The organism is Streptomyces sp. NPDC024555, from assembly GCF_055559335.1.
The window spans coordinates 1-112,620 of the sequence record NZ_JBVHKV010000007.1; the positions used below are offsets into that span (position 1 = coordinate 1).

Genomic DNA, 112,620 nt, shown 5'->3' on the forward strand with positions numbered 1-112,620 from the left:
GGCCGGGGGGGGGGGCGGGGGGGGGGGGGGGGGGCCCGGCCCCGGGGGGGGGGGGGGGGGGGGGGGGGGGGGGGGGGGGGGGGGGGCGCCCCCCCCACCCCGTGGGGTCAGCCCCGGTGGCCGGTGGGGCGGGTGAGGTCCAGGGTGCGGACCGGGTCGAGTTCGCCGTAGTACGCGAGGCCCTGGTGGCGCACGCCGGTGACGGTCAGCACCGCCCGACCGGTGCCCGGGGCGACGGTTCCCCTCAGCCGGACCGAACCGTCCTTCTTCGTGGTGCCGGTGAGCCGGCGCACCGTGCCCTCCCAGCTCAGCTCGGCGGTGACCTCGGCGCCCTTCACCGGCCGGCCCTGCGCGGTCCGCACCACGGCGTCCGCGGTCACCTTCCACGCGGACGGCGAACCGGGCCGGCCGAGCAGTGCGGTGGTGGCGCCGAACGAGGCGACGGCGAGCTGCGACGGCGGGTTCGGCTGGGTCAGGGCGACCTGGTCGACGGTCCAGAAGGCGCTGTTCGTCCCCGTGTAGCGGAAGCTCAGCCGCGCCTCCCGGGCCCCCGACGGCACCGCCAGCTCCAGGTGCTCCACGGTGTTCGCGTTCGCCCGGTAGGCCTTGACGAGCCGCGGGGCGCCGCCGTCGTAGGACACGTACACATCACCGGTCTGGGGACCGTCGACCCGGTAGTTTGTGGCGAAGGAGAGCGTGGCCGTGGCCGCGCCGTTCAGCCGGTACGCGGGGCTGACCAGGGTGGAGTCGAAGGCACCCGCGGCGTGCGCCTTGTCGTCCCACTCGTCGGAGTCTGCCACCGCGAAGACGTCGCGCGCCCGCACGTTGGTCTCACGGCCCTGGCCGCGTTCGGCGTTGGACCAGAACGCGTCGGTGGCGAAGGCCCAGCCGCGCCACTCGGTGACGCCGCCGGACGGCATCCGGGAGTTGTCGATGCTCCAGCCGTCCGGCGCGGTGTTCGTCCAGCCCTTGAGGTCGGCCGCGAGGCCGGTCTCGTCGACCCGGGTGCGCAGCGCCGGGCGCAGCGCGTCGAAGGCGTCCGGCCGCAGATCGGCGAGCGCGGCACCGTCGAGGTCCCAGGCCGGGTCGGTGGCGACGCCCTCGTGGCGCAGGACGGTGGGCGCGATATCGGTGATCTTCACATCGTCGCGGACCGATCCGGGCGCGATGCCGCCGCCCCGGGCGAGGACGAACGTGCCCCGTTCCAGCGGGGTGTTGCCGCCGTGTCCGCCGGTCGGGGTGTGGCCGTGGTCGGCGGTGACGACGACGAGCCAGTCCTCGGAGGCGTACGTCGGACGGGAGGCGACGGCGTCGAGCAGCCGGCCGACCTGGGTGTCGGCGGTGTGCAGGGCCCTGAGATAGGCGTCGCTGGAGGAACCGGAGCTGTGGCCGGCCCCGTCGACCTCGTCCAGGTGGACGAAGGTGGAGTCGGGGTTGCCGTGGGCGAGGTAGTCCTCGGCCTTCGCCGTGGTCCCCTCGTCGTTGCCGCCGGCGATCCGCAGGTCCGTCTTCGCCCCGAACACGATCTGGGGGATCGGGCTCCAGGTGCCGACCACGAGCGTGGACACGGACGGGTCGGCCGTCTCCAGGCGGGTGGCGTAGTCGGGGTACTGACCGTAGTTCGGAGCCGTGAAGTCGTTGTCCGTCACATGGTGCTTGTCGGGCCAGACACCGGTGGCGATCGACGACCAGCCGGCGCCGGAGACGGTGGGCGCCATGGGCGAGGCGTACAGATTGCTGCGGGCCGTCAGACCCTCGGCGCGCAGCCGGTCCAGACGGGGCACATCGGCGCGCGCGAAGGCGTCGAAGGTGGCGCCGTCGATCCCGATGACCAGGGTCTTCGCCTTCTTGGTGCCGGACGGCAGCCCGGCGTACGGGGCGGCGGCGTCCCGCGCGTGGGCGGTGGCGACGGTGAACGGGAGGGCGAGGGCGGCGACGGCGGCGACGGCCGCCGCCGTGCGCGCGGAGCGCGGTAGGGACACGTGATCCTCCGGGATCGGTAGGTGGCACCGGGCGTTTCGGGGGAGCCCGGTCACCTCGCCGAGACTCGCGGCCGGGGGTGATCGGCCCGCACCGCGAACGGGACGGGCGCATGAACCGCACCCGACATCTGGACCAGACCCGTCACCGTTCCGTGATCTATGACGAGGCGTCGGCGTCACCGCTCCGACGCCCCGTCGTGCCCGGTGCCCCGTCCGGCTACCGCCCGACGCGGTCGAACCGCAGCGAACCCCCGAAGTTCTCGTCGTCCGTGCCCCACAGCCCCAGCCCGCGCGGCAGCGCGGCGACGGCCTCGATCTTCCGGTTGTCCTGCCGGGTGAAGCGCACCAGCGGGACGAGGGAACCCTCCGGATCGAGCCGCAGCACCGCGTCATGGGCGTGGTTCACCCTGAACCGCCCCGCCTCGTACACCGCCGAGGCGAACGGGCCGTCGTCCACATTGGGGTCCGAGGCCGCCGACACCAGGACCGTGCCGTCCGCGCGCACCTTCAGATCGCTGATGTGGCGCACCTCGTCCCGGTCCGGGAACGGTACGGAGAACTCCTGCCGGGCCGTCACCGTGCCGAACTCCAGGCCGTCCGCCCCGATGCGCACCCGGGCCGCGCCGACGACCGCCTTCTCCGGGCCGCTGCCCCGGGTCGCCCACACCGCGTACGTCCGCCCCGAGCGGTCGCGGTGCAGCGCGAAGGCCTCGTAGTTGTCGCCGCCGTGCCGCCCCGGCAGGGCGACCGGTCCGCGCCGGACCGTCGCCCGTCCGCCCGCCACCACGAAGTGGTACGCCTCGCCCCGGCTGGCCAGCGCGACATAGTGGCCCGGCCGGCCGGGCACGGCGTCCACGGCCTCCAGGTCGTTGGGGAGCGCGCCCCGCCACGTCAGTTCGCGCACGACCGGGACCCGGCCCGGACGCAGGCTCACGCTCGCCACCCGGCTCTGGTCCTCCGCCTTGTTGTCCCGTACGACGACGGCGTCGACCCGGTCGCGGCCCGCCGGAGCGCCCTCGACGAGCGCCAGACCGCTGACCCCGCCGGTGATGCCCGTACCGACCCGCTGCCAGCCGTCGGAGGCGGCCGAGGCGCCCGGGAGCACGGTGGCGAGGGCGGCGCAGGCGGCGGCCGTGACGATGAATCCGTTTCTGATCATGGAGTGACGGTAGGGCGGAGCGCACCGCCCGGGGCCGAACCACCGCTCCCCGCACCGGGGTTCCGCCCGCACGAGTGAACCGGGGGTACGCGGGGCGACGAACGCGGCGCCGGGGGCCCGCAGCGCCGGACGGGTGAAACCGCACCGTCTTCAGCGGTGTGCGGAGGCGGTATTGCCACAGTGGGTACCCCACTCCTACGTTCTTCAGCACGCCCTCTGTCTACGTGCGTAGACCGAGCGGGGTGCGCCGCGCCGGCCCGCGTACCTCCCGACGGCGGCTCATGAGTGAACGGCCCCGACCCGACGCGAATGGAGCAGAAGCCTTGGCACGCACCCTCATCACCGGCGGACTGGTCATCACCGCCGCCGACGAACTGCACGCCGACGTCCTGATCGACGGCGGCCGCGTGGTGGCCCTGGCCACCCCCGACAGCCACGGCTGGACCGCCGACCGCGTCATCGACGCCACCGGGAAGTACGTGATCCCGGGCGGGGTCGACGGCCACACCCACATGGAGATGCCCTTCGGCGGGACGTACGCCTCCGACACCTTCGAGACCGGCACCCGGGCCGCCGCCTGGGGCGGCACGACCACGATCATCGACTTCGCGATCCAGTCCAAGGAGCACACGCTCGCCGAGGGGCTCGACGCCTGGCACGCGAAGGCGGACGGTGTCTGCGCGATCGACTACGGCTTCCACATGATCATGTCGGACGTGAACGAGTCCTCCCTCCGGGAGATGGACGGCCTCGTCGCCTCCGGGGTCACCTCGTTCAAGCTGTTCACCGCCTATCCCGGGGTGTTCTTCTCCGACGACGGCCAGATCCTGCGCGCCATGCAGCGCGCCGCGTCCAACGGCGGACTGGTCATGACCCACGCGGAGAACGGCCTGGCCATCGACGTCCTGGTCGAACAGGCGCTGGCGCGCGGCGAACGCGACCCCCGCTACCACGGGGAGGTCCGCAGGGCCCTGCTGGAGGCGGAGGCCACCCACCGGGTGATCCGGCTCAGCCAGGTCGCCGGAGCCCCCCTCTACGTGGTGCACGTCTCCGCCCGGGAGGCCGTCGCCGAACTCGCGCGCGCCCGGGACGAGGGACTGCCGGTCTTCGGCGAGACCTGTCCGCAGTACCTGTTCCTGTCCACGGACAACCTGGCCGAGCCCGGCTTCGAGGGCGCCAAGTACGTGTGCTCCACCCCGCTGCGCCCGAAGGAGCACCAGGAGGACCTGTGGCGCGGGCTGCGGACGGACGACCTCCAGGTGGTCTCCACGGACCACTGCCCGTTCTGCTTCAAGGGCCAGAAGGAGAAGGGCCTCGGTGACTTCTCGAAGATCCCCAACGGCATGCCCGGCGTCGAGAACCGCATGGACCTGCTGCACCAGGCCGTCGTCGACGGCCGGATCGGCCGCCGCCGCTGGATCGAGATCGCCTGCGCGGCCCCGGCCCGGATGTTCGGCCTCTACCCGAAGAAGGGCACCATCGCGCCCGGCTCCGACGCCGACATCGTCGTCTACGACCCCACGGCCCAGCAGACGATGTCCGCCGCCACGCACCACATGAACGTCGACTACTCGGCCTACGAGGGCAAGCGCGTCACCGGCCGGGTCGAGACCGTCCTGTCGCGGGGCACCGTCGTCATCGAGGACCGCTCCTACGTCGGCCGGCCCGGCCACGGGACGTACGTGCCCCGAGGTCTGTGCCAGTACGCGAACTGAGCCGCGCGGTGCGCCGGGAGGCGGCCGGCCGCGCGCGGCCGCCTCCGCGCCCGCACCCCGCTCCTGCGCGACGCGCAGCCCCGGACGGGTCGGTGCACGGTCCGGAATGCCCCCCTGTGGAAGGATCGTCCGCACCGCTCCGCCCGACCGGCACCCCGGAACCCCGCCCGCCCGCGTGCGCCCCCGCACCGCAGGGGCGCGAGGGCGGCCCCCTGTCATCTCCCACACCAGGAGCAACCGGCATGGACTTCGGACTCGTACTCCAGACGGACCCGCCCGCCTCGGCCGTGGTCGGCCTGATGCGCCGCGCCGAACGCAACGGCTTCCGCTACGGCTGGACCTTCGACTCGGCGGTGCTCTGGCAGGAGCCCTTCGTCATCTACAGCCGCATCCTCGAACACACCGAACGCCTCGTCGTGGGGCCCATGGTGACCAACCCCGGCACCCGCACCTGGGAGGTGACCGCCTCCACCTTCGCGACGCTCAACGAGATGTACGGCAACCGCACGGTCTGCGGCATCGGCCGGGGCGACTCCGCGATGCGCGTCGCCGGACGCCACCCCAACACCCTCGCCCGCCTCGGCGAGGCCATCGACGTCATCCGCGACCTCGCCGAGGGCCGGGAGGCGCTGGTCGACGGACAACCGGTCCGGATCCCCTGGATCAGGAACGGGAGACTGCCCGTCTGGATGGGCGCGTACGGACCCAAGGCCCTCGCCCTGGCCGGGCAGAAGGCCGACGGCTTCATCCTCCAGCTCGCCGACCCCTTCCTCACCGAGTGGATGATCAAGGCCGTGCGGGACGCGGCCGCCGGGGCGGGCCGGGACCCCGACGCCGTCACCATCTGCGTGGCCGCCCCCGCGTACGTCGGCGACGACCTCGCCCACGCCCGGGAGCAGTGCCGCTGGTTCGGCGGCATGGTCGGCAACCACGTCGCCGACCTGGTCTCGCGCTACGGCGAGCACTCCGGCCTCGTCCCCGAGGCCCTCACCGCGTACATCGCCGGACGCGCCGGATACGACTACAGCCACCACGGCCGCGCCGGCAACCCCGACACCGCCTTCGTGCCCGACGAGATCGTCGACCGCTTCTGCCTGCTGGGCCCGCCGGAGGCGCACATCGAGAAGCTGCGCGTCCTGCGCGACCTGGGCGTCGACCAGTTCGCCGTCTACAACATGCACGACGCCCGCGAGGCGACCATCGACGCGTACGGAGCGGAGATCATCCCCGCGCTGACGGGCTGAGGGTCCCTCACACCGGATTGTCCGTGCGCCCCAGCAACGCGCTGAGGTCGAACGTCTCGCTCGGCGACGGCGTGTTCCTGGGCACCGGCTCGCCGAAGGCGGAGAGGTTCACCACCGCGTCGGCGCCGTTGCCCCGCACGCCGAGCCGCAGCGGGTACGGCTTGCCGGTGGCGGCGACGTCCACCGTGAGGGTGGTGCCGTCGCGCATGCGGGTCAGCGGGATCGCCGGGACCCCGTCGACGGTGGTCTTCGCACCCTTGTTGAGGGTCCCGGTGTCGTCGTTGGCGTTGTCGCTGACGAGTTTCTGGAAGGTGTTGAGATCGCAGGTCTTCGTCACGGCACGGAGCCGGGGGTCGTCGGCCTTGCCCTTGACGTAGCGGTCGCCGATGATCGCGGCGAACGTCGTCCCGCCGTTGGGGACCTGGTTCTTCCAGAAGTCGGCGTCGGGTTTGATCCAGATGTCGTCGCCGCGCTTCACGACGAGCGCGGAACCCTGGTCGCTCCCCAGGTCGACCGAGCCGTTGCAGTTGCCGTCGCGGTCCAGGGTCAGCTCCAGGGACATGGACGTCCCGCCCCCGGAGAGCTTCCCCTCGGAACTCAGGTGCAGGGATTCCACGCCGAGCAGCGCGTCGCGGGAGCGGTCGGCGATCTGCTGCGCGGAGAGCGTGTCGATGTCCTCCGCGTGGGCCACGCCACCGCCGATGACGCCGCCTGCGGTGACGCCGAGTACCAGGGCGGCCGTCCAGGCCGCCGGGCGGGTGCCGAGGTGTGAACCGGTCACGTTCGCCTCCTCGAAAGGTCGTGGCGGGAGTGTGCGGGTCTGCCTTCGGTCATTCGAGCGTACGTCGGCGGCGAGCCGCCCGCCCGCGCGGACCGGACCCCGCACCCCGTGCACGCAGCGTGACGTTCCGGGCGGTTTTCGGCCGCCCGGACGGGGGGACGGTTGCCACGCACCGACCGTGTACCACCGAGAGGGAACCATGACCACCCCGCTGAACCGCCTGTCCCGCATCGCCGCCGTCGCCGGGCTGACCACCGCACTCGCCGTCTCCACCGGCCTGACCGCCGCCGCCGCGGCCCCGGCGGCCACCCCGCCCGGTCTCTCCTGCGAAACCGGCAAGCACGCCATCGACGACTACACCGGCTACGCGCTGTGCCAGAACAACGGCAACTCCCCGCAGACCTTCTGGGTCCACCTCGTCTGCGGCTGGTCCCCCGACGTCGACGGCGAGCACGTCACCCTCGACCCGGGCCAGTCCGGCCAGTCGACCGCCCACTGCGCGGGCCTCGGCACGGGGATCGGGGAGATCACCGTGCAGCCGTAGGCGGTGCGGACGATCCTTCCACCGAGGAGCCGCGCGGGTGGTCCGCAAGGCGTCCCAGCGCCGCCTCCAGCCGCTCGCGCAGCCCGTCCGCGTCGTCGGTCACCCATGGGTGGGCGGCACCGAAGCCGTCCCAGTCGACCGTCCACCCCCTGACCGTCCGAGGGGCGAACCCCGCCGCGTGCGCGCCCAGCACCCTGTGCAGCAGGCCCGGAGCGAGCCGGGTGCCGGGGTGCTCGGCCAGGAGGACGGCGTCGTACAGGTCCTTGGCCGCGCCGTGCCCGCGACTCCCGGAGTCGTCGGTGAGCCAGAGGAGCTTCCAGGCCAGCGACAGTCCCGGGCCCGCCGTCCGCACGGGGTCGGGGGCGCCCCCGTCGCCGCGCGGACAGGCCGTCCACACCGGGGACTCCGGCAGGGTCTCGTCCGCCGCGAAGTCCATCCGCAGCTCGCCCCCGGGCAGGCCCTCCGCCTCCCAGGGGACCACCACACGCTCCCCGGGCGTCTCGTACACCCGGTACATCCAGGTGCCGTCGCCCCGCACCGCGCCCGGATCGATCCGGATCCCGTCGGGCGGGGGCGGACCGGCCGCGAGCAGGGCGGCCAGCTCCTCGTGCGGGGCGCGGTGCTCGTCGGCCTCCTCCCGCGTCATCCAGTGCAGCCCGTCCGGCGCCACCACCGCCCGCGTGCCGCCCAGGTGGTGGTCCCCGCAGGTCCACAGCTCCGGAGCGCCGGCGCCGTGCACCGCCTCCGGCCACAGCTGGACGGGATCGAAGGAGTCGACGTACGGAAAGGGGTCCTGCCCGTCCACGAAGCTCGTGGACGGAGGGTCCAGCACGATCCAGTCGAGGTCCCCCGGCTCCCGCGCCACCGGACCCAGCCACGCCCGCAGGGGCAGACTGCCGCGCAGGACCAGCCCCTCGCCCCACGCCGAGGCGGCGATCACCGCCAGCAGATGGTCCTGGACCGCGCGGTGCGCCGCACGCCAGCGCCGGGCCCGTGCCGGTGAGCCGAACGGCGGTTCGCCGGGCACCGGCCGGTCCCACGGGCTCATACGGCCGCTCCGGCCCGCTCGGTGATCCACCCGGCGTCCAGCCCCGGGTGGTCGTCGTGCACCACGAACTCCTCCTCGCGCTCCAGGACATGGAGGCCCGCTTGGTCCAACGCGGCCAGCAGGGCCTCCAGTTCGCGCCGCGCTCCGTCGCGTCCGACGCCCCGGCAGCGCTGGGTGACGAAGCGTTCGTGCGCGGGGCCGTCCGTGGCGCGGCGGGCGTTGCGGGACAGATGCGCGCCGTGCCGTTCGGCGACCGTCCTGGCCGCGGCGGTCTCCGTCCCGTCCCGGAGCGACAGCTTGACGTGGTGCTCGAAGTGGCAGACGGGCGGCAGGGCCGCCGCCTCGGCGGCGGTCCGGGGCACGTCGCCGTTCCAGGGAGCGGCCTCGATCTTCACCCGGACGACGCGGAACCCGGCGGCGGCCAGATGTGCCGAGCGCAGCCGGGCGGCGGCGCGCAGCGCGGTGAGCGACCCCCGCCCCCGTTCGCTCAGCATGGGCTGGTCGGGGCTCGCGCCACGGTCGAGCAGGATGCGCGTGAGCTTCATGCCGTGCGCCCCGGCCCACCGCTCCAGCGGCTCGTACGCCGTCCCGGTGCCCGGACGTCCATGACCCGCGACCGGCCGCACCGTCAGATGCGTCTCGAAATCGCCCTCGAACTCCATGTGTTCCGCCCGCTCGCTCGTTCGCCGTCCGGGCGTGCGTCCGCACGGCCCACCCCGTACGGGAACGTAACAAGCGGCACTGACAGCGGGCCCTCGCCCTTGAGCCCCCCGCCCCCGCTCGTTACTCTCCGGTAAGTCCGTACGGGCGTCCGCCGAGGCATCCGTCCGGCGGCCAGACGCCCCATCCGACGCGGTACGAGGGAGGCAGGAGCCGATGTCCTCAGAGCGGTCCACCGGGGTGGAGGCCGGGCTGGCCGGCAGTGTGCGGGCGCTCGCGGCGGGGGAGACGACGTCGGCGCGGCTGGTGGCCGGGGCGCTGGAGCGGATCGCGGAGAGCCAGGGGCGGATCAACGCCTTCCGGCATCTGCGGGAAGAGGCGGCGCGGGCCGAGGCCGAGGAGGCGGACCGCCGGCTCGCGGCGGGGGAGAGGCTGCCCCTGCTCGGGGTGCCCGTCGCGGTGAAGGACGACACCGATGTGGCGGGGCTGCCCACGCACTTCGGATGCGCGGGGGAACGCCCGCCCGCGACGGCCGACAGCGAGGCGGTGCGGCGGCTGCGGGCCGCGGGCGCGGTCGTCGTGGGCAAGACGCACTCCTGCGAGCTGGGGCAGTGGCCGTTCACGGAGGGGCCCGCGTTCGGCGCCACCCGCAATCCGTGGAACACCGCCCACACCCCCGGCGGCTCCTCGGGCGGTTCGGCGGCGGCCGTCGCCGCGGGGCTCGTGCCCGCCGCGCTCGGCTCGGACGGCGCGGGCTCCGTCCGCATCCCCGCCGCCTGGACCCACCTCGTCGGCATCAAACCGCAGCGCGGCCGGATCTCCGTCCATCCGCACAGCGACGCCTTCCAGGGGCTCACCGTCAACGGCCCGCTGGCCCGCACCGTCGAGGACGCTGCCCTGCTGCTGGACGCCGTCGCCGGGCCCCATCCCGACGACCCGCACCGCCCGCCGCCCGTCCGGGCCGCCGAGGCCGCCCGCCGCGACCCCGGCCGGCTGCGCATCGCGCTCGCCTGGCGGCCCCCGCTGACCCTCACCCTCGCCGCGCCCCATCCCGACGTCCGGCGTGCCGTCACCGCGCTCGCCGAGACCCTGGCCCGGCTCGGACACGACGTCGAGGAAGCGCGCCCCCGCTACGGGCTCATCGGCCTCGGCTTCGTGCCCCGCGCCACCGTTGGCATCGCCGAACTCGCCGCCCTCCACCCCGAACCGGCGCTGCTGGACCCCCGTACCCGCAGCGCCCTGCGCACCGGCACCCGTCTCGGCGGCCGGATCGTGCGGGCGGCCCGCGCCCGGGAGGTGCGCCAGCACCGCAGGATCGGGGCACTGTTCCACCCGCCCCGGGACCGCTCCGGACCCGGCTTCGACGTGCTGCTCACCCCGACGACCGCCCTGCCCCCGCCCCGGATCGGCCGCTTCGACGGGCTGAGCGCCTGGCGCACCGATGTGGCGATCGCCGAGGCCTGCCCGTACGCCTGGCCGTGGAACGTCCTGGGCTGGCCCGGCGTCAACGTACCCGCCGGGTTCACCCCGGACGGTCTCCCCGTCGGCGCGCAGCTCCTCGGCCCCTCCCGGGGCGAGGAGACCCTGATCTCCCTCGCCGCCCAGCTGGAGGCCGAGCTCCGCTGGGCCGGCCACCGGCCGCCGGGCTTCGCGGGAGGCGGGGAGCGGCGCACCCCGTGACGCTCACGGGCGGTGCGCCGTCACCACCCACACCCCGGCCCGCAGCAGCACCCCGTGCGGCGTCTCGTACGGCCGGAACACCTCCTCCATCGCCGCTTCGGTGGCCTCGGAGACCGCCGGGCCGCGGGTGCGCGAGAGGTGGAACGCCACCGCGTCGGCCGCGTCCTTCCCCCACCGGGTCCGTGCGTCGACGGCCCGGACGGCGATGTCCGTGAACCCCGAGGCGCCCAGCACCGTGCGGACCCGGTCCGGCTCCGACAGCGACGCCATCGCCTCCGCCACCGGACTGCCGCCCGGATCCTCCTGCCCCAGCAATGAGGACAGGGTGCGGAGCGTCCGGCTCTCCTCGCCCTCCACCGGGGCCGGCCGAGGGCAGAGGAACACCAGCCGGCCGCCCGGCCGCAGCGCCCCCGCGATGTTCGTGAACGCGGCGACCGGGTCGGCGAAGAACATCACCCCGCCCCGGCTGAGCGCCAGATCGTAGGCCCCGGGCTCGAAGACACAGGTCTGCGCGTCCGCCAGACGGTACGTCAGACGCGGGAACCGTCCGCCGTCGGTCAGCGCGCGGGCGGCGTCGAGCTGCGGCTCCGAGAGGTCGACGCCGGTGACCTCGACCCCCGGCGCCCGCAGCGCGGCCGTCCGGGCGGTGTGACCGCTGCCGCAGCCGATGTCCACCACCCGCTCCCCGGCCCGGATGCCCGCCGCCTCGAACAGGGCGGCGTCGAATCCGCCGAGCATGGCGTCGTAGCGGTCCGGGTGGGCCGCCCAGTGCTCCCCGAGCGGGCCGTTCCAGGCCTCGGCGACATTCACGCGTGGTCCCTCGCATCCGTGGTGAGCGTGGCCTCGACCCGTCCGACGGCGAGCATCGCGCCGAAGGCGATCAGATGGACGAGGCAGTGGTCGGTGAACGGGGGCGCCAGCCAGGCGGCCACGTCCTCGTCCGTGATCCGGTACGGGGCCCGCGCCGCGAGCACCGCCAGCCGGGCGCCCGGCCGCTCCGCCCGGTCCGGCAGCTCCGCGCCGTGCAGGGGCAGCGGGGTGACACCGTCCCAGGACGCCACCGACGCGCGGACCAGCGCCGCGTCCTCGTCGCTCAGCAGACCCGCGCCCGTCTCCGCCGCCGTGCGCAGCGCGCCGAACGCGGTCCCCGCCGGGGCGCCGCCCGCCCAGCCGGGCGCCTCGCCGACGGTCTCCAGCAGGGGCAGGCTCAGCCCCGCGACCGGGGTGCGCCGCACCGTACGCGACAGCGCCCGGCCCGCCACGCTCCGCACACAGCGGATCCGCTGGAGCCCCATCGGGAGCATGCTCTCCGTCAGCAGCGCGGAGACGATCCGGTTGATGAAGTGGAACGCGAGCGCGGTGCCGATCAGTTCGGGCGCGTCGGCACGCGGGAACGGCGGCGGGGTGCTCATGTCCTTGCCCCAGGCCAGCAGCGCCCGGTGGCCGGGATCGTCCGGCACACCGTCCCGCGCGATGGTCTCGGCCAGCCGGTGGTCGCCCGTGGCGTGCAGCAGCACCGTGTGCGCGTCCACGCAGAACGGACAGCGGTTGGCGAGCGACACCCCGGCCGCCACCACCTCCTTGTCCGTACGGGACACGTGTCCGGCCAGCAGCGTCTCGCGCAGCAGCGCCCAGGCCGAGGTGAGCAGCGGAGGGGAGGCCGACAGAACGACGAAGGTCGCCGCCCGGTCGATCCCGAAGTCGGTGGACATCTGGGCGTACACGTCCGCGACCACGCCGGTCGCGGACTTCGGAGGTTCGGGTGAGGTGTAGCGGAAAGGTCCGGTCATGGCGACGATGCTCGCCCCCGCACCGGGGCCGCGTCGTCGTACCGCCGAAGGCACCGCGGGCTGCTGCCCGGCGACCGGCGGCGGCCCGGAACTACTCCCCGGGGAGTAGCGGCGGGCCCGTCCCCGGGGGCGATGCCCCGCCCGGCGTACGGGAGTTAGGGTGCCGCACATGACGGGGGACACGGACAGCACCACGACCGGGGGACGCCGCGCCGGCCCGCCCCGCGGCGACCGGGCCGCGCTCCGCGCCCGGCTGCTCGACGCGGGGCTCGCGGCCGCGATCGGCGCGGCGGTCGCCGCCGCCGCCCTGGCGGCCTCCGACCCGGACGCCCTGGACCTCGTGCTGATCGCCGGGGGATCGCTGGTCCTGGTGGAGCACCGCCGCTCCCCGCGCGCCGTACTGGCCGTCACCACGCTCGCCCTGTTCGCCTACGTCCTCCACGACCGCCCCGGCAGCTGGGCGGCCTTTCCCGTCCTGGCCGCCGTGCACGCCGCCGCCCGCAGCGGACACCGCGGCTGGGGCACGACGGCCGGCGCCCTCTTCCTCGGCGGCTACTTCACCGTCCTGCTCACGGCGGAGCCGGCCGTCGAGGGCGTCGTGGAACGGACCCTGCTGCTCCTGGGCTGGTTCCTGTGCGCCGGGGTCACCGGGCTCATCGACAAGAACTGGCAGGCGTACCTCCGCCAGACCGAACAGCGGGCCCTGGACGCCGAACGCGGCCGGGAGGAAGCGGCGTTGCGCCGGGCCGGCGAGGAACGGCTGAGGATCGCCCGCGAGTTGCACGATTCGCTGACCCACTCCATCTCCATCGTCAAACTCCAGGCCGGTGTCGCCGTCCACCTCGCCCGCAAACGCGGCACCGAGGTGGAACCGGCACTCCTCGCCATCCAGGAGGCGAGCGGGGAGGCGATGCGCGAACTGCGCGCCACCCTGGAGGTGCTCCGCACCGAGGAGGCCGGACCGGGCAGCGGGCTCGACCGCATCGGCGAACTCGCCGACCGCGCCCGGGGCGCGGGCATCACCCTCGCGGTCACCGTCACCGGCCACGAGCGCCCGCTCCCCGCCGCCGTGGACCGCACCGCGTACCGGATCGTGCAGGAGGCCCTGACCAACGTCGCCCGCCACGCCGACCGGGCCCCGACCACCGTCGCCCTCGCCTACGGGCCCACGGCCCTGACCGTACGCGTCGAGGACCGGGGCCCCTGCGGCCCCGGCGACACGATCACCGCCGGCACCGGCCTCACCGGCATGCGCGAGCGGGTCACCGCGCTCGGCGGCACCCTCGCCGCCGCCCCGCGCCGCACCGGAGGCTTCGCCGTACGCGCCGAACTCCCGCTCTCCGCGGCCGGATCCGCCGGATGAGCGGCGGCGAGGCCCCGCTCCGGGTGCTCATCGTGGACGACCAGGCCCTGATGCGGGCCGGATTCCGGGCGCTGCTCGACGCGGAGGACGGCATCGAGGTCGTCGGCGAGGCGGAGAACGGGCGCGCCGGGGTGGAACTGGCCCGGCTGCACACGCCCGACGTCGCCCTCGTCGACGTACAGATGCCCGTGATGACCGGGATCGAGGCCACCCGGGAGATCGCCGCCGACCCCCGCCTCGGCGGTGTCCACGTGGTCATCCTCACCAACTACGGGCTGGACGAGTACGTGTTCGACGCGCTGCGGGCCGGGGCCGCGGGCTTTCTGCTCAAGGACACCGAACCGGCCGAACTGCTCCGGGCCGTCCGGGTCGCGGCGCGCGGCGACGCGCTGCTCTCGCCCGCCGTCACCCGCCGGCTGATCGGGGAGTTCGTCGCCCGGCCGCCCGACCGGGCGAGCGCCCCCGGCTTCGAGACCCTGACCCGCCGCGAACGGGAGGTCAGCGCCCTGGCGGCGCGCGGTCTGACCAACGAGGAGATCGCCGCCCACATGGTCATCAGCCCGTTCACCGCCAAGACCCACATCAGCCGCGCCATGACCAAGCTCGGGGCCCGCGACCGGGCCCAACTCGTCGTCTTCGTCTACGAGTCGGGCCTCGTCGAGCCGCGCGGGCGCTGAGGGTGCCGGTCACGGCACCCGGGCGGTCCACTCCGGCGTCGCGAACTTGGTACGGACGAGTTCCTCGGCGCGGGCCAGCTCGCCCGGTGTCACCGCGCCCCGGGTGAGACCGTGCCGCCGGCGGAAGGACTCGATCATGCGCTCGATGACGGTGTGCCGGGGGAGCCCCGTCTGCCGGCGCAGCGGGTCGACGCGCTTCTTGGCGCTCTTCGTGCCCTTGTCGGACATCTTCTCCCGGCCGATGCGGAGCACTTCGAGCATCTTGTCGGCGTCGATGTCGTACGACATGGTCACGTGGTGCAGCACCGCTCCGGGGCCGCCGTCGGGCCCCACCACGCGCTTCTGCGCCGCGCCCGCGATCTTTCCGACCTCGGTCGCGATGTCGTTGAGCGGCTGGTACCACGCCTTGATGCCCATGTCGCCGAGGGCTTCGAGGACCCAGTCGTCCAGATACGCGTAGCTGTCGGCGAAGGAGAGCCCGGAGACGAGGGACTGCGGGACCGCGAGGGAGTACGTGATGGTGCTGGCCGGTTCCGCGAACATCGCGCCGCCGCCGGAGACGCGGCGGACGACGGTGACCCCGTGGCGTTCGACTCCCTCCGGATCGACCTCGTTGCGCAGCGACTGGAAGCTGCCGATGATCACGGCGGGGGAGTCCCACTCCCACACCCGGAGCGTCGGCGGGCGGTTGCCCGCCGCGACCTCGGCCGTGATGACCTCGTCGAGCGCCATGTGGAGGGCGGGGGATTGCGGCGCGTCGTGGATGAGCTGCCAGTCGTAGTCGCTCCACTCGGTGGCGTGCGCCAGCGCCCGGCGTACGGCGACGGCGACGCCCTCGGAGGTGAGGCCGAGCATCACCGTCGACTCGGGGAGCGCCGCGTCGATCCGGGCGGCCAGCCCGGTGGTGTCGGTGGTGGCGGGGGCGCCCTCCAGCGCGGCGTCGATGGCGAGGATCGCCTCGTCCGGCTCCAGGAAGAAATCGCCCGCCACCCGTACGTCGCGCAGGGCCCCGCCCCGTACGTCCAGATCCACCACGACGAGCTTGCCGCCGGGCACCTTGTACTCACCGTGCACAGCCATGCCTCCAGTTTCCGTCCGGGACCCAAGCCTATGAACCGGTCCGAACGGACATAACGCCGACGCCTCGGGGTTTACTCCGGCCGGCCGCGTATCCACCCGTCCGGGCCGTGGTATGGACCAGACCCTTGACACCCGCTTCCTTCACTTCTTAAATCACCTACTGAACTAAGTGCGCGCTCTGCTTCCGTCATGTGAATGAATGACATGCGCATGACGAAGCCCCTTCCCCTCCCCACACCCCCACCGGAAGGGAGAGTCATGGACTCCCCACGCCGTTCGAAGCGGCTGCTCCACGCCGTACTCCCGGTTCTCACCCTCGCCCTGGTCACCACGGCCCTGGCCGGCGGTCCCTCCGCCGCGTCGGCCGCCCCGGCCCCCGCGGCGCAGGCCGCCGCCGTCACCACTTTCGCCGACGAATTCGACGGCGCCGCCGGATCCGCGGTCGACGGCGGCAAGTGGCTCATCGAGACCGGCGACAACGTCAACAACCACGAGCGGCAGTACTACACCTCGGGCAACAAGAACGCCGCCCTCGACGGCCAGGGCCACCTGGTCATCACCGCCCGCAAGGAGAACCCCTCCAACTACCAGTGCTGGTACGGCACCTGTCAGTACACCTCCGCCCGGCTCAACACCTCCGGCCGGTTCACCCAGGCGTACGGCCATGTCGAGGCGCGGATGAAGATCCCGCGCGGCCAGGGCATGTGGCCCGCGTTCTGGATGCTCGGCGACGACATCGGGCAGGTCGGCTGGCCCAACTCGGGCGAGATCGACATCATGGAGAACGTCGGCTTCGAACCGTCCACCGTGCACGGCACACTCCACGGCCCCGGATACTCCGGCTCCGGCGGGATCGGCGCGGGCTACACCCTCCCGAACGGGCAGGCCTTCGCGGACGCCTTCCACACCTTCGCCATCGACTGGGCACCCGACTCCATCTCCTGGTCCGTGGACGGCACCGTCTACCAGCGCCGCACCCCCGCCGACACGGCCGGCCGGACCTGGGTCTTCAACAAGCCCTTCTTCCTCATCCTCAACCTCGCCGTGGGCGGCTACTGGCCCGGCGATCCGGACGGCAACACCGCGTTCCCGCAGCAGCTCGTCGTCGACCACGTGCGGGTGACCACCGGTGACAGCCAGCCGCAGACCGGCGGCACCATCACCGGCCTGGCCGGCAAGTGCGTGGACGTGGCCGGGGCGTCGACCGCCAACGGCACCCCCGTACAGCTCTACGACTGCAACGGCAGCAACGCCCAGAAATGGAGCGTGAACGCCGACGGCAGCATCCGCGCCCTCGGCAAGTGCCTCGACGTGGCCTCCGGAGGAACGGCCGACGGGACCGTGGTCCAGCTGTGGGACTGCAACGGTTCGGCGGCGCAGAAGTGGACGGTCACGGGGGCGAAGGACATCGTCAACCCGCAGGCCGACAAGTGTCTGGACGCCACGGGCAACAGCTCGGCCAACGGCACCCGGCTCCAGATCTGGACCTGCGCAGGAACCGCCAACCAGAAGTGGACGGTGAACAAGTGACGTCCCATCACTTCCTGCGCGGCCGTGCCTCCGCCGTGCGCGGACTGCTCGGCGCCGGGGCCGCCGCCGTCCTGCTCGCCGGTCTGACCGGCACCCCCGCCCAGGGCGCCGCCGCCGCGGCCGGACAGATCACCGGGATCGCGGGCAAGTGCGTGGACGTGGCCGGTGCGGGCACGGCCAACGGCACCGCCGTACAGCTCTACGACTGCAACGGCAGCAACGCCCAGCAGTGGGACGTCGGTACGGACGGCAGCATCAAGGCACTCGGCAAATGCCTGGACGTGGCGTCCGGCGGGACCGCGAGCGGGACCGTGGTCCAGCTGTGGGACTGCAACGGTTCGGCGGCGCAGAAGTGGACGGTCACGGCGGCCAGGGACATCGTCAACCCGCAGGCCGACAAGTGTCTGGACGCCACGGGCAACAGCTCGGCCAACGGCACCCGGCTCCAGATCTGGACGTGCACCGGCGCCGCCAACCAGAAGTGGACGGCACCCACCGGCGGCGGCGACCCCGGCACCCCGCCCGCCGGGGCCATGGCCGTCGCCCCCTACCTGTACAACGGCTGGGGCAGCCCGCCCGACCCGGCCACCGTCATGAGCGCCACCGGCGTCAAGTGGTTCACGCTCGCCTTCGTCCTGAGCAACGGCTACTGCAATCCGCAGTGGGACGGCGGCAGACCCCTCACCGGCGGCGTCGACCAGCAGACCGTCAACACCGTCCGCGCCGCCGGCGGGGACGTCATCCCGTCGTTCGGCGGCTGGAGCGGCAACAAGCTGGAGAGCTCCTGCTCCAGCGCGGGCGAACTGGCCGCCGCCTACCAGAAGGTGATCAACGCCTACGGGCTCAAGGCCATCGACATCGACATCGAGGCCGAGGCCTACGACAGCGCCACCGTCCAGCAGCGCACCGTCGACGCGCTGAAGACCGTGCGGGCCGCCAACCCCGGCATCAAGATCTACGTCACCTTCGGCACCGGCCAGAACGGCCCCGACGACAGCCTGATCCGCAAGGCCGCCGCCTCCGGCCTCACCGTGGACAGCTGGACGATCATGCCGTTCAACTTCGGCGGCGCCGGCCAGGACATGGGCGCGCTCACCGTCCGGGCCGCCGAAGGCCTGAAGAACACCGTCAAGAACGCCTACGGCTACTCCGACGACGCGGCCTACCGGCACACCGGCATCTCCTCGATGAACGGCATCACCGACAACAACGAGACGATCACGGTCGCCCACTTCCGGACCATCCTCGCCTACGCGCAGCAGCGCCACCTCGCCCGGCTGACGTTCTGGTCGCTCAACCGCGACCGGCCGTGCACCGGCGGCGGCGCCGACAGCTGCTCCGGCGTCTCCCAGCAGCCCTGGGAGTACACGAAGGTCCTCGCCCAGTACGCCGGCTGACCCCCGGGCCGTGGGGCCGGCCGCCGGCCGGCCCCACCGCGCCCCGGATCCGCCCCGGCCCCCTCAGGCACGGAAAGGACGACCCCGCATGACCCCCACCCGCAACCGGACCCGCCGCGCGGGACGGACCGGCCGGCGGCTGCGTCTGCTGCTCCTGCTGCCGGCGCTCCTGTTCGGCCTCACCGCACCGACCGCGCAGGCGGCCCCCCGGGCGGCGCCCTTCAAGGTCATCGCCTTCTACAACGGCACCTGGGACGCCGCCCACATCAGCTTCGTCCAGGAGGCCAACCGCTGGTTCCCCGCCGCCGCGGCCGCCCACGGCTTCTCGTACACCTCCACCAACGACTGGGAACGGCTGAGCACCCTCACCCCGGACCAGTACCAGGTGGTGCTGTTCCTCGACGACGCGCCGCAGACCGCCTCCCAGCGCACCGGCTTCGAGCGCTACATGCGCTCCGGCGGTGCCTGGATGGGCTTCCACGTCTCCGCGTTCACCACCGAGGCCCGGACATGGCCCTGGTACTACGACGAGTTCCTCGGCAGCGGCGACTTCCGCTCCAACACCTGGGGCCCCACCACGGCCGTGCTGCGCACCGAGAACCGCACCCACCCCTCCACCACCGCGCTGCCCGCCACCTTCACCTCCTCGGTCAGCGAGTGGTACGCCTGGCAGCACGACCTGCGCACCGATCCGGACATCAAGGTGCTCGCCTCCGTGGACCCGGTGAGCTTCCCGCTGGGCACCGACCCGAATCAGTCCTGGTACAGCGGCGACTACCCCGTGATCTGGACCAACACCCACTACCGGATGCTGTACGCCAACTTCGGCCACAACGCCATGGACTACGCCACGAACACCACCCTGTCCTCCACCTTCGGCAGCGAGACCCAGAACCGGTTCGTGATCGACGGACTGACATGGCTGGGCGGCGGCGGTACGGGAACCCCCGATCCGGACGACCCGCTCTCCGGAGCCTCCGCCTACGCCCTCGTCTCCGAGGCCAACGGCACCTGCGTGGACGCCCGCGCCGCGGCCACCGCCAACGGCACGGCGATCCAGCAGTACACCTGCAACGGCACCACCGCCCAGCGCTACCGCTTCGCCGCCACCGACGGCGGCTACGCCCGGATCTCCCCGGACACCGACGCCCGTCAGGCCCTCGACGTGGTCGACGTCTCCACGGCCGACGGCGCCGGGATCCAGCTCTGGACGTACGGTGGCGGCGCGAACCAGCAGTGGAAGCCGGTCAGGGAGTCCGCCGGCGTCTACCGGCTCACCGCCCGGCACAGCGGAAAGTGCCTGAGCACCCCCGCCTCCGCCACCGCCGGGGAACGACTCGTCCAGCGCACCTGCGACGGCTCGGCCGCCCAGCGCTTCCGGCTGGTGGCCCAGGGCTGAGCCCGGCGGATGCGCGGCGGGAGGGGCACCCTCCGCGCACCCGCCGTCCCCCGGCCACCTCCCGGCCATGACCGGGCCGCCGGCGCTCCGGAGCCCCGTGCTTAGCTGGAGGGCATGATCGATGACTTTCTCACCGGGGACCTGTCCGACGTCGAGGCGGCGGTCCGCGCAGCGGCCGCCGCCGAGATCATGCCGCGCCACCGGCAGCTCGCCGAGGACGAGATCGTCGAGAAGAACGGTCCGCACGACCTGGTCACGACCGCCGACCGGCTGGCCGAACAGCACCTCACCGCCTCCCTGAGCCGGATCCTGCCCGGCTCCGTGGTCGTCGGCGAGGAGGCCGTGCACGCCGACCCGGCGGTGTACGAGGCGCTGAGCGGCGAGGCCCCGGTGTGGATCGTCGACCCGGTGGACGGCACCCGCCAGTTCGTCCGGGGCGAGACGGGATTCTGCACCCTGGTCGCCCTCGCCCACCGGGGCGAGCTGCTGGCCTCCTGGACGTACGCCGCCGCCCTCGACGAGATGGCCGTCGCCGTGCGCGGCGGCGGGGCCCGCCTCGACGGTGCCTCCATACGCTCCGGCTCGCCCGCCCCCGACACCGCGCTCAGGGTCGCCATGTCGCACCCCGACTACACGACGGACGCGCAGAAGCGGGCCCTGCTGGGCCTGGACACCGACGGCATCGAGCCCCGCCCCTGCGGTTCGGCCGGCCTCGAATACCTGGCCGTCGCAAGGGGCGCGCTCGACGCGACGGCCTTCAACTGGGAGTACGCGTGGGACCACGCGGCGGGCCTGCTCCTGGTCGCCGAGGCGGGCGGCCACCAGGCCACGCTCTCCGGCGACCCCTTCCGCATCACCGGCGGCAACGCCCTGCCCTTCACCGCCGCCCGCGACCGGGCGACCGCCGACCGCGTGCTGACCGCCCTGCGCACCGGGGCCTGACCGGGCCCGGCCGCGCGGAACCTCAGGGGGCCAGCAGGCCGCGGGTGAGGGCGGCGAGGCGGGCGCGGGCCCGGGGGTCGTACGCCTGGGCATGGGCGGGGGTGTCCGTGAAGCGGTCGAAGTAGCGGCCGCTGACCCCGGCGAGCGCCGGGTCGGTGATCAGCCGCACCGTCGGGCGCACGCCCTCCTCGACGGGAACGGCCGGCGTCAGCCCGTACGCCCTGACGCCTTCGGTGTCCATGAGGTGGGCCGGATGCAGGGCGTTGAACGTGACCCCGGTTCCGGGCTTCTCCTCGGCGGCCAGATCGAAGGTCGACATGATCAGTGCCAGCTTGCTGCGGCAGTACGCCTCCAGGCCCTCGTAGCCGCGCTCCATCATCACGTCCTCGAAGTCGACGGGCGACTGCCCGACCGAGGCCACCTGCACCACCCGCGCCGGGGCGGAGTCCCTCAGCAGTGGCAGGAGTTCCCGGGTGAGCACCTGCGGGGCGAGATGGTTGACGGCGAAGCGCAGCTCGTGGCCCTGCGCGCTCACCTCCCGGCGCAGCGGCTCCGCGCCGCCGCCGGCCACCGCGTTGTTCACCAGGACGTCGAGGCGGGGCTCGGCCGCCCGCACCTCGGCGGCCAGCGCGCGGACCTGGTCCAGGTCGGAGAGGTCCGCGAGATAGGTGCGCACCGGGGCACGGCCTCCGGAGGCGGCCCGTACCTCGGCCGCCGCCCGGTCGAGCCGGTCCCGGCCGCGGCCGTGCAGGAGCAGCGTCGCCCCGCGTCCGGCGAGGTCGCGGGCGAGATGGAGACCGAGTCCCTGGGTGGCCCCGGTGACGAGGACGGTCCCTTCGTAGACGGCGGGCGCGGTGTGCGTCGGCGTACGGTCGCGTTCTGTATCCATAGGTTGAGTTATATCAAGGTCTTGATAGGTCATCCAGGGCTGTTTTCCGGTCGGGCCCTGATTCATCAGCGGGGCTGTACGCTCGCGGGCATGGGAATGACCGCCGGTGAACGCCTCGGCGCGGACATCAAACGCGCAGAACAGGCCCTGATGGCCGCGAAGAGCGCCGCGCTGAGGGGCGTCGATCTGAGCGTCGCGCAGTACGCGGCGCTGTTCGCCCTGGACGGCAACCCGGGGATGTCGGGAGCGGCGCTGGCCCGCGCCTGCCTGGTGACCCCGCAGGCGATGGCGGCGGTGCTCAAGCATCTGGAGGAGCGCGGCCTGATCGCCCGATCCGTGCACCCGTGGCATCAGAAGATGCTGGAGACCCGTCTGACGGACGCCGGGTCCGAGGTGCTGCGGCTGGCCGACGAGCAGGCCGTACGGATCGAACGCCGCCTCGCGGACGCGTTCACGCCGCAGGAGCGCGACACCCTGCGCGCCCTGCTGGCCCGAAGCGTCGAGGCCATCCGGCAGGACTGAACCGGGCGCCCCGGCCCGGGAGGGGACCGGCGGGGCTCAGGCCGACCGTGCCGACAGCATCCCGCGTACGTCGCGCACGATCCGCCCGGCCGACGCCACCGCCGCGCCGTCCAGCCCCCGCAGTGCCTCGCCGACCCGCTCGGCGAAGCCCGCAGGGGTGTCGGGAAGGGCCGCCGCGGCGGCCAGCGCGCCCTTCTCGTTGAGGCACCAGGTGCGGTGGTGGGCGTGCAGGGCCTGGGCCAGGATGCCGAACGCCCGGGACAGGCAGAGCGACACATGGAGCCGGTCGTCCGAACCGGCCGACTTGGCGGCCGACGCGACCGAGAAGTCCGCCTCCCAGGCCGCGTCGGCCAGTGCCCGGCGCAGCGGCTCCGGATAGGTGGCGGTCTGCCGCCGCAGTTCCGTCAACGCGCCGTGCGGATCGGCCAGTACGCGGCAGAGCGCGACCTCGCCCGGATACGCGGGGGACCAGAAGCCCAGCGGATGGCCGGGCTGGATCCCCACCTCGAAACGGCCCTCCCGGCAGTCGGCCCAGACGGATGCGACCCGGTCCAGATCGCGGAGGATCCAGTCCACCTGGACGCCGTCCACGCGCAGCCAGGCGCCGCCGTCGACCCAGGGGCCCCAGCCGCCCGGACCGGCGACCTCGACGGGCGAACCCTGGAACTCCGAGGCCAGCGCGGTCAGCGCGGCGAGGTCCGGCGCGCCCCGGTAGTACAGCCCGAGGTCCCAGTCGGAGTCCGGACGGTGCGTGCCCCGGGCCCGGCTGCCGCCGAGCGCGACCGCCCGGATGCCGGCGACGCCGGTCAACTGCTCGGCCATGGCGGCGATCCGGGGCGGCACGGAGGCCTCGGGCGGCGCGGCGGACGGTGCGGCGGGGGCGGACGGCTGCCGGGAGGCGGAATGCGGAGTGGTCATCGGTCGGTGACCCTACCCGCGCCCCCGCTGTCGGTGCCTGCGAATATCCTGGGTGCCCAGACCGTCGGCTGACAAAGGAGTCCGAAGGTGCCGTCGATGCTCGATGCAGTCGTCGTGGGGGCGGGCCCCAATGGACTGACCGCCGCGGTCGAACTGGCCCGCAGGGGCTATGCCGTGGAGGTCTTCGAGGCCGGAGCGACCGTCGGCGGCGGGGCCCGCACGGAGGAGCTGACGCTGCCGGGCTTCCGGCACGACCCCTGCTCGGCCGTCCATCCGCTGGGCATCGGCTCGCCCGCCTTCGACACGATGCCGCTCGCCCGGCACGGCCTGGAATGGATCCAGCCCGATCTGGCCCTCGCCCACCCCTTCCCGGACGGCACCGCGGCCGTCCTGGCCACCTCGGTGGGGGAGACCGCCATGGCGCTCGGCCCGCGCGACGCGGGCGCCTACCGACGGCTGGTCGAGCCCTACGTCGGCCACTGGGACACCCTCGCCCAGGACTTCCTGCGCACCCCGTGGGACGGACTGCCCCGCGACCCCTACCGCTGGGTCCGCTTCGGACTCGACGCGATCCAGCCCGCCACGCTGCTCTCCCGCCGCTTCCGGGGCGAGAAGGCCCGCGGTCTGCTCGCCGGACTCGCCGCCCACGCCATCGCGCCCACCAGCGGCCTCGCCACCGGCGGCATCGCCCTGCTCTTCGCGATCGCCGCCCACGAGCGGGGCTGGCCGGTGCCGCGCGGCGGCTCCCAGTCCATCTCCGACGCCCTCGCCGGGTACCTCCGGGAGCAGGGCGGCGTCATCCGCACCGGCACGGAGGTCAAGCGGCTGGACGAGCTGCCGCCCGCCCGCGCCTACATCTTCGACACCTCGCCGACCGCGCTCGCCCGGATCGCCGGACTCGGCCGCGCCTACCGGGGATACCGCTACGGCGCCTCCTGCTTCAAGATCGACTACGCGCTCTCGGGCCCCGTCCCCTGGACCGCCGAGGAGGCCCGCCGCGCCGGCACGGTCCACATCGGCCCCACGGCCGGCGAGATCGACGCCGCGCTCCGTGCCGCCGTCGACGACCGCGACCCGAGCGTGCCCTTCCTCATCACCGCCCAGCCCAGCCTCTTCGACCCGTCCCGCGCGCCCGAGGGCAAGCACGTCTTCTGGGCGTACGGACACGTCCCGGCGGGCTGGGAGGGCGACGCCACCGACGTCATCGAACGCCAACTGGAGCGCTTCGCCCCCGGCTTCCGCGATCTGGTGCTCGCCCGCGCGGTCGCCGGCCCGCCCCGGCTCGCCGCCCGCAACGCCAACTACGTGGACGGCGACGTCGCCTGCGGGGCGTTCGCCGGACTCCAGACCGTGATCCGCCCAAGGCTCGCCCGGATTCCGTACGCGACCGCGCATCCGTCGGTCTACATCTGCTCCTCGGCGACCCCGCCCGGCCCCGGGGTGCACGGCATGTCCGGACACCACGCGGCGAAGGCCGTCTGGCGGCGGCTGCGGGAGACGGGGCCGGCCGCCCGCCGGTGACGACCGGCCTGCCCCACCGGCCCCCACGGCCCGTTCCGCAACGGCAGAATGGCCTCATGCGCACACCTTCGACCGTCGCCGTCACCCTCGTCCGGGGCGACATCACCCAGCAGTCCGTCGATGTCGTCGTCAACGCCGCGAACTCCTCCCTGCTCGGCGGCGGCGGAGTCGACGGGGCGATCCACCGCAGGGGCGGCCCGGAGATCCTGGCCGCCTGCCGCGATCTGCGCGCGTCCTCGTACGGCAGGGGACTGGCCACCGGGCAGGCCGTCGCCACCACCGCCGGACGGCTCGACGCCCGCTGGGTCGTCCACACGGTCGGACCGGTCTACAGCAGCGCCGAGGACCGCTCGGCCCTCCTGGAGTCCTGCTACCGCGAATCGCTGAAGGTCGCGGCGGAGCTGGGCGCGCGCACGGTCGCCTTCCCCGCGGTCTCCACCGGCATCTACGGCTGGCCCATGGACGACGGCGCGCGCATCGCCGTGCGCACCGTGCTGGCCGAGGCCGCGCCGCCCGTCGAGGAGGTGCGGTTCGTACTCTTCGACGCGCACGCGTACGTGGAGTTCGAGGAGGCGCTGGCCGCCCAGCGCTGAGCCCCGGGCCCGCCGGGGCCGTGCCGCTCAGGCCTCCCGCGCGGGGCCGACGCCGTCCACGTCGAAGGTCACCTGGTCCTCGTAGCACCACCACCAGGTCTCGCCCGGTTCGTAGGAGCGGACCAGCGGATGTCCCGAGGCGCGGAAATGGGCGGTGGCGTGCTGGTTGCGCGAGGAATCGCAGCAGCCGACGTGCCCGCAGCTCTGGCACATGCGCAGATGCACCCAGCTGTCCCCCTGCGCCACGCACTGGGGGCAGGAGTCGGGACTGTCCGGGGGGACGCGCCGCACCTGGTCGAGGTGGGAACAGATCGGCGCGGACGACGCGTCCGTCATGACGGTTCTCCCTTGCGCTCGCCTACGGTGCTCGGGCACCCCCGCTCCGCGCGGCCCCAGCCGGTCCACGCGGCCCACGGGCCCCACAACCCCCTCCAGCCTCTCATCGCGCGGATGTCTGTCAACTCGCCGCCCGCCCCTTCACCCGGGCCCGCGCCGGACGTCCGCACGGGTGCGGCGGGCGCACGCCCATGTCGGATTTCCGCCAGCCCCGGCCCGGGACCGTGACCCATGCTGGGACCATGCACACCGACACCGAGCGCTGCGTCCGGGCCGTCCGCTCCAAGGACGCCCGCTTCGACGGCTGGTTCTTCACCGCCGTCCTGACCACCCGCATCTACTGTCGCCCCAGCTGCCCGGTCGTCCCGCCCAAGACCGAGAACATGACGTTCTACCCGAGCGCCGCCGCCTGTCAGCAGGCCGGATTCCGGGCCTGCAAACGGTGCCGGCCCGACACCAGCCCCGGATCGCCCGAGTGGAACGCCCGCGCCGACTCGGTGGCCCGCGCGATGCGCCTGATCAGGGACGGCGTCGTCGACCGGGAGGGCGTCCCGGGACTGGCCGCCCGGCTCGGCTACTCGGCCCGCCAGATCGAACGGCAGCTGCTCGCCGAGCTGGGTGCCGGACCGCTGGCCCTGGCCCGCGCGCAGCGGGCGCAGACCGCGCGGCTGCTCATCGAGACGACCGGGATGCCCATGGCCGAGGTGGCCTTCGCCGCCGGGTTCTCCTCGATCCGCACCTTCAACGACACGGTCCGCGAGGTCTTCGCCCTCGCCCCCGGGGAACTGCGCGCCCGCGCCGCCCGCTCGGCGCGCCCGGCGGCGACCCCCGGCGTGATCGCGCTGAGGCTGCCGTACCGCGCCCCGCTCAACCCGTCCAACCTCTTCGGGCATCTGGCCGCGACCGCCGTGCCCGGCGTGGAGGAATGGCGCGACGGCGCCTACCGCCGCACCCTCGACCTGCCGCACGGCCACGGCATCGTCTCCCTCGCGCCCCGCCCCGACCACATCGCCTGCCGGCTCTCCCTCACCGACCCCCGCGACCTCACCCGGGCCATCAGCCGCTGCCGCTGGCTGCTCGACCTGGACGCCGACCCGGTGGCCGTGGACGCGCAACTGCGCGCCGACCCGCTGCTCGCGCCGCTCGTCGACGCGGCCCCGGGACGCCGGGTGCCGCGCACGGTCGACGGCGCGGAGTTCGCCGTACGCGCCGTTCTCGGCCAGCAGGTCTCCACCGCGGCCGCCCGGACGCACGCGGCCCGGCTGGTCACGGCGTACGGCACCCCCGTGGACGATCCCGAGGGCGGGCTGACCCATCTCTTCCCGGCCCCGGAGGCCCTGGCCGGACTGGACCCCGAGCGGCTGGCGCTGCCGCGCTCCCGCCGCCGGACGCTCACCACGCTCGTCGGGGCGCTCGCGGACGGCTCGCTGCGGCTGGGCCCGGACAGCGACTGGGAGCGCGCCCGCGCCGAACTGGGCGCCCTGCCCGGATTCGGCCCCTGGACCGTCGAGGTCATCGCGATGCGGGCGCTGGGCGACCCGGACGCCTTCCTGCCGACCGACCTGGGCATCGGCCGGGCCGCCCAGCACCTGGGCCTGCCCGCGACGCCCGCCGCGCTGACCGCCCGCGCCGCGGACTGGCGGCCCTGGCGCGCGTACGCCGTCCAGTACCTCTGGACCGTCGACGACCACCCCATCAACCATCTCCCCTCAGCCGAAGGTTCCCCGTGAGCACCGCAACCGCATCCACCGGCCCGGCCGAGCGCCGGCACACCGTGACCGACAGCCCCTACGGGCCGCTGACCCTCGTCGCCGCCGACGGGGTCCTCTGCGGCCTGTACATGACCGGACAGCGGCACCGGCCGCCCGAGGAGACCTTCGGCGTCCCCGATCCCGCCCCCTTCGACGAGGCGATCGAGCAGCTGGACGCCTATTTCGCCGGTGAGCTGCGCGCGTTCGACCTGCCGCTGCGTCTGGACGGCACCCCGTTCCAGCGCCGCGTCTGGGCGGAGCTGTGCCGCATCCCGTACGGCGAGACCCGGACGTACGGGGAACTGGCCGGGAACCTGGGCCGGGTGGGGGCCTCCCGGGCGGTGGGCCTGGCGAACGGGAAGAACCCGGTCGGGATCATCGTGCCCTGCCACCGGGTGATCGGGGCCTCGGGCAGCCTCACCGGTTACGGCGGCGGCCTGGACCGCAAACAGCGGCTGCTGGCGTTCGAGAACGGCACCGAGGACAGCGTTCCGGCGCTCTTCTAGAGGATCCGCGCCGGCCGAGGAAAAAGGGGCGGGCCCCCGCGCGGATACGCGGGGGCCCGCCCCTTTCCCGTCCCGCCGGCCGGACCGGACCGGCCGAGGACCGGCCCCGGACGGAGGCCCGGATCGGACGGAGGCCGGAATCAGACGAAGATCTCGATCACGGTCCAGATCGCCAGGCCCAGCATGCACAGTCCGCCGATGCGCTGGACCGTCTTGAGCGGGACGCGCTTGGCGATGAAGCGGCCCGCCAGGAGCGCCAGGGCCGATACGGACATCAGGGCGGCGGCGGAGCCGATGGCCGTGGACCAGGCGCCGTTGCTCGCGGCCAGGTTGGCCGTGGTGATCTGCGTCAGATCGCCCCATTCGCTGATGAACACGGCCGTGAACGCGGTCGAGTACACCGGCCAGAAGCCCGTCACCGTCTTCGGGCCGTCCTCGTCCTCGTCGTCGCCCCCGTCGGCGCGCAGCAGCATGAAGGCGCCGAAGGCGAACAGCGAGGCGGAGACGATCTTGACGATCCAGTCGGGCAGCAGCCCCAGGAGGCCGCCCGCCCCGACCGCGATGGCGACATGGACGATGAACGCGGACGAGGTGCCGAACCAGACGTAGAGCGGGCGCATGCGGGTGCCCATGGCGAGCGACGCGAACATCGTCTTGTCGGGGAGCTCGGCGAGGAAGATCAGCCCGAAAGCGGTGATGATCGCCAGGGGGTCGAGATGCATTCCGGGTGGCTTTCTGTAGGAGCCGGGCTCCGGATCTTCCGCGAAGTGCCGCTCGGGCGTCTCGGAGGACCACTCGGCCCGGCATGACGGCACCGCCCACGGGATGTGGACGTGTCATACCTGACCGAAGGTCTCGCCCGTCCGTGCCGGAGCGCGGACCCGGCCACCGGGAACCCGGGGGTTCCAGTGTGTCGACGACCGGTTCGCGGGGCTACTCCCCTTCGCAGCCCCTCACTCTACCGGACGGCCTCCGGAGCGGCCCCGACACGGTCCAGGAACGCGGCGATCAGCGGGGCGATCACCGGCAGACGGTCCTCCAGCGCGAAGTGCCCGGTGTCCAGGAGGTGCAGCTCGGCGTCCGGGAGGTCGCGCAGATAGGCGAGGGCGCCGGGCTCGGGGAAGAACATGTCGTGCGCGCCCCAGACGACGAGGGCAGGCGGGGTGTGCGCCCGCAGCCACTCCTGCCAGCGCGGGTAGAGAGCCACGTTGGAGTGGTAGTCGAAGGCCAGGTCCAGCTGCGGCGCGGTGCGGCCGGGCAGGTCCAGGAAGTGCTGGTCCAGCGTCCAGCCGTCCGGTGCCACCAGGTGCGGATCGGCGGTCCCGCCCTCGTACTGGCCGCGCGTCGCCGGCAGTGTCAGCAGCGTGCGCACGGTGTCGGCGGCGCCGGGGGTGTCCCGTCGCAGCGCGATGAAGTCGCGGGCCGTCGGTGACAGCCCCTCCGCGTACGCGTTGCCGTTCTGCACCACGAGCCCGGCGATCCACTCCGGGTGACGGGTGGCGAGCCGGAACCCCACGGGGGCCCCGAAGTCGAACACGTACATCACGAAGCGCTCCAGTCCGAGCGCGCGCACGAAGCCCTCCATGACGTCGGCGAGCCGGTCGAAGGTGTACGTGAACGAGCCGCCCTCGGACGTGGAGGCGGGGGCGTCGCTGTGGCCGAACCCCGGGTAGTCCGGCGCGATCAGCCGGTAGTGGGCCCCGAGGGCGTCCATGAGGCGGCGGAACTGGTGCGAGGCCGAGGGGAATCCGTGCAGCAGGAGCAGCGGCGAGGCGTCGTCCGCGGCCGGCGACGGGACCGACTCGCGGAAGAAGACACGGACGCCGTCGACCTCGATGTGCCGGTGGCGGATCTGCGGAACCGTCTGGATCACCATGTTCACATGCCTCCTCAATGGAATGACCCATTAGTTCTATGAGGCGACCGGCTAATGTGTCAAGCGCGTGAGTTAGCATTAGTCGCATGACTGGCCCCGAGCCCCTGACCGGCGAACCGCTCGCCCTGGACCTGCTCAACACGCTGCCGTACGCCGCCGAGGGCGACCCGCCCGACCATCTCGCCGACGCGGAGGGCCTGCTGCGCTGGCTGGCCCTGGAGGCCGGCCGGCTCCCGGGCGCCGCCGGGGCACCCGAGGCGGACGCGGCCGACGCGGCGGCCGTCCGCGCCGTGCGGACCCACACCGCCCGCGCCCTCGCGGCGGCCCGCCGGGGCGAGCGCCCCGACCCCGCCGACCTGCGCGCCCTGAACGAGGCACAACGTGCCGCCCCCGCCGTCCGGTTCGCGGAGTGGAGCGACGGGACGCTCACGGCGGAACCCCGCCGCTCCGGCCCGCTCGGGGCGCGGGTGGCGGCGGCGCTGGCCGAGGACGCCGTCCTGCTGCTCGCCGGTCCGGCGCTCGCGAAGGTCAGGGAGTGCGAGGCCGACGACTGCACGATGCTCTTCCTGCCCGCCCACCCGCGCCGCCGCTGGTGCTCGGCCGCCCGCTGCGGCAACCGCGCCCGGGTCGCCCGCTACTACGCCCGCCACAAGGACGACGGCCCGCACTGAGGCGCCCGCGAACCGCCTACGCGCTCTTGCGTGCGAGCAGGAACGCCTGCGGTGTCGCCTCCGTCCCCTCCGCCGCCCGGACCAGCCCGGCCACCCCCTCGAACCCGGCGGCCCCCAGCAGCCGCGCCACCCGCGCGGGGGAGAAGCGGTACACGTCCAGATCCACCGGATGCCCGTACGCCCGCTCCAGCCGGACCCGTTCGTCCCCCGCCTTGAAGGCCAGCAGCAGCGGACCGCCCGGCGTCAGTACGCGGTGGAACTCGGCCAGATGGCGGGGCAGTTCCTCCGGCGGGGTGTGGACCAGCGAGTACCAGGCGAGCACCCCGCCCAGCGAGCCGTCCGCCGCGTCCAGCGCCGTCGTCGTGCCCACCTCGAAGCGCAGATCCGGATGGCGGCGGCGGGCCTCCGCCACCATGCCCGGCGACAGATCGACCCCGAACGCCGGTACCCCGCGGTCCCGCAGAAGAGCCGTCACCCGGCCCGGCCCGCACCCGGCGTCGACGACCGGACCCCCGGCCGCCGCCGCGTACCCGGCGAACACGGACAGCACCGCCCGCTCCAGCGGTCTGTCCGCCAACTCGTCGGCGAGCAGGGACGCGTAGGCGACGGCGACGGTGTCGTACGAGGACCGGACGGCGGCGACGGTGTCGTGCGCGGAACGGGGGGCCGTTCCGGTGGTCAGCGGGGGACGGGCGGGGGAGCCGGCGGGAGTCATACGGCGGACCGTACCGAGGCCCGCCGGGCCGGATCAGGCGCCCGACTCCTCCGCCAGGCGTTCCAGCAGCGCCGGCAGCGCGGTGCCGATCGGCTCCCGGATCGTCTCCTCGGCCAGCTCGTCGTACGGCGTCGGCTCCGCGTTCACCACGATCAGGCGCGCCCCGTGCTCCACCGCGAGGCCGGCCAGCGACGCGGCGGGCTGCACCTGGAGCGAGGTCCCCACCGCGACGAACACCTCACAGGCCTTGGCGACGCCCATCGCCTCGCCCAGGACCACCGGATCGAGCCGCTCGCCGAACATCACCGTCGCCGACTTGAGGATGCCCCCGCAGTCGCGGCACGGCGGATCCGGCTCCCCGGCCTCCACCCGGTCCAGCGCCTCGGCCATCGTCGTCCGGCGGTGGCAGCGGGTGCACACCACCTCGCGCGCGGTGCCGTGCAGTTCGAGGACCTTGCGGGCGGGCATCCCGGCCAGCTGGTGCAGCCCGTCGACGTTCTGTGTGATCACCCGGACCGGGACGCCGGCCCGCTCCAGCGCGACGACCGCGCGATGCGCGCCGTTCGGCTCCGCGTTCCACGTGGCGCTCGTCCGGCGCATCAGCCAGGAGCGGCGGCGGATGTCCGGATCCGCCATGTACAGGTCGTACTGAACGAGCTTCTCGGACTCCGGGTCCTTGCGCCACAAGCCGTTCGGCCCGCGGTAGTCGGGGATGCCGGAGTCCGTGGAGATACCGGCACCGCTGAGGATCGCCACGAGTGTCATGGCGCGAGCGTACGCAGCCGACGCGGCCTGCGGCGAGGCGATATCGCGGGCTGCTACCGTCCCGCCATGGCGAAGGTAATGGTGGGTCTGGAAGCGGAACTCGTCGTCGAAGTCATGGTCCTCGCGGGGGTCGGCAACCCCTGGGGCCTGTATTGAGTTCCCCGTCTGCGCCCCGGCGCCCGGCACGCACGCTCGCCGCACGGGGACCCAGGACAGGTGGCTCCGCCACATGACCTGGGCCCCCGCACGCCGATCGCACGCACCGACCGCCGCTGCGCCCGCCCTCCGGGCGGACGACGGGGAACTCAATACAGGCCCCAGGACGCCGTCGAACTCGTCGTACGCGACTACATCGCGCGCGGCCACCGCACGGAGGCGCGTACCGCGGCCCGCGAGGAGACCGTGCGCGAGGACGGGATCAGGCCGCAGGACACCCAGGGCTGACCCGGCGGGCCGCACCGGGCCCGGGGGATCAGACGGCGGGCCGGCCGTCCACCAGCTCCGCCGTGCCCGCACCGGAGTCCAGTACCTCCAGCGAGGCGCGCACCCGGGGGAGCAGGGTGCCGATCAGATACGCGTCCAGCTCCGCCGGCTCGACGAGCTTCCAGGACAGCAGCTCCTCCTCCTGGATCCGGATCGCCTTGAGCGCCTCGTCGTCGAGGACCCCGCCGTCGTACACATGGGCGACGATCGGCGGCCGTGCGCTGCCCCGGGTCCAGTCGACGGAGAGCAGCCGCCCCGGCTCCAGGTCCAGTCCGATCTCCTCGGCGGACTCGCGCCGCGCGGCCTGCCGCGGGGTCTCGCCGTCCGCCGACTCGATCGTGCCGCCGGGCAGCGTCCAGCCCTCCCGGTAGTTCGGCTCGACGAGCAGCACCCGGCCCCGGGCGTCGCGGAACAGGCAGGCCGCGCCCGCCAGCACCTTGGGCAGACCGGCGATGTAGGTGGCGTAGTCAGAGGTCGTCACGGCAGCAGCGTAGCGGCGCGGCGGGCACCGCCGGGTCCGGCCCGGGGGCGGTCCAGGGCCCGGACACCCATGGGCAGGGAGGGGGTGCTGCGGATAGGGTCGGGGCGGCGCGACTGCCTGTTCGAATGCAAAGGGAATCAAGGTGACGGACGGAGCAGTGATGGAGACCGCACGCGTGCTCGTCGCGGCGGACAAGTTCAAGGGCTCGCTGACGGCCGTACAGGTCGCGGAGCGGGTCACGGCCGGGCTGCGGCGGGCCGTTCCCGGGGTACGGGTCGAGGCCCTGCCCGTCGCGGACGGCGGCGACGGCACGGTGGCGGCCGCGGTGGCCGCCGGATTCGAACGCCGCGAGGCCCGGGTGACCGGCCCGCTGGGCGACCCCGTCACCGCGGCCTACGCGGTGCGCGGCACCACCGCCGTCGTCGAGATGGCCGAGGCCTCCGGCCTCCAGCACCTGCCCTCCGGCGTGTTCGCCCCGCTCACCGCCACCACGTACGGCTCCGGCGAACTGCTGCTCGCCGCGGTGGAGGCCGGCGCGCGGACCATCGTCTTCGGCGTCGGAGGCAGTGCGACCACGGACGGCGGCGCGGGGATGCTGACCGCGCTCGGCGCCCGCTTCCTGGACGCGGACGGCAAACCGGTCGGCCCCGGCGGCGCCGCCCTCGCCGATCTGGCCACGGCCGATCTGTCCGGGCTCGACCCCCGGCTCGGCGCGGTCGACCTGATCCTCGCCAGCGACGTCGACAACCCCCTCACCGGACCCACCGGGGCGCCGGAGGTCTACGGCCGGCAGAAGGGCGCCACCGAGGACGACATCGCCCTCCTCGACGCGGCGCTCGCCCACTACGCCTCCGTCCTCGGCCCCGGACAGGCCCGGCTGCCGGGCGCGGGTGCGGCGGGCGGCATCGGCTACGGCGCCCTGGTCGCCCTCGGCGCGCGCTTCCGGCCCGGCATCGAGGTCATGCTCGACGTCCTCGGCTTCGCCCCCGCGCTGGCCCGCGCCACCTTCGTCATCACCGGCGAGGGCTCCCTCGACGAGCAGACCCTGCACGGCAAGGCCCCGGCCGGCGTCGCCGCCGCGGCCCGCGCCGCGGGCCTCGACGTCGTCGCGGTCTGCGGGCGCCTCGCCCTGCCCCCGGACTCCCTGGGCCGCGCGGGCATCCGCCGCGCCTACCCGCTCACCGCACTGGAACCCGACCCCGCCGTCTGCATGGCCGAGGCCGGCCCGCTGCTGGAGCGGGTCGCGGAGTCGATCGGGCGGGACTTCCTGAGCTGATTCCGCGGGACGGGGCCGCCGTGGGGCGGTGACCGCGGGCTGCGTGGGGCGGTGACATCGTGAGGCCGTGACCGGGGTGCTCCCGGTCACGGTGGCACGGGGCCGTGAGGCTGTGACCTGGGGCGTTCCCGGTTCCGGTGGTACGGGGACGCGTGGTCCCGGGCGGGTTCCCTCCGCACCGCCCCGGATCAGCCCACGTGCCCGGCCCCGCGCCATCCCCCCGGCCCGTGCGGCAGCACCCGGGGGCCGTCCGGCGATCCCGGCGCGTGGCCCTCCGCCGGGATCCGCACCGGTCCCGCGCCGCCCGGCGCACTCCGGACCGCCTCCAGGGCCAGGACCACCTCCACCAGCTCCCGGGGCCGTGACAGCGACCGCGAGGTCAGCGTCTCCAGCCGCCGCAGCCGGTTCAGCACGGTATTGCGGTGACAGCGCAGCCGGGCCGCCGCGCGCGCCGCCGAGCCGTCGCAGTCCAGCCACGCCTCCAGCGTCGCCACGAGCACCGCCCGGTCCGCCGGGGCGCGGTCCAGCAGCGGGCCGAACACCTCCTCGGCCAGATGGGCCGCGAGGTCCGGGCCGCCCGCCACCAGGGCCGCCGGAATCCGGCCCGCCAGGCACACCGCCCGGTCCCCGCCCGGACCGCACACCAGCAGTGCCGCCTCCGCCAGCCGGCGCGCCGTCCCCAGTCCCGACAGCCCCTCCACCACCGGCCCGACCCCGCCGGGACCCGGCCGTACGGCCGACACGGCCGCCGCCACCGCGACCGGGTCCGCGTCCCCCGCCACCACCACCGCGATCTCCCGGCCGGGCCGGGCCCGCCACAGGAACCTCAACCCGTGCGCGCCGGAGGGCCGTTCACCGGCACCCGCAGGCGGAACGACGACCGCGACCGCGTACCGCCCCCGCTCCGGCAGCGCCAGCGCACCGGCCGCCAGACGGACGAGGTCCGGGCCGCCGTCGCCGTCCAGCAACGCGTCGAGGAGCGCCCCCGCCCGTCCGTCCCCGCGCCGCCGCATACCCGCTCCGTCTCCCCGGCCGACCACGCCGGTGTCCCGTCCCTTCACGGCATCCGGCATCCGGCGTCCGTGCCGTCCGGCCCGCGCCGTGAGGATGACACCGCTCCCCGGCCCGGGGGAGCGGGCCGGGCCGCCGTCTGTGCATGTGCCCAACCGGGCCGCTCCGGCACTGGTCATCCGCAGCGTCCGGGCCCCGGGCCGTGGACGCGCGGCCCGCCCGCTGCTGGTCTGTGGCGCACGGACGCACCGGACGGGCAACCGCCGGCCGCCTCCGGGCCGGGATCCCCGTGCCCGTACGGCACCCACGCGTCCGCTCCATGACAGGCGGAAGGAGGAGGACGCGTGGCAACGCTGGAGATCCGCGCACTGTCGGTGGGCTACGGCCCGGTCCGCTCGCTGCGCGACGTCTCGCTCGATGTGCCGGCCGGCACGATCACCGCCGTGCTCGGCGGCAACGGGGCCGGGAAGACCACACTGCTGCGGGCCGTCTCGCGGACCCTCGGCTTCCACCGGGGTACGGGTACGGGCACGGTCCGCTTCGACGGACGGCCCCTGGACGGGCTGCACCCCGCCCAGGTGGTCGCCGCCGGAGTGGTCCAGGTCCCCGAGGGCCGCCAGGTGTTCGCCCGGATGACGGTGGCCGACAATCTGCGGGCGGGCGCGCTCGGCGCCCGGGGCGGACGCAAGGCCGCCGCCGAGGCCCTGACCCGCGTCCACGAGCTGTTCCCCGTCCTCGCCCGGCGCGCCCACCAGCGGGCCGGGCTGCTCTCCGGCGGCGAACAGCAGATGCTGGCGATGGGACGGGCGCTGATGGCCCGGCCCCGGCTGCTGCTGCTCGACGAACCCTCGCTCGGCCTCGCCCCGCTGATGGCGGCCCGCATCGCCGACACCGTACGGGAGATCAACGCCACGGGTACCTCCGTCCTGCTCGTCGAGCAGAACGCCGCGATCGCCCTGCGCCTCGCCTCCACCGCCTACGTCCTGGAGGTCGGCGAGGTCGCCCTGGAGGGACCGGCCGACGAACTGGCCGCCTCCGACGAGGTCCGCCGCCGCTACCTCGGCGTCGTCGACGAGACCGCCGCCGAGGACGCCGGGAGCGCCGCCGGCACCGTACCCACGCTCAGCAGGTGGTCCGCGTGACGACCGCTCAGGACACCACCGCGGCGGCCCCCGAGGCGCTCACGGTCCGCGACGTCACCGTGCGCTTCGCCGGGCTCACCGCGCTCGACGGCATCTCCTTCACCGTGGAGCCGGGCAGCGTGCACGCCGTCATCGGCCCCAACGGCGCCGGGAAGTCCACCACCTTCAATGTGCTCTCCGGGGTCTACCGGGCCGCCTCCGGCACCGTCCACCTCGGCGCCACCCGGCTCACCGGACTCGCCCCGCACCGCATCGCCGCGCTCGGCGTCGCCCGCACCTTCCAGAACCTCGCGCTGCCCCCGCACGCCACCGTCGCCGACACCCTGATGCTCGGCCGGCACCGGCTCACCCGGGCCGGTTTCCTCGCCTCCGGGCTGCGGCTGCCCGCCGCGGCCCGCGAGGAGCGGCGCCACCGCGAACGGGTCCGCGAGATCGCCGCGTTCATCGGCCTGGACAAGGACCTGGACCGCCCCGCCGCCGCCCTCCCGTACGGCACGCAGAAGCTCGTCGAACTCGGCCGGGCGCTCTGCATGGAACCGAGGGTCCTGCTCCTGGACGAACCCGTCGCGGGCATGACTGCCGACGAACGCCGGCGCACCGCGGCCGTCGTCGCCGGGATCCGCGACAGCCTCGGCATCTCGATCGTGCTCGTCGAACACGACATGGGCGTCGTCATGCGGCTCGCGGACGCCGTGACCGTACTCGACTTCGGACGCAGGATCTCCGGCGGCACCCCCGCCGAGGTCCAGAACGACCCGGCCGTCGTCCAGGCCTACTTGGGGACACAGGAATGACCACTTTCATCGAACTCCTCCTCGGCGGACTCTCCATCGGCTCGGTCTACGCGCTCATCGCGCTCGGCTTCGTCGTCATCTTCAAGGCCACCGAGGTCGTCAACTTCGCCCATGCCTCGCTGCTCCTGGCCGGCGGCTACGTCACCGCGGTCCTCCACGACGACATCGGCTTCTGGCCCGCGCTCGGCGCCGGGATCGCGGGCGCCGCGGTCGTCGGCGCCGCCGTCGAGTTCCTGGTGATGCGCCGCTACCGGGGCGGCGACCAGAGCGTCCTGGCCATCGTCACCATAGGCGTCGACATCCTGCTCACCACCGAACTCACCCGGCGCATGGGCACCGAGGTCCTCTCGCTCGGCGACCCCTGGGGCGACAAGGTCGTCACCCTCGGCGACGTCACCCTCGCCCAGACCCGCATCGCGGCCTTCGTCGCCGCGGCCCTGCTCATCACCGTGTTCCTGCTCGCCTTCCGCTTCACCTCCTGGGGCGTGTCGATGCGGGCCGCCGCGGAGAACCCGCAGACCGCCGCCCTGATGGGCATCCGGCTCGGCCGGGTCTCGCTCACCGCCTGGGCGGTGGCCGGGGCACTCGCCGCCGTGGCCGCGCTCTTCCTCACCGTCTTCCCCACCCCCGGACTGGAACGCGCCACCTCGCTCGCCGCCCTCAAGGCCTTCCCCGCCGCCATCCTCGGCGGACTCGACTCCACCACCGGAGCCCTGGCCGGCGGGCTGATCGTCGGCGTCACCGAGGCACTCGCCACCGGATACCAGAGCGATCTGTCCTTCCTCGGCCGCGGCATCGGCGACCTCGCCCCCTATCTGGTGATGGTGCTCGTGCTGCTGCTGCGGCCCGCGGGACTCCTGGGAACGAAGGAGCTGGCCCGTGTCTGAGACCACCACCGCACCCGCCGCCCCGGGCATCACGGCCGCCGCCGCCCGGCTGCGCCGCCCCCGTACGTACCTCTGGGCCGCCGGCTCGGTGCTGCTGCTCGCCCTCCCCTTCTACGTCGACCGCTTCTGGCTCCAGGCCGGGCTCTTCGCGATGGCCGCCGCCATCGGCGCGATCGGCCTCAACCTGCTCACCGGCGCCACCGGCCAGCTCTCCATGGGCCACGCCTTCTTCCTCGCCGTGGGCGCCTACGGCTACTGCGTCCTGGCGGGGGAGAGCAGTACCGAGAACGGGCACCAGCTGACCGGGCTCGGACTGCCCGGCTGGCTCGCCGCCCTGCTCGCCGTCCTCCTCGCCGGAGCGGCCGGCGGACTGTTCAGCCCCATCGCGAGCCGGCTGCGCGGCGCCTACCTCGGCATCGCCACCCTCGCCCTGATCTTCATCGGCCAGCACGTCCTGTTCAACGCAGGCTCGCTCACCGGCGGGTTCAACGGACGCGACGTGCCCCCGCTCTCGCTCTTCGGCCTCACCTTCGACGACACCGAGGTGCTGGTCGCCTCCGTCCCGTTCCAGTCCTCGGAGAAGCTCTGGTACGTGGCGCTGCTCGCCCTGGCGCTGAGCGGGCTCTTCGCCCGGGGCGTGCTGCGCGGCCGGCCGGGCCGGGCCCTCAACGCCATCCGCGACCACCGGATCGCCGCCGGGGTGATGGGCGTCCCGGTGGCCCGCTACCGGGCCGGGGTCTTCGTCCTGTCGTCCATGTACGCCGGACTGGCCGGGGTCCTGCTCGCCCTCGTCTTCCAGCGGACCGTGCCCGAGTACTTCGGCATGGTCCTCTCCCTGGAATACCTCGCCATGATCGTCATCGGCGGGCTCGGCACCGTGGCGGGCGCCGTCGTCGGCGCCGCGTTCGTCACGCTGCTCCCGCAGCTGCTCACCCACTACAGCGACTCCCTGCCCCTGGTCTCCGCCCCCGGCACGGGCGGACTGTCACCGGGCGAGGCCTCGCGCTACCTGTACGGCGCCGCGGTGGTCGCGGCGGTCCTGTTCCTGCCCGGCGGCCTGACACGTCCGCCGAAGAACCCGGGAGACAAGAAATGAAACTGCGTGTGCTCGGGGCCGTGTGCGCGGCCCTCGCCCTCACCCTCGTGGGCTGCAGCGGAAAGGCCGAACCCTCCGGCGGCGGCGAGGACAAGGGCGGGATCAAGACCGGCGAGGGCGTCACCGGCAAGACGATCACGCTCGGCGCGCTCACCGACATGACCGGCGTCTACGCCTCCCTCGGCAAGAGCGTCACCCAGGCCCAGCAGCTCTGGGTCAAGGAGACCAACGCCGCCGGCGGCATCTGCGGCCGCACGGTCGAACTGACCGTCCGCGACCACGGCTACGACCCCCAGAAGGCCGTCGCCGGATACACCGAGCTGGAACCGAAGGTGCTGGGCTTCGTCCAGTTCATCGGCTCGCCCTTCGTCGCCGCCGTCGAGAGCCGCGTCAACGGCGACAAGGGCCTCGTCCTGCCCCAGGCCTGGTCCGCCAACCTCCTCGGCAGCTCCTACATCCGGGTCATCGGCGCCACCTACGACGTCGAGACCATCAACGCGATCGACTACCTCCTCTCCGAGAAGCGCATCGCCCGCGGCGACCGCATCGGCCACGTCTACTTCGAGGGCGACTACGGCGAGAACGCCCTCGCGGGCGCGAAGTACGCCGCGAAGGAGGCCGGGCTCACCGTCGTCGAACAGAAGATCAAGCCCACCGACAACGACATGACCGCCCAGGTCGCCGCCCTCAAGCAGGCCGGCGTCAAGGCCGTCGTCGTCAGCGCCGGACCGCGCCAGGCCGCCTCGCTCGTCGGCGTCGCCGCCGCCACCGGCTTCAAGGTCCCGGTCATCGGCAACAACTCCGCCTTCGCCCCGCAACTCCTCAAGACCCAGGCCGGACCGGCCCTCGCGCAGGACTACTACGTGGCCGCCTCCACCCTCCCGATCGGAGACCCGGGCGCAGGGCCCGCCAAGCTCGCGAAGGACTACTCCGCCGCCTATCCCGAGGACGGCCTCGACAACGGCGTCATCGCGGGCTACAACGCCGCGAGCCTCTTCGGGGACGCGCTGGAGAAGGCCTGCGCCGCGAAGGACCTCACCCGCGAGGGCGTCGACAAGGCGCTGCTCACCATCAAGGACTTCGGCGCCGATTTCGGGATGCCGCACGACTTCTCCGACCCGGCGGCGCCCTCCACCCGGGAGAGCGTGATCATGAAGCCGGACCTGAAGACCCCCGGCGGACTGAAGGTGGTCAGGCCCGCCGAGGCCGCCGCCGCGGCGAAGTCCTACCCCGTGAAGTAGCCGGACCGGACGGCCGGCGGGCGGCACACCTCACGGTGTGCCGCCCGCCGGTGCTTTCCGGATACCCCGTCAGCCGGTGTACGCCTCCAGTTCCGAGAGCTGCGCCGCGGGCCAGCCGGTGTTCGCGGTGAACGTCAGCCGCAGATACCGGGTCGCCGTGCCGGGCAGGGTGACGGTCGCCTGGTTGCCGCCCGCCGGATCGAAGGTGTAACCGGCGGAGCCCTTCAGCGTGTTGTACGTGGTGCCGTCGGTGCTGCCGGACACCGCCAGGGTCTGCGTGCGGGTCGACCAGGCGGCGGCCGGCGGCAGCTTCAGGACCAGCCGCTTCACGGCCTTCGCCGCACCGAGGTCGACGGTCAGCGTCTGCGGGAAGGCGTTGTTGGTGCTCTCCCAGTAGCTGTTCGCGTCGCCGTCGACGGCGCGGGCGGGCGCGTAGACGTCCGCCTGGCCGGACGCGGTGACGGTACGGCCCCGGGCGAGGTTGCCCGTCTCCTCGGGCGGGTCGGTCGGGTCGGTGGGCGGGTCGGTCGGATCGGTCGGCGGGTCCGTGGGATCGGTCGGGCCGCTGCCGCCGCCCGGCACACCGCCGTTGGTCCACACCGGGTCGGGCCAGGTGCCGGTGCAGGCCGGGGGATCGGCGTACCAGCCGGAGTTCCCGGCGCCCCGGGTGATCCGGAAGCCGCTGCCGACGCAGTTGTGGATCGGGTTGGACTGGGCGATGTGCGTGGCCACGACGTTGTCGAAGGTGGCCGTGCCCGGGGACTGGATCTGCAACGCGTACGTTCCGGCGCCGTCGATCCTGATGTGGTCGAAGTGCAGCCCGTTCGTCGCGCCCTCGATCAGATGGATCGCGGCGTAGGAGCTGTCCAGGATCTCGCTGTCGGAGATGTTGATCGTGGCGTTGATGGGCTCGTTGAGCCCGCTGAACCAGACCGCGCCGACGCCGAAGCGCCAGTTGTAGTCGTTGTTCCCGGTCCGGATCAGGGTGTTGCGGGCCGCGGTGATGGTGCCGGAGACGGCCGTGCCCTGGCCGGAATTGACGCCGGGGTAGCGGTTGGCGATGTGCAGTCCGCCGCCGTTGGTGATCGTGTCCGCCATCACGTTGTCCGCGATGGTGATGTCCTTGCCGCCGTAGGTGACGATGTTGTTGGCGAGGATCGGCAGGATCACCGTGTTGAAGGAGAACGTGTTCTTCACGTTCGGGACGTTCTCCGCCCACATCGCCAGACCGTCGTCACCGGTGTTGCGGACGAAGGTGTTGGTGACCGTGGAGTTGGTCACTCCGTAGTGGAAGTTCACGCCGTCGGCGGTCTGGTCCAGGATGCGGCTGTTCTTGATGGTGAAGTGGTCCATCGGGCCGTCCATCCAGGCGCCGCACTTGGTGTGCTGCATCCAGACGTTGTCCACCGTGGAGTTCGACAGGGCGCCGCCGATGGCGTTGACCTGGTCGTTGTCCACCCGCTCCCGGATGTCGCCGATGATGGCGAAGTCCTTGAGCAGGACGTCGCTGCTGCCGCCCTGCGCGGCGTACTTGCCGTAGACGCCGACCGCCTTCGAGCGGTCGGAGGGGTCGCGCCCGGTCAGCACGGAGTACCAGGGCCCCGCGCCGCGCAACGTCACCTTGTCCACGACGATGTGGTCGCGGACCTGGAAGGTGCCCCGGGGGATGTACACCTCCTTGCCCTGCGTCCGGCCCGCGTCCACGGCCGCCTGGATCCGGGCCGTCGAGTCGGCGGCCCCCGTCGGGTCGGCCCCGAAGTCGGCGACGACGTCGAGCGCGCCCGAGGGCCTGGCGACCGGGTCGGCCACCTGCTCGAAGTCCGCCAGGTCGATGGTGAACGACGGTGAGTCGGCGGTCGAGGAGACCTGGAGCCGGACCTTGGTGCCCGCCGCCAGCGTCGACCCGAACATGGTCCGGGCCTCGTCGTAGAAGTGGTGCGGGTCGGTGTCGCCCGGGTTGTTGTTGAACGGGTACCCGCCGTAGTACCAGCCGTACTTCGAGGTGACCGGCACGGCCTTGGCCGAGCCGCCGTTCACCCGTACGTCGATCGAGGCGTCCCGGCCCGATCCGGCGGCGTTGTCCGGCAGCGAGTACCGGAAGGACATGGCGTTCGCCGGGGCGGTGAGCGTGAACTCCACGTACTCGCCGACGGCGTCGAGGGTCACGGCCTGCCGGCCGGAGGCCTCGGACGGCAGGGTGCCGTACAGGCGGTTCGGGCCGATCAGGGTGCCGTTGGTGGCCGCGTACTCGGCCTCCTGCTCCGTGAACGGAACGGTGGCGCCGCGACCGGGGACGGCCAGCGGCGAGGGGGCGGGGACGCCCGCGGCCTGGGCGGCCGGGGCACCGGAGAGGACCACGGCGGCGGCGGTGCCGAACGCGGCCAGGGCCAGGGAGAGGGAGGCGGCGAGCGAACGCCTCGGCCAGGGATGTCGGGGTGATGGGGTCACGTCAGATGTGTCCTTGCGGCTCGGCTCGTGGGGGTTCCGGACGCCCACAGGCTAGGAGCACCTTCGCAAGTAAGTCTATGAGCGTGCGCAAAAATGTGATGACGGAGCTAAATTATGCGACGTCTTCAGAGGGGGAATGCGGCTTTGTGTGGTGGTTGGCGGAGTACGGCCCGACCGGGCCCCCGATGTCTGCAAGTTCTTGCGTCCATCGAAACACTGTCGAAAGTGTTGACGCGCCTCCTGGGCCGATGCCACGGTTCGGCCTGCGGGCATCGATCCGCCGTCGATATGGGAGCGCTCCCATATCGCGGGACCGGCGCATGCGCTCGGTGAAGGGATCCCGCGCGCCCCGTGCACAGATCGTCTGGGAGCGCTCCCGTACTGCTCTCGCGCCCCACGTACCCCCACCGAAAGGCGAAGAAGCATGACCCCCTTCAGAAGCACGCGCCTGGGCGCGGCGGCGGCCGCCACCGCGCTCGCCGCCCTCTTCGCGCTGTGCGGACCGGTCACGGCCCAGGCCGAGCCCGCCGCCGCTCCCGCCCCTCGCGCCGCCGCCGGCACGGACTGGCTGCACACCGACGGCAACCGGATCGTCGACGAGAACGGCCGTCCGGTCTGGCTGACCGGCGTCAACTGGTTCGGCTTCAACGCCACCGAACGCGTCTTCCACGGCCTCTGGTCGGCCAATCTGGACACCCTCACCGGGCAGATGGCCCAGCGCGGCATCAACCTCGTCCGGGTGCCGATCTCCACCCAGCTGCTGCTGGAGTGGAAGAACGGCCAGGCGGCGGTCTCCAGCGCGGTCAACACCTGGGCCAACCCCGAGCTGAAGGACAAGAACACCCTCCAGGTCTTCGACGCCTTCCTCGCGACGGCCCGGAAGTACGGCATCAAGGTCATGCTCGACGTGCACAGTGCCGAGGCCGACAACTCGGGGCACATCCACCCCGTGTGGTGGAAGGGCTCGATCACCACCGAGCAGTTCTACACGGCCTGGGAGTGGGTCACCGACCGCTACAAGGACGACGACACCCTCGTGGCGATGGACATCAAGAACGAGCCGCACGGCAAACCGTCCGAGAGCCCGCGCGCCAAATGGGACGGCTCCACCGACCCGGACAACTTCAAGTACGCCTGCCAGACCGCGGGCCGGCGCATCCTCGCCGTCAACCCCAAGGTCCTGATCCTCTGCGAGGGCATCGAGGTCTATCCGAAGGACGGCACCACCTGGACGTCCACCTCGGCGGCCGACTACGACTCCGTCTGGTGGGGCGGGAACCTGCGGGGCGCGGCCGAGCACCCCGTGGACCTCGGCGCCCAGCAGGACCAGCTGGTCTACTCCCCGCACGACTACGGCCCGCTCGTCTACCAGCAGCCCTGGTTCCAGGGCGACTGGAACCGTACGACCCTGGAGCGCGACGTCTGGGACCCCAACTGGCTCTACCTGCACAAGAACAACACCGCACCGCTGCTGATCGGCGAATGGGGCGGCTTCCTCGACAACGGCCCCAACGAGAAGTGGCTGAAGGCGCTGCGCGACCTCATCGTCGAGAACCGCATCAGCCAGACCTTCTGGTGCCTGAACCCCAACTCCGGTGACACCGGCGGTCTCCTCGGCTACGACTGGGCCACCTGGGACGAGGCGAAGTACGCCCTCCTCAAGCCGGCCCTGTGGCAGGAGAACGGCAAGTTCGTGAGCCTCGACCACGAGGTGCCCCTCGGCGGGACGGGCTCCACGACGGGCATCAGCCTCTCGGACGTGTACGGGAGCGGCTGACCGGGCGGTGCGCCGGGAGGGACGCGGACCCCTCCCGGCACACCCGGTCCGGATGCCGGGGTCAGCGGCACCGCGCGGTGAAGCCGTTCTCGGCCAGGCCCCGGCAGAAGGACGCCTTGCCCGCCGTGTAGCGGGACAGCCTGCCGTCCACGAACCAGGTGGTGTCGGGGGCGAAGTCGAAGCTGCCGTCGTCGATGCCGTCCCAGCCGTAACGGAAGTCCAGGTTGATGTAGACGACCGAGCGGATCACCCCGCGCAGGTCGTACTCGCCCGGCAGGTTGGGGATCGGCCCCCGGTAGTTCATCAGTGAGAACAGCCGCCGCACCCAGCGGTCTCCCTGCACCTGCTCCATGCCGTCGGTGGCGCCGTTGTCGGCGGTGAAGTTCATCATGCCCGCCTCGGAGAGCACGACCGGTTTGCCGTGGTCCTTGGCGAACTTGACCAGCTTCAGCACGTTGGCGTCATGGTCGAAGTTCCGCCAGACGGCCGCCGGGTTGCCGTTCTGGTCGGTCCCGATGTACGCGTTGCGGCACTGCTGGGCGCCGACGTCGTAGTTCTGCGGCGGGGTGCCGTTGTACAGGTAGCCCCGGTCGTGGACCGGCAGGCACAGCTCGTGCGCGAAGATCGAGACCCCGACCCAGTCCACCGCCGCGTCCCCGGGGTACAGCTGCTCGAACTCACCGCGCACCGGGTGGTAGACGAACGACAGGTTGTGCGCGGTGGAGTGCCCGTCCAGGTACGCGGCGAGCGTGTTGAAGGCGTTCTTGTACGAGGAGCAACTGGCGTCGGTGCAGTGGTAGAAGCTGCTCACCTCGTAGTCGAGCCGCAGTTTGAACGAGGCCGAGGGGTGGGAGTTGGTGAACGCGAGCAGGCGGTCCAGCTGTGCCGTGTGCCCGCCGGCCGCGATCTCGGCGGTGACCGCGCGGGACCTGGCGGCCTTGGCGTTCTCGTCGCCGCCCTCGAAGCCGGGCGGGTTGTCCTTCCAGCTGACGCCGATCTGCACGGTCTTGCCCTGCGAGGCCAACTCCTCCGCGAACGCGCGGTGTTCGGCGTTGACCCAGTCACCGCTGCGCAGCTCGTAGTAGACCGAGCCGCCGTCGGCGCCCTGGGCGAAGGAGTTGAAGTCGTCGAGCGCGCCCCGGCTGGACTGGCCGAGCAGCAGTTCGGGCGCGGCCGGGTCCGTCGTGGAGGCGGTGGCCGTCCGGGCGGAGAGCAGGAGCAGCACGGCGGCCGTCCCGGCGGCGAGGGCGCGCCGGATGCGGCGGAGGCGTGGGGTGGGGTGCGGCATGGGTCTCCTCGGTGCGGGGTGGGGGAGTCGGGGTGCCGTGCGCGGCGGGACCGGCACGGCACCCCGGAGGAGGATCAGGGGGCGGTCCAGGTCATGACCGGGGTCGTGATCTGGCTGGTCCGGGTCGTGGGCTGGTAGTTGAAGGAGTACGTGAGCGTGGCACCGTGCGGGACGGTGACGGGGAGTTCCCAGCGGCCGGACGCCTGGTCGTGGGTGAGGAAGTAGTTCTGCGGGGCGCCGCCGTCGATGCGGTACTGCACGGTGACGAAGGTGGCCTCGAAGTTCTTCGGGGTGAAGCGGATGGCGGTGGCCGGGCCGGTCACCACGGACTGCGTGTACGCGGGCTCCGTACCGCTCCCGCCGTCACCGGGGTCGGTCGGGTCGGTGGGGTCGGTCGGGTCCGTGGGATCGGTCGGGTCGGTCGGGTCCGTGGAGCCGGACGAACCGGTCGACCAGAGCGGCTTCTTGATCTCGGCGACGAAGTTGTTCAGCACCGTCGCGTTCGCCTGCACCCGTGAGTCGCCCCAGTTGCCGTTCGCGCAGCCCGGACCGCCCGCCTGGGCGCCGGGGGCGCACTGCCACTGCGTCTGGGAGTCCCAGTCGGTGTTGATGTACGCCGCCGCGCGGATGACGTCCTTGTTGGCGTTCACCCAGTCGAAGTAGCCGGCGTGCCAGCCGTCCCAGATGGCCTGGCCGCTCGCCGGAGCCGGGTTGTTGGTGAAGATGCAGCTGGTGCTCCCCGCCCCGGTCCGGGCACCCTGGGGCGCTGCCTCGGCCACCATCGCGGGCTTGCCGTGCGAGCGGGCGAAGTCCAGCACCCGGTTCTGCAGGCCCACCGGATCGGTGTCGTGCGCACCGCAGCCCCACTGGGTCCGCACGGAACGGGAGTTGTAGAAGGCCGAGAGGCCGACCCAGTCCACGTAGGCGTCACCGGGGTACCAGCTGTCGAAGTGCTGGGGGTCGGTGACGACGTAACCCCACTCCGGGTGGTCGGTGCTGGTGTTCACCGGCCAGGCGGCGCTCTGCCAGACCGTCGCGACCCGCGAGGCGCCGAGCGCGTCGATGCGGCCCTTGATGTACCGGAAGGCGTCCTTGTAGAAGTCGGCGCTGTAGCAGTTCCACGGCCCGTCGTACTCGTAGCCGATGCGCAGCAGGATGTCCCGGTCGTAGCTCTTGAACCGGTTGATCATCTCGTCGACCTTGGCGCGGTACTGGGTGATCAGGTTCGGGCTGCCGGCGGTGACGTCGTCGTCGTCACGGCCGATGAGGGCCCGCAGCGGCTGGTTGGTGCAGCCGGAGGTGGCGTCGGAGAGATAGAGCCCGACGGCCACGGCCGCGCCCGGGTACTCGTTCATCGTCCGGGCGAAGTCCACGGTGCCCGCACCCCAGTTGACCGGCCCGTCCATGCCGGCCAGCGGTGCGGGGGAGCCGCCGAGGACCAGGTTGGTGTAGAGCGTGACCCCGCCCGGGGCCGGTGCGCCCAGCTCCTGGCGGGCGAGCACGTCGGTGCGGTAGGCGGACAGGGTGTCGCTGTCCTGGCCCATCACCAGCATGACCTTGCCGTCGGCCGGCACACCGCGCCCCGACGGCGCGGACGCGGTGGCCGCCGATGCGGGGGAGGGGGTGCCGAGCCCGGCGAAGGAGAGCAGGGCGGCGAGGGCCACGGCCCCCGAACCCACCGCTCTCAGCAGTGGTCGGCGGGGCTTCGGGTGTCTCATGGCGGCTCCGGAGAAGGGAGTGGGTGTCCGTTGGGCGCTCGAATGATGGAGCCCCCGGGCGGGCGGAGCAAGGCCGTACGAAATTTTCGTTGACCGGTGCAGGTCAGCGCCATGCCGTCACGAAACTTTGCGAAGTGGTCGAGATCAACGCGAGTGAATTGCGCTGTTCTGATCCGGTTATCGGTGCTTTCTCCATTGAGAATCTGCTCCAGCGAAAAGCTATCCCGTAGATTTTCGCGAAACTCTTGACAGATGTTTCGTATCGCGGCGACCTTGGTGCGACTTCATCCCGCACCTGTCCCGGAGGACCGTTATGGGCCGTACGCGTGCCCGCAGAACCGCCGCAGCGCTCGCCGCCGTCGTCTCCCTCGTCGCCCTGTCCGCCTGCGGCGCGGACAGCGGGGAGGCCGACGGAAAGATCACCCTGACCGTCGCCACCTTCAGCGACTTCGGCTACAAGCCGCTCATCAAGGAGTACGAGAAGGCGCACCCCGGCATCGTCGTCAAGGAGCGCATCTCCCAGTTCGACCAGCACCACAACCAGCTGTCCACCCAGATCGCCTCGGGCAGCGGCGCGGCCGACGTCGTCGCCATCGAGGAGGGCTACCTCCCCAAGTTCCGCGCGGTGAAGGACAAGTTCACCAACCTCGCCGACTACGGCGCGGACAAGCGGAAGAGCGAGTACCTGGACTGGAAGTGGGACCAGGGCACCCTCGGCGGCACCGACTTCGTGATGGGCTACGGCACCGACGTCGGCAGCCTCGCCATCTGCTACCGCAAGGACCTGTTCGCCAAGGCCGGACTCCCCACCGACCGCGAGGAGGTCGGCAAGCTCTGGCCCACCTGGGACGCGTACTTCGCCACCGGCGAGACCTTCCGCCGGAAGGTCAGGGACAAGGCCTGGTTCGACAGCTCCGGCAACATCTTCACCGCGATGATGAACCAGACCCAGTACGGGTTCTTCGACGCCGACGACACGTACATCGGCAGGTCCAACCCCGAGGTGCACGCCTTCTTCGAGGCCACCGCGAAGGCCACGGCCGCCCACCAGTCGGCCAACCTCCAGCCCTTCAGCCAGCAGTGGAACGCCGGCATCAAGCAGGGCCGGATGGCCACCATGACCTGCCCGGCCTGGATGACCGGCCAGATCAAGACCGCGGCCGGTGACGCCGACGCCGGTACCTGGGACATCGCGGCCGTCCCCGGCGGCGGAGGCAACTGGGGCGGCTCCTTCCTCACCGTCCCCAAGCAGAGCAAGCACGTGAAGGAGGCCGCCGCCCTGGCCGACTTCCTGACCTCGCCCGCCTCCCAGAAGAAGATCTTCACCGGTCCGGTCGGCGCGCTGCCCTCCCTCGTCACCGTCCTCGACGACCCGGAGATCAAGGGCACCAGGCAGTCCTACTTCAGCGACGCGCCCACCGGCGAGATCTTCGTGTCCTCGGCCAAGAGCCTCAAGCCGAACTACCGCGGCACCAAGGACCAGCAGGCCCGCATCCCCTTCGGCAACGCCCTCCAGCTCGTCGAGCAGGGCAAGGCCGACCCGGACCAGGCGTGGAAGAAGGCGCTCGAAGAGGCGGACAAGAACCTCCGCTGACCCCGGACGGCGGTGCCGGCGCCGACCCGGCACCGCCGCGCCCTCCCCTTCCCGCCCGATCCCGACACCCCACGGAGTACGCGCATGGCGCTCCAGGCACGCATCCAACCCGACCCCGGAAGGAGCGGACGCCGAGCCGGCCGGCTGCGGCCGGAGCGGCATCTGCTCCCCTACCTCTTCATCGCCCCCTTCTTCGTCGTCTTCGGCGTCTTCGGGCTCTACCCGCTGCTCCAGACCTTCTGGGTCTCGCTCCACGACTGGGACCGCCTCGCCGGCCCCGGCGACTGGACCGGCCTCGACAACTTCACCCGGCTGCTGGGCGATTCCGACTTCTACACCGCCACCTTCAACACCTTCAGCATCTTCGTGCTCTCCACCGCCCCGCAGCTGGCCGCCGCCATCGCGCTGGCCTGGCTGCTGGACCGCAGACTCCGCGTCAGCAGCGTGTGGCGGGCCCTCGTCCTCGTCCCGCAGTACGTCTCCGTCGTCGCCGTCGCACTCGTCTTCTCCCAGCTCTTCGGACGGGACTTCGGCATCGTCAACTGGGCCCTCGAAGGACTCGGCGTCATCAGCGCGCCCGTCGACTGGACCGCCGACACCTGGAGCTCGCACCTCGCGATCAGCTTCATGGTCATGTGGCGGTGGACCGGCTACAACGCGCTCATCTACCTCGCCGCCATGCAGGCCGTGCCCCGGGAACTGTACGAGTCCGCGCAGATCGACGGAGCGGGGCGGCTGCGCACCTTCCTCAAGGTCACCCTCCCGGCCATCCGCCCGACCGTCGTGTTCACCGTGGTCATCTCCACCATCGGCGGCCTCCAGCTCTTCGCCGAACCCTTCCTCTTCGACCAGCAGGGCAACGCCGAGGGCGGCGCCGAGCACCAGTTCCAGACCCTCACGCTGATGCTCTACAAGTACGGCTTCATCAACAACGACGCCGGATACGCCTCCGCCATCTCCTGGGTGCTCTTCCTCGTCATCGCGGTCGTCGCCACGATCAACTTCCTGCTCGTACGCCGTTCCGACCGCGGCTGACCCGGTATCAGGAGAAACCCATGGCCGTCACCACACCCACCCGGGCCCCCGCGCCCCGCCGCGCCGAAGGGCACGGCCGCCGCCACAAGCCGCCCCGGACCGGCCCCCGCCGCCCGGACCGGCCCGGCGCACTCGCGTACGCCGTGCTCGCCGCGATCACCGCGGCCTCGGTCTTCCCGCTCTACTGGAGCTTCGTCGTCGCCTCGCACGACGACAACTCCGTCCTCGCGGGCTCGACCCCGCCGCTGGTCCCCGGCGGCCACCTCTTCGAGAACATCCAGCGCGTCTTCGAACTCTCCGCGTTCTGGCAGGCCCTCGGCAACTCGCTGATCGTCGCCTCCACCACCGCCGTCAGCAACGTCCTGCTGTCCTCCCTGGCCGGCTTCGCCTTCGCCAAGCTCCGCTTCCCGGGCCGCGGCTTCCTGCTGGTCTGCGTCGTCGTCACCGTCATGGTCCCGACCCAGCTCGGCATCATCCCGCTCTACATGCTCGTCACCGACATGGGCCTGTACGGGAAGCTCTCCGCGCTCATCGTCCCGGCCCTGGTCTCCGCCATCGGCGTCTTCTGGATGCGCCAGGCCGTCGAGGAGAACATCCCCGGCGAACTGATCGAGGCCGCCCGCATGGACGGCGCCGGACTGCTGCGCACCTACTGGCACGTGGTGGTGCCCGGGGTGCGCACCACGGCCACCGTGCTCGGCATGTTCACCTTCATGTTCGCCTGGAACGACTACTTCTGGCCGCTGATCGCCCTGCCCCCGGAGAACGGCACCGTGCAGATCGCGCTCAACCAGCTCGCCGCCGGCTACTACACCGACTACACGCTCATGCTCGCGGGCGTCGTGGTGTCCGTCCTCCCGGTGCTGGTCGTCTTCACCGTCCTGGCCCGCCGCATCGTCTCGGGAGTGATGGCCGGCGCCGTCAAGGGCTGACCGGCGCCGCCTCCCCCTCCGCATCCACGTCATCAGGAGCCACATGACCGCCGCGCCGAGCATCCGCGAACCCGGCCCCACCGCCGGCAGCGCCGGGGCCATCGACAACCCCGTGCTGCCCGGATTCCACCCCGACCCCTCGATCCTGCGGGTCGGCGGCGACTACTACATCGCCACCTCCACCTTCGAATGGCTCCCCGGCGTCACGCTCCACCACTCCCGCGACCTCGTGCACTGGCGGTCCCTCGGCGGGGTGCTGGACCGGGACCGGCTGGTCGAACTGAGCGGCCGGCCCGACTCCGGCGGGGTCTGGGCGCCCTGCCTCTCGTACACCGACGGGCAGTTCCACCTCGTCTACAGCGACGTCACCAATCTCTCCGGCGCGTTCAAGGACGTACGCAACCAGGTCGTCACCGCCCCCACGCCCCAGGGCCCCTGGTCCGACCCCGTGCCGTTCCCCTCGCACGGCTTCGACCCCTCGCTCTTCCACGACGACGGGCCCGGCGGCGACGGACGCAGCTGGGCGCTGTGGATGGAGTGGGACCACCGCCCCGGCCGCCATCCCTTCGGCGGCATCCTGCTCCAGGAATGGGACCGCGAGGCCCGCCGGGTGACCGGCCCGGTCCACCGGATCTTCACCGGCACCGGACTCGCCCACACCGAGGGCCCCCACCTCTACCACCGCGACGGCTGGTACTACCTGGTCACCGCCGAGGGCGGCACCGGCTGGAACCACGCCGTCACCGTCGCCCGCGCCCGCCGCCCGGAGGGCCCGTACACGGCCGACCCGGCCGGACCCCTGCTCACCTCCGCCGGCCACCCGGACCACCCCCTGCAGAAGGCCGGGCACGGCAGTCTGGTCGCCACGCCCGCGGGGGAGTGGTTCCTCGCCCACCTCGTGGCCCGGCCGCTCAGCCCGCGCGGCGCGTGCGTCCTGGGCCGGGAGACCGCGATCCAGCGCATCGACTGGACGCCCGGCGGCTGGCCAAGGCTGGCCCCCGCACCCGGCGAGGACCCCGCCGCGCCGCGCACCACCGTGCCCGGCCCCGCGCTCCCCCCGGCCCCCGTCCCGGCGACACCCGCCCGCGACGACTTCGACGCACCGGCCCTCGGCCCCGTCTGGTCCACCCTGCGCCGCCACCCGGACCCGGACTGGCTGAGCCTCACCGCCCGCCCCGGCCATCTCCGGCTGCGCGGCGCCCAGTCGCTCGGCTCCACCCACCACCAGTCCCTGGTCGCACGCCGCCAGCAGGCACGGGACGTCACCTTCACCACCGTCCTCAGCGCCGAGCCCGCCTCCCCCCTCCAGATGGCCGGACTGGTCCACTACTACAACTCCACGCTCTGGCACTACCTCCACCTCACCTGGGACGAGACGCTCGGCCGCGTCGTCCGCCTCGGCGTCTGCGGCCACGGGGTCTACCGCGAACCCGGCGCCCCGCTGCCCGTCGCGGACGGCCCCCTGGAACTGCGGCTGGCCGTCCGGGGGGACCGGGCCCTGTTCTCCGTACGGCAGCAGGGGCAGGGCGCCTGGCGGCCGTACGGGCCCGAGCTGGACACCACCCCGCTCTCCGACGAGAGCGCCACCCAGGGCGACCCGGACACCGGCCACTTCCGCACCTGGGGCTTTACCGGGGCCTTCCTCGGACTCTGCGCCCAGGACCTCACGGGGGCGGGGGCACCCGCGGACTTCGACTGGGCCGACTACCGGGCCGATACCCTTCCCGGAGCGGCACCCCAGTGACCACACGCAGAAACGGACGGCAAGGATGACGACGGAGACCACCGGCACCCCCGGCAGGGTCACCCTGAACACGATCGCCTCGGTGGCCGGTGTCTCCGTCTCCACGGTGTCCAAGGTGCTCAACGACCGCTCCGACGTCTCGGCCGAGACCAAGGAGCGCGTGGAGTCCGTGATGGACGACCTCGGCTACGAGCGCCGACCCGCCCGCCGCCGCGGCAGCGTCGTCGACCTGGTCCTCAACGAACTCGACAGCCTCTGGTCCGTCGAGATCATCCGGGGCGTCGACGAGGTCCTGGCCGAGGCGGGCGCCAGCATGGTGCTCTCGGCCGTCCACGGACGCAGCGCCGACACCCGGGAGTGGCTGGACCAGCTGGCCGCGCGCCGCAGCAGCGGGGCCATCCTGGTCGTCTCCGACCTCACGTCGCAGCAGCGCAGACGGCTCAGCGCGATGGACATCCCCTTCGTGCTCGTGGACCCGGTGGGCAGCGTCGACGCGCTGGTCCCCACCGTCGGCGCCACCAACTGGGCGGGCGCCGTCAGCGCCACCGAGCACCTGATCGAGCTCGGCCACACCAGGATCGCGCACCTCGCCGGACCCCGGCAGCTGCTGTGCAGCAGGGCCCGCGCCGACGGCTTCCGGGCCGCCATGGAACGCGCCGAGCTGCCCGTACCGGACGGCTGGGTCTCCCACGGCGAGTTCAACGACCGCTCCGGCCGGCTGGAGACGGCACGGCTGCTGGACGGGGTCGCCGAACGCGGCGAGGAACCGCCCACCGCGGTCTTCGCGGCCAGCGACCTCCAGGCGCTCGGGGCGTTCGAGGTGCTGCGGGCCCGGGGGCTGGAGATCCCGGCCGACCTGAGCGTGGTCGGCTTCGACGACCTGCCCGTGGCGCGCTGGACCCACCCCGCCCTGACGACCGTGCGCCAGCCCCTGCTGGACATGGCCGCCATGGCGGCCACCACCCTGCTGCGGATCATCGACGGCGAACAGGTCGACACTCTGCGCGTGGAGCTCTCGACCCGCCTGGAGGTGCGCGGCTCCACCGCCGCCCCCCGGACCGGCTGATCCGCCGGCACACGCACGAGGGCCCGGATGCCTCACCGGCATCCGGGCCCTCGTGTCGTCTCTTCGGTCCGCTACGGCAGCTGCGCCGCGCGGGCCTCGCGACGGTTGTCGCGGAAGGTGTTCACCCGGCGGGCGGTCGCGAAGAGCGGGATGACCGCGCCGAGGACCACCTGGAGCGCACAGCCGGTCTGGAGCAGGAGCTGACCGCCGGGGGCGTCGAACGCCCAGGCCGCCAGCAGCCCCATCGCGGCCACGATCCAGCCGAGCATCGCCACCGCGAGGACGCCCCGCGGCTTCGGGTACTCGACCCGGCTGACCATCAGCCACGCCACGCCGACGATCGCCAGCAGCGTCGGGACGAAGGGCAGCTCCAGGAGCACGATCGAGATGACCGTGAGCGCTCCGAAGGGGCTCGGCATGCCCTGGAACATGCCGTCCTTCATGGTCACGCAGGAGAACCGCGCGAGTCTGAGCACCACGGCCAGCAGCACCACGATCGCCGCGAGCGCCGAGACCCGCTGGTGTGCGTCGTCCGCGACCATGCCGTACACGAGGACGAAGTACGCCGGGGCGAGCCCGAAGCTGATCAGGTCCGAGAGGTTGTCCAGCTCGGCCCCCATCGGCGAGGACCGCAGCTTGCGCGCCACGAGTCCGTCGAAGAGGTCGAAGACGGCCGCCATGAGCATGAGGATCACGGCGGTGGCCGCGGAGTGCCGCGCCATCCCGCTCTCGTCGCTGCCCGTGAGGTGCGGAATGAGGATCCCGGTGGTGGTGAAGTACACCGCCATGAATCCGCACGTGGCGTTACCGAGCGTGAGGGTGTCCGCTATCGACAGCCGCATCGAGAGCGGCATGTCCTCGGCGTCGTCCTCGTCCTCGGCCTCCGGGACCCAGCCGGTCTGTGTGTCCGGATCAATCACGGTCAATTCGAGTCACCCCCGCGGTGGTGGCCTGGCCGACCTCGACCGCGACATCGACACCTTCCGGAAGGTAGATGTCCACCCGGGACCCGAAGCGGATCAGGCCGATGCGCTCGCCCTGCTCCACCTTGGTGCCCTGCGGGATGTACGGGACGATGCGACGGGCCACTGCGCCCGCGATCTGCACCATCTCGATGTCGCCCAGCTCGGTGTCGAAGTGCCAGACAACGCGCTCGTTGTTCTCGCTCTCCTTGTTGAACGCCGGGACGAAGCCGCCGGGCACGTGCTCGACGGACGTCACGGTGCCGGCCAGGGGGGCGCGGTTCACATGGACGTTCAGCGGGCTCATGAAGATCGCGACGCGGGTGCGCCCGTCCTTCCACGGCATGATGCTCTGCACCACACCGTCGGCCGGCGAGATGACGCGCCCCTGGGTGATCTCGCGCTCGGGGTCGCGGAAGAACCACAGCATGCCCGCCGCGAGCGCGGTGGTGGGCACGGCCACCGCCGCCCAGCGTCCGGACCTGCGGGCCCGGGACAGGCTGAGTGCGGCGGTGGCGACGGTCGGCAGGAGCCACGGCGAAGCTCCGCGTGCAAGGCGGACCCCGCCGCGGGATGCGGAGGAATGGCTGTCGGGCATGGTTGACCTTCGTAGCGGATGAGGCCGCGTTGGCAATGGGGGACGGCGGCTTTTCCGGCGATGTTATCGGTTGCGGGCAGCAACTGGGCAAGCCAGCAGCCGAGTCGGACGTCTGGAAGGCACCGGATGAGGGTGACAGGGTGTGATGTTCTTCGCGGCTAAATCACCTCAAAAGGGATGATCACCCCTGGAAACGGTACTCCTCAAGGAGTCGGCGCCCGATGATCATTTTCTGGATCTCGGCGGTACCTTCACCGATCAGCAGCATCGGTGCCTCCCGGTAGAGGCGCTCGATCTCGTACTCCTTGGAGAAGCCGTAGCCGCCGTGGATACGGAAGGCGTCCTCGACGACTTCCTTGCAGTATTCGGAGGCGAGGTACTTCGCCATCCCTGCCTCCAGGTCGTTTCGCTCCCCGGAGTCCTTTTTGCGTGCCGCGTTCACCATCATGGCATGGGCCGCTTCGACCTTGGTGGCCATTTCGGCCAGCTTGAACTGGATCGCCTGGTGCTGGGCGATCGGCTTTCCGAAGGTCTGCCGCTGCTGCGCGTAGGAAACGCCCAGTTCGAACGCACGCTGCGCGACACCGCAGCCACGGGCGGCGACATTCACCCGTCCCACCTCGACGCCGTCCATCATTTGGTAAAACCCTCGGCCGGTGACCCCGCCCAGGACGCGATTGGCCGGAATGCGCAGTCCGTCCATCACCAGCTCGGTGGTGTCGACGCCCTTGTACCCCATCTTGTCGATCTTCCCGGGGATGGTGAGGCCTGGCCGGACCTCGCCGAAGCCCGGTTCCTTCTCCACCAGGAAGGTCGTCATCGACTTGTGCGGGGCCGTCCCCTCGGGGTGGCCTTCGTCACTGCGGCACAGCACCGCCACGAGCGAGGAGGTGCCGCCGTTCGTCAGCCACATCTTCTGGCCGTTGAGGACGTACTCCTCGCCGTCCCTGACGCCCTTGGAGCTGATCGCCGACACGTCGGAGCCCAGCGCCGGCTCCGACATCGAGAAGGCCCCGCGGACCTCGCCCAGCGCCATCCGCGGCAGGAAGGTGTCCTTCTGCTCCTGGGTGCCGTGCTGCTTGAGCATGTACGCCACGATGAAGTGCGTGTTGATGATCCCGGAGACGCTCATCCAGCCGCGGGCGATCTCCTCCACGCAGAGCGCGTAGGTGAGGAGCGACTCGCCCAGGCCTCCGTACTCCTCGGGAATCATCAGGCCGAACAGTCCGAGCTCCTTGAGCCCCTCGACGATCTCCGTGGGGTACTCGTCGCGGTGCTCCAGCGCCGTCGCGACCGGAATGATCTCCTTGTCGACGAAATCCCGGACCGTGGAGAGGATCTCCCGCTGGACCTCGGTGAGCCCGGCCGTCTGGGCGAGTCGCGTCATGGCTACTTCTCCACGTTCTTCTGCGAGGGCTGGTTCAGCTCCGGGCGGCCGGGCTGCTCGCCGCCCCGCTCCTTGATGTACGTCGCGGTGGGGACCATGACCTTGCGGCGGAACACGCAGACCAGCGTGCCGTCCTGCTTGTATCCCCTGGTCTCCACGTGGACGATGCCGCGGTCGTTCTTCGACCTGGACGGGGTCTTGTCGAGCACCGTCGTCTCGCCGTAGATCGTGTCGCCGTGGAAGGTCGGCGCCACGTGCTTCAGCGACTCGACCTCCAGATTGGCGATGGCCTTGCCGGAGACGTCGGGGACCGACATCCCGAGCAGTAGCGAGTAGATGTAGTTGCCGACGACGACGTTCTTGCCGAAGTCGGTCGTCCGCTCCGCGTAGTTGCTGTCCATGTGCAGCGGGTGATGGTTCATGGTCAGCAGGCAGAAGAGGTGGTCGTCGTACTCGGTGACCGTCTTGCCGGGCCAGTGCTTGTAGACCGCGCCGACCTCGAACTCCTCGTAGGTGCGTCCGAACTGCATGATCAGGCCTCCGGCGCTTCGAACTTCGAGGTGCGCTGCATCCCGGCCGCGCGTCCCTTGCCCGCCACCACCAGGGCCATCTTGCGGCTGGCCTCGTCGATCATCTCGTCGCCGAGCATCGCGGAGCCCTTCTTGCCGCCCTCCTCGGAGGTGCACCAGTCGTAGGCGTCGAGGATCATCTCGGCGTGGTCGTAGTCCTCCTGCGAGGGCGAGAAGACCTCGTTGGCCGCGTCGACCTGGCCGGGGTGCAGCACCCACTTGCCGTCGAAGCCGAGCGCCGCGGCACGGCCGGCCACCTCGCGGTAGGCGTCCACGTCGCGGATCTGGAGGAAGGGGCCGTCGATCGCCTGGAGGTCGTGGGCGCGGGCCGCCATCAGGATGCGCATGAGGATGTAGTGGTACGCGTCCGCCGGGTAGCCGGGCGGCTGCTGGCCGACGACCAGGGTCTTCATGTTGATCGACGCCATGAAGTCGGCCGGGCCGAAGATCAGCGTCTCCAGGCGCGGGGACGCGGCGGCGATGTCGTCGATGTTGACGAGGCCCTTGGCGTTCTCGATCTGCGCCTCGATGCCGATCCGCCCGGCCTCGAAGCCCATCGTCTTCTCGATCTGGGTCAGCAGCAGGTCCAGCGCCACGACCTGCTGGGCGTCCTGGACCTTCGGCAGCATGATGCAGTCGAGGTTCGGGCCCGCGCCCTCGACGACCGTGATCACATCGCGGTACGTCCAGTGGGTCGTCCAGTCGTTGACCCGCACCACCCGGGTCTTGCCCGTCCAGTCGCCGTTGTTCAGCGCGTCCACGATGTGGTGGCGGGCGCTCTCCTTGACGAGCGGGGCGCAGGCGTCCTCCAGGTCCAGGAAGACCTGGTCGGCGGGGAGGCCCTGGGCCTTCTCCAGGAACCGCGGGTTCGAGCCGGGCACGGCCAGGCACGAGCGGCGGGGGCGCAGTCGGTTGACGGCAGTCATGCGGGGACCTCCAGAGGGTCGAGCTTGTTCGCTTTCCGGATCTCGTCGACGATACGGCCGATGATCTCCGTGATACCGAAGTCCTTCGGGGTGAACACGGCGGCGACACCGGCGCCCATCAGGGCCTCGGCGTCGGCGGGCGGAATGATCCCGCCCGCGATCACCGGGATGTCGCCCGCCCCGGTGCGGCGCAGCCGGGTCAGTACGTCCGGCACCAGCTCGGCGTGCGAACCGGACAGGATCGACAGACCGACGCAGTGCACGTCCTCGGCCACGGCGGCCGAGACGATCTGTTCGGGGGTGAGGCGGATGCCCTGGTAGACGACCTCGAAGCCGGCGTCGCGGGCGCGTACGGCGATCTGCTCGGCGCCGTTGGAGTGCCCGTCCAGGCCCGGCTTGCCCACGAGGAGCCTCAGCCGGCCCGCGCCCAGCTCCTCGGCGGTCCTGGCCACCTTCTCGCGGACCAGCGCCAGCGGGGAGCCCGCCTCGGCCGGCACCGCGACCGGGGCCGAGGACACCCCGGTCGGCGCCCGGAACTCGCCGAAGACATCGCGCAGCGCCCAGGACCACTCACCGGTGGTGACGCCCGCGCGGGCGCACTCCAGGGTGGCCTCCATCAGGTTCCCGGTGCCCGCCGCGTCCTTCTTCAGCGCGGCCAGCGCCTCGGTGGCCCGGGGCTCGTCGCGGTTGTCGCGCCATGCGTGGAGCGCGGTGACGACCTTGGCCTCGTTCGCCGGGTCGACGGTCATGATCGCCCCGTCGAGGTCGGCGGTGAGCGGACTGGGCTCGGTCGTCCCGTAGACGTTGACGCCGACGATCTTCTCCTCGCCCGCCTCGATCCGGGCCCGCCGCTCGGCGTGCGAGGAGACCAGCTCCGACTTGAGGTAGCCGGACTCGACGGCCGCCATCGCGCCGCCCATCTGCTCGATCCGGTCCATCTCGGCCAGCGCGTCGCCGACCAGCTCGTCGACCTTGGCCTCGACGACGTGCGAACCGGCGAAGATGTCCTCGTACTCCAGCAGATCGCTCTCGTGGGCCAGCACCTGCTGGATGCGCAGCGACCACTGCTGGTCCCAGGGCCGGGGCAGGCCCAGCGCCTCGTTCCAGGCGGGCAGCTGCACCGCGCGGGCGCGGGCGTCCTTGGAGAGGGTGACGGCCAGCATCTCCAGGACGATGCGCTGGACGTTGTTCTCCGGCTGCGCCTCGGTCAGTCCGAGCGAGTTGACCTGGACGCCGTAGCGGAACCGGCGCTGCTTGGGGTCGGTGATGCCGTAGCGCTCCCGGGTGATGCGGTCCCAGAGGCGGCCGAAGGCCCGCATCTTGCACATCTCCTCGATGAAGCGGACGCCCGCGTTCACGAAGAACGAGATCCGGGCGACCACATCGCCGAACTTCTCCTCCGGCACCTGGCCGGAGTCGCGGACCGCGTCGAGCACGGCGACCGCCGTCGACAGGGCGTACGCGATCTCCTGGACCGGGGTCGCCCCCGCCTCCTGGAGGTGGTAGCTGCAGATGTTGATCGGGTTCCACTTGGGGATCCGGCCGACCGCGTACGTGATCATGTCGGTGGTCAGCCGGAGGGAGGGGCCCGGCGGGAAGACGTGCGTCCCGCGCGAGAGGTACTCCTTGACGATGTCGTTCTGGGTGGTGCCCTGGAGCTTCGCGGGGTCGGCGCCCTGCTCCTCGGCGACGACCTGGTAGAGCGCCAGCAGCCACATGGCGGTGGCGTTGATCGTCATCGAGGTGTTCATCTGCTCCAGGGGGATGTCCTGGAACAGCCGGCGCATGTCGCCGAGGTGCGAGACGGGCACCCCGACCCGGCCGACCTCGCCGCGCGCGAGGACGTGGTCGGGGTCGTAGCCGGTCTGGGTCGGCAGGTCGAAGGCGACCGACAGACCCGTCTGGCCCTTGGCGAGGTTGCGCCGGTACAGCTCGTTGGACGCCTCGGCGGTGGAGTGGCCGGCGTACGTCCGCATGAGCCAGGGGCGGTCCTTCTGGCGGCCGGCCATGTCAGACGTTCCTGAATCGGTTGATGGCGTCGATGTGCCGCGCCCGCATCTCCGCGTCGCGCACGCCCATGCCCTCCTGCGGGGCCAGCGCCAGGATGCCGACCTTGCCCTGGTGGAGGTTGCGGTGCACGTCGTACGCGGCCTGGCCGGTGTCCTCCAGGGAGTAGACCTTCGACAGCGTCGGGTGGATCTTCCCCTTGGCGACGAGGCGGTTGGCCTCCCACGCCTCGCGGTAGTTGGCGAAGTGCGAGCCGATGATCCGCTTCAGCGACATCCACAGGTAGCGGTTGTCGTACTCGTGGTGGTAGCCGGAGGTGGAGGCGCAGGTGACGATCGTGCCGCCCTTGCGGGTGACGTAGACGCTGGCGCCGAAGGTCTCGCGGCCCGGGTGCTCGAAGACGATGTCCACGTCCTCGCCGCCGGTCAGTTCGCGGATGCGCTTGCCGAAGCGCTTCCACTCGCGCGGGTCCTGCTCGTGCTCGTCCTTCCAGAACCGGTAGCCCTCGGCGTTGCGGTCGATGATCGCCTCGGCGCCCATGGCGCGGCAGATGTCCGCCTTCTCCGGGCTGGAGACCACACAGATCGGGTTGGCGCCGCCGGCCAGCGCGAACTGCGTGGCGTAGGAGCCGAGTCCGCCGCTGGCGCCCCAGATGAGGACGTTGTCGCCCTGCTTCATCCCGGCGCCGTTGCGGGAGACGAGCTGGCGGTACGCGGTGGAGTTGACCAGGCCCGGTGCCGCCGCCTCCTCCCAGCTCAGGTGGTCGGGCTTCGGCATCAGCTGGTTGGACTTCACGAGTGCGAGCTCTGCCAGACCGCCGAAGTTGGTCTCGAAGCCCCAGATGCGCTGCTCGGGGTCGAGCATCGTGTCGTTGTGACCGTCGGAGGACTCCAGCTCGACGGAGAGGCAGTGCGCGACGACCTCGTCACCGGGCTTCCAGGCGTTGACGCCGGGGCCGGTGCGCAGGACGACGCCCGCCAGGTCGGAGCCGATGACGTGGTAGGGCAGGTCGTGGCGCTTGGTGAGCTCGCTGAGCCGTCCGTACCGCTCCAGGAAGCCGAAGGTGGAGACCGGCTCGAAGATCGAGGTCCAGACGGAGTTGTAGTTCACCGAACTGGCCATGACGGCGACCAGGGCCTCGCCGGGGCCGAGTTCGGGGACCGGCACCTCGTCGAGGTGGAGGGAGGTGCGCGGGTCCTTGTCGCGGGATTCGAGGCCGGCGAACATGTCCGCCTCGTCCTTGTGCACGGTCACCGCGCGGTACGACTCGGGAACGGACAGGGCCGCGAAATCTGCGGCGGTGCTGTCCTCGGACTGGATCGCGTCCAGGATTTCCTTCACGGTGTGCCTCCGGCGGTGCGGCGTTCGACGGAACGCTTGAGGGACCTGCTGGGCAGGGGGAGTGGTGGGGCGTGGAGGTGTGCCGTCGGTTCGGCGGGTGGTGCTCGGCTGGGTCGCTCTGTGGAGCGGAAGGGCTCGCCTGTGACGCAGGCGTCCGGGCGCACGGGCACCTGGCCCGCGGGGACAGCCGGCGTACGCGAGGTCTCGCTGCGCCGGCCGCCCGGACGCCTTCAACGTATGGCACTCCGTGACAGCTGACAAGGCACTGCGTGCCAGGAATTTCCCTCAATTGTCATTCGCCTGCCACGCATGAGCAACAGGAGGGTCGGTCTGATGCGATATGCCCCGTTACGGGTGGTCAGGCGGAGGGACGGTAGACGTACGGGGTCGTCGTGCCCAGGGCCGTGAAGCCGAGGCGCTGGAGAATGGGCCGGCTGTTCTCGGTGGCGTCGACCTGGAGATACCGGAAGCCGCGCGCGGCGGCGATCCGGGCGCGGAAGGCCACCAGCGCCCGGTAGAGGCCCCGGCCGCGCCACTCCTCGACCGTTCCCCCGCCCCACAGCCCGGCGAAGCCGGTGCCCGGGTACAGCTCCATCCGGGCCGAGGAGACCGGCTCCCCGTCCGCCAGGGCCACCACCGCCACGATGTGCTCCGGATCCTCGCGGAGCCGGGCCACGAGCTGCCGCCGCAGCCGCTCCCCGTCGTCGCCGAAGGCCCGCTCGTGGACGCGCGACATCAGCGCGGCACCGGCCTCGTCGCGCACCGTGAGCAGCCGGACGCCGTCGGGGAGCGTGGCGTCCGTCGCCAGTTCCGCGACCGGCGCCACGAGCAGCGTCTCGGGCTCCTCCGGCACGAAACCGGCCGCCCGCAGCCGGTCGCCCAGATCGGCCGGCCGGTCGTGCGCGTACAGCTTCCACTCGAAGGAGTCGTACCCGTGCGCCGCGCAGTGCGCCACCTGCGCGGCGATCGCCGCGTCGGCGCGGGCCGCGTCCAGGTCCGGCGCCGACCAGACGACCCCGTTCCAGTCGTCGGCGGAGCCGACCTGGCGTACGACGTCGGCGGTGCGCTCCACGCGGACCCCGGGGCCGTCGGGGCGGGCGTGCTCACGCATCGCGCGGTCGAAGACGGCGAGCAGGTCGGCCGCACCGGCGGCGGGTCGCATGTCCATCCGCCCACCCCAGCACCGCGCGGCGGCCCCGGCAATCGGGTTTCGGCCCGCTCAGCGCTCCCCGAGGGCCTGCTGGATGGTGCGCATCACTTCGTCCAGCGGGGCGTCGGTCCGGGCCACGGCCACCAGGACCTCGCCCTCCGTGCTCACCGAGGCGGCCGGCCTGACGGGCTCGGCCGCGGCCTTCCGGCCGGCGCCGATCCCCGTGCCGAAGGTGTCCCGGACGATGGCGAAGGCCTGGTCGAGCTGGGCCTCCACATCGCCCCGGCCGTCGGCGCGCAGCCAGCGGCGCAGCACATGGTTGTGCGCGGTGACCACGGCGGAGGCGGCGACCTCGGCCAGCAGCGGATCGTCGTTGCCGGCCTGGTGGTCGCGCTCGTCGAAATGGCCCAGGAGATAGCGGGTGAACAGCCGCTCGTAGCGGGCCACCGAGGCGATCTCGGCCTGGCGCAGGGTGGGCACCTCGCGGGTCAGCTTGTAGCGGGCCACCGAGACGGCCGGCTTCGCCGCGTACATCCGCATGACTTCCTTGATGCCGCGGCAGACCGTGTCGAGCGGATGCTCGTGCGCGGGTGCGGCGTTGAGGACGGCCTCGGCCCGTACGAGGGTGTCGTCGTGGTCCGGGAAGATCGCCTCTTCCTTGGAGCGGAAGTGCCGGAAGAAGGTCCGCCGGGCGACGCCCGCCGCGCCCGCGATCTCGTCGACGGTGGTCGCCTCGTACCCCTTCGTGGCGAAGAGCTCCATGGCCGCGGCGGCCAGTTCGCGGCGCATTTTGAGCCGTTGGGCGGCGGCGCGGGTGCCCGCGGCACTCTCCGGGACGTCGGGCGCGGCGGACACACGGGGGGACCTGGCGGGCTGGGACATGGTGTGAACGTACTGCATCGGTCCCGGGGAGCGCGCCTGCGGGGGCGGGCCGCCCGGGGGTCCGAGCAGCCCGCCCCAGCCGGCCCCGGGGTCAGCGCCGGGCATATTCGCGGAAGCCGCGGCCCGTCTTGCGGCCGAGGCAGCCCGCGGCCACCAGATGCTCCAGGAGCGGGGCGGGCGCCAGGCCCGGATCGCGGAACTCGCCGTGCAGCACCTTCTCGATGGCGAGCGAGACATCGAGACCGACGACGTCCAGCAGTTCGAAGGGACCCATCGGGTAGCCGCCGCCCAGCTTCATCGCGGCGTCGATGTCGTCGAGGCTGGCGTAGTGCTCCTCGACCATCTTGACGGCGTTGTTCAGATACGGGAAGAGCAGTGCGTTCACGATGAACCCGGCCCGGTCCCCGCAGTCCACCGGGTGCTTGCGGACCTTCGCGCAGACCTCGCGGACCGTGGCGTGGACGTCGTCGGCGGTGAGCACCGTGCGGACGACCTCGACCAGCTTCATCGCCGGGGCCGGGTTGAAGAAGTGCATCCCGATGACGTCCTCGGGCCGCGTGGTGGCGCGGGCGATCGAGACGACGGGCAGCGAGGAGGTGGTGGTGGCGAGCACCGCGCCCGGCCGGCACACCTTGTCCAGCGCGGCGAAGAGCTGCCGCTTGACCGCCAGGTCCTCGGCGACCGCCTCCACGGCCAGGTCGACCTCGGCGAAGGCGTCCAGCGAGCCCGCCGGGACGATACGGGCCAGCGTCTCGTCCCGCGCCTCGGCCGTCAGCCGGCCCTTGGCGACCGAACGCTCCAGGGACTTCGCGATGCGGGCCTTGGCGGTGTCCGCCTTCTCCTGGCCGCGCGCGGCCAGCACCACGTCGTATCCGGCCTTGGCGAAGACCTCCGCGATGCCCGAGGCCATCGTCCCGGAGCCCGCGACGCCCACCGAGCGCACCGTGCGGCCGGCGTCCGCCGCGCGGTCCGGCGCCGGGGTGAGCGCGTCCGGCACCACGTCCGGGCTGCCCGGCTCCGCGTAGGTGTAGAAGCCGCGGCCCGCCTTGCGGCCGGTCAGTCCGGCCTCGCTGAGCTGGCCGAGGACGGGGGCGGGGGCGTGCAGCCGGTCGTGCGAGGAGGAGTACATCGCCTCCAGCACCGTGCGCGCCGTGTCGATGCCGATCAGGTCCAGCAGGGCGAGCGGCCCCATCGGAAGACCGCAGCCGAGCTTCATCGCGGCGTCGATGTCCTCGCGCGAGGCGTAGTTCGCCTCGTACATGGCGGCGGCCTGGTTGAGGTAGCCGAAGAGCAGCCCGTCGGCGACGAAGCCGGGACGGTCGCCGACCGCGACGGGCTCCTTGCCGAGCTGCCGGGCGAGCGCCGTGACGGCCTCGACGGCGGGCGGCGCGGTCAGCACCGAGGAGACCACCTCGACCAGCTTCATCGCCGGGGCCGGGTTGAAGAAGTGCAGCCCGAGGACGCGCTCGGGGTGCTGCGACTCGGCCGCCAGCCGGGTCACGGACAGGGCGTTGGTGCCGGTGGCCAGGATCGTGGCCGGGGCGACGACCGCGTCCAGCTCCCGGAAGACCTGCTGCTTGAGCTCGTAGTTCTCCGGCACGACCTCGATCACCAGCTCCGCGTCCGCGGCGGCCTGGAGATCGGAGAAGGTGCGGAACCGGGCGAGGGCGTCGCGCCGTTCCCGCTCGGTGATCCGCTCGCGCCGCACGGCACGGGCGGTGGCGGCCTCCAGGGAGGCGACGGCCTGCCGGGCCGCCTCCTCGCTGACGTCGATGCCGATGACCTCGTGGCCGGCGCAGGTCAGGACCTCGGCGATGCCGGTGCCCATCGTGCCGAGGCCGACGACGGCAATGGTGCTGAAGGGGGTGTCCATCACGGGACTCCAGGGATGAGTGACGACTGGGGGACGCGGGGCCGATGAGAGGGGGCGCGGAGCCCGACCGGCGCGCGGGAAATACCTGTCGTGGTGCTCGGGCCCGTACGCACACGGCGCACACGACCCGCGAGGGCGACGGACCCTGTCCCGGAGTCACGTCTCGCAAAACTGCCGAACCGACCAACACTCCGGACGGCTGCGTCACCAGGCCACCGGAGCAAGCGGGGAGTGTGTCCCGCTCACATGAGATTAACCGACGGGTAATGAGCGCGCCAGCCCCTCTCTTCTGTGGCCCCCCTCACAGACGCCGCCCCCGTCGGCACCCTGCGTGCCCGGCGATACGCTGAGCGTCATGGATGAGGAGTTCCGCTCACTGGCGCACCGACTGGCGGACGAGGCGGGGGAGTCGGCGGCCTACCACCGGCTGCTGGCCACCGAGGACGACGAGGAGCTGGCCCTGGTCCTCGTCGAGCGCGAACGCCCGCTCTGGGCCCGCGAGATCGCGGCGTTCCGGCTGGGCTGCGGCGGCGACCGCCGCGCCTTCGAGACCCTGGTGCTGCTGCTCAACCACCGCGATCCGGAACGCTGCGTCGCCGCCGCCCACGCCCTGGCCCGCCTCGGCGACCCCCGCACCCCCCGCGCGGCCGCCGCGCTCGCCACCAACTCCCTGCGCACCGCCTACGCCCTGCACCCGGTCCGCCTGCTCACCGCGCTGCGCGCCCCCGAGTCCGCCCCCGCCCTGATGGCCACGCTCTCCCGGCTGCTGGCCCCCGACGAGCCCCACTGGCGGGTGGCCCTGGCCTGCGTCGAGGGCCTGGGCGAGCTGGGCGACGTCCGGGCCCGCCCGGTCCTGGAGGCGGCCCTGCCCCATCCGCGGCTGGGCTCCGCCGCCACGGCCGCGCTCGGCCGGCTCCCGGCACGGTGAAGGGGGGCGGGTCGCCCCGCCCCCCTTCACCGGAAGGTCCCGTGCCGTCTCAGCGCCGGAAGCCGAGCAGTCCGTGCAGGACGCTCCCCCGTCCGCTCTCCTCCGAACGTGCCGCGGGCCGCGCCGACTTGGCGCTCGCGGGCTTCGGGTCGGGCGTCTTCGCGCAGACCGCGTCGGCGTCGCCGGCCCTGCCCCGGGGCACCGTGCCCGTGGCCAGGTAGTCCGTCAGATAGCGGTCCAGGCAGTCGTTGCCGCTGAGCGTGATGCCGTGGTTGCCGCCGCCCTGTTCGACGACGAGGCTGGAGCCCTTGAGCTTGCGGTGCAGGGTGACACCGCCCTCGTACGGGGTGGCCGCGTCGTCCGTCGCCTGGAAGAGGAGGGCCGGGGGCAGCGAGCGGTTGGAGACCCGGACCGGGTTCAGCGGCTCCACCGGCCAGTCGGCGCACGGGGCGTTGTACCAGGTGTTGCCCCAGGCCATGAACGGTGCCTTGGCGTGGATCCGGACGGTGTCGTTGCGCCAGACGTTCCAGTCGCGCGGCCACCGGGCGTCCCGGCACTGCACGGCCGTGTAGACCGCGTATCCGTTGTCGCCCTCGGCGTCGACCGCGCCGAACCGCTCGAACGCCTTGACCAGGGCCTTCTCGTCCTTGTCGTGCACATAGGCGGCGAACGCGGTGGCCAGCGTGGGCCAGTAGCCGTTGTAGTAGCCGCCGGGCAGGAAGGTGTCGTCCAGCTCGCCCGGTCCGACCTTCCCGCCCGCCGGGTGCTTCGCGACCGCGTCCCGCATCCGGTACCAGGCCCGCTCGACCCCGGCCGGGTCGGTGCCGAGCCCGTAGGCGTCGTCGTGCGTCGCGACCCAGGCGGCGAACGCCTTGTGCCGGGCGTCGAACGCGTAGTCCTGCTCCAGGTTGTCGTCGTACCAGACCCCGTCCGGGTCCACGTTGGAGTCGAGGACCAGCCGCCGCACCCGCTCCGGGAACAGCTTGGCGTAGACCGCGCCGAGATAGGTGCCGTAGGAGTAGCCGAAGTAGTTCAGCTGCCGGGCGCCGGTCGCGCGCCGGATCACATCGAGGTCCTTGGCCGCGCTCACGGTGTCCATGTACGGGAGCAGGTCCGGGTACTTCTTCCCGCAGGTGGCGGCGAAGTCGCGGGCGCGGTTGCGGTTGACCCGCTCGTCCAGGAGGGAGTGCGGCACCGGGTCGGGGCGCACCGGGTCGAAGTACCGGGGCACGCAGTCCAGGGCGGGCCGGCTCCGGCCGACGCCCCGCGGGTCGAAGCCGATCACGTCGTACTGCGCGGCCACCGCCTCGGGCAGCGCGGAGGCGACGAAGCCCGCCATCGACAGACCGCTGCCGCCCGGCCCGCCCGGATTGACCAGCAGCGGGCCCTGGAAGGTCTTCGCGGTGTGCGGCACCCGGGTCAGCGCGAGGGTGACCGTGCGGCCCGTGGGATCGTCGTGGTCGAGCGGGGAGCGCACCGTGGCGCACTGGAGCGTCGGGGTGGACGCGGTGCCGCAGTCGGTCCACTTGAGCGCGGCGCGGTCGCCGGAGCCGGCGCTCGCCGTGGCCGGGGCGGCGGTCACCAGACCGGCGACCGTCGCCCCGACGGCGAGGAGCATTCCTGGGCGGGTTCCTGAACGGTTCGTCATAAGGGCCTTCCGTGACGGGGAGCACGGCTGCGCGCGACGCAGCCCCGGCCGCATGCTCCCCGCATTCGGGGTCGGAAGGACCTGTTCCGGTGAGAGATGACCCGTTTGCCCGCGCATGCGCCGGTACATGCGCCGGGACGGCGGCTCCGGTCAGAGGAGCGTGAGCTGGGTCGGGCCCGGAGCGCCGGCCGGCCCGGAACCCGGGGCCCCGCGCCGGGGGAGCGCCCGGGGCGTGCCCCGGTGGGAGGGGCCGATGCCGTACTCGGCGGCGAGTTCATGGACGAGCCGGGTGATGCGGCGCTGGTACCAGGTGGGGGCGTACGCCCCGTCCGCGTACAGCCGTTCGTACCGTCCCACCAGCCCCGGGTGGTGCCGGCCCAGCCACTCCATGAACCACTCCCGGGCGCCCGGCCGCAGATGCAGGACGAGCGGGGTGACCGAGGTGGCCCCGGCGGCGGCGATCGCGCGGACGGTCTCGCGCAGCTGCTCCGGGCGGTCGCCGAGGTAGGGGATCACCGGGGCCATCAGCACCCCGCAGCCGATGCCGTGCTCGCCGAGCGTCCGGACGACGTCGAGGCGGCGCTCGGGGGCGGGGGTGCCGGGCTCCACCGTGCGCCACAGCTCCGGGTCGGTGAAGCCCACCGAGACCGAGACCCCGACCTCGGTGACCTCGGCGGCCTGCCGCAGCAGCTCCAGGTCGCGCAGGATCAGCGTGCCCTTGGTGAGGATCGAGAACGGGTTGGCGTGGTCGCGCAGGGCGGCCAGGATGCCGGGCATCAGCCGGTAGCGGCCCTCCGCCCGCTGGTAGCAGTCGACATTGGTGCCCATCGCGACGTGCGCCCCGTGCCAGCGCGGCGAGGCGATCTCGCGGCGGACCAGTTCGGGCGCGTTGACCTTGACGACGATCTGCGAGTCGAAGCCGAGCCCGGTGTCGAGGTCGAGATAGCTGTGGGTCTTGCGGGCGAAGCAGTAGACGCAGGCGTGCGAGCAGCCCCGGTACGGGTTCACCGTCCATTCGAACGGCATCCGCGAGGCCCCGGGCACCCGGTTCACGATCGAACGGGCCCGGACCTCGTGGAAGGTGATCCCCCTGAACTCCGGGGTGTCGAAGGTCCTGGTGGTCACCGCGTCGGCGGCGAAGAGCGCACCCGCACCGGTCGCGGGCTCGCCGTCGTTGTTCTCGGCCAGATGGTCCCAGCGCATGGACGCCTCCTCGGTAGCACTGACCCGAGAATAGAACACTTGTTCCCTTGATCGTTTTCTCCCCTTCGTCCCGGACCGGATTTTGAGCCCGGCGGCCGAGGTGGTTGGCTCAGCAGCACCCGGAACAACCGAGTGCTGGAGGAGCAGGCATGGCGCAGGTCGAGGCCACGACGGAGCGGATCATCGCGGCGGACGCGGAGGCGGTGTTCGACGCGCTGGCCGACTACAAGGACGTGCGCGGCAAGGTGCTGCCCGGCCACTTCAGCGAGTACGAGGTGCGCGAGGGCGGAGACGGCGAGGGCACCCTGGTGCACTGGAAGCTCCAGGCCACCAGCAAGCGGGTGCGCGACTGCCTGCTGGAGGTCAGCGAGCCGAGCGACGGGCAGCTCGTCGAGAAGGACCGCAACTCCTCGATGGTCACCACCTGGACCGTCACCCCGGCCGGTGAGGGCCGCTCCAAGGCCGTCGTCTCCACCGTCTGGAACGGGGCCGGCGGCATCGGCGGATTCTTCGAGAAGACCTTCGCCCCCAAGGGACTTGGGCGCATCTACGACGAACTCCTCGCCAATCTCGCCGCCGAGGTCGAGAAGTAGTCCCCGGACCCGCTCCGCGGCCTCACCGGTTCGGGTGGTCTTTCCGGACGGCCGGTGGTGCGCCGTAGTGGCTCCGACCGGGGATTAAGCCCCGGAGTGCGCCGTCGGCGCCCCCTCGTCGCGTTTGCCCTCGCTTGTCATGCAATGCGAGAAATGTGCGGCAGCGCGACGAGGGGAGCGGCACGTGGTGGGTGGCATCACTCTGGTGAAGGACGAGCCGGACGGGACGGACGGCACCGGAGGACCGCCCGGGGCGGCCGCGCCACCGCCTCCCGGCACCACCCGCGAACCGGCCGTCCGGGCCGCGCCCGCCGGGGCGGTGACCGATCCCCGCCGGATCCGGCTCGTCTTCGTCGGGCTGATGCTCACGCTCCTGCTCGCCGCGCTCGACCAGATGATCGTCGCGACCGCGCTCCCGAAGATCGTCGGCGAACTGCACGGCCTGGAGAAGATGTCCTGGGCGGTCACCGCCTATCTCCTCGCCTCGACCATCGGACTGCCGGTCTACGGCAAGCTCGGCGACCTCTTCGGACGCAAGGGCGTCTTCCAGTTCGCGATCGTCACCTTCGTCATCGGCTCCGCGCTGGCCGGCTGGTCGCGCACCATGGACGAACTCATCGCCTTCCGCGCCCTCCAGGGCGTCGGCGGCGGCGGGCTGATGATCGGCGTGCAGGCGATCATCGCCGACGTCGTGCCGCCCCGCGAACGCGGCCGGTTCATGGGCCTGATCGGGGCCGCCTTCGGCCTCGCCTCCGTGGCCGGCCCGCTGCTCGGCGGCTTCTTCACCGATCACGCCTCCTGGCGCTGGTGCTTCTACATCAACGTGCCGTTCGGGCTGGTCACCCTGGCCGTCATCACCGTCGTGCTGAAACTCCCGAAGCCGGCCGTCCGGCCCCGCCTCGACATCCTCGGCGCGATCCTGCTGGCCGCCGCCTCCACCTGTCTGGTCCTGCTGACCAGCTGGGGCGGGACCGAGTACGCCTGGGGCTCCGCCACCATCCTGGGCCTGGCCGCCGGAGCTGCCGGAACGACTCTGCTGTTCGTCGCCGTCGAGCACCGCGCGCCCGAACCCATCATCCCGCTGCGGCTGTTCCGCGACTCGATCTTCAACGTCACCGCCCTGGTCGGCGCGGTGGTCGGCGTCGCGCTGTTCGGCGCCGCCTCGTATCTGCCGACCTTCCTCCAGATGGTCGACGGGGCCACCGCCACCGAGTCCGGGCTGCTGATGCTCCCGATGATGGGCGGCATCGTCGGCGCCTCCGTCGTCTCCGGCCAGCTCATCTCCCGCACCGGGCGCTACCGGATCTACCCGATCGCCGGCAGCGCGGTCTCCGCCCTCGGCATGTGGCTGCTCTCCCGGCTGGAGACGGACACCCCGCGCCTCGAATACAGCATCGCCCAGGCCGTCCTGGGCCTCGGCATCGGGCTGATCATGCCGGTCCTCGTCCTCGCCGTGCAGAACTCCGTACGCCCCGCCGACCTCGGCACCGCGACCAGCGCCAACAACTACTTCCGGCAGATCGGCGGCAGCGTCGGCGCCGCCGTGTTCGGCACCCTCTTCGCCGGCCGGCTGGCCGACGCGCTCGCCGTACGGCTGCCCACCGGCAGCGATCTGCCCGACCCCGAATCGATCACGCCGCAACTGGTCCACGCGATGGACCCCGCGCTGCGCGACGCCTACATCCGGGCCTACGCCGACGCCATGCCCCGGATCTTCCTCTACCTCGTGCCGGTGCTCGTGCTCGGCCTGGTCCTCGCCTTCTTCCTCAAGGAGAAACCCCTGGTGTCCCACCACAGCCCCGAAACCGAAGCCGAGCCCGCGACGATCCCCTCCGCCCGCACCGACCGGTCCACCCCCGCCCCGGTCCCCGTCCACCCCGGCGGCGTCCCGGTCTGCGGAGCCGTCCAGCACCCCGACGGCACGAAGGTGCCCCGCGCCGCCCTCACCCTGATCGACGTCCAGGGCCGGCAGGTCGGCCGGGGCGCCAGCGGCGACGACGGGCGGTACGCGCTCAGCGCGCCCGGCGCCGGATCGTACGTCCTCATCGCCGCGGCCGGCGGGCACCAGCCGCAGGCCGTCAGCGTCACCGTCGGCGAACGCCCCGTCGACCTCGACGTGGTGCTCGGCGGCGCCGGACGCCTGGCCGGGACCGTGCTGACGGCGGACGGCGTCCCCGTGCGCGACGCCTCCGTCACCCTCACCGACGTCCGCGGCGAGGTCGTCGCCTCCACCCGCAGCGGACGCGAGGGCGGCTATGTGATCGGCGAACTGGTCGCGGGGGAGTACACCCTCGCCGCCTCCGCGCCCGCCTTCCGCCCCGCCGCGCTGCCCGTCAGCGTCCAGGCGGCCAGGGAGACCCGGCAGGACATCGAACTCGCGGGCGGCGCCGTGCTGCGCGGCATCGTCCGGGCGACCGGCGGACGCCCCGTCGAGGACGCCCGGGTGACCCTCCTGGACGCCGCCGGCAATGTCGTCGACACCCAGACCACCGGCCCCGACGGGGCGTTCCGCTTCGTCGACCTGTCCACCGGCGAGTACACCGTGATCGCCGCCGGCTACCCGCCGGTCGCCACCGTCCTCCAGGTCGCCGGCGGCGGACGCACCGAACGCGACCTCCAGCTCGGCCACGAGGACTGAGACCTGTCCGGACCGGAGCCCTCCACGGCGGCTCCGGTCCGGAAGCGCCGCCCCGGCCCCACGCCTCAGCGGCCGGTGTCCTCCCGGACCAGCGCCATCAGCGCCCGCGCCCCCGGACTCATCGCCTGCGCCTCCGGAAGCACCATCACGCTCTCGTACGACGGCCGGTCCGCCCCGTCCAGCGCGACCGCCGCCAGCCCCCGGGCCTCCGGCTTGCGGGCGAAGTGGTGCGGGACCACCGCGATCCCGAGCCCCTCGTGGACCAGCTCCAGCAGACTGTGCACATCACTGACCTCCAGGGCCACCGTGCGCCGCACCCCGGCGGCGGCGAACGCCGCGTCGGCCGCGCGCCTCGGCCCGAAGTCCGGATGGAAGTCGATGAACCCCTCCTCCGGCAGGCCGCCCCATCCGGCACGCTCCGCCGACGCCAGCCGGTGGTCCGGCGCGCAGAGCAGCACCAGCGGCTCCGTGGCGAGCGGCACCAGCTCGCCCCGCCACTCGCCCCGGGCGACCCCGGAGGCGAAGGCGATGTCCAGCCGCCCGCCCGCCACCCCCTCGACCAGATGCGTCGTCCCCTCCTGGCGGAGCCGGATCTCCATCTGCGGATGGGCGCGGTGGAACGCCGCGAGCAGCCGGGGCAGCCGCACCCCCGCCACGCACTGCTCCACGCCCACCGACAGGGTGCCGCGCAGCAGCCCCCGGACCGCGTCGACCGCGTCCCGGGCCGCCCGTGCGCCCGCCAGCGTGCGCTCCGCCTCCACCAGCAGGGCGCGCCCCGCCTCGGTCAGCCGCACCCGGCGGGTGGTCCGGCTGAACAGCGGGGTGCGCAGCTCCTGTTCCAGCGCCCGGACCGAGGCCGAGAGCCCGGACTGCGAGACGGCGACGCGCTCGGCGGCCCGGGTGAAATGCTGCTCGCGGGCGACCGCGACGAAATGCTCCAGCTGGCGCAACTCCATGATTGAGAAATATAGGCGCTGAATCCCAGCGGAATCTCCTGTTGGACCGCTGGATCGATGTGCGCGAGCCTGGATCCCGCATCCCCGTCCGGGCCGACGCCGCAACGCGCCCCGCGACCCCGTACCCCTTCGCTGTGGAGCCCCGCATGTACATCCCGTCCGCCGGCCGCTACCAGGACATGCCCTACCGGCGCACCGGGCGCAGCGGTCTGAAGCTGCCCGCCCTCTCGCTCGGCCTGTGGCACAACTTCGGCGGCGACCGGACACCGGAGTCCCAGGGCCGGATCCTGCGCCGCGCGTTCGACCTCGGCATCACCCACTTCGACCTCGCGAACAACTACGGCCCGCCGCCCGGCTCCGCCGAGACCACGATGGGCCGGGCCCTGGCCACGGACTTCGCCCGCCACCGGGACGAGATCGTCGTCTCCACCAAGGCCGGCTATCTGATGTGGGACGGCCCGTACGGGGAGTGGGGATCGCGCAAGAACCTGCTCGCCTCGCTGGACCGGAGCTTGGAGCGGCTCGGCCTCGACTACGTCGACATCTTCTACTCGCACCGGCCCGACCCCGAGACCCCGCTCGAAGAGACCATGGGAGCCCTGGACGCGGCGGTGCGCCGGGGCAAGGCGCTGTACGTCGGCATCTCCAACTACTCCGCCGAGCAGACCCGCGAGGCCGCCCGCATCCTCAACGAGCTGGGCACCCCGCTCCTCATCCACCAGCCCCGCTACTCGATGCTCGACCGCCGGCCCGAGGACGGGCTGCTCACCGCCCTCGACGAACTGGGCGTCGGCTCCATCGCCTACTCGCCGCTGGAGCAGGGCATCCTCTCCGACCGCTATCTGCGCGGCATCCCCGAGGGCTCCCGCGCCGCCGGCAGCAGCCCCTTCCTGTCGGCCGAGGCGGTCACCCCGGACCTGGTCGAACGGCTCCGGGAACTGGACCGGCTGGCCGCCGCCCGGGGGCAGTCGCTCGCCCAGATGGCCCTCGCCTGGGTGCTGCGCGGCGGCCGGGTCACCTCCGCCGTCGTCGGCGCGAGCAGCGTCGCCCAGCTGGAGAACAGCGTCGAGGCCGTGCGCAACCTGGAGTTCGACGCCAAGGAGCTCACCGCGATCGACAGGCTCCTCAAGGGCGCCCGGCGCCGCTGAGGGCGATGCCGTTCCGGGGGATGCGGCCCCGCCCGCATCCCCCGTCAGAGGCATGGACCTGTGGCGGGCACACCACCTCTGGCCTGCGCGTTCGGTGACGCGTACCGTGTGGCCGCATGAAGATCCTCGTCAGCGCCGACATGGAAGGCGCCACCGGTGTGACCTGGCCGGCCGATGTGCTGCCCGGCACCCCGCAGTGGGAGCGGTGCCGCTCCCTGTTCACCTCCGACGTCAACGCCGCCGCCCTCGGCTTCTTCGACGGGGGAGCCGACGAGGTGCTGATCAACGAGGCGCACTGGACCATGCGCAACCTGCTCCTGGAGAAGCTGGACGACCGCGTCCAGATGCTCACCGGCAAGCACAAGTCGCTCAGCATGGTCGAGGGCATCCAGCACGGCGACGTGGACGCGGTCGCCTTCGTCGGCTACCACACCGGTGCCGGTACGGAGGGCGTCCTCGCCCACACCTATCTCGCCAACTCCATCACCGGGGTCTGGCTGAACGGCGTCCGGGCCAGCGAGGGGCTGCTCAACGCCCATGTGGCCGCCGAGTACGGCGTACCCGTCGTCCTCGTCACCGGGGACGACCTCACCTGCGTGGACGCCGAGGGGTACGCCCCGGACGCCCGCAAGGTCGCCGTCAAGGACTATGTGTCGCGCTACGCGGCGGTCTGCCGCACCCCGGCGCGCACCGCCGCCGACATCCGCGAGGCCGCCGCGCGGGCCGTGCCCCTGGCCGGGCGGTACACCCCGGTGGAGGGCGGTCCGTTCACCGTGGAGCTGGAGTTCGACGCCGAGCACCTGGCCGCCGCCGCGACCGTCGTCCCCGGCGTCGCGGTCGGCGGTGAGAGGCGTGTCTCGTACACCAGCGCGACGATGTACGAAGGAATCCGCACGTTCAAGGCGGTCACGACCCTCGTGTCGTCCGCCGTGGAGGAGCAGTATGGCTGAGGCGAGCATCCGGCACGACGGCGGCGACGGCGTCGGTATCGACGGCACCGCGCTCGACGAGGTGGTGACGTTCACCTCCGAACTGATCCGCATCGACACGACCAACCGGGGCGGCGGCGACTGCCGCGAACGCCCGGCCGCCGAGTACGTCGCCGAGCGGCTGGCCGGTGCCGGGCTCGAACCGGCGATGCTGGAACGCACCCCCGGACGCACCAACGTCGTCGCCCGGATCCCCGGCACCGATCCCTCCGCCGACGCCCTGCTCGTCCACGGACACCTGGACGTGGTGCCCGCCGAGGCCGCCGACTGGAGCGTCGACCCGTTCTCCGGCGAGGTCCGCGACGGCGTCGTCTGGGGCCGGGGCGCCATCGACATGAAGAACATGGACGCGATGGTCCTCGCCGTCGCCCGCTTCTGGGCCCGGTCCGGCATCCGCCCCCGGCGCGACATCGTCATCGCGTACACCGCCGACGAGGAGGCCAGCGCCGAGGACGGCTCCGAGTTCCTCGCCGAGCGGCACGCCGCGCTCTTCGACGGATGCACCGAAGGCATCAGCGAGTCCGGGGCGTTCACCTTCCACGCCGGACCCGATATGCCGCTCTACCCGATCGCGGCCGGCGAACGCGGCACCGGATGGCTCAAGCTCACCGCCCACGGCAAGGCCGGGCACGGCTCCAAGGTCAACCACGCCAACGCCGTCAGCGCCCTGGCCGCCGCCGTCGCCCGGATCGGCGAGTACGACTGGCCGGTCCGCCTCACCCCGACGGTCCGCGCCGCCCTCACCGAGATCGCCGCCCTGCACGGCATCCACCCCGACCTCGACGCCCCCGGCTTCGACGTGGACGAACTCCTCGGCAAGCTCGGCCCGGCCGCCGACCTGGTCGCCCCGACCGTCCGCAACAGCTCCAACCCCACGATGCTGGAGGCCGGTTACAAGGTCAACGTGATCCCGGGGCACGCCACCGCGTACATCGACGGCCGGATGGTCCCCGGCGGCGAGGAGGAGTTCCACGCCACCCTCGACCGGCTCACCGGACCCTCGGTCGACTGGGAGTTCCACCACCGCGAGGTGCCCCTCACGGCCCCCGTCGACTCGCCGACCTTCGCCAAACTGCGGGCCGCCGTCGAACGCTTCGACCCGGACGGGCACACCGTGCCGTACTCCATGTCCGGCGGCACGGACGCCAAGCAGTTCTCCCGGCTCGGCATCACCGGCTACGGCTTCTCCCCGCTGAAACTGCCCTTCGGCTTCGACTACCAGGCCCTCTTCCACGGCGTCGACGAACGCGTCCCCGTGGACGCGCTGCACTTCGGCGTCCGGGTCCTGGACCACTATCTGCGCACCGCCTGAACCGTTCGGGGGAATTGATCATGGTATCCACCGGGGCCCACGGAACCTGGCCCTCACCCATCGACGCCGCGCTGGCCGCCTCCCACGACGGCCGCCCCGAATACGTCGGGGCGGTCGGCGAGGAACTGTGGTGGACCGAACCGCGCCCCGCCGAGTCCGGCCGCCGCGCCCTGGTCCGCCGCCGGGCGGACGGCACCACCACGGAACTGCCCGCCCCGTGGAACGCGCGCAGCCGCGTCATCGAGTACGGCGGCCGGCCCTGGGCCGGCATCGAACGCGACGAGGGCGGCCCGCTGATCGTCTTCGTCCACTTCGACGACCAGCGGCTCTACGCCTACGAACCCGACAGCGGGGCCGCCCCCCGGCCGCTCACCCCCGTCTCCGCCACCGGCGGCGGACTGCGCTGGGCCGACCCCCGCCCGCAGCCGGAGCGCGGCGCGGCCGGGGAGGTCTGGTGCGTCCTGGAGGAGTTCACCGGCGAGGGCCCCACCGAACTGCGCCGGGTGATCGCCGCCGTCCCGCTCGACGGCACGGCGGCCGACGACCGCACCGCCGTACGCGAACTCTCCGACGGACAGCACCGGTTCGTCACCGGACCCGAGGTCTCGCCGGACGGGCGGCGCGCCGCCTGGATCGCCTGGGACCACCCCCGGATGCCGTGGGACGGCACCGAGGTGATCCTCGCCGGCATCGGGGAGGACGGCACCTTCCACGACGCCCGCCCCCTCGTGGGCGGCCCGGAGGAGTCCGTCCCGCAGATCCGCTGGGACGCCGCCGGGCGGCTGCTGTTCGCGAGCGACCGCGACGGCTGGTGGAACCTGTACCGCCTCGACGTCGACGGCGGGGGCGAGGCGGTCGGACTCTGCGCCCGCGAGGAGGAGTTCGCCGGCCCGCTCTGGAAGGTCGGGCTCACCTGGTTCCAGCCGCTGGACAACGGGCTGATCGCCACCGTCCACGGCAAGGGCTCCACCACGCTCGGCGTCCTCGACCCCGAGAGCGGCCGGCTCGCCGACATCGCCGGACCGTGGACCGAATGGGCCGAGACCCTCGCGGTCCGGGGCAGCCGGGTCGTCGGCGTCGCCGCGAGCCCGCACCGCGCGTACGAGATCGTCGAACTCGACACCGCCACCGGGCACACCCGTGTCATCGGCGCCCCCCACGAGGACGCGGTCGACCCCGCGTACTACCCCCGGCCCGTCGTGCGCACCTTCACCGGCCCCGGCGGCCGGGAGATCCACGCCCAGGTCTACGCACCGCACCACCCCGAACGCAGCGGCCCGGAGGGCGAGTTGCCGCCCTACGTCATCTGGGCGCACGGCGGTCCCACCGGGCACGCCGCCCTCGTCCTCGATCTGGAGATCGCCTACTTCACCTCGCGCGGCATCGGCGTCGCCGAGGTCAACTACGGTGGCTCCACGGGCTACGGCCGCGCTTACCGCAACCGGCTGCGCGAACAGTGGGGCGTCGTCGACGTGGAGGACTGCGCCGCCGTGGCACGGGCGCTCGCCGACGAGGGCACCGCCGACCCGGCCCGCCTCGCCGTCCGGGGCGGCAGCGCCGGGGGCTGGACCACCGCCGCCTCCCTCACCGGCACCGACGTCTACGCCTGCGGCACGATCATCTACCCCATCCTCGACCTCACCGGCTGGGGCACCGACGAGACCCACGACTTCGAGTCCCAGTACCTGGAGTCCCTGGTCGGCCCGCTCGCCGAGGTCCCCGACCGCTACCGCGAACGCTCCCCGATCACCCGCACCGACCGGCTCGCCACCCCCTTCCTGCTGCTCCAGGGGGAGGACGACCCCATCTGCCCGCCCGTCCAGTGCGAACGCTTCCTGGCGGCGGTCGAGGGTCGGGGCATCCCGCACGCCTACCTCACCTACCCCGGCGAGGGGCACGGGTTCCGTCGCGCCGAGACCATGATCAATGCCCTGGAGTCCGAACTCTCCCTGTACCTCCAGACGTTCGGCATCGACCGCGACGACGTGCCGCGCCTGGAGCTGCGCAAGTGAGCACCGGACTCGTCCCCCTGACCCGGCCCGCCCGGCTGCGCGCCGGCTCCCGGGTCGCGATCGTCTCCCCGAGCGGACCGGTCCCGGCGGACCGCCTGGAGCCCGGACTCGACCTCCTGCGCGGCTGGGGCCTCGACCCCCTCGTGATGCCCCACGTCCTCGACACCCACCCGGAGCTGGACTACCTCGCGGGGACGGACGCCGCGCGGGCCCGGGACCTCCAGGACGCCTGGTGCGATCCCTCCGTCGAGGCGGTGATCTGCGCACGCGGCGGCTACGGGGCCCACCGCATGGCCGACCTGGTGGACTGGGCGGCGATGCGGGCCGCCGGGCCCAAGGTGTTCGTCGGCTACAGCGACATCACCGTCCTGCACGAGGCGTTCGCGCTGCGGACCGGACTCGCCACCCTGCACGGCCCGATGACGGGCACGGAGACCTTCCTCAAGGACCCGGCGACCCAGGAGTCCCTGCGGGCCACCCTGTTCGCACCCGAGACCGTGTCCGTGCTGGGGCTTCCCACCGCGCGGACCCTGGTCCCCGGGCGGGCCCGGGGCATCACCTACGGCGGCTGCGTCAGCCTGCTCGCCGCCGATCTGGCCACCCCGCACGCCCGGACCTCGGCCCGGGGCGGACTGCTCCTCATCGAGGACACGAACGAGGACCCCTACAGCCTCGACCGGATCCTCACCCAGCTCCTGCGGGCCGGGGCGCTCGACGGGATCGCCGGGGTCGCCTGCGGCTCCTGGGCCGGCTGCGAACCGTACGAGCAGGTGCGCGCGGTCCTCGCCGACCGGCTCGGCCCGCTCGGCGTCCCCGTCGTCGAGGAACTGGGCTTCGGGCACGGCCCCACCGGACTGACCGTCCCGCTCGGGGTGCCCGCCGTCCTGGACGCCCCCGGGGACGGCACACCGCCCACGCTCACCGTCGAGACACCCGCGCTGCGCTGAGCGGACGGGCACCGCCCCCGTACCGCCGTTCACCCGAACGGCGGTACAGAGCGGCCCGCCGGGGCGGCGGCGGAGCCATCCTGGTGCTCCGGGCGCAATGTGCCCCGGAGCAGGGAAGGGGCCGCTCCATGAGCCCGAAAGATGTGTCGAGCGGTGGCAAGGGCGGTTCGGGCGCGTTCACACCGGCCCGCATCCTGGTCCTCGTCATCGCGGTCCTGTCGGTCGTGTTCATCGCCGAGAACACCAAGGACGTCGAGGTCCGGCTGATCATCCCACTGGTGACCATGCCGCTGTACGTGTGGCTGATCGTGATGTTCGTCGCCGGGGCGGCCTGCGGCGCCTACTTCTTCCGCAGGCGGTCCCGGTAGGGCCGGGGGCGCCGTGCAGGATCACGGCCCGGGTCGCCGGGCCGTGATCCTGCACGGCACGCCTAGGCTGTGCCGATGTCCGACACCAGCTATCTCGCCGAGGGCCCGCGCACGGGCATCCGCCCCTTCACGTACGCCGACGCCGAGGAGTTCACCGCCCGGGTCCGCGACAGCCGGGACACGCACCGGCCCTGGCTGTTCCCGCCCGACGGCCCCGAGGCCTACGCCGCGTACGCGCGCCCGCTCATCGAGGACCCCACGAAGGCCGGTTTCCTCGTCTGCGAGCGGCGCGGCGAGCCCGGCGGACCGGCCGACGGCCCCATCGCCGGGTTCATCAACATCAACAACATCGTCGCCGGCGGATTCCGCTGCGGGGCCCTGGGCTACGGGGGCTTCGCCCACGCGGCCGGGCGCGGGCTGATGAGCGAAGCCCTCGGTCTCGTCCTCGGGCACGCCTTCGGCCCGCTCGGCCTGCACCGGCTCGAAGCCAACATCCAGCCGGCCAACACACACTCCATCGCCCTGGTCCGCAGGGCGGGCTTCCGGCTGGAGGGGTTCTCCCCCGACTTCCTGTTCGTCGACGGCGCCTGGCGGGACCACGAACGCTGGGCGATCACGGCCGAGATGCGCTGAACCGGCCCTGCCGGGACGGCCGTCCGGTCCCGCCGGGGCGACGGTTCCCCCTCTGCCGGGACGGCCGGCCGTTCAGCCCGCCGCCGTCTGCGCGCCCAGCGCCGCGAACAGCCAGTCGTGCGCGGACCCGGGCGTCGGCTCGGGCGGGCCGTCCGGCGGGCTGATCACCTCCGTCACCAGCTCCCAGTACCGGTCGATCCGCGGATCCCCGGCCAGCTGCGACAGCAGCACCCGGCGGAAGCCCGGGGTGTCCCGGCCGCCGTACGCGCTCGCGTACGCATCCACGAAGCAGTCCAGCTCCTCGCCCGCGTACGGTGCGGCGCCCCGCCGCAGCGGGCCGCCGGCCAGCTCGTACGCCTGGGCGAGACCGGCGTACAGCACGGCGGGTCCGCGCGGCCCGGCGGCCGTGTGCGCCTGCGGCTGGCACACCTCCCCGCCCGTGCACGGCCGCGTCACCAGGGCGTACAGCCGGGCGAAGGCCAGGACCTGGGAGGGGGCGGGGTCGTCGGGAGGGTCGGGCACCGCCGCGTCCAGGAACGCCGCCGTCGCCGCGGCCGGCATCCTCGCCGGCAGCCAGCCACGCCAGAAGCGCGCCAGCGCGGCCGTGCTGGGCGGCGAGGCCACCGCACCGATCAGGCGCAGCCGGTCGGCCCGCTCCCCGGGCGGGCACTCCAGCACCAGCCGCAGCCCCGCCTCCCGCCAGCGCAACGCCGTGAGCTGCGAACCCAGTTCGCTCAGCTGCCCGGCGACGGCGTCCTCCAGCAACCGCTCCCCGGCGTCCTCCTCGTCCAGCACCCGGTGCACCTCGCGCACCGGCAGACCCAGCGCACGCAGCGAACGCAGCAATCGCAGCCGGCCCAGCGCCTCGGGGCCGTAGCGCCGGTGCCCGCCCGCACTGCGCGCGGCCTCCGGCAGCAGCCCGCGGTCCGAGTAGAACCGGACGGTCTTCACGGTGAGCCCGGCACGCTCCGCCAGCTCGCCGATACTGCACAGTCCGTCCTGCGACATGACCACTTGAACCTCCCTCCGGGGGAGCTTCTACCGTACCGGCGAGGGCGGCCGGACCACGGGTCCGGGCCGCCGCCGACGGATCGCCGAGGAGCCGACCATGACGGAATTCATCCTGGTAGCGGGCATGTTCACCGGAGCGCGGGTATGGGAGGGGACCGCCGCCCGGCTGGTCGCGGCGGGCGCCGGGGTGCACCCGGTGGCCCTGACCGGGCTCGGCCCCGGGGCGGACGGGAACGACGACCCGGTCGACCTGGAACGGCACATCGCGGACGTGCTCGCGGTGATCGACGACGTGGTGGCCTCGGCGGGCGACGGCCCCGCGCCGGAGATCGTCCTGGTCGGCCACGACTACGGCATGTACCCGCTGCTCGGCGCCGCGGACCGCCGCGCCCGGCACATCGCCCGGATCGTCGCCGTGGACACCGGTCCGGCCGCCGACGGCATGCCCGCCCTGGCCGTCGTCGCGGACGCCGGACTGCGCGACGAGGTGATCGCGCTGGCCGGGGCGGACGGGCCGGTGCGCCCCCTGCCCGTCCCGGAGCCCGCGCGGTGGCGGCGCTGGGGCAGCACCGACGGACTGGACGACGCGGCGCTGAAGCACCTCACCTCCCTGGCCTCGCCGCAGCCCCTCGCCACGCTGCTCCAGCCGCTGAAGCTCACCGGGGCGTCCGGCGCGCTCCCCGTCACCGGCGTGCTCTGCCAGGCCAACGGCGGCTCCATCGGGCTGCTCCAGCAGCGGGTGGACTTCGGTGACCCCGTCATCGGCACGCTCGCCTCGCCCGGCATCTCGTTCTTCGAACTGGCCACCGGACACTGGCCGATGCTGTCCCGGCCCGCCGAACTCGCCGATGTCCTGCTGCGGGCCGCAGCGGGGGAGGGACACCACCTGACCAAGCCCGACGCGGACCGTCCGCCCGCCCATCTGCGCCCCTTCCCGCTGGACGTCCCGGAGCGGACGCCGGAGCGCCACGGGAACATCGACCTCTACGTCCCCGAGGGCGACGGGCCCCGCCCCGCGGTGGTGTTCGTGCACGGCGGGCCGGTGCCCGCCGGGGTCGAACCGACCCCGCGCGACTGGACGGCCCTGCGCGGATACGCGCGCCACGCGGCGGCCGAGGGCGCCGTCGGTGTCCTCTTCGACCACCGTCTGCACGACACCACGGACTACGCCCGCGCCGCCGACGACGTGGCCGCCGCCGTCGAAAGGGTCCGGTCCGACCCCCGGGTGGACGCCGACCGGATCGCCCTCTGGTTCTTCTCGGGCGGCGGCCTGCTCTGCGCGGACTGGCTCGGCGCCCCGCCGGCCTGGCTGCGCTGCCTGGCCGCCTCGTACCCGATCCTGGTCCCGCTCCCCGGCTGGGGTCCGGTCGAGGACCGCTTCCGCCCGGCGGACGCACTCGCCGGCACCGGCTCCCTGCCCCTCGTCCTCACCCGCGTCGGACAGGAGATGCCCGGAATCGCCGCCACCGTCGAGGAGTTCCTGACCTCCGCCGCCCGGCACGGCACCGACATCGAGATCATCGACGTCCCCAGCGGCCACCACGCCTTCGAGGGCGACCCCGTCACCGACGAGATCCGTGACGCCCTGCGCGCCGCGATGAGCGCGGTCATCGGCCGGCTCACGGACTGAGCGGGCGCACGGGACAGCGGCCTCCCGCCCGCGCGAAGCCGGGAGGCCGCACTGTCGGTGGCACCCCCTAGGCTGGTCCGCACAGCGCCGGCCGGGCGAGCCGGCCGCGCAGCGGAACCATGGAGCGGAAGCGTGCTGATAGAGCGTCATCAGGTGGGCGGGGCGGCCGTGTCGGCGGCGTGCGAGGACTTCCCCCACCGCATCGGCCGCATGGTGCACTCGATGTCCCGGGCCGACCGGATGACGACGCGCGAATGGCAGCTGATAGCCGACGAGTTCCTCGACTACCTGGGGGCACTCTCCGTTCGGACGCCCCGACTGGCCACCCCGGAGGCCGAGGCCGTCCTCCAGGACGCCTGCGAGGCCGCCGTCGGCGCCGTGACCTACGCGGCCTACCACCCGTACTGCGGCTTCCACGTCTTCCTGGACTACGTGAACTTCGGCATGGGCTACGAGCCCGGCGAGGACGCGCCCGCCGAGAGCGTCACGCCCGGCGACTGGATCGACGCGCTCTGCCTGGCCGTGCTCCGCGACCGGACCGCCCGGCACGGCGAGGCGTTCTCCTTCGCCCGCGCCAAGTTCGCCGCCAAGGCGCAGGGCACCCCCGCCGGGGAACTGGCCACCGGGCTGATGGCCGTCGTCCTGGACGACGCGGGGGAGGACGAGGAGTATCCGCTCACCGAGGCGGCCAGGACCGCCGCCGTCGACGCGGCACTGGACCGCCTCCGGGCGGGTGCGGAGGAGACCGGCCGGCCCCTGCTCGACCGCCCGGACAGCCTGGCCCTGCGCGCGCTGCGGGCCCTGGCCGCCGAGGACCGGGCGGCCTTCGACGCCGCGCTGACCGGCGTCCTCACCGCGCACGGCGCCCTGTACGGCCGCTCCGCGAGCCCCCGCACCCTGCTGCCGCTCGTCCCCCTGGCCCTCGCCGCGCTCGCGTACCGCCGGCACGGCTGGGCCCCCGCCGTCCGTACCGACTACCTCCCGCACGCCCTGGTCACCGGCTTCGAGACGCCCGGCCCCCGCGTCGCGGCCTTCGGCCGGGACCGCCGGCCGGACGCGGTGGCCGCCCTGGCCGCCGGCCCGCTGACGGTGGACCGTCCGGCCCCCGCCGCCACGCCGCCGGAGCACGTCGAGGACCGGTACGAGGAGCGCGCCCGCGCGGCGCTCACCCCCGTCGAGGGCAAGCCGGCGGAGGTGTGGCGGCTCTCCCGGATCATGGAGGACCAGGAGCGCCTCTTCGCCTGGCGCACCGGCACCGCCGCCGGCACCGCCGGGGCCCAGCTCGCGACGCTGCGCCGGGCCTCCCGCATCGGCGCCTTCCTCTTCCGCGTCGCGCTCGCCGCACCGGACACCGAGGTCGAGGCGGCCGTCGACGGCCACGTCCTGCGCCACCCCGGCGGCCCCCACGAGTCGGCCGGGGCGGGCATCTGGCACCGGGCCACCGTCCTCGCCCTGATCACCGGGGCCCGCGAGGACCTCGCCCCGCTCGTCCTGGCGGGCCCCGCGCTCCAGGGCCCGGACCGCTCCGCCTTCGCCGCCTACCGCGAGGCCCTGCACGCCTACCTCAGGGGCGACGACCCCGAACCGGCCGCGCTCCGCGCCGTCCAACAGGCTCAGGCACTCGGCAACCGCACCTTCCCCGCACCCCCGGCCGTGCTGCTCTCGCAGCTGGTCGAAGGGGACGAGGAGAGCTTCTCCCTGGCCCTGGCCGACGCGCTGGAGGTCCACCGCGCCCACTACCAGGTCGCCGACCGCGCCGACGACCCCGACGCCTCCGTCGCTCCGGACGTCCTCGCCCTGGCCTGCCACGCCCGCCGGCGGGGCTGGGAGATCCGGGTCCGGTCGCCCTACCTGCCGGAGGAGATCCTGCGCGCGGCCGAGCCCTTCTGAGCCGGACCGGCCCCCGGGCAAAAGGTGCGCGGTGGGACGGTGCGGGATAGGAAGGACGGAACTGCCGTCACGGAGCCGGTTCCCCGCCGGCGGACGGCGGGAAGGACGGGCCATGTTCCAGGAGCGCAAGGACCGCCGTCACGCCAATCGCGCGTTCGAGCACGGCGAGAACGTCACCCGCTACCGGATGCGTCAGAAGCTGGTCTCGATCGGCGACGACTACTGGATCGACGACGACGCCGGTGACCACCGCTACAAGGTCGACGGCAAGGCGCTCCGGGCCCGCAGGACCTTCCACATCGAGGACCGCGACGGCCACCGCGTCGCCACCGTCCAGAGCCGGCCGCTGCGGATCAAGGAGTCCATGGCGATCGAGGACGCCGACGGGCAGCGCGTGGCGATCGTCAAGAAGGCCGTCGTCGGCCCGCTGCGCGACCGCTGGCGCATCAAGCAGGAGAACGGCGACGACCTCACCGTCCACGGCAACATCGTCGACCACGAGTACACGATCGAACGCGACGGCTACAAGATCGCCGAGGTCTCCAAGAAGTGGTTCCGGGTGCGCGACACCTATGGACTCGACATCGGTCCGGGCGCCGACCCCACCACGGTCCTGGCCGCCGCGGTCGCCATCGACGCGATGGCCCACCCCGGGGACTGACCGGGCGCGGGCACCGTCTCCGGACCGGACCGGACCGGACCGCCCGGACGACCCGGCCGCCCGACCGGACCTACCGTCCGGCGCGCCGGCGGCGTTCCCGCTCGAACGCGGTGACGTCGGTGAACCAGGGGCGGTGGGAGTCGAGGGCCGCGCAGCCGCCCAGGACGAAGAGGCCCACCAGCGCGCGGTATCCGTCGATGCCGTCGACCAGGGTGTACTCGACGCGGTACTCGGGATCCGCCCCGCCCGTGCCCGCCCGCGCCGTCGTGATCCGGGCGAGGGAGTCCGCGTAGAAATGGAGCTGGACCCCCTCGCCCCGCTCCTCGTCCTCGATGGTGAACACCGCGTTGGCCGACGACGAGCGCGCGGCCACGAACTCCCAGAACGCGGCCGACGCGGTGCGGGGACCGCCCGGGGCCCAGGTCTCCTCGGCCCCCTTGTCGTCGGTGAACGACAGCGCCGTCCTCCGCGCGCCCGTCGCCCCGCCCGCGCGAGCGGCCTCCTCGTCGTCCGGCTCGGGCGAGGCCTTCGTACGGTCCACGGCCTCCGAGCACATCAGGAAGCCCAGGGAGCGCACCGCGTCGTCGGTGAGCCGGGGGTGGGCCCGGCGCAGGGCCGTCTCGACCGCCGCCGTCATCCGCTGCCAGGCGCTCTTGTCGGTCGCGCCCCGGCCCCGGCGCGGGTCGAGACCGATCCGCATCCCGGCGCACGCCTCCTCCGCCGTGGCGACGACCCGCAGCACCTCGGGCAGCAGCGCGGGCGCGACGGCGCCGGGCAGCCGCTTCGGGATCGTCGCACCGTGTACGTACTGCCCCGTGTACGTGAGGATCGCGGCGTCGAGCGGCCCGAGCACGGTGCCGCGTTCGGCGCGGCGGCGGTCCGCCCGGTACCGCTCGGCGCGCTTCGGATCGGACGCCTCCGTCGCGGTGCGCGCCGCCGCGCAGATCCGGCCGTCGTCGAGCAGCGCGATGTCCGCGCCGTGGGCGACGAGCCGGTACCGGTCCCACCGGATGGTCCGGAAGAACGCGTCGGCCTCCCCGGCCGGGGCGAGGAGGACGGGATCCAGGAGCGCGACGGCGGCGTCCTCGTCGAGAGGGCCGCGTGTCCCGGCGGCGTCGCAGAGCGGAAGGAGCGCGCTCCACAGCATGAGGTGGCGGGCCAGGTCCTCCCGGAGCACCGCGAGATGGGCGTCGCCGATCGGGAACGAGAACGTGCGCGGGTCGTGGTTGGCGTCGGCCCCGGCGCCGAGCTCCAGCCTCAGCCCGCCGTCCTCGCGGATCACGCGCGGCAACCAGAAGTTCGCGCGCGCGAAGACGATGTCGGTTTCGGCTCTTCTCTTTCCCATCGGGGGAGTCTAACGAGCACCGCCCGCACCGCTCCGGGGGACCGCCCGCACGGGGTCAGTCCAGGTCGGGCAGCCGGTCCGCCTCCAGGGCCCGCATCGCGTAGGACGCGTTGAACGGCAGGATGGTCACGGCGACATGGGGGAGCCGCTCCAGGGTGCGGGCCATCGTCTCGCCGGTGCCGCGGTGGAGGATCTTGCCGAGCGCGTTGGCGTACATCCGCCTCGGGACGAGCACGGTCAGGGAGGTCTCGCCGTCCTCGGTGGTGCGGACAGCCAGTTCCCGCATCGCGTGCCGGAGCCTGCGGTCGGGGCAGTCGACCAGTTCGAGTTCGACGGAGGTCGCGGAGGTCGACTCCCAGACGGCGGAGAGCCGTTGCGCGTGCGCGACGTCGATGGCGAAGTGCACGGCCCGTACCAGGTCGGGGCGGAGTTCATGGGCGTAGCGGAGCGCCTTCAGGGTGGCCAGGTCCAGGGTCTCGACCAGCACGAAGACCTGGTGGCGGCGGGAGCGCGGGCGGTCGGCGCCCTCGGGGAGGCGTTGCAGGGCGGCGGCCTCGCGGCGGTATTCGCGGTTGATCCGGATCAGGCCCCAGACGCCGAGCGGGAAGACGATGACGACCAGCCAGGCGCCCTCGGTGAATTTGGTGACGGCGAAGATCAGGACGACGGCGGCGGAGATGGCCGCCGCCGCGGCGTTGATCCCGGTCTTCGTCCGCCGCCAGGCCTCGCGCCGCCGCAGGTGGTACGCGGTCAGCCCGGCGCCGGCCATGGTGAAGGCGGTGAACACGCCGATCGCGTACAGCGCCACCAGCCGGTCCACGCTGGCCCCCGTGACCAGCAGCAGGGCCAGTGAGAGTGCGGTGAGCGCGAGGATGCCGTTGGAGAACGCCAGCCGGTGTCCGCGCCGGGTCAGCATCCGGGGCAGGAACCGGTCCTGTGCGACGAAGCTGGCCAGGAACGGGAAACCGGTGAACGGGGTGTTGGCCCCGGTGTACAGGATCAGCGCGGTCGCGAGCTGGACGAGGACGAGCCCGGCGGTCCCCAGGGTGCCCCGGCCGAACGCGAGCCGGGCCTCCTGGGCGATGACGGTCGGGGTGCCGTCGGTGTAGGGGACGGCGTGGGTGGCGTGCGCCAGCAGGGACACGCCCAGGACCAGGACGGCCAGCACCGCGCTCATGGCGATCAGGGTGCGGCGGGCGTTGCGCCCCTGCGGTTCCCGGAAGGCGGAGATGCCGTTGGAGATGGCTTCGAGCCCGGTGAGGGAGGAGCCGCCGTTCGCGAAGGAGCGCAGCACGATGAAGAGGGACGCGCCCTGCAGCCAGCCGTCGCCGGGCGTGCCCAGCGGGACGACGCCCGCGGCGTGCAGATCGGCGTGCGGCAGGTCGCCCGCGAGCGCGCGGACCGCCGCCACGGCGAAGACCAGGCCCATGGCGGCCATGAAGAGGTACGCCGGCAGCGCGAAGAGCCGCCCCGCCTCGCGCACGCCCCGCAGATTCCCGTACGCCAGCAGCACGATCACCCCCACGGAGACCGGCAGTTGGAGATGGTCCAGGCCGGTCCAGCCGTTGCCCGCCAGATGCGCGAGGGAGATCAGCGCGTTCGTCCCGGCGGACACCTGGACGGCGACGGTGACGATGTAGTCGACGAGCAGCGCCACGGCCGCGATCTGGGCGACGTCGGGGCCGAAGTTCTCCCGGGCCACGACGTACGACCCCCCGGCCCGGGTGTAGATCGTGACCACGTCGCTGTAGCAGAGCGTCAGGAGCAGCAGCACCAGCAGGATCGCCCCGGTCACCGGCAGCACCATCGTGAACGCCGCCGCTCCCACGACGGGCACGAGGACGCGCAGCATCTCCTCGGAGCCGTACGCGGAGGAGCTGATGCAGTCGGAGGCCAGCACACCGAGTGCCGTCCGGTTGCTCAGCTTCTCCTCGCTGACGCGGTCCGTGGTCAGCGGCCTGCCGAGCAGCCGCCGCTTGACGCGGTACAGGGGCCGGTCCGTGGTCATCCCGTCATCAGAACCGGTGGGCGGCGACGATCCGCGCAGGCTCCACCGGCGGGCACTCGTACGGAGCCGTCACGGCGCCCCGCCGGTCAGGAGGCCGGGGCCGTGAGGAGGTCCCGGTCCGCGGCCGCGGGCAGGCACGGGCTGATGGTGCGCCAGGCGTGGGCGACGTACTCCTCCTTCTCGCCGACCGGGGCGACGTAGTGCAGGGCGCTCTCGGCCTCCTCCCGGCCGCGCAGCCGGGCGATGATCCAGGCGGCGAGGTAGGGCGAGGCGAGGCAGCCGCCGGCGGTGGCGACGGAGCCCCGGGCGTGGAAGGGCGCGTCGAGGACGTCGACACCGGCCGCGACGACCCAGGGCCGGGTGGTCAGATCGGTGCAGGCGGGCATGGAGCCGAGCAGCCCGAGCCGGGCCAGGACGAGGGCGCCGGAGCACTGGGCGGCGATGAGCTGACGGGACGGGTCCAGCCCCCGCAGGACCTCCATGACCGCCGGGTCCTCGACGACCTCCCGGGTGGCGATGCCGCTGCCGACGACGACGGCGTCCGCCGCGCAGGCCTCCTCCAGGGTCGACATCCGCTCGACCACCACCCCGTTCATGGAGGTCACCCGGGGGGTGGGGGAGGCGAGGGTGACGCGCCAGCCGTCGGCCCGGACGCGGTTCAGCACCCCGAGCGCGATCAGGGAGTCGAGTTCGTTGTAGCCGTCGAAGGTGAGGATGGCGATGTGCACGGCGGTGGCCTTCCTGCCGGGGGGTGCGAACGGGCCGCCACGGTACGAATCCGTTGTCAGGACAGTCAAAGAATTGTCATGGATACAATCCGGCCCATGGCAGCAGCGCGGTACAAGGCCCTCGTCGACGCCCTCGCCTCCGACATCCGGACGGGACGGCTCGCCCCGGGCACCCGGCTGCCGACCCACCGCGCACTGGCCGCCCGCGAGGGCGTCGCGGTGGTGACCGCGACCCGGGTCTACGCCGAACTCGACGCCATGGGCCTGGTCAGCCGCGAACAGGGGCGCGGCACCTTCGTCCGCGACCGTGCGGCCCCGCCCGGCCAGGGCGCCGACCAGGGGACGGTGGCCGCCGACGCCGTCGACCTCACCTTCAACCACCCCTCGCTGCCCCGGCAGACCGGCCTGCTGCGCGCGGCGCTGCGGGACATCGCGGTCTCCGGCGACCTCGAAGCGCTGCTGCGCTACCAGCCGCACCGGGGCCGCCCCCAGGACCGGGCCTCGGTCGCCCGCCATCTGCGCCGCCGGGGGATCACCGCCGACGCGGACCGCGTCCTGATCGTCGGCGGCGCCCAGCACGGTCTGGCCGTCACGGCCATGGCCCTGCTCGGACCGGGGGACGTCGTCGCGGTCGACGCGCTCACCTACCCCGGCTTCAAGGTGCTCGCGCACACCCTCCGCCTCGATCTGGAACCCGTGCCGACCACGCCGGACGGCATGGACCTCGACGCCCTGGAACGGCTCTGCGCGACCCGGCCCGTGCGGGTCCTCTACACGATGCCGACCCTGCACAACCCCCTCGGATCCGTGATGCCCGAGGCCGACCGCGTCCGCCTGACCGGGATCGCCCGGCGGTACGGCGTGCTCCTCGTCGAGGACGCCTCGTACGCCTTCCTCGTCGAGAACCCGCCCCCGCCGCTGGTGGAACGGGCACCGGAACGTACCGTCCATGTCTCGGGTCTCTCCAAGAGCGTTGCCACCGGACTGCGGGTCGGCCACGTCCTCGCCCCGCCCGACCTGGTCCCCGCGCTCGAACGCGCGATCAGGGCCACCACCTGGAACACCCCGGCGCTGACCACGACGCTGGCCTGCCGGTGGCTGGACGACGGCACGGTCGACGCGCTGGAGGCGCGGAAACGGGAGGACGCCCGCGAGCGCCAGGCCCTCGCCGCCACGGAACTGGCCGGGCTGCCGCTCGTCGCCCACCCCGCGTCCTACTTCACCTGGCTGCCGCTCCCCGACAGCGCCCGCGCCGACCGCCTGGCGGCCACCCTCGCCCGGCACCGCGTCTCGGTCACCACGGCCGAGCCCTTCAGCACCTCGGCCCGCACCCCGCAGGCGATCCGCCTCGCCCTCGGCTCGGCCGAGCCGGACGTCCTGCGCACGGCGCTGCGCACGGTGCGCCGGCTGGCGCTGGAGGACGCGTTCGCCTGAACCCGGGTACGGGGGGCGGGAGTCGGAATCCCGGTGCTCCGGTGCTCCGGTGCTTCGGTGCTTCGGTACGGGACGCGGAGGCCGGAGCCCGGTACCCCCGGTACGGGACGCGGGATCCGGAGCCCCGAAACCGGCCGCGGAACGGCGTGTTCTTCCCGGCCGGACCGGGGTAGCGGCACCACGGACCGGGCAGTCTTACGGGGCGCCGGGCCCGGCCCACCGGCTCAGGGCCGGCCCGGCCCGGCCGCACCACCGTCGAAGGAGAAACCCCGCATGTCCGAGCAGCCGTTACTCGTCCTCGACCCCACCGGAAGCGACCCGGACACCGAGCACCGGGCGCTCCTCGCGCGCGGCCCGGCGACCCCCGTCGACGTCCTCGGGGTGCGTGCCTGGTCCGTCTCCGACCCCGCGCTGCTGAAGCGGCTGCTCACCAGCCCGGACGTCTCCAAGGACGGCCGGGCCCACTGGCCCGCGTACGCCGAGACCGTCGCGACCTGGCCGCTGGCCCTGTGGATCGCGGTGGAGAACATGTTCACCGCGTACGGAGCGGACCACAGCCGGCTGCGCCGCATGATCGCCCCCGCGCTCTCCGCCCGTCGCACCGCCGTCCTCGCCGCGGACATCGAGGCGCTGGTCACCGGCCTCCTCGACGAACTGGACGCGCTGCCGCCCGGTACGACGGTCGACTTGCGCGCGCGGTTCGCCCATCCGCTGCCCATCGCGGTCATCGGCCGGCTCATGGGCCTGCCCACCGACCGGCGCGAGGAGTTCCGCACCCTGGTGGACAACGTGTTCGCCACCCATCTGACCGCCGGGGAACAGGCCGCCAACACCGCCTCGCTCTACGCGCTGCTCGCCGGACTCGTCGCGGCCAAACGGGCCGAGCCCGGTGACGACATGACATCCATGCTGATCGCCACCCGCGACGAGGAGGACGGTTCGGCCCTCAGCGACGCCGAACTGCGCGACACGCTCCTGCTCATGATCAGCGCAGGGTACGAGACCACCGCCAACGTCATCGACCAGGCCGTGACCACCCTGCTCACCCACCCCGCCCAGCTCGCTCACGTCCGCGAAGGCCGGTGCACCTGGCAGGACGTCGTCGAGGAGACCCTGCGCCACGAACCGCCCGTCAAGCACCTCCCGCTGCGCTACGCCCGCGCCGACATCCCCCTCCCCGACGGGCGCGTCATCCGGACCGGGGAGGCCATCATCGCCTCCTACGGCGCGGCCAACCGCCACCCGGACCTGCACGAGGACCCCGACCGCTTCGACGCCACCCGCCCCGGCAAGGAGCACCTGGCCTTCGGCCACGGCGTCCACTTCTGCCTCGGCGCCCCGCTCGCCCGCCTCGAAGTCACCACCGCCCTGCGGTTGTTCTTCGCCCGCTTCCCGCACAGCGGCCTGGCCGCCCGCCCCGAGGACCTGACGAGACTCCCGAGCCTCATCAGCAACGGCCACACCACGCTCCCCGTACTCCTGCGCCCCGCACAGGAGGCCCCCGCGAGCTGAGCGCGGACCCGCCCCTACTGAATGCTCCAGCGGTGGGGGTGCCCGGGATCCCGGGGGCAGGCGAAGACGTTCAGCTCGCCCCAGCGGCCCACCACGACCCCGGTCGGGCCGGCGGCGCGGTGCGCGGGAAGGCCCAGGTCCTCCAGGGGCGTCCAGCTGCCGCTGCCGCCGTCCCACTCCGAGCTGTCGACGGTCAGCAGCAGCTCCATCGGCGCCGAGCAGGACCGGCAGTCCATGGGGGAGGGGTCGGTCGAATGCCAGGACGCGTAGCCCCCGGCCCGCCAGCCCGGCGGAATCGACAGGTCGTACTGGTAGCCCAGCACCGGCTCGTCCCCCTCACCGCCCTCGTCCTCCCGTTCCTCGGCCCGTTCCTCCTGCTCCTCGTCCCAGGCGTCGATCCGGGCACACAGATCCTCGGGGAGCAGACCGGCGAACGGGTAGGTGGTCACCTGTTCCGGGTGCAGCACACACGGCTCGGGCACATACCCGTCGAAGCCGACGACCGCCGGCTCCGGCGGCACGGACAGCACCTCCGTGACCTCCCACGAGCGGCGCCACCGCAGATCGAGCAGCATGCCGTGGCCGGTCGGGCCGTGCGCGTCGAAGGGGCACCAGAAGACCTGGAGCAGATCACAGCCGTCAGGTCCGGCGGGAAGGTCCGGCACATCCCGGCGGTACAGCTGGGCCAGCGCCGTCAGCGGCAGCGGAGCGGTCGCCGCCGCCCCCTCGACCCGGTGCGTCTCCTCCAGCTCGCCCAGCAGCCGCCGGTCCTCGTCGGTCGGCCCGCCCTGCGGGGCCCGCCGCCACGCCGCGGCCAGAACCTCGCGCGACCGGTGGATGTCCGCCGGGCGCCGGCCCCGCGCATGGGCATGCGGTTCGGTGCACACCGGCCAGGGCTCGTCCGCCGGCCACAACAGCGGCCCGCCCACCGAACTCTCCGTGGCCTCCGGCCGTCCGGGCCGCGGATGGAGCCGGGTCGTCGTGCCCCGGTGCGCCGCCAGCTCCGGAAACAGTGCCTCGACGTCGAGCGGGCGGGGCGGTGTGGTTCTCGGCATGCGGGCGACCCTAACGGGTGGGGCACGGGCCCCTTCCGGCGGACCGGACCGGACCGGAGCGGTGCCCGACCCGATACGGCGCCGCGCCCCGGATCCACGGGCACGCGCCCACGGGCACGCCCCCCGGCAGGCCTTGCCTCGGACCTCTGCCCGGACCCATGACAGGATTCGGCCATGCCGATCGCCGCCGTGTCCCCCGGAGTGTCCCTCGCCCACCAGACCTTCGGCGACCCCGGGGACCCGCCCGTCCTGCTCGTGATGGGCTTCGGCGCGCAGATGATCGCCTGGCACGAGGACTTCTGCCGGGCACTGGCGGACCGCGGCCGGTACGTGATCCGTTACGACAACCGTGACTGCGGGCTGTCCACGAAGTTCGACGAGCACCCCGTCGACATGGCGGCCTTCATCGCCGCCGTCACCTCGGGCGACTTTCCCGCCGCCCTCGCAATGATCCCCTACCGCCTCCACGACATGGCCGACGACGGACTGGGCCTCCTCACGGCCCTCGGCATCGAACGCGCCCATGTGGTCGGCGCCTCGATGGGCGGGATGATCGCCCAGACGATGGCCCTCTCCGCCCCGGACCGGGTACTGACCCTCACCTCGATGATGTCCTCGACCGGCGAGAGCGCGTACGGCCAGGCCGCTCCGGAGGCCCAGGCGGTGCTGTTCACCCCGAAGCCGGCGGACCGCGAGGGATACGTCGCCGCGGCCGAGAAGGAACTGGTCTGGGCCTCCAAGCGCTACGGCGACCCCGCCGCCCTGCGTGAACTGGCCGCCGCGAGCTACGACCGCGCGTACTACCCCGCCGGCATCGGCCGGCAGCTCGGCGCGATGATCCTCAGCGGCTCACGCGCCGACGCCCTCCGCGCGCTGCGGGTCCCGACCCTCGTCGTCCACGGCCTGGACGACACACTCATCGCCCCCAGCGGCGGCGAGCGCACCGCGGAACTCGTCCCGGACGCGCGACTCCTCCTCGTCCCCGACATGGGCCACGACCGCCCCCGGGAACTCTGGCCGGACCTCATCGACGCCCTGGCCTCCCACACCGGCTGAGGGACTCACCCTCGCCACGCCGGCCTCTGGTACTCCGCTCATTCCTACGCCGTGGCCAGGCCACGTACGCGGAGCTGTCCGCCGCCCTGCCCGCCCTCTCGGGCAGGGTTCTTTCCGGGTTCCTCCATGGCGCAATCGCTGATGTGCCACCTCCCGTCAGCGATGATCTCCGAGCCGTTCGCGGTCGTCGGCGTCCAGCAGTCTCCGCAGCAGCGTGGTCAGCGTGTCCCGCTCCTCGGGGCTGAAACAGCTGAGGAAGGACTCCTGCGACTCCTGGGCCACCCGCCACAGTCGGCGCTGCAACTGGACGCCCTCAGAAGTCAGTTCGACCAGCTGTCGACGCCGATCGGATCGGTCGCGGGTGCGCCGTACCAGCCCGCGCTCCTCGATCGCGTCCAGGTAGCCGCCCAGGTGGCTGCGCTGGAAGCCGAGTCGGTCGGCCAGCGCATGCTGGGGCAGCGGACCGAAGTCCGCGAGCGCGGTCAGCGTGGCGAAGTGCGGCAGCCGCAGACCGTGCTGCCCCACCGCCTCCACGAGTACGTCGTGGCCGATTCGCGCCATGTGCCCCGCGAGGTACGACGGCAGCGCCAGAAGGCTCGGCGGGCGGGGCGCGCCGCCTTCGGCCGTGGCGTACGAAGCGGGTTCAGAGATTTCGCTCATGTGCTCATGGTACGGCAATCCAGTGACTGGACGTAATGATGACACTATGGAACGATCGCATCGCGATACTAGTTCGGCACCCTTTCCGTGCTCCGAGACCGCGGACCGCGGCGCCCATTTCCGGAGGACCGCCCGATGACCGACCGCACCCCGGCACCCAGTGAACGCCGCAGCTTCGCTGCCCCGTTCGCCGCCCTGCTCCTGGCTGTCCTGTCCTTCTCCCTGATGCAGACGATGGTCGTGCCCGCACTGCCCGACCTCCAACGCGAGTTCGGCGCCTCAACGACTGCCGTCTCCTGGGTGCTCAGCTCCTTCCTGCTCACCGCGTCGGTGGCGACTGCCTTGTTGGGGCGCGTCGGCGACATGTTCGGCAAGCGCCGGGTACTGATCGTCAGCCTTGGCGTCTTCGCCGTGGGCACCCTGATCGCTGCCCTGTCCGATTCGCTCGCCCTGCTGATCGCGGCGCGCGCGGTGCAGGGGGTCGGATCGGCCGCCTTCCCCCTGGCATTCGGGATCGTGCGCGACCAGTTCCCGCGCGAGCGGGTGCCGGTGGCGATCGGACTGATCTCGTCGACATTCGGCATCGGCTTCGGTGTCGGGCTCGTCGTACCCGGCCCGATTGTCGACGCCCTCGACTGGCACTGGATCTTCTGGCTCGGACTTGTCGTCATCGTGCTCGGCATCGCCGCGGTCACCGCGTTCATCCAGGAGTCCGCGACCACCCGACCCGGGCGCATCGACTGGGCTGGTGCGGTCCTGCTCAGCGCGGGTGTCGTGGCGCTGCTGCTCGCCATCAGCGAGGGCAAGTCGTGGGGCTGGACGTCCGGTGGGGTCATCGGCCTGCTCGTCACGGCCGTCGTACTGCTCGCGGTGTTCGTCTACGTCGAGAGCAAGGTCGGCGAGCCTCTCATCGACCTCGAACTGCTGCGCCGCCCTGCCGTGCTCACCAGTCACCTCACCGCGCTCATCATCGGGTTCGGCATGTATGGAGCGTTCACGCTGGTGCCGCTGCTCGCCCGGACTCCATCCGAGGTCGGGTACGGCTTCGGCGCGTCCGTCACCGAGGCCGGGCTGTTCATGGTGCCGATGGCGGCGGCCATGCTGGTCGCCAGTCCTCTCGCTGGGCGCATCGGTGCGGCAGCCGGATGGAAGCTGCCGCTCGTTCTGGCCTGCCTGATCGGTGCCGTCGGTTTCGTGGTCTACGCGGCCGCGCACGACACCGAAGGGAGCATGTACGTCGGCTCCGCGGTTCTCGGCATCGGTGTCGGCTTCGCCTTCGCCGCCCTCGCGAACCTCGTCGTCAGCGCGGTCGACCGCGGCCAGACCGGCGAGGCGACCGGCATCAACACGATCATGCGGACGATCGGCGGCTCGCTCGGCGCCCAGATCGCCGCGTCGATCGTCGCATCCAAGACGGTCCCCGGCACCCGGGTGCCGGCCGAGTCCGGCTACACCACCGCGTTCGTCATGTCGGCGATCGCCCTGGTACTCGCGACGCCGGTCGCACTGGCCGGGCCGGGCAGGCTCTGGGGCAGGCCCGGTGCACCGGTGCCGCCGACGTCGACCGAGCGACAGTCGCGGTCGGCGGCTTGAAGGGCCGGCCTGCCGCAGACCCCTCGGGCCGGGTGAGACCGGCCTCCTGCCCCGACATCGCGCTGATGACAAGGAGTTCACGCACCTATGCCCGACTACGGACATGACCTTCTCTTCGGTGCCGTCCTGGTGCCCGGTTCCGGGTACGCCGCCGAGACTGTGGCGCTGGCCCGTGTCGCCGACCGGGCGGGACTGGATCTGGTGAGCGTGCCGGACCACCCCTACAGGCCCGAACTGCTCGACGCGTGGATGACGCTGGCGGTGATCGCCGCGTCCACCACGCGCGTGCGGGTCTTCCCGAACGTCGCGAACCTCCCGCTGCGCCCGCCCGTCGCGCTGGCGCGCACCGCCGCCGGCCTGGACCTGCTCAGCGGGGGCCGGGTCGAGCTGGGGCTGGGGGCGGGGGCTTACTGGGACGCCATCGCCGCCGACGGTGGCCCCCGCCGCAGCCCCGGTGAGGCGGTGCGGGCAACCCGCGAGGCCATCGACGTCATCCGGGCGTTGTGGACCGAGGGCCGGCAGGTTCGTGTGCCCGGCGAGCACTACGGACTCGACGGTGCGGTCGCGGGCCCCGCACCCGTGCACCCCATCGCGATCTGGGTCGGCGCGCTCGGCCCCCGCATGCTGCGGCTGACCGGAACGACGGCGGACGGCTGGCTGCCGAGCGTCCCGCACCTACCGCCGGGCCGCCTCGCCGCGGGGCACCGGGTCGTCGACGAGGCGGCCGTCGAGGCGGGTCGCGACCCCGCCGAGGTCCGCAGGCTGTACAACCTCTCACCGGGACCGTCCGGCTTCCCGCGAGGGCCGCTCGGCGCCTGGCCCGAGCAGCTCGCCGCGCTCACCCTGGAACACGGAACCAGCGCCTTCTTGCTGCCGGCCCAGCAGCCGGACCTGCTCCGGGCGTTCGCGGCGGAGGTGGCGCCGGCGACGCGGGAGCTGGTGACGGCACACCGCGGGCGCACGAGGGACACACCCGGCCCGGCGTCCGACCCGGACGCGGCGCGTGGTCAGAACGACACCGCCGCAGGCGCCATGTCATCGGCATCCGATACACCCTGGCCATGACGTTCATGGCGGTGAGCGACCCTGTGAGGTTGCGGACGGCTGTTGCGGTTGCTCCGGCCGCGGCTCCACTTCCTACGCCCGCCGCCCTTTGAAGTTGATCTTCATCGTGTCCATGTCGGTCGCGGTGGAGCGGAGCTCGCCGTGACCGTGGCCGGCCGTGCGCAGGGCGGTTTCGGCGCGGTCCTCGGCGAGGGCGCAGGCCATCTCCTCGCCGTCCTCGGCGTCGGAGACGACGACGTAGCGGAAGCTGAAGTGCTTGAGGACGCGGTCGTAGGTGAGGGAGCCCTCCTCGGTGAACTGCATGGCGGCCAGGCCGTGCTGGTCGACCTCGGCCAGCAGGCGGGTGCGGGACTCGTCGGTCAGCCCCTCCCACGTGCCGCGCACGATCACCCGGTAGGTGTGCTGCGTACTCATCGCTCTCCGCCGTTCCTCGGTCATGGCTCCGTCGGATCGCGAGCCTACGGGGCCGCGGGCCGGTGGAAAACGGGATTTTTCCGGGGTGGTGGTGCCTTTGCCGAAGTCTGACGGCTGATCCACTGGTCCGGGCGGCGTCCAGCGTGTTCCATGGTCATCGGGGGGCGCCCGGACCTGCGGCGGCCCGCGTGAGGGAGCGAGGTTGCCTTGGCCACCACCGTACGACGGACCGTACTCACCCTGCCCGCGGCGGCGACGGGGCCGGAGAATCCGCTGCCGGCGCTGCGGCCCCTCGACGAGGCGCATGTGATCGACGACCGCGACCGGGGGGACATGCCCCGGGACATGGCGCGGCAGCTCGGGCACGCGCCGCTCGCCACGGTGCTGCCGGTGCGGATCCTCGACGGGTACGGACGCGAGCGGACTCCCACGGACCTCGACGCGATCGTCATCGAGAACGAACGGCTGCGGGCGACCGTGCTGCCCGGCCTCGGCGGCCGGATCCACTCGCTGTTCCACAAGCCGACCGGCCGCGACCTCGTCTACGCCAACCCGGTGCTCCAGCCCGCCGACTTCGCCCTCAACGGGGCCTGGTTCTCGGGCGGCATCGAGTGGAACATCGGGGCGACCGGGCACACCACCCTGTCGTGCGCCCCGGTGCACGCCGCGCGCGTCCCGGCGCCTGACGGGGGCGAGATGGTCCGGCTCTGGGAGTGGGAGCGCCTGCGCGACCTGCCCTTCCAGGTCGATCTGTGGCTGCCGGCCGACTCCGACTTCCTGCACGTCGGCGTACGGATACGCAATCCGCACGAGCACCCCGCCCCGGTCTACTGGTGGTCCAACATCGCCGTCGAGGAGGGTGAGCGGACCCGGGTCCTCGCCCCCGCCGACGAGGCGTGGCGCTTCGGTTACGAGCGGAACCTGTCCCGTGTCCCGGTGCCCCGGACGGACGGCATCGACCACACCTATCCGCTGCGCGGCGACTTCCCCGCCGACTACTTCTACGGGGTGCCCGACGGTGCCCGCCGGTGGATCGCCTCGCTCGACGCGGAGGGGCGCGGCCTCGTCCAGACCTCCACCGATCTGCTGCGCGGACGCAAACTGTTCGTCTGGGGCAGCGGCCCCGGCGGCCGCCGCTGGCAGGAATGGCTCACCGAGCCCGGCACCCCCGGATACGCCGAGATCCAGGCGGGTCTGGCCCGCACCCAGCTGGAGCACGTCCCGCTGGAGCCCGGTGGTGAGTTCAGCTGGCTGGAGTCGTACGGTCCGCTGGCCGCGGACCCCGCCGCCGTCCACGGCGAGGACTGGGACGCCGCCCGCGCGGAGGCCGAACGGCGGCTCGCCGAGGCGCTGCCGCGCGCCGAGGTGGACGCGGCGTACGAGGCGTGGCGGCGCTGCGCGGACACCGAGCCCGGCGAGATCCTCGCCACCGGCTCCGGCTGGGGCGCCCTCGAAGTGCGGCGCGGCGCCCACAAGCTGCCCGGAACCCCGTTCCCCGACTCCACCCTCGGTGAACAGCAGGCTCCCTGGCTGGAGTTGCTCGACCAGGGAGCCCTCCCCGGCCAGCGCAGCTCCGCCCCGCCCGGCCCCACCCTGGTCTCCCCGCACTGGCGCGACATGCTGGAGACGGCCCCGGCCGAACCGCTGACCGAATACCACCTCGGCGTCGCCCAGTGGCACGCCGGCGACCGCGCCCAGGCCGTCCGCAGCTGGGAACGGGGGCTCGGCCCTGCCGTCTCCCGCTGGCCGCTGCTGCGCTGTCTCGCCGTCGCCGCACAGGAGAGCGGCCAGCGCGACCGCGCCGCGGGCCACTACGCGGAGGCCTTCGCCGACCTCGTGCTGCGGCGCGACGGCGACGAGGGGGAGGAGTGGACCGCCGCCACGGCCGCGCTCGGCCGGGAGACGATCGAGGCCCTGCTCGCGGCGGAGCGCGCCGCCGACGCCCGCGAGGTCTGGGAGGGGCTGCCGGCCGAGGTGCGCGGCCGGGGCCGCTTCCGGCTGCTGGAGGCGCGCCTCCTCCTCGCGGAGGGCGACCGGGCCGCGGCGCGCGCCCTGTTCGACGCCGGTTTCGAGGTCGCCGATCTGCGCGAGGGAGCGGAGATCCTGGACGAGGTGTGGGCCGGGATCACCGACGAACCGCTGCCGGACGCGTACAACTTCCGTATGCGGCCCCGGGACTGACAGGACGTCGGAGTCGGAGTGCGGGCGGGCCGTCCCGAGGGCGGCCCGCCGGCCGGTCAGACCGTGCGGTTGCGGTCCACGTACTCGAAGACCGAGCCGTCCGGGTGCACGGCGATGAGATTGCGGCCGGCCGGCGTCGGCACCGGACCCGCGATCACCCGGGCGCCGATCCGGTTCAGCGTGCTGAGCGCCTCGTCCACGTCCTTCACCGCGATGGTCGCGCCGACCCTGCGCAGGATCTCCAGCTCCGACTCGGGGCCGGCCATCAGGAGGAAGCAGCCGACGGCGGCGACGGAGACCCCGCCGCGCTCGAAGCGCTGCGCCGGACTCGACGTCAGCTGCTCGTAGAAGGCGACCGCGGCCTCCAGGTCGTCGACGCAGATACGCAGCGTGGTTCCCAGGATCTCCATGCGCACCAGGGTAGTTGGACCCTCGGCGCGGTGTGATCGGTTCGTGGCAGGGGGAGCGGGCCCCCGGGGCGCCCGGCTCAGGCCCGGCAGAGGATCTCGCCGTGCGGCACCATGAACCAGCCGTCCTCCTGCTCGCCCCAGGCGCGCCAGGCGTCGGCGATCGCGTTGAGCTGCTCCTCGGTCGCGTGGCCGCCCTCGACCGCCAGATTCGCGTAGACGGAGCCGACCGTGCGGTCCGCCCACAGCCCGCTCCACCAGGCCCGGCTCTCCGGGGTGGCGAAGCACCAGGCGGCGGCCGTCGGGGTGATGTCGGTGAAGCCCGCGGCGCGCGCCCAGGACAGCAGCCGGCGCCCGGCGTCCGGCTCACCGCCGTTGGCCCGCGCCACCCGGTCGTACAGCCGCTGCCACCCGTCCAACTCCGGCGACGCGGGGTACCAGTTCATCGCCGCGTAGTCGCTGTCGCGCGCGGCCACGATGCCGCCGGGGCGGCAGACCCGGCGCATCTCGCGCAGTGCCTGTACCGGATCGCCCACGTGCTGGAGCACCTGATGGGCGTGGACCACGTCGAAGGAGTCGTCGGGGAAGTCCAGGGCGTGGACATCGGCTACGGCGAACTCGACGTTGTCCAGGCCTCGTTCGGCGGCCACCGCGGCGGCCTGGTCCAGGATCTCCCGGGTGGTGTCCACCGCGGTCACCCGGCCCGGCGCGACCAGCGCGGCCAGATCGGCGGTGATGGTGCCGGGCCCGCAGCCCACGTCCAGCACGTCCAGGCCGGACCCGAGTTCACCGATGAGGTAGCCCGCGGAGTTGGCGGCCGTGCGCCAGCGGTGCGAGCGCAGCACCGACTCGTGGTGCCCGTGGGTATAGGTGGCGGTCTCCTTCGGCATGGCCGTGCGTCCTCTCTCGGATGCGAACCCGCGAATGCGCTGTTCGGTACGGCTACGGTACGCCCGGAAGCCGCATGGTGAGATAGGCGTCTTGCAATATGGACATCGTGGAACGGTGGACCCGTGCGAAGGGGCGGCCGATTCGCCTTCGGCCGCCCCTTGTTGACCCCTCTGCCGCCCCGTCCGCCGACCCCTCGGGGTCCGTACTCACACGGGCATGGGGCAGTACACCGTCAGCGCCTCCGGAAGCTTGTCGATCATCAGGTCGCCCTGGCTGTGCGCCACTTCGCCGTCGTACGCGTACGGCGTGCCCGGCGTGAGCCCGGAGACCCGGACCCGCCGCCGGCGGACCGCCGCGTGCATGGGGGAGCGGGTCAGCGGACCGGCGATCGCGGTCGCCAGCAGACGCAGACCCGGGGTCCGGCCCCCGTGCACCACGCGGACGTCCAGCAGCCCGTCCGCGAGGTTGTGCCGCCGGCCCGGCGCCGGCCCGACCCGCTGGAACATCCCGTTGCCGATGAACAGCAGCCACAACGGGCGCTTCCTGCCCTGGAGTTCCGCCTCCAGGGGCCGTTCGCCGCGCAACACCTTCAGCGCGGCGAGCACCCCGGCCGGCCAGCCGCCGATCCTCGGGGACCAGTGCTCCCGGGTCCGGACCAGCTCCGGGTAGACACCGAGGCTGAAGGCGTTGAGGAAGTACCCGTGCGCGCCCCCGGGCCCCTCCGGCCCCGGCCGGAAGCGGCCCAGGTCCACCCGGACCGCGCTGCCGCCGCCGAGCGCGGTGCAGACATCGGCCACCGTCTCGATGCCCAGGTCGTACGCGAAGTGATTGAGCGTCCCGCCGGGGAAGACGGCGAGCGGCAGACCGTGCACGGCGGCCACCGCCGCCGCCCGGTTCACCGTGCCGTCGCCCCCGCACACCCCGAGCGCCCGGCCCCGCCCCGCGGCCTTCTCCAGCTCCGCGGAGAGCGCGTCGGGCGGGCACTCCACCACCTCGGCCCGCGGCAGCGCCTCCCGGACCTGCGCCGCCGTCGCCGTCGCCGTACCGGACTCCCGGTTGACGATCACGACCAGGTCCTGGCCGTCCGGGAGGGCCGGGGCCTCGGCGGGCGGGCGGCCGGGCGCGGGCAACTGGCCGCGCGTCGGCACGAGCCCGCGCAGCGCGAACGCCGCGCCCACCCCGAGCAGCGCCCCGGCCAGCACATCGCCCGGATAGTGGACCCCGGTGTAGACCCGGGAGGCGGCCACCGACACCGCGACGGGCGCGACAACCGCTCCCCAGCCCTTCGACTCCAGGGCCACCCCGGTCGCGAAGGCCGCCGCCGACGCGGCGTGCCCGGAGGGGAAGGACGTGGTGACCGGCTGCCGCTCCAGCCGCCGTATCACCGGGACGACGTCCAGCAGCGGCCGCTGCCTGCGGACCGCCCCCTTCCCGATCGTGTTGATCGTGGCCGAGGCCACCGCCAGGGACGCGACCCCGCGCAGCGCGGCCCGCCGGGCGCGGGCGCTGCCGCCGAACGCGGCCATCCCGGCCGCCGCGCCCAGCCACAGCAGTCCGTGGTCGGCGCTGCGGCTCAGCCGGGGCAGGACCGGCCCGGCGGCCGGCCAGTGGCGCCCGGCCAGGCTCCGGAACGCGGCGGCGTCGCCGCTGTGCAGAAGTTTCCGCAGGCCGGTGCGGTGCGGAAGGAAGGACGAGAGCTTCGGTGACGACATGGAACACCGCTTACCCCGCGCGCCCCCGCCGAACCGGCAGGCGCGCCCGAGAGGCTCTGGACTCCTCACAGGACCCGCCCCGTGCTCCGGCCCCGAGCGCCCGGGAGGCCCCCTGCCTCCCTCCCGTCATTGCCCCGGCAAGTGCGGCACGCATAGCCTGTGTTCGTGATGCCGGTCAGTGGCCGGAATGCCGAACACGAGAGGGTGGTGCACGACCATGGGGCGACTCGTCCCCGCGGTGACCCGGGCGCTGGACGTACTCGAACTCTTCCTCCAGGGCGACGGTACGCTCTCCGCGCCCGAGGTCACCCGCAAGCTCCAGCTCCCGCGTACCACGGTCCACGAGCTGCTGACCACGCTCGCCGCGCGCTCCTACCTGGTCACGGTCCCCGACCAGCCCGGCCGCTACCGCCTGGGCGTGCGCACGTACCAGCTCGGCAGCCGGTACGCGGAACAGCTCGATCTCGCCGCCGAGGGGCAGCAGGTGGCCCGGCGGGTCGCCGAGACGTGCGGGGAGACCGTGCACGTGGCGATCCTGGAGGGGACGGACGTCATCTACATCGCCAAGGTGGACTCCACCCATGCCGTCCGCATGGTGTCGGCGGCCGGCCGCCGGCTGCCCGCGCACTGCACGTCCGTCGGCAAGATGCTGCTCGCGGCCCTTCCCGAGCGGGAGCTGGACGCCCGCCTCGACGGACTCGAACTCACCGGCATGACCCCCGACAGCATCACCGACGAGGCCACGCTGCGGTCCGCGCTCGCCACCGTCCGGGAGCGCGGGTTCGCCGTCGAGCACCGGGAGTCCAACCCCGATGTGAGCTGTGTCGCCGCGCCCGTCCGGGACCGTTCGGGACGGGTCGTCGCCGCCCTCTCGGTCTCCGTGCCCATGAGCCGCTGGAACGAGGAGCGCGAGACCGAGCTGGCCGCCCTCGCCGTCGAGGGCGCCGACGAACTGTCCGGCCGGCTCGGACACCACCGGGGGGACCGATGAGCACGCCAGGCCTCGACATCGCCGTACGCGAACACGCCGAACTGGGCGAGGGGCCGACCTGGGACCCGGGCACCCGGCGGCTGATCTGGGTCGACATCCTCTCCGCCCGGATCCACACCTACGCGCCCGGCACCGGCCGGCGCACCGTCATGGCCACCGAGCAGCACGTCGGCGCCGCCAAGCCGCGGACCGGCGGCGGCCTGGTGGTCAACCTGCGGGACGGTATCGGGCTGTACGACGCGGACGGCGCGTTCCGCTGGCTGGTCCACGACCCCGAACCGGGGCGGCGCGGCAACGACGCCGCGGTGGCGCCGGACGGGGCGCTCTGGGCCGGGACGATGCTCTACGACGAGTCGCGGGCCGGCGGCAGCCTCACCCGGATCGCGCCCGACGGCACCGCCGACCGGGTGCTGCCCCTGGTGGCGTGCAGCAACGGCACCGGCTGGAGCCCCGACGGGCGGCTGATGTACTACATCGACACCCCGACCCTCCGGATCGACGTCTTCGACGTGGACGGCGAACGGGTCACCGGCCGCCGCCCGTTCGCGACCGTGGAGGACGGTGCCGGCTACCCCGACGGGCTGACGGTCGACGCCGACGGGGCGGTCTGGGTGGCCCTGTGGGACGGCTCCGCCCTGCGCCGCTACACCCCGGACGGCCGGCTGGACCGCGTCGTCCCGCTGCCCGTGCGCAGGCCCACCGCCTGCGCCTTCGGCGGCCCGGACCTGCGCGACCTCTACATCTCGACCGCCCGCACCGGACTGGCCGCCCCGCACCCCCTCTCGGGTTCGCTGCTCGTCCTGCCGGACGCGGGGCAGGGGCTGCCGGGCACGGCCTTCGCGGGCTGAGGCCGGGCCGGGGCCGGTGCGGGCCGAGGTGCCGGGCGGGGTCCCGGGGCGGGGTCCCGCCCCCCTCCGGCACCCTCGCCGCTCACTCCGCGGGGAAGCGGCGGAGCGGACCCGGCAGCCGGGAGCCCAGCGGCGACATGTTCCCGTCGGCGCCGTGCCGGGCGAGCAGGTCCAGGGCGAGCCGGCCGCGCCGGACCCGTTCGCGCGCGGTGTCCAGGGCCACGGAGCGCAGATGCGCGCCGTAGGGGTAGATCCCCGGCGCCCTGGACAGGCCGAACTTGAGGTAGAGCGGGGCGCCCCGCCGGATCAGCTCCGCCGTCTCGTACATCCGCACATAGCCGCCGAGATCGTCCGGCGCCTCGATGTACAGGTCCATCGGTGCGGCCGACACCCGCCGGATCTCCGTGAAGTGAGCGAGCGTCAGGTCCGACGGGACGTTCACCGAGTCCGCGCCCAGCCGCTCGTAGACCTCGAAGGAGGCGGGGTTCACCGGACCGACCAGGGCCGACACCTTGAACGTCGTGTCGGCCGGCAGCACCCCCCGCTCGCGCAGCCGGTGCAGGGTTCTCAGCACCCCCTCGTCCGCCACCAGCAGGCATTTCACGCCCAGGGCCGAGGCCCGCAGCGCGTCCTCGACACACCCCGCCAGCGCGTCGTGCCCCCGGGCCCGCAGCCCGGCGCCACCCGAGTCCGTCCGGTAGGAGGCCCCGGTGTCCCAGCTGCCGCGCGGGCCGGTGAACAGGCACAGTTCGATCCCGCGCTCGGCGCAGCCGTCGGCCATCTCGGTGATCTCGGCGTCCGTGAGCATCCAGATCCCGCTGCCCTGGCTGATCCGGTGCACCGGGACGTCGAGGCGGGCGCTCTCCTCCAGGACGACGGCCAGCGCCCCGGGGCCCTCCACGGAGGGGACCTCGGTGCGCCAGGTGCCCCCGTCGGGGAAGGCGTGCGGGGAGGCGTCGGCCGGATCGGCGGCGGGCGCGCCCAGTCCGAGCGCGCCGAGCGCGGGCTCGCCGGGGCTCCGGACGGGGGAGAGGGACGGTTCCGGCGATGCGACGGTCATGGGAGGCCCTTCATGTTCGATGGGTCGGACAAGGTTCGGGACAGTGCGTGTGCGGAGGGACGGAGGGGCCCGGTACGGGGACGGCGGGATGCGGAGGGCGGGCCCGGCGCCGCCACCGCGCCCTCGGGGCGGGACCGCGACGGCAGACCTACGGCCGCAGCAGCACCTTGCCCGTGCCCGCCCCGCCGCCCCCGACCAGCGCGACCGCGTCCGCGAACCGCTCCAGCGGGAACTCGTGGGTGATCAGCGCCGCCGGGTCCAGCAGCCCCGCCGTGAACGCCCGGACCGCGTACGCCCAGGACGCGGACGACGCCCCGAACACACTCCGCACGGTCAGCTGGCTCACCGACAGATGCACCGGATCGATGCCCGTCGCCCCCGGCGCGAACATCCCCGTGAGCACGACCCGGCCGCCGCGCCGCGCGAGCAGACAGGCGTCGGCCGCCGTGGTCGGGGCGCCCGCCGTCTCCACCACGAGGTCGTAGCGGCCCCGCACCTCCTCGGCCTCGCGCGGAGCCAGCGCCTCGCTCGCCCCGAACCGCAGTGCCTGCGCGGCCCGTTCGTCGCGCGGGTCGATCACCGTCAGCTCCCCGGGCGACACCGCCGCCAGGAACTGGACCGCGAGCAGCCCGAGCGTGCCCGCGCCCACCACGGCGACCCGCTCGCCCGGTTCCGGGGCACCCGCGCGCACGGCCGCCGCCACCACGGCCGCGGGCTCCAGCAGTGCGGCGGCCCGCAGATCCGCGTCGTCGGGGAGCGGGTGCAGCAGCCGGGCCGGCACCACGACATGGTCGGCGAAGGCACCCGGACGGGTGAAGCCCGTCTCGTCGTAGCCCGCGGTGCACAACGAGGTCTCGCCCTCGCGGCACCGGTCGCAGCGGCCGCAGGAGCGGAAGCCCTCGGCGACCGTGCGCCGGCCGGTCAGCGCCGGGTCGACGCCGGGGCCCACGGCCTCGACCGTGCCCGCCCACTCGTGACCGGGCACCACCGGATAGCGCACATAGCCCTCGGCGCGGCGGCCGTCGTACACCTCGCGGTCGCTCATGCAGATGCCCGCGGCGGCCACCCGCACCCGTACCTCGTCCGGCCCCGGCTCGGGAACCGGTCCGGTGGCCAGCCGGTGGCCGCCGGGTCCGTCGACGGTGACCGCCCGCGAGCGGGCCGGGGCCGCGCTCACTTGGGCTGCCTCTTCTCCCAGCCGTCGGCCCACAGATCGAACCGGGCCTGCTGCTGCGGGAACTCGGCCGCGGCGTCCACGTCCAGTTCCACCCCGAGGCCGGGGGCGTCGGACAGTTCGAAGCAGCCGGTCTCCGGGTCGACCTCCGGGGCGCCGCGCACCACCTTCTTGATGTCCGCGTCCGCGAAGTCATTGAAGTGTTCAAGGATCTTGAAGTTGGGGGTGCAGCCGGCGATCTGGAGGCTGGCCGCCGTGAGCACCGGACCGCCGACGTTGTGCGGGGCGACGAGCGTGTAGTGGGTCTCGGCCGTCGCGGCGAGCTTGCGGGTCTCCAGGATGCCGCCGATGTGGCCGACGTCCGGCTGGATGATGTCGGCCGCCTGCGACTCGAACAGCTCGCGGAACTCGATCCGGTCGTGGATGCGTTCACCGGTCGCGATCGGCAGGTCCACCTTGCCCGCCACCTTGGCGAGCGCCCGCAGGTTCTCCGGCGGCACCGGCTCCTCCAGCCAGGCCGGCCGGAAGGGCGCCATCTCGTGCGCGATCCGCACCGCCGTGGACGGGCTGAAGCGGCCGTGCATCTCCAGCATCAGCTCGGTGTCCGGGCCGATGGCGTCGCGGACCGCCTCGATCAGCGAGACCGCGTACCGCGTCTCCTCGTGGCCCAGCTCGAAGTGGCCGGTGCCGAACGGGTCGATCTTCAGCGCCCGGTAGCCCCGCGCCACCACGCCGGACGCGGCCCGGTGATAGGCCTCCGGGGTCCGCTCGGTGGTGTACCAGCCGTTGGCGTACGCCTTCACGCGGTCGGTGACCCGGCCGCCCAGCAACTGCCAGACCGGCACCCCGAGCGCCTTGCCCTTGATGTCCCAGCAGGCCATCTCGACGACCGCGATCCCGGACATGACGATCTCGCCGGCCCGGCCGTAGTCCCCGTACTTCATCCGGCGGACCAGGTCCTCCACGGCGAACGGATCCGACCCCGCGATGTGGTTCGTCTCCGCCTCGCGCAGATAGCCGAGGAGCGCGTCGGTGCGGCCGAGCATCCGGGTCTCGCCCACACCGGTGAGACCCTCGTCGGTGTGGACCCGCACATACGTGAGATTGCGCCAGGGTGTTCCGACCACATGTGTGCTGATTCCGGTGATACGCACGGGAGTCGCCCCTCGACTTGTTCGATATTTCGTCACTCGTTCGAAATCCTGGCGTGACCGTAATAACGCGGCGGGGCGAGTGTCAATGGGGCCACCCGCGCGGCGCAGCGCAGGCGCCCCGCGCCATTCCCTCGTATAACTCGTACACGGAGCCGACGGACGGCGGCGGCGGACACGGCGAGCGGCGAAGGAGGCCCGGATGGGCCGGGAGCGGACCGGGGCCGGGGGAAGCGAGGGGCCGCGCGGCCCGCAGGGCCGGGGACCCGTGCGCTACGGACCGCCCGCCCCCGGTCCCGGCCTGCCGGTCCTGCCCGAACTGGCCCGGGTGCTGGCCGCCGCGGCCGACGACGCCGCCCCCGAACCGGCCGGCGGCTCCTTCGCCCTGCGCGAGGCCGCCGTCGCCTACTGGGAGCGGCGCGGCCTGCACGGCGGCCCCGAACGCGTCGCCACCGCCCCCGGCGCCTCCCCGCTGCTGCTCGCCCTGATCGCCGCGCACGGCGGCGACGTGCTGATGCCCCGCCCCTGCCCCGCCTCCTGGATCCCGCAGGCCCGGCTGCTCGGCCGGCCCGCCTACCACGTGCCCACACCCGCCGAGTGCGGCGGCGTGCCCGACCCCTACGCGCTCCTGGAGACCGTCCGCCGGGTCCGCGCCGAGGGCGGCCGGCCGCGCCTGCTGCTGCTCTCGGTCGCCGACGACCCCACCGCCACGGTCGCCCCGCCCGAACTGGTCCGCGAGGCCTGTGAGGCGGCCGTCGCCGAGGGGCTGCACATCGTGAGCGACGAGACCTGGCGCGATACCCTGCACCGCCCCCGGGACACCGTGCTGCTCAGCCCCGCCGAGATGTGCCCCGACGACGTCACCGTCCTCGCCGATCTGGCGGGCGCGCTGACCCCGGCCGCCTGGCCGGTCGCCGTCGCCCGGTTCCCCGACACCCCGCGGGCCGCCGCCCGCCACGCCCGTACGCTCGACATCCTCACCGCGCTCGGCGCGCTCGTCGCCCGCCCCGTCGCGGCCGCCGCCGCCCACGCGCTGCGCGAACCGGACGCCGTCACCGAACGGATCCGGCGCGCCGCCGCCCTCCAGGCGCGGGTCGCCGCCGCGGCCCATCGGGCGGTCCTGGCCTGCGGCGCACTGGCCCGGCCCCCGCAGGCCGGCCGCCATCTGTACGCCGACCTCGGCCCGCTCCGTGCCCGGCTCGCCGAACGCGGGGTCACCGACTCGCTGGAGCTGGAGGGCTGGCTCACCGACCGGCTCGGCGCCCCCGCCCCCGGCGGCCACCGCTTCGGTGACGAACTGGGCGCCCTGCGCGTGCGCCTGGGCACCGGCCCCCTGCTCGGCGCCACCCCGGAGGAGCAGACGGCCTCCCTCACCGCCCCGGAACCCCTCGAATTGCCGCATGTCGCGGCGGCGCTGAGCATGTTCCGAGCGGCCCTCGACACACTCCGCTGACGGACGGGCCGACGTATTCCGAGACGGGAGCACCCGATGACGGAACGAACAGAGGGCGCCCGCACTCCGGACGTCCGCCGGGTGTCCCACGGCCGCGTGCTCGCCCCGCGACCCCTCGGAGAGACCCGCACCTGGCCCCGGAGCTTCGCCGACCGGCTCACCGCGCCGCTCCCCGGTGTCCTGGGCCTGTCCCGGCTCGCCCGGGAACACTCCGTCCGGCCCAACGCCGAGGGACTGCGCGGAATCCACCGGCTGCCCTACGCCCCCGAACCGCTGCCCGCCGCCCCGGCCGGCACCACCTGCGTCACCTGGGCCGGGCACGCCAGCTGGATCATCCGCACCGGCGGCCTCACGATCCTCGCCGACCCCGTCTGGTCCCGGCGCATCCTGGGCACCCCGGCCAGGATCACCCCCGTCGGCGTCCGCTGGGAGGAGCTGCCGCCGGTCGACGCCGTCGTCATCAGCCACAACCACTACGACCACCTCGACGCCCCCACCCTGCGCCGGCTGCCCCGGCACACGCCCCTGTTCGTCCCGGCCGGACTGGGCCAGTGGTGCCGCCGCAGGGGATTCACCGTCGTCACCGAACTCGACTGGTGGGAGTCGGCCGAACTGGACGGCGTCCGCTTCGACTTCGTCCCCGCCCACCACTGGTCCCGGCGCACCCTCACCGACACCTGCCGCTCGCTCTGGGGCGGCTGGGTCATCGAGGCCACCACCGGCCCCGGCGGCGGTCGGATCTACTTCGCGGGCGACACCGGATACGGCCACTGGTTCACCGAGATCGGCCGCCGCCACCCCGGCATCGACCTCGCCCTGCTGCCCATCGGGGCGTACGAACCGCGGTGGTGGCTCGCCGACGTGCACACGGACCCGGAGGAGGCCGTCCAGGCGTACGAGGACCTCGGCGCCCACGCCATGGCCCCGATGCACTGGGCCACGTTCCTGCTCTCGGCCGAACCGGTCCTCGAACCGCTCACCCGGCTGCGCACGGCCTGGCAGCGCGCCGGCCATCCCCGCGAACGGCTCTGGGACCTGCCCATCGGCGGCTCGCGCCTCCTCGACACGGCGGACGAACCGCGCCCCGTCGGCCGCTGACCCCCGGGCTCAGCGCCCCGCCCGCAGCCGGCGCCACACCCCGGGCGCCGCGCTGATCAGCAGCGTCAGACCCACCGCCGCCACCACCCCCTGCCACGGCTCCGGGAACAGCGAACCGCCCAGGATCCCGATCAGCTGGTACGTCGCCGCCCAGGCCAGACACGCCGGCACATCCCCCCGGGCGAACCGCCGCAGCGGCATCCGGCCCAGCAGACACGCCAGCATCACCGGGATCCGCCCGGCCGGCACCAGCCGCGAGAGCACCAGCACCACCACACCGTGCTCGTCCAGCTTCCGCTGCGCCTGCGCCAGCCGCTCCGGCGCCGCCCGGTCGCTGATCGCCCGCAGCCACCGGGAACCGTTCTTCGACCCCACCCCGCGCTGCCCCAGCCAGTACAGGCATATGTCGCCCAGGAACGCCGCCGACGACGCCACCGCGAACACCACCAGCAGGG

General features: G+C 73.1%; 98 protein-coding genes and 2 pseudogenes (1 of these 100 only partly in view). 53 read left to right on the forward strand and 47 right to left on the reverse strand.

The window, feature by feature from the left end:
• Positions 1-107: 107 nt before the first annotated feature.
• Positions 108-1,982, reverse strand: coding sequence for an alkaline phosphatase family protein (locus ACZ4FH_RS13415; protein WP_467304462.1), 1,875 nt, complete (start codon positions 1,980-1,982; stop codon positions 108-110).
• Positions 1,983-2,199: 217 nt separating this feature from the next.
• Positions 2,200-3,141, reverse strand: a complete 942-nt coding sequence (locus tag ACZ4FH_RS13420; protein WP_467304464.1) for a hypothetical protein — start codon at positions 3,139-3,141, stop codon at positions 2,200-2,202.
• A 281-nt stretch (positions 3,142-3,422) separates the two neighbouring features.
• Here ACZ4FH_RS13420 and hydA point away from each other — a divergent pair, with 281 nt between their 5' ends.
• Both hydA and ACZ4FH_RS13430 read left to right on the forward strand, forming a co-directional pair.
• Positions 3,423-4,856: a dihydropyrimidinase gene (gene hydA / locus ACZ4FH_RS13425; protein ID WP_467304466.1), complete on the forward strand. Its 1,434-nt coding sequence runs from the start codon at positions 3,423-3,425 to the stop codon at positions 4,854-4,856.
• Between the two features lie 242 nt (positions 4,857-5,098).
• Positions 5,099-6,100 carry a TIGR03842 family LLM class F420-dependent oxidoreductase gene (locus tag ACZ4FH_RS13430; RefSeq protein ID WP_467304467.1) on the forward strand — a complete coding sequence of 334 codons (1,002 nt, stop codon included), beginning with the start codon at positions 5,099-5,101 and terminating at the stop codon, positions 6,098-6,100.
• A gap of 7 nt (positions 6,101-6,107) precedes the next feature.
• Here ACZ4FH_RS13430 and ACZ4FH_RS13435 read toward each other — a convergent pair whose 3' ends face one another.
• Positions 6,108-6,881, reverse strand: a complete 774-nt coding sequence (locus ACZ4FH_RS13435) for a hypothetical protein (protein ID WP_467304469.1) — start codon at positions 6,879-6,881, stop codon at positions 6,108-6,110.
• A 199-nt stretch (positions 6,882-7,080) separates the two neighbouring features.
• On the opposite strand from ACZ4FH_RS13435, the gene ACZ4FH_RS13440 reads away from it, so the two are divergent.
• Positions 7,081-7,425, forward strand: a complete 345-nt coding sequence (locus ACZ4FH_RS13440; protein ID WP_467304470.1) for a hypothetical protein — start codon at positions 7,081-7,083, stop codon at positions 7,423-7,425.
• Here ACZ4FH_RS13440 and ACZ4FH_RS13445 read toward each other — a convergent pair.
• Positions 7,409-8,473, reverse strand: a complete 1,065-nt coding sequence (locus ACZ4FH_RS13445; protein WP_467304472.1) for a nucleotidyl transferase AbiEii/AbiGii toxin family protein — start codon at positions 8,471-8,473, stop codon at positions 7,409-7,411. The genes ACZ4FH_RS13440 and ACZ4FH_RS13445 overlap by 17 nt on opposite strands.
• Positions 8,470-9,135, reverse strand: a complete 666-nt coding sequence (locus tag ACZ4FH_RS13450) for a hypothetical protein (protein ID WP_467304473.1) — start codon at positions 9,133-9,135, stop codon at positions 8,470-8,472. Before ACZ4FH_RS13450 ends, ACZ4FH_RS13445 begins: the two co-directional genes overlap by 4 nt.
• A 214-nt stretch (positions 9,136-9,349) precedes the next feature.
• Here ACZ4FH_RS13450 and ACZ4FH_RS13455 point away from each other — a divergent pair, with 214 nt between their 5' ends.
• On the forward strand, positions 9,350-10,813 hold the full coding sequence (locus ACZ4FH_RS13455; protein ID WP_467304475.1) for an amidase: 1,464 nt from the start codon (positions 9,350-9,352) through the stop codon (positions 10,811-10,813).
• A 3-nt stretch (positions 10,814-10,816) separates the two neighbouring features.
• Here ACZ4FH_RS13455 and ACZ4FH_RS13460 read toward each other — a convergent pair whose 3' ends face one another.
• Positions 10,817-11,623 carry a class I SAM-dependent methyltransferase gene (locus tag ACZ4FH_RS13460; protein WP_467304477.1) on the reverse strand — a complete coding sequence of 269 codons (807 nt, stop codon included), beginning with the start codon at positions 11,621-11,623 and terminating at the stop codon, positions 10,817-10,819.
• Entirely contained in the window at positions 11,620-12,603 is a 984-nt protein-coding gene (locus ACZ4FH_RS13465; RefSeq protein WP_467304479.1) for a carboxymuconolactone decarboxylase family protein, read from the reverse strand. Before ACZ4FH_RS13465 ends, ACZ4FH_RS13460 begins: the two co-directional genes overlap by 4 nt.
• A gap of 169 nt (positions 12,604-12,772) precedes the next feature.
• Here ACZ4FH_RS13465 and ACZ4FH_RS13470 point away from each other — a divergent pair, with 169 nt between their 5' ends.
• Complete coding sequence (locus tag ACZ4FH_RS13470; RefSeq protein ID WP_467304481.1) at positions 12,773-13,966, forward strand: sensor histidine kinase; 1,194 nt, start codon at positions 12,773-12,775, stop codon at positions 13,964-13,966.
• Positions 13,963-14,643 (forward strand): response regulator, encoded by a 681-nt coding sequence (locus tag ACZ4FH_RS13475; protein WP_467304483.1) that lies wholly within the window; start codon positions 13,963-13,965, stop codon positions 14,641-14,643. The genes ACZ4FH_RS13470 and ACZ4FH_RS13475 overlap by 4 nt, the downstream gene beginning before the upstream one ends.
• Before the next feature lie 9 nt (positions 14,644-14,652).
• Here the strand turns inward: ACZ4FH_RS13475 and ACZ4FH_RS13480 are convergent, their stop codons facing one another.
• A complete protein-coding gene (locus ACZ4FH_RS13480) occupies positions 14,653-15,717 on the reverse strand; it encodes a lipoate--protein ligase family protein (RefSeq protein ID WP_467304907.1) in 1,065 nt (354 codons plus the stop codon).
• A 264-nt stretch (positions 15,718-15,981) separates the two neighbouring features.
• Here ACZ4FH_RS13480 and ACZ4FH_RS13485 point away from each other — a divergent pair, with 264 nt between their 5' ends.
• The 4 genes from ACZ4FH_RS13485 to ACZ4FH_RS13500 all read left to right on the forward strand — a co-directional run bounded on the left by ACZ4FH_RS13485 (position 15,982) and on the right by ACZ4FH_RS13500 (position 20,991).
• Positions 15,982-17,253, forward strand: coding sequence for a ricin-type beta-trefoil lectin domain protein (locus tag ACZ4FH_RS13485; protein WP_467304485.1), 1,272 nt, complete (start codon positions 15,982-15,984; stop codon positions 17,251-17,253).
• A gap of 35 nt (positions 17,254-17,288) precedes the next feature.
• Entirely contained in the window at positions 17,289-18,650 is a 1,362-nt protein-coding gene (locus tag ACZ4FH_RS13490; protein ID WP_467304909.1) for a ricin-type beta-trefoil lectin domain protein, read from the forward strand.
• Positions 18,651-18,738: 88 nt separating this feature from the next.
• A complete protein-coding gene (locus ACZ4FH_RS13495; protein ID WP_467304487.1) occupies positions 18,739-20,049 on the forward strand; it encodes a ThuA domain-containing protein in 1,311 nt (436 codons plus the stop codon).
• Between the two features lie 114 nt (positions 20,050-20,163).
• On the forward strand, positions 20,164-20,991 hold the full coding sequence (locus ACZ4FH_RS13500) for an inositol monophosphatase family protein (protein WP_467304488.1): 828 nt from the start codon (positions 20,164-20,166) through the stop codon (positions 20,989-20,991).
• A gap of 22 nt (positions 20,992-21,013) precedes the next feature.
• Here ACZ4FH_RS13500 and ACZ4FH_RS13505 read toward each other — a convergent pair whose 3' ends face one another.
• Positions 21,014-21,880, reverse strand: coding sequence for an SDR family NAD(P)-dependent oxidoreductase (locus tag ACZ4FH_RS13505; RefSeq protein ID WP_467304490.1), 867 nt, complete (start codon positions 21,878-21,880; stop codon positions 21,014-21,016).
• Positions 21,881-21,970: 90 nt separating this feature from the next.
• On the opposite strand from ACZ4FH_RS13505, the gene ACZ4FH_RS13510 reads away from it, so the two are divergent.
• Positions 21,971-22,402 (forward strand): MarR family winged helix-turn-helix transcriptional regulator, encoded by a 432-nt coding sequence (locus ACZ4FH_RS13510; protein ID WP_467304492.1) that lies wholly within the window; start codon positions 21,971-21,973, stop codon positions 22,400-22,402.
• Between the two features lie 36 nt (positions 22,403-22,438).
• On the opposite strand, the gene ACZ4FH_RS13515 is transcribed toward ACZ4FH_RS13510, so the two are convergent.
• Positions 22,439-23,224, reverse strand: coding sequence for a nucleotidyltransferase domain-containing protein (locus ACZ4FH_RS13515; protein WP_467304911.1), 786 nt, complete (start codon positions 23,222-23,224; stop codon positions 22,439-22,441).
• 183 nt (positions 23,225-23,407) lie between these two features.
• Here ACZ4FH_RS13515 and ACZ4FH_RS13520 point away from each other — a divergent pair, with 183 nt between their 5' ends.
• Both ACZ4FH_RS13520 and ACZ4FH_RS13525 read left to right on the forward strand, forming a co-directional pair.
• Entirely contained in the window at positions 23,408-24,841 is a 1,434-nt protein-coding gene (locus tag ACZ4FH_RS13520; protein WP_467304493.1) for a phytoene desaturase family protein, read from the forward strand.
• 56 nt (positions 24,842-24,897) lie between these two features.
• A complete protein-coding gene (locus tag ACZ4FH_RS13525; protein WP_467304495.1) occupies positions 24,898-25,434 on the forward strand; it encodes an O-acetyl-ADP-ribose deacetylase in 537 nt (178 codons plus the stop codon).
• 27 nt (positions 25,435-25,461) lie between these two features.
• Here ACZ4FH_RS13525 and ACZ4FH_RS13530 read toward each other — a convergent pair whose 3' ends face one another.
• Complete coding sequence (locus ACZ4FH_RS13530) at positions 25,462-25,770, reverse strand: UBP-type zinc finger domain-containing protein (RefSeq protein ID WP_467304496.1); 309 nt, start codon at positions 25,768-25,770, stop codon at positions 25,462-25,464.
• A 242-nt stretch (positions 25,771-26,012) separates the two neighbouring features.
• Here ACZ4FH_RS13530 and ACZ4FH_RS13535 point away from each other — a divergent pair, with 242 nt between their 5' ends.
• Positions 26,013-27,500: an AlkA N-terminal domain-containing protein gene (locus ACZ4FH_RS13535; protein ID WP_467304498.1), complete on the forward strand. Its 1,488-nt coding sequence runs from the start codon at positions 26,013-26,015 to the stop codon at positions 27,498-27,500.
• The gene (locus ACZ4FH_RS13540; protein ID WP_467304499.1) at positions 27,497-28,027 is read left to right on the forward strand and encodes a methylated-DNA--[protein]-cysteine S-methyltransferase; all 531 of its coding nucleotides are present in this window, start codon (positions 27,497-27,499) and stop codon (positions 28,025-28,027) included. The genes ACZ4FH_RS13535 and ACZ4FH_RS13540 overlap by 4 nt, the downstream gene beginning before the upstream one ends.
• 140 nt (positions 28,028-28,167) lie before the next feature.
• On the opposite strand, the gene ACZ4FH_RS13545 is transcribed toward ACZ4FH_RS13540, so the two are convergent.
• Positions 28,168-28,749: a TMEM165/GDT1 family protein gene (locus ACZ4FH_RS13545; RefSeq protein WP_467304501.1), complete on the reverse strand. Its 582-nt coding sequence runs from the start codon at positions 28,747-28,749 to the stop codon at positions 28,168-28,170.
• 236 nt (positions 28,750-28,985) lie between these two features.
• Complete coding sequence (locus tag ACZ4FH_RS13550; protein ID WP_467304502.1) at positions 28,986-29,903, reverse strand: alpha/beta fold hydrolase; 918 nt, start codon at positions 29,901-29,903, stop codon at positions 28,986-28,988.
• 86 nt (positions 29,904-29,989) lie between these two features.
• On the opposite strand from ACZ4FH_RS13550, the gene ACZ4FH_RS13555 reads away from it, so the two are divergent.
• On the forward strand, positions 29,990-30,574 hold the full coding sequence (locus tag ACZ4FH_RS13555) for a CGNR zinc finger domain-containing protein (protein WP_467304503.1): 585 nt from the start codon (positions 29,990-29,992) through the stop codon (positions 30,572-30,574).
• Positions 30,575-30,590: 16 nt separating this feature from the next.
• Here the strand turns inward: ACZ4FH_RS13555 and ACZ4FH_RS13560 are convergent, their stop codons facing one another.
• Both ACZ4FH_RS13560 and ACZ4FH_RS13565 read right to left on the reverse strand, forming a co-directional pair.
• Positions 30,591-31,289, reverse strand: coding sequence for a class I SAM-dependent DNA methyltransferase (locus tag ACZ4FH_RS13560; RefSeq protein WP_467304505.1), 699 nt, complete (start codon positions 31,287-31,289; stop codon positions 30,591-30,593).
• A 33-nt stretch (positions 31,290-31,322) separates the two neighbouring features.
• A complete protein-coding gene (locus ACZ4FH_RS13565; RefSeq protein ID WP_467304506.1) occupies positions 31,323-32,054 on the reverse strand; it encodes an SIR2 family NAD-dependent protein deacylase in 732 nt (243 codons plus the stop codon).
• A 66-nt stretch (positions 32,055-32,120) separates the two neighbouring features.
• Here ACZ4FH_RS13565 and ACZ4FH_RS13570 point away from each other — a divergent pair.
• Positions 32,121-32,192, forward strand: a pseudogene (locus ACZ4FH_RS13570) (DUF2191 domain-containing protein); the annotation flags it as partial.
• Between the two features lie 177 nt (positions 32,193-32,369).
• Positions 32,370-32,498 (forward strand): annotated as a pseudogene (locus ACZ4FH_RS13575) (DUF2191 domain-containing protein); the annotation flags it as partial.
• A gap of 28 nt (positions 32,499-32,526) precedes the next feature.
• On the opposite strand, the gene ACZ4FH_RS13580 reads toward ACZ4FH_RS13575, so the two are convergent.
• Positions 32,527-33,018, reverse strand: a complete 492-nt coding sequence (locus ACZ4FH_RS13580; RefSeq protein WP_467304508.1) for an NUDIX domain-containing protein — start codon at positions 33,016-33,018, stop codon at positions 32,527-32,529.
• 160 nt (positions 33,019-33,178) lie between these two features.
• Between ACZ4FH_RS13580 and ACZ4FH_RS13585 the strand changes: the two genes are divergently transcribed.
• Positions 33,179-34,294, forward strand: a complete 1,116-nt coding sequence (locus ACZ4FH_RS13585) for a glycerate kinase (protein WP_467304509.1) — start codon at positions 33,179-33,181, stop codon at positions 34,292-34,294.
• Between the two features lie 188 nt (positions 34,295-34,482).
• On the opposite strand, the gene ACZ4FH_RS13590 is transcribed toward ACZ4FH_RS13585, so the two are convergent.
• Complete coding sequence (locus tag ACZ4FH_RS13590) at positions 34,483-35,367, reverse strand: PucR family transcriptional regulator (protein WP_467304510.1); 885 nt, start codon at positions 35,365-35,367, stop codon at positions 34,483-34,485.
• Positions 35,368-35,649: 282 nt separating this feature from the next.
• Between ACZ4FH_RS13590 and ACZ4FH_RS13595 the strand changes: the two genes are divergently transcribed.
• From ACZ4FH_RS13595 to ACZ4FH_RS13615, 5 genes are read left to right on the forward strand one after another with little or no spacing between them, the layout of a single operon-like run.
• Positions 35,650-36,447, forward strand: coding sequence for an ABC transporter ATP-binding protein (locus ACZ4FH_RS13595; RefSeq protein ID WP_467304512.1), 798 nt, complete (start codon positions 35,650-35,652; stop codon positions 36,445-36,447).
• Positions 36,435-37,241, forward strand: a complete 807-nt coding sequence (locus tag ACZ4FH_RS13600) for an ABC transporter ATP-binding protein (RefSeq protein ID WP_467304514.1) — start codon at positions 36,435-36,437, stop codon at positions 37,239-37,241. The genes ACZ4FH_RS13595 and ACZ4FH_RS13600 overlap by 13 nt, the downstream gene beginning before the upstream one ends.
• A complete protein-coding gene (locus ACZ4FH_RS13605) occupies positions 37,238-38,128 on the forward strand; it encodes a branched-chain amino acid ABC transporter permease (protein ID WP_467304515.1) in 891 nt (296 codons plus the stop codon). Before ACZ4FH_RS13600 ends, ACZ4FH_RS13605 begins: the two co-directional genes overlap by 4 nt.
• On the forward strand, positions 38,121-39,224 hold the full coding sequence (locus tag ACZ4FH_RS13610; protein ID WP_467304516.1) for a branched-chain amino acid ABC transporter permease: 1,104 nt from the start codon (positions 38,121-38,123) through the stop codon (positions 39,222-39,224). Before ACZ4FH_RS13605 ends, ACZ4FH_RS13610 begins: the two co-directional genes overlap by 8 nt.
• Positions 39,221-40,465 carry an ABC transporter substrate-binding protein gene (locus tag ACZ4FH_RS13615; protein ID WP_467304518.1) on the forward strand — a complete coding sequence of 415 codons (1,245 nt, stop codon included), beginning with the start codon at positions 39,221-39,223 and terminating at the stop codon, positions 40,463-40,465. The genes ACZ4FH_RS13610 and ACZ4FH_RS13615 overlap by 4 nt, the downstream gene beginning before the upstream one ends.
• A 69-nt stretch (positions 40,466-40,534) precedes the next feature.
• On the opposite strand, the gene ACZ4FH_RS13620 is transcribed toward ACZ4FH_RS13615, so the two are convergent.
• Entirely contained in the window at positions 40,535-42,913 is a 2,379-nt protein-coding gene (locus ACZ4FH_RS13620; RefSeq protein ID WP_467304520.1) for a discoidin domain-containing protein, read from the reverse strand.
• Between the two features lie 424 nt (positions 42,914-43,337).
• On the opposite strand from ACZ4FH_RS13620, the gene ACZ4FH_RS13625 reads away from it, so the two are divergent.
• The gene (locus tag ACZ4FH_RS13625) at positions 43,338-44,690 is read left to right on the forward strand and encodes a glycoside hydrolase family 5 protein (RefSeq protein ID WP_467304522.1); all 1,353 of its coding nucleotides are present in this window, start codon (positions 43,338-43,340) and stop codon (positions 44,688-44,690) included.
• Positions 44,691-44,751: 61 nt separating this feature from the next.
• Here ACZ4FH_RS13625 and ACZ4FH_RS13630 read toward each other — a convergent pair whose 3' ends face one another.
• A complete protein-coding gene (locus ACZ4FH_RS13630) occupies positions 44,752-45,978 on the reverse strand; it encodes a glycoside hydrolase family 26 protein (RefSeq protein ID WP_467304523.1) in 1,227 nt (408 codons plus the stop codon).
• Between the two features lie 74 nt (positions 45,979-46,052).
• Positions 46,053-47,696: a glycoside hydrolase family 26 protein gene (locus tag ACZ4FH_RS13635; RefSeq protein WP_467304525.1), complete on the reverse strand. Its 1,644-nt coding sequence runs from the start codon at positions 47,694-47,696 to the stop codon at positions 46,053-46,055.
• Positions 47,697-48,009: 313 nt separating this feature from the next.
• On the opposite strand from ACZ4FH_RS13635, the gene ACZ4FH_RS13640 reads away from it, so the two are divergent.
• From ACZ4FH_RS13640 to ACZ4FH_RS13660, 5 genes are all read left to right on the forward strand, one after another.
• The gene (locus tag ACZ4FH_RS13640; RefSeq protein WP_467304526.1) at positions 48,010-49,290 is read left to right on the forward strand and encodes an extracellular solute-binding protein; all 1,281 of its coding nucleotides are present in this window, start codon (positions 48,010-48,012) and stop codon (positions 49,288-49,290) included.
• Between the two features lie 84 nt (positions 49,291-49,374).
• Positions 49,375-50,325 carry a carbohydrate ABC transporter permease gene (locus tag ACZ4FH_RS13645; RefSeq protein ID WP_467304528.1) on the forward strand — a complete coding sequence of 317 codons (951 nt, stop codon included), beginning with the start codon at positions 49,375-49,377 and terminating at the stop codon, positions 50,323-50,325.
• A gap of 20 nt (positions 50,326-50,345) precedes the next feature.
• Positions 50,346-51,257, forward strand: coding sequence for a carbohydrate ABC transporter permease (locus tag ACZ4FH_RS13650; protein ID WP_467304529.1), 912 nt, complete (start codon positions 50,346-50,348; stop codon positions 51,255-51,257).
• Positions 51,258-51,300: 43 nt separating this feature from the next.
• A complete protein-coding gene (locus ACZ4FH_RS13655; RefSeq protein WP_467304531.1) occupies positions 51,301-53,001 on the forward strand; it encodes a glycoside hydrolase family 43 protein in 1,701 nt (566 codons plus the stop codon).
• Between the two features lie 25 nt (positions 53,002-53,026).
• On the forward strand, positions 53,027-54,067 hold the full coding sequence (locus ACZ4FH_RS13660) for a LacI family DNA-binding transcriptional regulator (protein WP_467304532.1): 1,041 nt from the start codon (positions 53,027-53,029) through the stop codon (positions 54,065-54,067).
• A 71-nt stretch (positions 54,068-54,138) separates the two neighbouring features.
• Here ACZ4FH_RS13660 and pssA read toward each other — a convergent pair whose 3' ends face one another.
• From pssA to ACZ4FH_RS13710, 10 genes are all read right to left on the reverse strand, one after another.
• A complete protein-coding gene (pssA, locus tag ACZ4FH_RS13665; protein WP_467304534.1) occupies positions 54,139-54,993 on the reverse strand; it encodes a CDP-diacylglycerol--serine O-phosphatidyltransferase in 855 nt (284 codons plus the stop codon).
• Positions 54,980-55,627, reverse strand: coding sequence for a phosphatidylserine decarboxylase (locus ACZ4FH_RS13670; RefSeq protein WP_467304535.1), 648 nt, complete (start codon positions 55,625-55,627; stop codon positions 54,980-54,982). Before ACZ4FH_RS13670 ends, pssA begins: the two co-directional genes overlap by 14 nt.
• Positions 55,628-55,808: 181 nt before the next feature.
• On the reverse strand, positions 55,809-57,014 hold the full coding sequence (locus ACZ4FH_RS13675; protein ID WP_383638910.1) for an acyl-CoA dehydrogenase family protein: 1,206 nt from the start codon (positions 57,012-57,014) through the stop codon (positions 55,809-55,811).
• A 2-nt stretch (positions 57,015-57,016) separates the two neighbouring features.
• A complete protein-coding gene (locus ACZ4FH_RS13680) occupies positions 57,017-57,544 on the reverse strand; it encodes a MaoC family dehydratase (RefSeq protein ID WP_467304537.1) in 528 nt (175 codons plus the stop codon).
• Between the two features lie 2 nt (positions 57,545-57,546).
• Entirely contained in the window at positions 57,547-58,509 is a 963-nt protein-coding gene (locus ACZ4FH_RS13685) for an HpcH/HpaI aldolase/citrate lyase family protein (protein ID WP_467304539.1), read from the reverse strand.
• Positions 58,506-60,518, reverse strand: coding sequence for a protein meaA (locus ACZ4FH_RS13690; RefSeq protein WP_467304541.1), 2,013 nt, complete (start codon positions 60,516-60,518; stop codon positions 58,506-58,508). Before ACZ4FH_RS13690 ends, ACZ4FH_RS13685 begins: the two co-directional genes overlap by 4 nt.
• A 1-nt stretch (position 60,519) precedes the next feature.
• Complete coding sequence (gene ccrA / locus ACZ4FH_RS13695) at positions 60,520-61,857, reverse strand: crotonyl-CoA carboxylase/reductase (protein WP_467304543.1); 1,338 nt, start codon at positions 61,855-61,857, stop codon at positions 60,520-60,522.
• A gap of 358 nt (positions 61,858-62,215) precedes the next feature.
• Complete coding sequence (locus tag ACZ4FH_RS13700; protein ID WP_467304912.1) at positions 62,216-63,019, reverse strand: GNAT family N-acetyltransferase; 804 nt, start codon at positions 63,017-63,019, stop codon at positions 62,216-62,218.
• A gap of 57 nt (positions 63,020-63,076) precedes the next feature.
• On the reverse strand, positions 63,077-63,889 hold the full coding sequence (locus ACZ4FH_RS13705; protein ID WP_383638891.1) for a TetR family transcriptional regulator: 813 nt from the start codon (positions 63,887-63,889) through the stop codon (positions 63,077-63,079).
• 91 nt (positions 63,890-63,980) lie between these two features.
• Positions 63,981-65,762 carry a 3-hydroxyacyl-CoA dehydrogenase family protein gene (locus ACZ4FH_RS13710; RefSeq protein WP_467304545.1) on the reverse strand — a complete coding sequence of 594 codons (1,782 nt, stop codon included), beginning with the start codon at positions 65,760-65,762 and terminating at the stop codon, positions 63,981-63,983.
• Between the two features lie 355 nt (positions 65,763-66,117).
• On the opposite strand from ACZ4FH_RS13710, the gene ACZ4FH_RS13715 reads away from it, so the two are divergent.
• A complete protein-coding gene (locus ACZ4FH_RS13715; protein ID WP_467304546.1) occupies positions 66,118-66,690 on the forward strand; it encodes an adenylosuccinate lyase in 573 nt (190 codons plus the stop codon).
• A 49-nt stretch (positions 66,691-66,739) separates the two neighbouring features.
• Here ACZ4FH_RS13715 and ACZ4FH_RS13720 read toward each other — a convergent pair whose 3' ends face one another.
• Together ACZ4FH_RS13720 and ACZ4FH_RS13725 are read right to left on the reverse strand one after the other, a co-directional pair.
• The gene (locus tag ACZ4FH_RS13720; protein ID WP_467304548.1) at positions 66,740-68,308 is read right to left on the reverse strand and encodes an alpha/beta hydrolase; all 1,569 of its coding nucleotides are present in this window, start codon (positions 68,306-68,308) and stop codon (positions 66,740-66,742) included.
• A 180-nt stretch (positions 68,309-68,488) separates the two neighbouring features.
• Positions 68,489-69,541, reverse strand: a complete 1,053-nt coding sequence (locus tag ACZ4FH_RS13725) for an Rv2578c family radical SAM protein (RefSeq protein WP_467304550.1) — start codon at positions 69,539-69,541, stop codon at positions 68,489-68,491.
• Positions 69,542-69,690: 149 nt separating this feature from the next.
• Between ACZ4FH_RS13725 and ACZ4FH_RS13730 the strand changes: the two genes are divergently transcribed.
• Together ACZ4FH_RS13730 and ACZ4FH_RS13735 are read left to right on the forward strand one after the other, a co-directional pair.
• Positions 69,691-70,134 carry an SRPBCC family protein gene (locus ACZ4FH_RS13730; RefSeq protein WP_385112660.1) on the forward strand — a complete coding sequence of 148 codons (444 nt, stop codon included), beginning with the start codon at positions 69,691-69,693 and terminating at the stop codon, positions 70,132-70,134.
• Between the two features lie 184 nt (positions 70,135-70,318).
• Positions 70,319-72,772: an MFS transporter gene (locus ACZ4FH_RS13735; protein ID WP_467304552.1), complete on the forward strand. Its 2,454-nt coding sequence runs from the start codon at positions 70,319-70,321 to the stop codon at positions 72,770-72,772.
• A 65-nt stretch (positions 72,773-72,837) separates the two neighbouring features.
• On the opposite strand, the gene ACZ4FH_RS13740 is transcribed toward ACZ4FH_RS13735, so the two are convergent.
• Complete coding sequence (locus ACZ4FH_RS13740) at positions 72,838-73,728, reverse strand: LysR family transcriptional regulator (RefSeq protein WP_467304554.1); 891 nt, start codon at positions 73,726-73,728, stop codon at positions 72,838-72,840.
• A 146-nt stretch (positions 73,729-73,874) separates the two neighbouring features.
• Between ACZ4FH_RS13740 and ACZ4FH_RS13745 the strand changes: the two genes are divergently transcribed.
• The 7 genes from ACZ4FH_RS13745 (at position 73,875) to ACZ4FH_RS13775 (ending at position 81,137) form a co-directional block, all read left to right on the forward strand.
• Positions 73,875-74,876: an aldo/keto reductase gene (locus tag ACZ4FH_RS13745; protein WP_467304556.1), complete on the forward strand. Its 1,002-nt coding sequence runs from the start codon at positions 73,875-73,877 to the stop codon at positions 74,874-74,876.
• A gap of 116 nt (positions 74,877-74,992) precedes the next feature.
• Positions 74,993-75,826, forward strand: a complete 834-nt coding sequence (locus tag ACZ4FH_RS13750) for a M55 family metallopeptidase (RefSeq protein WP_467304557.1) — start codon at positions 74,993-74,995, stop codon at positions 75,824-75,826.
• Positions 75,819-77,177, forward strand: coding sequence for a M20/M25/M40 family metallo-hydrolase (locus ACZ4FH_RS13755; protein ID WP_467304559.1), 1,359 nt, complete (start codon positions 75,819-75,821; stop codon positions 77,175-77,177). The genes ACZ4FH_RS13750 and ACZ4FH_RS13755 overlap by 8 nt, the downstream gene beginning before the upstream one ends.
• Before the next feature lie 20 nt (positions 77,178-77,197).
• A complete protein-coding gene (locus tag ACZ4FH_RS13760; protein ID WP_467304560.1) occupies positions 77,198-79,189 on the forward strand; it encodes a prolyl oligopeptidase family serine peptidase in 1,992 nt (663 codons plus the stop codon).
• On the forward strand, positions 79,186-80,136 hold the full coding sequence (locus ACZ4FH_RS13765) for a S66 peptidase family protein (RefSeq protein WP_467304562.1): 951 nt from the start codon (positions 79,186-79,188) through the stop codon (positions 80,134-80,136). Before ACZ4FH_RS13760 ends, ACZ4FH_RS13765 begins: the two co-directional genes overlap by 4 nt.
• Positions 80,137-80,264: 128 nt before the next feature.
• On the forward strand, positions 80,265-80,504 hold the full coding sequence (locus ACZ4FH_RS13770; RefSeq protein ID WP_383638852.1) for a LapA family protein: 240 nt from the start codon (positions 80,265-80,267) through the stop codon (positions 80,502-80,504).
• Between the two features lie 75 nt (positions 80,505-80,579).
• A complete protein-coding gene (locus tag ACZ4FH_RS13775; RefSeq protein WP_467304564.1) occupies positions 80,580-81,137 on the forward strand; it encodes a GNAT family N-acetyltransferase in 558 nt (185 codons plus the stop codon).
• A 72-nt stretch (positions 81,138-81,209) separates the two neighbouring features.
• Here ACZ4FH_RS13775 and ACZ4FH_RS13780 read toward each other — a convergent pair whose 3' ends face one another.
• On the reverse strand, positions 81,210-82,151 hold the full coding sequence (locus ACZ4FH_RS13780) for a helix-turn-helix domain-containing protein (RefSeq protein ID WP_467304566.1): 942 nt from the start codon (positions 82,149-82,151) through the stop codon (positions 81,210-81,212).
• A 94-nt stretch (positions 82,152-82,245) separates the two neighbouring features.
• Between ACZ4FH_RS13780 and ACZ4FH_RS13785 the strand changes: the two genes are divergently transcribed.
• From ACZ4FH_RS13785 to ACZ4FH_RS13795, 3 genes are all read left to right on the forward strand, one after another.
• Positions 82,246-83,778: an alpha/beta hydrolase gene (locus tag ACZ4FH_RS13785; RefSeq protein WP_467304567.1), complete on the forward strand. Its 1,533-nt coding sequence runs from the start codon at positions 82,246-82,248 to the stop codon at positions 83,776-83,778.
• Between the two features lie 210 nt (positions 83,779-83,988).
• A complete protein-coding gene (locus tag ACZ4FH_RS13790) occupies positions 83,989-85,668 on the forward strand; it encodes an immunity 49 family protein (RefSeq protein ID WP_467304913.1) in 1,680 nt (559 codons plus the stop codon).
• A 112-nt stretch (positions 85,669-85,780) separates the two neighbouring features.
• Positions 85,781-86,329 (forward strand): LURP-one-related/scramblase family protein, encoded by a 549-nt coding sequence (locus tag ACZ4FH_RS13795; protein WP_383638837.1) that lies wholly within the window; start codon positions 85,781-85,783, stop codon positions 86,327-86,329.
• Positions 86,330-86,399: 70 nt separating this feature from the next.
• On the opposite strand, the gene ACZ4FH_RS13800 is transcribed toward ACZ4FH_RS13795, so the two are convergent.
• The 3 genes from ACZ4FH_RS13800 to ACZ4FH_RS13810 form a co-directional block, all read right to left on the reverse strand.
• Entirely contained in the window at positions 86,400-87,674 is a 1,275-nt protein-coding gene (locus tag ACZ4FH_RS13800) for a DUF6357 family protein (RefSeq protein ID WP_467304570.1), read from the reverse strand.
• 55 nt (positions 87,675-87,729) lie between these two features.
• Positions 87,730-89,682, reverse strand: coding sequence for an APC family permease (locus ACZ4FH_RS13805; RefSeq protein ID WP_467304571.1), 1,953 nt, complete (start codon positions 89,680-89,682; stop codon positions 87,730-87,732).
• A gap of 86 nt (positions 89,683-89,768) precedes the next feature.
• Entirely contained in the window at positions 89,769-90,410 is a 642-nt protein-coding gene (locus tag ACZ4FH_RS13810; protein ID WP_467304572.1) for a DJ-1/PfpI family protein, read from the reverse strand.
• A gap of 96 nt (positions 90,411-90,506) precedes the next feature.
• Here ACZ4FH_RS13810 and ACZ4FH_RS13815 point away from each other — a divergent pair, with 96 nt between their 5' ends.
• Positions 90,507-91,844: an aminotransferase-like domain-containing protein gene (locus ACZ4FH_RS13815; RefSeq protein WP_467304573.1), complete on the forward strand. Its 1,338-nt coding sequence runs from the start codon at positions 90,507-90,509 to the stop codon at positions 91,842-91,844.
• Positions 91,845-92,117: 273 nt separating this feature from the next.
• Entirely contained in the window at positions 92,118-93,356 is a 1,239-nt protein-coding gene (locus ACZ4FH_RS13820) for a cytochrome P450 family protein (RefSeq protein WP_467304574.1), read from the forward strand.
• Between the two features lie 14 nt (positions 93,357-93,370).
• Here the strand turns inward: ACZ4FH_RS13820 and ACZ4FH_RS13825 are convergent, their stop codons facing one another.
• Positions 93,371-94,411, reverse strand: coding sequence for a hypothetical protein (locus tag ACZ4FH_RS13825; protein ID WP_467304576.1), 1,041 nt, complete (start codon positions 94,409-94,411; stop codon positions 93,371-93,373).
• 174 nt (positions 94,412-94,585) lie between these two features.
• On the opposite strand from ACZ4FH_RS13825, the gene ACZ4FH_RS13830 reads away from it, so the two are divergent.
• Positions 94,586-95,467: an alpha/beta fold hydrolase gene (locus ACZ4FH_RS13830; protein WP_467304578.1), complete on the forward strand. Its 882-nt coding sequence runs from the start codon at positions 94,586-94,588 to the stop codon at positions 95,465-95,467.
• Between the two features lie 156 nt (positions 95,468-95,623).
• On the opposite strand, the gene ACZ4FH_RS13835 is transcribed toward ACZ4FH_RS13830, so the two are convergent.
• Positions 95,624-96,127, reverse strand: coding sequence for a MarR family winged helix-turn-helix transcriptional regulator (locus ACZ4FH_RS13835; RefSeq protein ID WP_467304580.1), 504 nt, complete (start codon positions 96,125-96,127; stop codon positions 95,624-95,626).
• 135 nt (positions 96,128-96,262) lie between these two features.
• Between ACZ4FH_RS13835 and ACZ4FH_RS13840 the strand changes: the two genes are divergently transcribed.
• The gene (locus ACZ4FH_RS13840) at positions 96,263-97,720 is read left to right on the forward strand and encodes an MFS transporter (RefSeq protein WP_467304582.1); all 1,458 of its coding nucleotides are present in this window, start codon (positions 96,263-96,265) and stop codon (positions 97,718-97,720) included.
• 87 nt (positions 97,721-97,807) lie between these two features.
• Complete coding sequence (locus tag ACZ4FH_RS13845) at positions 97,808-98,785, forward strand: LLM class flavin-dependent oxidoreductase (RefSeq protein WP_467304583.1); 978 nt, start codon at positions 97,808-97,810, stop codon at positions 98,783-98,785.
• Between the two features lie 72 nt (positions 98,786-98,857).
• Here ACZ4FH_RS13845 and ACZ4FH_RS13850 read toward each other — a convergent pair whose 3' ends face one another.
• Positions 98,858-99,199 carry a DUF6204 family protein gene (locus ACZ4FH_RS13850; protein WP_467304585.1) on the reverse strand — a complete coding sequence of 114 codons (342 nt, stop codon included), beginning with the start codon at positions 99,197-99,199 and terminating at the stop codon, positions 98,858-98,860.
• 207 nt (positions 99,200-99,406) lie between these two features.
• Between ACZ4FH_RS13850 and ACZ4FH_RS13855 the strand changes: the two genes are divergently transcribed.
• A complete protein-coding gene (locus tag ACZ4FH_RS13855) occupies positions 99,407-101,380 on the forward strand; it encodes a DUF5107 domain-containing protein (RefSeq protein WP_467304586.1) in 1,974 nt (657 codons plus the stop codon).
• Positions 101,381-101,436: 56 nt separating this feature from the next.
• On the opposite strand, the gene ACZ4FH_RS13860 is transcribed toward ACZ4FH_RS13855, so the two are convergent.
• The 3 genes from ACZ4FH_RS13860 to ACZ4FH_RS13870 all read right to left on the reverse strand — a co-directional run bounded on the left by ACZ4FH_RS13860 (position 101,437) and on the right by ACZ4FH_RS13870 (position 104,390).
• Positions 101,437-101,790 carry a VOC family protein gene (locus ACZ4FH_RS13860; protein ID WP_467304588.1) on the reverse strand — a complete coding sequence of 118 codons (354 nt, stop codon included), beginning with the start codon at positions 101,788-101,790 and terminating at the stop codon, positions 101,437-101,439.
• A 77-nt stretch (positions 101,791-101,867) separates the two neighbouring features.
• A complete protein-coding gene (locus ACZ4FH_RS13865; protein ID WP_467304589.1) occupies positions 101,868-102,677 on the reverse strand; it encodes a class I SAM-dependent methyltransferase in 810 nt (269 codons plus the stop codon).
• Positions 102,678-102,884: 207 nt separating this feature from the next.
• Positions 102,885-104,390: a phosphatase PAP2 family protein gene (locus ACZ4FH_RS13870; protein ID WP_467304591.1), complete on the reverse strand. Its 1,506-nt coding sequence runs from the start codon at positions 104,388-104,390 to the stop codon at positions 102,885-102,887.
• Between the two features lie 217 nt (positions 104,391-104,607).
• Between ACZ4FH_RS13870 and ACZ4FH_RS13875 the strand changes: the two genes are divergently transcribed.
• Entirely contained in the window at positions 104,608-105,381 is a 774-nt protein-coding gene (locus tag ACZ4FH_RS13875; protein ID WP_467304593.1) for an IclR family transcriptional regulator, read from the forward strand.
• A complete protein-coding gene (locus ACZ4FH_RS13880; RefSeq protein ID WP_467304595.1) occupies positions 105,378-106,229 on the forward strand; it encodes an SMP-30/gluconolactonase/LRE family protein in 852 nt (283 codons plus the stop codon). The genes ACZ4FH_RS13875 and ACZ4FH_RS13880 overlap by 4 nt, the downstream gene beginning before the upstream one ends.
• An 82-nt stretch (positions 106,230-106,311) precedes the next feature.
• On the opposite strand, the gene ACZ4FH_RS13885 is transcribed toward ACZ4FH_RS13880, so the two are convergent.
• The 3 genes from ACZ4FH_RS13885 to ACZ4FH_RS13895 all read right to left on the reverse strand — a co-directional run bounded on the left by ACZ4FH_RS13885 (position 106,312) and on the right by ACZ4FH_RS13895 (position 109,617).
• Entirely contained in the window at positions 106,312-107,289 is a 978-nt protein-coding gene (locus tag ACZ4FH_RS13885; protein WP_467304596.1) for a hypothetical protein, read from the reverse strand.
• A 148-nt stretch (positions 107,290-107,437) separates the two neighbouring features.
• Positions 107,438-108,466: a zinc-dependent alcohol dehydrogenase gene (locus tag ACZ4FH_RS13890; protein WP_467304598.1), complete on the reverse strand. Its 1,029-nt coding sequence runs from the start codon at positions 108,464-108,466 to the stop codon at positions 107,438-107,440.
• A complete protein-coding gene (locus tag ACZ4FH_RS13895; protein ID WP_467304599.1) occupies positions 108,463-109,617 on the reverse strand; it encodes a mandelate racemase/muconate lactonizing enzyme family protein in 1,155 nt (384 codons plus the stop codon). Before ACZ4FH_RS13895 ends, ACZ4FH_RS13890 begins: the two co-directional genes overlap by 4 nt.
• A 199-nt stretch (positions 109,618-109,816) precedes the next feature.
• On the opposite strand from ACZ4FH_RS13895, the gene ACZ4FH_RS13900 reads away from it, so the two are divergent.
• Positions 109,817-111,067, forward strand: a complete 1,251-nt coding sequence (locus ACZ4FH_RS13900) for an aminotransferase class I/II-fold pyridoxal phosphate-dependent enzyme (RefSeq protein ID WP_467304601.1) — start codon at positions 109,817-109,819, stop codon at positions 111,065-111,067.
• Positions 111,068-111,103: 36 nt separating this feature from the next.
• Positions 111,104-112,165, forward strand: a complete 1,062-nt coding sequence (locus ACZ4FH_RS13905) for an MBL fold metallo-hydrolase (protein WP_467304602.1) — start codon at positions 111,104-111,106, stop codon at positions 112,163-112,165.
• Between the two features lie 9 nt (positions 112,166-112,174).
• On the opposite strand, the gene ACZ4FH_RS13910 is transcribed toward ACZ4FH_RS13905, so the two are convergent.
• A protein-coding gene (locus ACZ4FH_RS13910; RefSeq protein WP_385107137.1) for a DedA family protein crosses the window boundary here: on the reverse strand, positions 112,175-112,620 show its 3' portion. Its footprint extends 175 nt past the window's final position; the window shows 446 of its 621 coding nt (coding positions 176-621); the start codon falls outside the window, past its right edge — the gene reads right to left on this strand; it ends in the stop codon at positions 112,175-112,177.

Coding starts and splice junctions, on each gene's coding strand:
- ACZ4FH_RS13420 (WP_467304464.1), bottom strand. CDS start 3,141: ATGATCAGAAACGGATTCATCGTCACGGCCGCCGCCTGCGCCGCCCTC.
- hydA (WP_467304466.1), top strand. CDS start 3,423: ATGAGTGAACGGCCCCGACCCGACGCGAATGGAGCAGAAGCCTTGGCA.
- ACZ4FH_RS13430 (WP_467304467.1), top strand. CDS start 5,099: ATGGACTTCGGACTCGTACTCCAGACGGACCCGCCCGCCTCGGCCGTG.
- ACZ4FH_RS13440 (WP_467304470.1), top strand. CDS start 7,081: ATGACCACCCCGCTGAACCGCCTGTCCCGCATCGCCGCCGTCGCCGGG.
- ACZ4FH_RS13445 (WP_467304472.1), bottom strand. CDS start 8,473: ATGAGCCCGTGGGACCGGCCGGTGCCCGGCGAACCGCCGTTCGGCTCA.
- ACZ4FH_RS13450 (WP_467304473.1), bottom strand. CDS start 9,135: ATGGAGTTCGAGGGCGATTTCGAGACGCATCTGACGGTGCGGCCGGTC.
- ACZ4FH_RS13455 (WP_467304475.1), top strand. CDS start 9,350: ATGTCCTCAGAGCGGTCCACCGGGGTGGAGGCCGGGCTGGCCGGCAGT.
- ACZ4FH_RS13465 (WP_467304479.1), bottom strand. CDS start 12,603: ATGACCGGACCTTTCCGCTACACCTCACCCGAACCTCCGAAGTCCGCG.
- ACZ4FH_RS13470 (WP_467304481.1), top strand. CDS start 12,773: ATGACGGGGGACACGGACAGCACCACGACCGGGGGACGCCGCGCCGGC.
- ACZ4FH_RS13475 (WP_467304483.1), top strand. CDS start 13,963: ATGAGCGGCGGCGAGGCCCCGCTCCGGGTGCTCATCGTGGACGACCAG.
- ACZ4FH_RS13485 (WP_467304485.1), top strand. CDS start 15,982: ATGGACTCCCCACGCCGTTCGAAGCGGCTGCTCCACGCCGTACTCCCG.
- ACZ4FH_RS13495 (WP_467304487.1), top strand. CDS start 18,739: ATGACCCCCACCCGCAACCGGACCCGCCGCGCGGGACGGACCGGCCGG.
- ACZ4FH_RS13500 (WP_467304488.1), top strand. CDS start 20,164: ATGATCGATGACTTTCTCACCGGGGACCTGTCCGACGTCGAGGCGGCG.
- ACZ4FH_RS13505 (WP_467304490.1), bottom strand. CDS start 21,880: ATGGATACAGAACGCGACCGTACGCCGACGCACACCGCGCCCGCCGTC.
- ACZ4FH_RS13510 (WP_467304492.1), top strand. CDS start 21,971: ATGGGAATGACCGCCGGTGAACGCCTCGGCGCGGACATCAAACGCGCA.
- ACZ4FH_RS13515 (WP_467304911.1), bottom strand. CDS start 23,224: ATGGCCGAGCAGTTGACCGGCGTCGCCGGCATCCGGGCGGTCGCGCTC.
- ACZ4FH_RS13525 (WP_467304495.1), top strand. CDS start 24,898: ATGCGCACACCTTCGACCGTCGCCGTCACCCTCGTCCGGGGCGACATC.
- ACZ4FH_RS13530 (WP_467304496.1), bottom strand. CDS start 25,770: ATGACGGACGCGTCGTCCGCGCCGATCTGTTCCCACCTCGACCAGGTG.
- ACZ4FH_RS13535 (WP_467304498.1), top strand. CDS start 26,013: ATGCACACCGACACCGAGCGCTGCGTCCGGGCCGTCCGCTCCAAGGAC.
- ACZ4FH_RS13545 (WP_467304501.1), bottom strand. CDS start 28,749: ATGCATCTCGACCCCCTGGCGATCATCACCGCTTTCGGGCTGATCTTC.
- ACZ4FH_RS13550 (WP_467304502.1), bottom strand. CDS start 29,903: ATGGTGATCCAGACGGTTCCGCAGATCCGCCACCGGCACATCGAGGTC.
- ACZ4FH_RS13555 (WP_467304503.1), top strand. CDS start 29,990: ATGACTGGCCCCGAGCCCCTGACCGGCGAACCGCTCGCCCTGGACCTG.
- ACZ4FH_RS13560 (WP_467304505.1), bottom strand. CDS start 31,289: ATGACTCCCGCCGGCTCCCCCGCCCGTCCCCCGCTGACCACCGGAACG.
- ACZ4FH_RS13565 (WP_467304506.1), bottom strand. CDS start 32,054: ATGACACTCGTGGCGATCCTCAGCGGTGCCGGTATCTCCACGGACTCC.
- ACZ4FH_RS13585 (WP_467304509.1), top strand. CDS start 33,179: ATGGAGACCGCACGCGTGCTCGTCGCGGCGGACAAGTTCAAGGGCTCG.
- ACZ4FH_RS13590 (WP_467304510.1), bottom strand. CDS start 35,367: ATGCCGGATGCCGTGAAGGGACGGGACACCGGCGTGGTCGGCCGGGGA.
- ACZ4FH_RS13605 (WP_467304515.1), top strand. CDS start 37,238: ATGACCACTTTCATCGAACTCCTCCTCGGCGGACTCTCCATCGGCTCG.
- ACZ4FH_RS13615 (WP_467304518.1), top strand. CDS start 39,221: ATGAAACTGCGTGTGCTCGGGGCCGTGTGCGCGGCCCTCGCCCTCACC.
- ACZ4FH_RS13625 (WP_467304522.1), top strand. CDS start 43,338: ATGACCCCCTTCAGAAGCACGCGCCTGGGCGCGGCGGCGGCCGCCACC.
- ACZ4FH_RS13630 (WP_467304523.1), bottom strand. CDS start 45,978: ATGCCGCACCCCACCCCACGCCTCCGCCGCATCCGGCGCGCCCTCGCC.
- ACZ4FH_RS13635 (WP_467304525.1), bottom strand. CDS start 47,696: ATGAGACACCCGAAGCCCCGCCGACCACTGCTGAGAGCGGTGGGTTCG.
- ACZ4FH_RS13640 (WP_467304526.1), top strand. CDS start 48,010: ATGGGCCGTACGCGTGCCCGCAGAACCGCCGCAGCGCTCGCCGCCGTC.
- ACZ4FH_RS13645 (WP_467304528.1), top strand. CDS start 49,375: ATGGCGCTCCAGGCACGCATCCAACCCGACCCCGGAAGGAGCGGACGC.
- ACZ4FH_RS13650 (WP_467304529.1), top strand. CDS start 50,346: ATGGCCGTCACCACACCCACCCGGGCCCCCGCGCCCCGCCGCGCCGAA.
- ACZ4FH_RS13655 (WP_467304531.1), top strand. CDS start 51,301: ATGACCGCCGCGCCGAGCATCCGCGAACCCGGCCCCACCGCCGGCAGC.
- ACZ4FH_RS13660 (WP_467304532.1), top strand. CDS start 53,027: ATGACGACGGAGACCACCGGCACCCCCGGCAGGGTCACCCTGAACACG.
- ACZ4FH_RS13670 (WP_467304535.1), bottom strand. CDS start 55,627: ATGCCCGACAGCCATTCCTCCGCATCCCGCGGCGGGGTCCGCCTTGCA.
- ACZ4FH_RS13675 (WP_383638910.1), bottom strand. CDS start 57,014: ATGACGCGACTCGCCCAGACGGCCGGGCTCACCGAGGTCCAGCGGGAG.
- ACZ4FH_RS13680 (WP_467304537.1), bottom strand. CDS start 57,544: ATGCAGTTCGGACGCACCTACGAGGAGTTCGAGGTCGGCGCGGTCTAC.
- ACZ4FH_RS13685 (WP_467304539.1), bottom strand. CDS start 58,509: ATGACTGCCGTCAACCGACTGCGCCCCCGCCGCTCGTGCCTGGCCGTG.
- ACZ4FH_RS13690 (WP_467304541.1), bottom strand. CDS start 60,518: ATGGCCGGCCGCCAGAAGGACCGCCCCTGGCTCATGCGGACGTACGCC.
- ACZ4FH_RS13700 (WP_467304912.1), bottom strand. CDS start 63,019: ATGCGACCCGCCGCCGGTGCGGCCGACCTGCTCGCCGTCTTCGACCGC.
- ACZ4FH_RS13705 (WP_383638891.1), bottom strand. CDS start 63,889: ATGTCCCAGCCCGCCAGGTCCCCCCGTGTGTCCGCCGCGCCCGACGTC.
- ACZ4FH_RS13710 (WP_467304545.1), bottom strand. CDS start 65,762: ATGGACACCCCCTTCAGCACCATTGCCGTCGTCGGCCTCGGCACGATG.
- ACZ4FH_RS13715 (WP_467304546.1), top strand. CDS start 66,118: ATGGATGAGGAGTTCCGCTCACTGGCGCACCGACTGGCGGACGAGGCG.
- ACZ4FH_RS13720 (WP_467304548.1), bottom strand. CDS start 68,308: ATGCTCCTCGCCGTCGGGGCGACGGTCGCCGGTCTGGTGACCGCCGCC.
- ACZ4FH_RS13725 (WP_467304550.1), bottom strand. CDS start 69,541: ATGCGCTGGGACCATCTGGCCGAGAACAACGACGGCGAGCCCGCGACC.
- ACZ4FH_RS13730 (WP_385112660.1), top strand. CDS start 69,691: ATGGCGCAGGTCGAGGCCACGACGGAGCGGATCATCGCGGCGGACGCG.
- ACZ4FH_RS13740 (WP_467304554.1), bottom strand. CDS start 73,728: ATGGAGTTGCGCCAGCTGGAGCATTTCGTCGCGGTCGCCCGCGAGCAG.
- ACZ4FH_RS13745 (WP_467304556.1), top strand. CDS start 73,875: ATGTACATCCCGTCCGCCGGCCGCTACCAGGACATGCCCTACCGGCGC.
- ACZ4FH_RS13750 (WP_467304557.1), top strand. CDS start 74,993: ATGAAGATCCTCGTCAGCGCCGACATGGAAGGCGCCACCGGTGTGACC.
- ACZ4FH_RS13755 (WP_467304559.1), top strand. CDS start 75,819: ATGGCTGAGGCGAGCATCCGGCACGACGGCGGCGACGGCGTCGGTATC.
- ACZ4FH_RS13760 (WP_467304560.1), top strand. CDS start 77,198: ATGGTATCCACCGGGGCCCACGGAACCTGGCCCTCACCCATCGACGCC.
- ACZ4FH_RS13770 (WP_383638852.1), top strand. CDS start 80,265: ATGAGCCCGAAAGATGTGTCGAGCGGTGGCAAGGGCGGTTCGGGCGCG.
- ACZ4FH_RS13775 (WP_467304564.1), top strand. CDS start 80,580: ATGTCCGACACCAGCTATCTCGCCGAGGGCCCGCGCACGGGCATCCGC.
- ACZ4FH_RS13785 (WP_467304567.1), top strand. CDS start 82,246: ATGACGGAATTCATCCTGGTAGCGGGCATGTTCACCGGAGCGCGGGTA.
- ACZ4FH_RS13790 (WP_467304913.1), top strand. CDS start 83,989: ATGGTGCACTCGATGTCCCGGGCCGACCGGATGACGACGCGCGAATGG.
- ACZ4FH_RS13795 (WP_383638837.1), top strand. CDS start 85,781: ATGTTCCAGGAGCGCAAGGACCGCCGTCACGCCAATCGCGCGTTCGAG.
- ACZ4FH_RS13800 (WP_467304570.1), bottom strand. CDS start 87,674: ATGGGAAAGAGAAGAGCCGAAACCGACATCGTCTTCGCGCGCGCGAAC.
- ACZ4FH_RS13805 (WP_467304571.1), bottom strand. CDS start 89,682: ATGACCACGGACCGGCCCCTGTACCGCGTCAAGCGGCGGCTGCTCGGC.
- ACZ4FH_RS13815 (WP_467304573.1), top strand. CDS start 90,507: ATGGCAGCAGCGCGGTACAAGGCCCTCGTCGACGCCCTCGCCTCCGAC.
- ACZ4FH_RS13820 (WP_467304574.1), top strand. CDS start 92,118: ATGTCCGAGCAGCCGTTACTCGTCCTCGACCCCACCGGAAGCGACCCG.
- ACZ4FH_RS13825 (WP_467304576.1), bottom strand. CDS start 94,411: ATGCCGAGAACCACACCGCCCCGCCCGCTCGACGTCGAGGCACTGTTT.
- ACZ4FH_RS13830 (WP_467304578.1), top strand. CDS start 94,586: ATGCCGATCGCCGCCGTGTCCCCCGGAGTGTCCCTCGCCCACCAGACC.
- ACZ4FH_RS13835 (WP_467304580.1), bottom strand. CDS start 96,127: ATGAGCGAAATCTCTGAACCCGCTTCGTACGCCACGGCCGAAGGCGGC.
- ACZ4FH_RS13840 (WP_467304582.1), top strand. CDS start 96,263: ATGACCGACCGCACCCCGGCACCCAGTGAACGCCGCAGCTTCGCTGCC.
- ACZ4FH_RS13845 (WP_467304583.1), top strand. CDS start 97,808: ATGCCCGACTACGGACATGACCTTCTCTTCGGTGCCGTCCTGGTGCCC.
- ACZ4FH_RS13850 (WP_467304585.1), bottom strand. CDS start 99,199: ATGAGTACGCAGCACACCTACCGGGTGATCGTGCGCGGCACGTGGGAG.
- ACZ4FH_RS13860 (WP_467304588.1), bottom strand. CDS start 101,790: ATGGAGATCCTGGGAACCACGCTGCGTATCTGCGTCGACGACCTGGAG.
- ACZ4FH_RS13865 (WP_467304589.1), bottom strand. CDS start 102,677: ATGCCGAAGGAGACCGCCACCTATACCCACGGGCACCACGAGTCGGTG.
- ACZ4FH_RS13870 (WP_467304591.1), bottom strand. CDS start 104,390: ATGTCGTCACCGAAGCTCTCGTCCTTCCTTCCGCACCGCACCGGCCTG.
- ACZ4FH_RS13875 (WP_467304593.1), top strand. CDS start 104,608: ATGGGGCGACTCGTCCCCGCGGTGACCCGGGCGCTGGACGTACTCGAA.
- ACZ4FH_RS13880 (WP_467304595.1), top strand. CDS start 105,378: ATGAGCACGCCAGGCCTCGACATCGCCGTACGCGAACACGCCGAACTG.
- ACZ4FH_RS13885 (WP_467304596.1), bottom strand. CDS start 107,289: ATGACCGTCGCATCGCCGGAACCGTCCCTCTCCCCCGTCCGGAGCCCC.
- ACZ4FH_RS13900 (WP_467304601.1), top strand. CDS start 109,817: ATGGGCCGGGAGCGGACCGGGGCCGGGGGAAGCGAGGGGCCGCGCGGC.
- ACZ4FH_RS13905 (WP_467304602.1), top strand. CDS start 111,104: ATGACGGAACGAACAGAGGGCGCCCGCACTCCGGACGTCCGCCGGGTG.